Below are 115,343 nucleotides of genomic sequence, written 5' to 3' on the forward strand. Positions count from 1 at the left end.
CGGCGCTACCTGGGCGGTGTGCCCGCGCTGGCCACGGCCACCGGCAGCCAGATTGGCGCCACGCTGTTCCTTGCGTTGCCCGCGCTGTGGTTCTGGCCCACGCAAATGCCCAGCCTGCGCGCATGGCTGGCGTTGCTGGCGCTGGGCATCGCCTGCACCGGCCTGGCGTACATCCTTTTCTTCCGGCTCATCGCCAATGCGGGACCGGCGCGCGCGCTGACCGTGACTTTCCTGGTGCCGGTGTTCGCGGTGTTCTACGGCGCGGTGTTCCTCGGCGAAAACATCACGCAATGGATGCTGATCTGCGCGGCCGTCATCGTGTGCGGCGTGGCGCTTTCCACGGGCCTCGTGAAGCTGTGGCCGGGTGCGGGCTCGGCGGCCGCTACATCGCCGCCGCGACCACGTTGACCGACAACGCAAGCACCAGCATGTTGAATGCAAACGCGAGCACGCTGTGCACCAGCGTGATGCGCCGCATCTCGCGCGAAGTGGCCTGCACGTCCGACACCTGCGAGGTCATGCCGACCACGTACGCGTAATACAAAAAGTCGAAATAGTCCGGCTCGTCCTTGCCCGGAAAATCCAGCCCGCCGTCGGGCGAGCCGTCCCGCTGGTCGATGTAGTAGCGGTGCGCGTAATGAAACGCGTAGATCGTATGCATCATGAGCCAGGAGCCCACGAGCGCCACCAGCCCCAGCGCGATGTGCGCGGCCCGCGCGGGACCGCTCATCAGCTTGACCTGCTGCAGCAGCATTGCAATGGCAACCACGCTCGCACCAATCGCGACCAGCACCGACACCAGGATCACCAGGTTGGGCTGATCCAGCGACTGCGCGCGCTCGCGGGTTCGCTGTGCATCGAAAGTATCGGCCAGCCACCACGTGAGAACCAGGAAGACCGCAGCGCCGGTGCACCAGCCTGAAAGGCCGCGCACCATCGGCTCGAGCGGAGCGACCGCCGCAACGGCAATGCCTGCCACCGCGCCATACAAGAGACGCTGCGGACCGGTGGTCGTGGAAAGATGTTCGTGCATGTTCAAAGCTTAGCTTGAATACTTTTTCAGGCGCGCTAAGGCCTGCATCGACAACGTCCTACAAGCACAGCGGCAATCAGCGCATGGGTTTTTGGCATGCGCCCTATTAACTTGTCGGTCATCAAAAGGGAGCCCCGCCCGGAAGCACCGCGCGCATGAAATTGCGTGTCGAGCCCGAGGCATTTTTTTTGCCTTCTGAAGGACCTTTCATGCTGCTGCCTCGCTCCCGCCCGCTCGCCAACACCGCAAGATTGACGACGCTGGGCACTCTGGCCGGTGCCGGATTGCTCTTTGCCCACGCAAGCGCCTGGGCAGAACCATCGCCCGCACTCGACCGGTTCAGTTTTTCGGTGGGAGCCTTCAGCGCCGATCCCAAGTTCAATGCATCGGTCAGCTCGCCGTACGGCGCGCTGCGAACGCGTGACCTCGAGCCCGGCCGCGTGACCATGCCGCGCGTGACGGCGGACCTGCTGATCGGCGACAGCCACGGCCTCTCGTTCGACTACTACCGCTACAAGCGCGACTACTTCGGCCAGGCCGGCGGCAGCGAATCGCTTGGCGGTTTCGGCACGTTCAATGCCCTGGGCAACGCCAACCTCAACGTGAAGCTCGACTTTGCCAAGCTCTCGTACAAGTGGTGGCTGGGCACGGGCAACACGGTGTTCGGGCTGGGCGCGGGCGCGGCCTACTACCGCATCAATGTGGGCGCGAACGCCAATGTGGCGGTCAACGGGCGCATCAGCCAGTTGAATGAAGACGCGAGCGACGATGCCATTGCGCCCTTGCTCGAAGTCGGCGTGCGGCATGCCATCAACCCGGACCTGCGCCTGTTTGCCGACCTCTCCGGCGTGCGCAAGGGCGGCGGGCGCTTTCACGGCAACATCTATAACGCCAGCGCGGGCGTGGAGTGGTTCCCCGTGAAGAACGTGGGCCTGGTGCTGGCCTATGGCGTCACCAACATCGACCTGGCGCGCGAAAGCAGCACCGCCGAGACGCGGGTCAAGGTCAAGCTGCACGGGCCGTCTGCCTTCCTCAAGGCGCGGTTCTGAGGCTTCCACTGCCGCAGCGGCCCGGCGCCATGCATGCCATGGGCGGGGCGCCGCGCGCATAGGTGCTTGCGATCATCGGCGGCCGCGCCCCCGGCCCCTATGATCTTTTGATGTACACCCCCGCCACACTCCGCCCCGACAACATCGACGTGTGCGCCGCCAGTGCGCGCCGCACCCGCAGGCCGCGCTCGCTTCTGCTTGCCGCGCCGGCGGCGGCGTTGCTGCTGGCCGCGGCCGCACCGGCCCAGGCGCTGGTCATCGGAGTGACGGAAGGCGTGAGCTACCAGGTGACGGAAAGCCAGATCGCACCGCGCTTCGAGCCCATTGCCGAGGCCTTGAGCAAGGCACTGAAGCAGCCGGTGACCATCAAGGTGTTGATTTCGTACAACGGTGCGCGCGAGGCCCTGAAGGAACAGCAAGTCGACATGGCCTTCATCCATCCGGCCCATGTGGCGCTGGAGGCCATCAAGAGCGGCCGCTACCAGGCGCTGGCCTGGACCGGCGGCTTTACCGCATACAAGGTATCGCTGCTGTGCAAGGAGCCGCAGCCCATCTCCGACTGGAAGAGCATTGCCGGCAAGGGCCTGGTGATGCCCGACCCGGATTCGATCACCTCGGTGATCACGCGCGCCATGCTGCGCGAGCAAGGCGTGCAGGCCGCCTCGCTCAAGCTCACCAACACGCGCTACCAGGACGCCGTGCCCTTCTACGTGAAGAACGGTTTTGCCGCTTATGGCGCCACGGCCTCGTCGGGCGTGATCAAGGCCTGGAAGGACAGCGGCGGCAACGTGTGCGCCGAGTCGCGCGCGGTGCCCATCAAGCAGTGGGTGGCGTCGCGCAAGCTCGATGCCGCCACCACCGCCGCGGCGCGAGAAGCCCTGCTGGGGCTCGCACAAAGCGACGCCGGCAAGCGCGCGCTTGCAACCTCGACCTACACTGGCTTCGTCGCGCCGTCGGCCGAAGTCGAGGCCGCCCTGCTCACCTGGCTGGGCATCTGAAACCGGCCGGCGCGGCGCCATGGCTCCGCTCCTTTTCCGCTCTTTCAGAATTGCCCATGCACGATCTTTCCAGCTTTCCCATCACCAAGAAATGGCCCGCGCTCCAGCCTGACAGGCTGCAGCTCTATTCACTGCCCACGCCCAACGGCGTGAAGGTTTCGATCATGCTGGAAGAAACCGGGCTGCCCTACGAAGCGCACCTGGTGAGCTTCGAGACCAACGACCAGATGTCGCCGGAATTCCTGTCGCTCAATCCGAACAACAAGATTCCCGCCATCCTCGATCCCGACGGCCCCGGCGGCAAGCCGCTCGCGCTCTTCGAGTCGGGCGCCATTCTTCTCTACCTGGCCGACAAGACCGGCCAGTTCATTGCGCAAGATGCCGCGGGCCGCTACGAAACCATCCAGTGGCTCATGTTCCAGATGGGCGGCATCGGCCCCATGTTCGGCCAGCTCGGCTTCTTCAACAAGTTTGCCGGCAAGGACTACGAAGACAAGCGCCCGCGCGACCGCTACGTGGCCGAATCGAAGCGGCTGCTCGGCGTGCTCGACAAGCGCCTTGCAACCAGCCAGTGGGTGGCGGGCGACAGCTACTCCATCGCCGACATCGCCATCTTTCCGTGGGTGCGCAACCTCGTCGGCTTCTATGAAGCGGGCGACCTGGTGGGCTTTGGCGAGTTCAAGAACGTGGCGCGTGCGCTCGAAGCCTTCGTTGCGCGGCCGGCCGTTGCGCGTGGCCTGGCCATTCCGAAGCGCGGCTGATTGCCAGGGGCGGCGCAGCCGCCGCCCAATCCGAAAACAGAACTATTCATTTTCGGAGCGAGTGTCTCTTTCAGGCACGCACATGAGGTTCCCAAACCTTTATCGCACCTCGTTGGGCAGCGGTTAAGGTTACACTTCAATAAGAATAATTCTTATTCAACCATCCGCGTCACCCTTCGCTCTGACGCCGGTGACCGGCCGGGAACCACCACCACTGCGAATGCTTGCGAGAAGGCGATCGGATGCGCGACCTCGTCCAGGAACTGCTAGCTCACTATGCGGACTTGCGTCGGCAGCTGACGCGCGACCTGCGGGACCCTCACTACGCGGCGGACATCGCGCAATCCAGCTTCGAGCGGGTGTATGCGCACGCGCTCAAGCTGAACAAGGACATCCGCATCGGCGGTGCGGCAACCGACGGACCGCAGGGCTCGGGCATCGAGTCGCCAAGGGCGCTGCTGTTCCGCGTGGCGCGCAACCTGTGCGTGGACGACGCACGTCATCGCAAGGTGGCGCAGGAGTGGGCCAGCACGCATTTCAGCGCCGGCTCGCGCCAGACGGTGCCGTCTTGCGAATACATCGCCTCCCAGCAGCAGGTGCTGGCGCGCGTCGTCGAAACGCTGGAAACCCTGCCGCCGCGGCGGCGCGAAGTGTTTTTGCTGTTCCGCGCCTACGGACACACGCGCGCAGAAATCGCGCAGCAGCTCGGCATCACTGAAATGGCGGTGGCCAAGCATCTGCTGCGCGCCGCCATCGACTGCTCGCGCGTGTTTGCGGCGTTGCGCTCGGAGTTGGTCGAGCAGACCACGGTCTCGAACCGAACGGGCTTCGACGCGAAGCTGGCCGAAGACTTCGCCTGAGCGACGCAACGTGGCAAGCGCGCCGGAAGAAAAGCTCATCGAGCGTGCACTCGCGCTCATCGTCGAAAGCGAAAGCGCCCCGCAAGATGCGGCTGTTGCCGCGCGCCTGGCCTTGAGCCGCTGGCGCAGCCGGTCGGCCGAACATGCCGCCGCAGCGCAAGAAGCGCGGCGTCGCTGGGACGCCCTCGGCGGCATGGCGGCGGAACTGCGCAACCTGCAAAAGTAACGGCGCCGCGCCTCACTGCAGGCGCCCCTCTTCGCGTAGCGCCTCGTCCATCGAAGGCTTGATCAGCGCGGCGCCGGTCAGTGCCCACAGCGTCAGCACGTCGTCCAGCGCGCAGATGTTGCCGGGGTTCACGCCGAGCCAGCGTATGAGCTCTTCGGCCCGCTCCGGCGAAGGCGAATCATGCAGCGTGCAGAAGAGCGTCCAGGCGACGTCGAAGGCCGGGTCGTCGTCGGTCGGCCGGGTCGTCTTGTCTTTCATTCCCCTCCTTCACGCTGCGAGGCTTTCCCGCGATTCGCGCACCTTGTCCTCGACGATCTTTCCCGCCTGCATGGTGATGACGCGGTCGGCCAGGTGAAAGTAGCGGTCGTCATGCGAGATCACCACCAGCAGGTGTCCCTTGGCGCGCAGCTCGGGCAGCAGCTCGGTATAGAAAAGATGGCGGAAGGTCGGGTCCTGGTCGGCGGCCCATTCGTCGAACACCAGCACCGGGCGGCCTTCGAGGTAGGCATGCACCAGCGCCAGCCGCTTGCGCTGCCCGGTCGAAAGATCGGTGGTGCTGAATGCGCCGTTCTTCAGGCTCACCTTGTGGGCAATTTCCAGCCGCTCCAGATAGGGCAGCGCCGTTTCGGGCAACACCTCCATGCCGGCGCCGCCTTCGCTTTCTTCACCGGCCACAAGATCTTCGAACAGATAGAAGTCGGAGAACACCGTGGTGAACAGCTGGCGGTAGTCGTCGCGGCCTTCGGGCTTGACCACCGAGCCGTCGATCAGCACGTCGCCTGCCTGCGGTGCATACAGGCCCAGCAGCAGTTTGATCAGCGTGGTCTTGCCGGAGCCGTTGTCGCCCACCACAAACACCATTTCGCCGCGGCGCAGCTTCAGGTCGATCGGCCCGAGCGCAAAGGCCTCGCCGCCTTCAGGCGCATCGAACGCATAGCGCACGCCGCGCATGCCGATTTCATGCTTCAGGATGACGCCGTTGGACGCGCGCTCCAGGTGCAGGTGCGGCTCGGGTGTGGCAAAGCGCGCCGACAGGTCGCCGATTCGCTGGAAGGCCACCTTGGCACGGCCCACGCCGGGCAACAGGAGCGCGATCTGGTCCAGCGGCCCCTTCAGGAACAGCAGCACCAGCACGAAGCCGCTGAGCACCGCGGGCTCGGTCGGCTGGAACGCAGCCCAGCCCAGGATCAGCGCGATCAGCAAAAGAACAGTGCCGAGCCGAAGGCGGTGGCAATCACATAGGTGTTGATGGCACGCCCGTTGACGACGCGGATGGTGTCGACGATGCGCTCGATCTGGCCGGAGAACATGCGCGTGCGGCGCGTGCGGTGCATGCGCAGCTCCTTCGCGCCTTCGCTGATGGCGCGGTAGGCCTTGTGCAGCTGGTCTTCCTGCTCGCGCGCTTTCCAGAAGCCGGCTTCGCCGCGGATCTGCGCCATGAGCTGCACCGTGATGCCGATCACCAGCGCCACCAGCATCAGACCGAACAGCGGCAGCGAAAGGAACGCGAGGTAGCTCAGGCAGCCCAGCGCCACGGCAATTGCGATCAGCATTCCCGACAGCGCGAACGCCACGTCGCTGATCATGTCCACGTCCTGAGACAACACCGGCATCAGGCGGTGCGTGCGGTAGCGCTCCAGCGCATCGATGGGCGCCGCGAGAATTTTCTGCGCGAGGCTCTTGCGCACCTGGGCCACCAGGCGCTGGCCGACGAAGTTGGTCGACACGTCCGACACCATGCGCCCGAAGAGCGCCACGCCGCACAGGCCGATGAAAGTCAGCAGCAGCCCCCGCCAGCCCGCCCGGTTGGTTGAGCACCCGGTTGATGGTGCCGAGCAGCGCGACCGTGGCGGCACCGGCGCTGATGCCCGTGACCGCGGACAGCACTATCCACGGAAGAAAGGGTTTCAGCAGGCGCCCGATTTCGGCGCCGTTGCCTGCGGTGGTAGTTGTCATGCAAAGGCTCTTTCCGCCCCGGGGGCGACAGCGTGGAAACGACCATGCCGCCCGGCACAGCCTCGGCGGCTTCGTGCCACCTACTGCCTAGACGGTTGAGCCGCGGCAATGTTCAGCGCGGTGCGCGTGAACAGTTGCCCTGCAAATCCGTCTTGATGAAATGACCTTGCCGACGGCCGATCCGTGATCCCGCTGCTGGAGCCACTGTTCCCCGGCGAACTGGCCGTGCATGGCGAGAAACTGCAATGCGCCGACACCGTGCCACCCGGCGCGGTGCGCGTGGCGGACCTTGTGCAATCGCGTGCATTGCTTGCCGACGTGCTGCAGAGAAATGCGCGCTACCGGGGCGTTGCCGGCACAGACCTGCGCGCCGTTGCGTCCGCATGGAGCCTCGAATACATCGCGATGCTGCTGCCGCCCGTGATGGCCGCGGCCAGCATGCTGCAGCACGTGTTTCCGGTTGCGGCGGAACACACCTGGGTGCGGCTCGACGCGCATGGCGGCCCCGCGAGCTTTCACATCCGGCACATGGGCCGGCCGCACCACGGGGCCGGCACCGCGGAGCGCTACGCGCCGCTGCTCTGGCAGCACCTTGCGCCGCTGTTCGAGGCGCTCGCCGGCCTGACGCGGCTCGCGCCCAAGATTCTCTGGAGCAACACCGTGCGGCTCATGGAGCCCGTTTTCGACGTGGCGTTGGCCGCCACCGGCGGCGCACCGTCGATCTCGCGCGACCGGCAGCTGCTGCTGCACAGCGCCACGTGGCCGAACGAGCTTCGCCCCAACCCGCTTCACGGCCGCGAACGCAGCCACCCCGTCAAGCTGCACCGGGAGTGCTGCCTCAACTACCTTCTGCCGCACGAGCACCACTGCAACGCCTGCCCGCTTGCGCAGGAGCATCGCGGTCTCGGGTGAACAGATTGCGGGCCATTCCGTCTTCCATCTATCCATCCATTCCACACATATGTCCAAGGCCAAGCTCGTCTACATCCTGTCTTTGAGAAATGCCGCCGCCGACAAGGCCGGCCAGCATATTGCGTACAAGGGAGAACAGCGCTACATGGCCTCCCCGCTCGAGTACCTGGCCAAGGCGCTCGACGAGACGCCGCTGGGCGACGCCTACTCGCTCGAAGGCATCGTCATAGACGACGATCCGCGCTCGCCGAAAGACCAGTCCGCGCTGCAGGACTACGGCTTTTCATGCCAGCCCGACAAGAAATGGATCTTTCCGGCGGGCCTGAAGACGCAAGGCAAACAGCTCACGGACATCTTCCATCCGGTGCCTTCCGAATACAGGCGGCTGCCGCTCGATTCAGCCGAACGCCCCGCAGGCAAGAGCCGCTTCGAGCGCACCCTGCTCGACAAGCTGCTGACGCTGCAGGCCGACATCGTCGTGCTCGACGGCCTGCTCGTGATCCTCGACGAGCTGGTGCGGCCCGGCGCACCGTTCCACCGCAAGATCGTCAACATCCATCCGGGCATCACCCGCATCGAATCACCTTACGAGCGCCGCGGCGCCTATGCAACCCTCGATGCGCTGCACGGCGCGCAGGGCCGCAAGATCGTGAACTGGCAAACGATGGAAAGCGTGCCCGTGCCTCCGCTCTACAAGACAGGCGCCTCGCTTCACTACGTGGACAACGGCATCGACTCCGGCGAGGTGATCCACGACGCGCTGCGCACCACCATCGACCCCAACGACACCATCCTCGAGCTGCGCTGGAATAACTTCAACCACAGCCTCTTTCCCGCGCTGCACGAGGGCCTGGCCCTGCTCGCAGGGCAACGGCAACCGCTCACCGAAAGAACCGCATGACGTCCACTCCCCATGTTTCTTACGCGGACGGCATGCCGCACGCCATCACGCGCGAAGGTGACACGCTCGGCGTGCGCAACACGCAGGACGGCACGCGCTCGCTCTGGAAAATCAGCCAGGCGGCCTCAGGCGCCGTGCTCCAGTGGGTGGACGGCAGCAATGCGTCCACGGCCCACCTGCTGGCCGCACTGGAAGGCGCGTTCGAACACCACCCGGCCCATAAGACGCTGCGCGTGGTGCCCAGCCAGCCGGCGGCGTCGCTCGTGCAGGCCGGCGTGCTGCTGCAAGCCGAAGGCGGCCAGGCCCTCGCCTGCCGCGACATGCTTTGGCAGCAGCCTTCGCTGTGGCTGCCCGCAGTGCACGCCCCCATGGCCCTGCAATACGCACTGACCAACGGCAAGCGCCACCCCGTGCGCCCGCCCAAGCCGCGCGGCGTGCTCTACCAGCGCTTCATTCCCTGGCTTGGCAAGACCTTTTCGTTTCGCAGCTTCGACTTCGAGGCCGACCTGCCGATGTTCAACCGCTGGATGAACGACCCCGACGTGGCCGTGATCTGGGAGGAAGAAGGCGACCTGGACAAGCACCGCCAGTACCTCTCGGCCATCGACCGCGATCCGCACATGTATTCGATGATCGCCTGCCTCGACGGCGAGCCCTTCGGCTACTTCGAGATGTACTGGGCCAAGGAAAGCCGCATTGCGCCGTTCTACGACGTGGACGACTACGACCGCGGCTGGCACGTTCTGATCGGCGAGCCGGCGTTTCGCGGCAAGGCCTTTGCCACCGCCTGGCTCACCTCGATTTCGCACTACATCTTCTTGTGCGACCCACGCACCCAGCGCGCCGTGGGCGAGCCGCGCATCGATCACCTGCAGCAGATCCGCAACCTCGACAAGTCCGGCTACGCGAAGGTGAAGGAATTCGACCTGCCGCACAAGCGCGCCCTGCTGGTCGTGATGCTGCGCGAACGCTACTTCACCGACGCCCTCTGGCTGCCCCGCAGCGACGGCGCCGCCACGCCTGCCCAACATTCTGCGTAAAGGAAAACCGCCATGGTGATTCACGACCTCATCGGTATCGGCTTCGGCCCTTCGAACATCGCACTGGCCATTGCGCTGGACGAGAAACGGCGCGACGGCCGCCGCGTCGATGCGATGTTCATCGAGAAGCAGGCCGGCTTCGCCTGGCACAAGGACATGATGCTCGACCAGGCGCACATGCAGATCTCGTTCATGAAGGACCTGGCGACGCTGCGCAACCCCACCAGCCGCTTCACCTTCATCAACTACCTGCATGAAAAGAAGCGCCTGCAGGACTTCATCAACCTGAAGACCTTCTTTCCCAGCCGCCACGAGTTCAACGACTACCTGGGCTGGGCCGCATCCCAGTTCGAAGATGCCTGCGTCTACGGAGAAGAAGTCTTCGAGGTGCTGCCCGAAAAAGAAGGCCATGGCGGCGAGGTGTCGCTGCTGCGCGTGCGCTCGCGCGACGGCGCCGGCCACGTGACCGAGCGCCTTGCACGCAACCTGGTCGTGAGCATTGGCGGCATGCCCAACATTCCGGACGGTTTTCGTGCACTGAGGAACGACCCGCGCGTGTTCCATTCGAGCAGCTACCTGCGCGACATGGCCCGCCTGCCCGATGCGGCAAGGATTGCGATCGTTGGCGCGGGCCAGAGCGCGGCGGAGATCTTCATGGACCTGCAGGGCCGCCCGCACGCGCCGCAGGTCGACCTCATCATGCGGGCCCGCTCGATCCGCCCGTCGGACGACAGCCCCTTCGTGAACGAGGTGTTCAACGTAGAGTTCACCGACTACATCTACAGCCAGCCTGAAGACGAACGCGCCGCGCTCATCGACGAGTTCGGCCACACCAACTACGCGGTGGCCGACCTCGACCTGATCCAGCAGATCTTCAAGATGTTCTACGAGCAGAAGGTTCGCGGCGAAGAGCGCATGCGCTTCCTGCGCCGGCACGAGATCCGCGGCGTGCATGCGGCAGCCGATGGCGTTCACCTGACCCTGCACGACCAGAACACCGGCCATGAAAACACCCTGCGCTACGACGCCGTGGTGCTGGCCACCGGCTATGGCCGCGAGCAGCACAAGGCGCTGCTGACGCCGCTTGCTCCCTACCTTGGCGATTTTTCGGTCGACCGCCACTACCGCGTGGGCAGCACGCCGGACTTTCACCCCGCCATCTTCCTGCAGGGCGCCTGCGAGTCGTCGCACGGGCTGAGCGACACCCTGCTGTCGGTCACCTCGGTGCGCACGGGCGAGATCGGCAACGCCCTGCTCAAGGCGATTCCGGCCGGCGCGCCGGTGGCCGCCACTGCCGTGAACGCCGCAAACAGCCCCCGTCACGAGCGGCAGGCGGTGCAGGCCTAGGCGCGGCTACCCGGCGCCGGGCAGGCAAAAGAAAAAGGAGACAGGCCGCTGTCTCCTTTTTTTTAAGCCAAACGTCTCATGTATGGAAGCGCCAAGGTGCCGAAACCGGCCGGCCTTGGGCGTCGCAACGTGAACACGTCGTATTCAAGCACCTGGAGTATCAACTTTATGCGTCCCCTGCCCCGTCAACGTCTATTGAATGCCGCGCTCGCCACGGCCTTCGGAACGGCCTTTTCCCTTTGCAGCGTAAGCGCCCTGGCGCAGGCGACTGGACAGCAGCGGGCCGGCGATTCGACGCTGCCCGCCATCACGGTGAACGCCGACACGGAAGAATCCGCCACGGGCCGGGTTAACGGCTATCTTGCCAAGCGCAGCACGGCCGGCAGCAAGACGGACACGCCGATCGTCGAGACGCCGCAGTCGATCTCGGTCATCACGGCCGACCGCATGGACGCCATCGGCGCCACCACCGTCAAGGACGCGCTCGGCTATACCCCGGGCGTGAGCATTGCGCCCTTCGGCGCCGATTCGCGCTACGACTGGATCTCGATCCGCGGCTTTGACGGCTATGCGCCGGGCTTCTACCTGGACGGCCTGCCGCTGCGCAACAACGGCACCTGGGGCGTCTGGAAAACCGAGAACTACGGCAGCGAGCGCATCGAAGTTCTGCGCGGCCCCACCTCGGTGCTCTATGGCATGGCAAGCCCGGGCGGCGTGGTCAACATTGCGAGCAAGCTGCCCACGGCAGAGCCCGTGCGCGAGATCCAGCTGCAGTACGGCAACGACGCCCGCCGCCAGGTGGCCGGCGATTTCTCGGGCGCGCTCGACGCCGAAGGCAAGGTGCTCTACCGCATTACCGGTGTGGTGCGCGACGCCCAGCTGCCCGGCGGCAGCTCGCGCGACGACCGCACCTACATTGCGCCCTCGATCACCTGGAAGCCATCGAGCGACACCACTTTCACGCTGCTGGCCCAGTACCAGAAGAACCGCGCCGGCGCCTACAGCCGCATTCGCCCCGCGGCCGGCTCGCTCACGCCGACGCGCATCGGCACCTACATTCCCAGCGACCTGAACGTCGGTGATCCCAACTTCGATCACTTCAACCAGGACCAGAAGATGATCGGCTACCAGCTCGAGCATCGCTTCAACGACACCTTCACCGTGCGCCAGAAGCTGCGCTACGGCAAGCTCGAGGTCGACTACCGCGCCCTGCAGTCGCCGGGCTTCGTTCCCATGGACCCGGCCAATGCGCTGAGCGCGGAGAACTACCGCTACCTGAACCGCGGCGTCTTCGGCAGCCAGGAAAGCACCTCGTCGGTCACCATGGACAACCAGCTGCAGGCCGACCTGCGCTCGGGCGACTGGCGCCACAAGGTGCTGGTGGGCCTGGACTACCAGCGCACCCGCATCGACCAGTACACCTACAGCAGCCCCTTTGGTACGCCGCTGCTCGACATCTACGCGCCTGTGTACGGCGGCACCATCGACATTCCGCAGCCCTACGTCAACGGCGTGAGCCGGCTCGCGCAGACCGGCATTTACCTGCAGGACCAGATCAAGTGGGGCGACCGCTGGTCGCTCACCATCGGCGGGCGCTACGACACGGCGCAAAGCACCAACTACAGCCGCCTGGATGGCTCCACGCAGCGCATTTCGGAGCACAAGTTCACCAAGCGCGCGGGCTTGGTCTACCTGGCGCCCAACGGCCTGGCGCCGTACCTGAGCTACTCGGAGTCGTTCGCGCCCATCGGCGCGCTCGACCCGGCCACCCGGACCCCCTTCAAGCCTGAAAGCGGCCGCCAGTACGAGGCCGGCATCCGCTACCAGCCGCCGGGCGGCAAGTCGCTGTACAGCGCGGCCATCTTCGACCTGCGCCGCAAGAACTACATCACGTATGACGCGACCTTCATGCCGAAGCAGACCGGCGAGATCTCGGTGCGGGGCCTCGAGCTCGAAGCCACCACCGAACTCATGCCGCGCCTGAACCTCACGGCCTCCTACGCCTATACGCCGCGCGCCATCGTCACGGCCAGCAGCCGCGCCGAAGAAATCGGCAAGCAGGCGATGTCCGTTCCGCGCAACCGCCTCTCGGTGTGGGCGGACTACCGCTTCAGCAACGGCCTGAAGGTGGGCGCGGGCGTGCGCTTCAACGGCTCGACCCGCGGCGACGCGGAAGTCGTCGCGCCGGCCAAGGTGCCTTCGTACACGCTGCTGGACGCCATGATCGGCTACGACATCGACCGCTGGACGCTGGCGCTGAACCTGCGCAACCTGACCAACAAGACCTACGTTGCGAACTGCGCCTACGGCTACTGCTACCTGGGCACGCAGCGCACGGCGGTGGCAACGGCCACCTATCGCTGGTAAGCCCTTCGGCCCCAAAGAGCCAAGGCCGGATGCCCTCGCGGGCATCCGGCCTTTTTGTGCGGCAGCTCTGCGGAGCCTAGCCGCTAGGCCGCGTCGAGCGCCAGCAGGCGGTTCTTTACCGTGGCGCCGAACTGTGCATCGCGAATGATGTCCAGGTGCCCGGTTCGCGGCACCACCTCGGTCGAGAGCACGCGGGCGCGCTCCGGCCAGCGGCGCAGCACACCCGGCGCCTGCAGCGAGCGCTCGGCATGGAACACCTCCACGGGCAGGTCGGTTTTGGCCTGCGCGCAGCGGGCGTAGTGCGCGGACTGCACGCGGCTGTCGAGCGTGGCCCACAGAAGGTACTCATAAGCCTCGTCGCCCGCACCGTCGAGCGGCGACACCCAGGCTGGGGCCAGCAGTTGCTCGGCCACCCAGGCCTGTTCTGCATCGGTCATGCGGGCGAACAGCTCTTTCCATTGCGCCGCCATGTCCGACCTTGCAAGCCAAGCGGCCAGCACCTCGTCGGCCTGCGCGCGCTGCGCCGGCGTCAAGCTGCCTTGGGGAACCATCGGCTCCGACTCGAACACATCGACCGCGCCGAAGAACACGATCTCGATGCGGCCGTGCAGTTGCCGCGCCACTTCGAAAGCCAGGTCGCCGCCCAGCGACCAGCCCAGCAAGGCGCACCGGCCGCCGGTGGCAGTCTTGACGATGAAATCCGCATACTCGGCCGCAAGCTCGCGAATGGCAAAACCGCGCCAGCGCTTGCGCGTGTAGACGTGGCTCACAAAGGCATACACCGGCCGGTCGCCTTGCACCGCGCGCGCCAGCGGCTGGAACTCGCGCGAGTTGACGATGAGGCCGGGCAGGCAGAAAAGCGGCACGCCCGCGCCGCCGGCATGCAGGCACACGGCGTCGTTTGCGCTCTCGGCCCGCTGGTTCACGCGCGCGGCCAACTCACGCAGGCTTGCGGCCTGCATCACATCGGCCAGGCCCAGGTGGCTGCCGCCGGGCAGTTGCTTGCGAATGCGCGCGATGAGCTTGAGGCTCAGGAGCGAATCGCCGCCCAGCTCGAAGAAGTTGTCGCCGCGCCCCACCTGCGCCACGCCCAGCACCTCGCGCCAGATGGCAGCCAGCGCCTCTTCGGCATCGCCTTGCGGCGCTTCATACGCAAGCTCACTGGCGAACACAGGCTCCGGCAGCGCCTTGCGCTCCACCTTGCCATTGGCACTCAGCGGCAAGGCATCGAGCACGATGATCAGCCGCGGCACCATGTAGTCGGGCAGCGCCCGGCCCAGGCGCTCCTTGAGCACCGCGGTGTCGATGGCCTGCCCCGCTTGCATGGCATGCACCGAGACATAGCCCACCAGCCGCGCCCCGCCCGGCCCCTCCCTGGCCACCACCACCGCCTCGCGCACCTCGGGCTGCGCCAGCAGCTGCGCCTCGATTTCCCCCAGCTCGATGCGCAGCCCCCGGATCTTCACCTGGTGGTCGATGCGCCCCAGGTACTCGATCTGCCCCTCGGCGTTCCAGCGCACCAGGTCGCCGGTGCGGTAGAGCCGGCCCCCGCCTTCGCTATCGAACGGATCGGCCACGAAGCGCTCGGCGCTCAGGCCGGGCCGCTTCAGGTAGCCCCGCGCCAGGCTCACGCCGCCCAGGTACAGCTCACCGGCCACCCCGCGCGGCACCAGGTTGAGCTCGGCATCGAGCACGTAGGCCTGGGTGTCGGTGATCGGGCGGCCGATGGGCACCAGGCTCTGGCCGTCGTCCCTGCAGGTCCAGCGCGTGACATGGATGGTGGTCTCGGTGGGGCCGTACAGGTTCTGCAGCGTGGCGCCATGGAGGCGCTGCAGGGTCTCCTTCTGGGTCTCGGCGGGCATGGCCTCTCCGCCGCAGATGATGTGCTTCAGGCGGGTGCTGGCCTCGATGCCTTCGTGCGCCAGGAAGGCCTGCAGCATGGAGGGCACGAAGTTCAGGGTGGTGACCTGGTGGCGCTGGATGAGCGCGACCAGCCGGGCCGGGTCTCGCTGGTCGCCGGGCTGGGCCACCACGAGGCGGGCGCCGGCGGTCAGGGGCCAGAACAGCTCCCATACCGACACGTCGAAGCCGAAGGGGGCCTTGTGCAGCACGGTGTCGTCGCGGGTGAGGCCATAGGTGCGCTGCATCCAGGCCATGCAGCTGTGCAGGGCGTGGTGGCGGATGGCGGCGCCCTTGGGCCTGCCGGTGGAGCCGGAGGTGTAGATGACGTAGGCGAGGTGCTCGCCGTGCAGGGCGACCTGCGGATCCGCCTCTGGCTCGCCACTGAAGTCGAGGCTGTCGATCTTCAGGGTGGTGAGGCTGCTGCGGTCGTCGAGACAGTCGCGCGTGGCGCGGTGCGTCAGCAGCAGCTCGATGCCGCTGTCCCGCACCATGTAGTCCAGGCGCTCGGCGGGGTAGTCGGGGTCCAGCGGCAGGTAGGCGCCACCGGCCTTGAGCACGCCCAGGATGGCGACGACCATCTCGACGGAGCGTTCCATGGCGATGCCCACGAGCACCTCGGGGCCCACGCCCAGGGCGATGAGGCGGTGCGCGAGGCGGTTGGCACGGCGGTTCAGTTCAGCGAAGCTCAGTGCCTCGTCAGCGAACAGGAGCGCGATGGCCTCGGGCTGCTGGCGGGCGTGGCGCTCGATGAGGCGGTGCACGGGCTCGGGAGCCGGCTCGCGATGGGGGTTCACGCTCCAGGCGATGAGCTGGGCCTGCTCGGGGGCGCCGAGCAGCGCGATGTCGCCCAGCGCACACCCTTCGTCATCAGCCAGCGCACCGAGCATCGCCACATAGTGCGCGGTCATGCGTTCGATGGTGCCGGGCTCGAAAAGCTCCGACGCATAGATGAAGCTCGCATGCAAGCGCCCATCGGCGTCTTCGCTGGTGTTCAGCACCAGTTCGAACTGCGCCACAGGCGCGGCCAGCGCATAGTCTTCGAGCGCCAGGCCGGGCAACTGCTTCAGCGTGCGGGAGTCGGTGCGGTCGTGGCTGAACATCACCTGGAACAGCGGGTTCACGCTCAGGCTGCGCTCGGGCTGCAGCGCATCCACCAGCTGTTCGAAAGGCAAGTCCTGGTGCGCCTGCGCGCCGATGGCGGCTTCCTTCGCCTGGGCGAGCACCTTCGCCAGGCTCATGCGGCCTTCGACCGTGCTGCGCATGACCTGCGTGTTGACGAAGAGCCCGATGATGCCTTCGGTCTCCGCGCGATGGCGGTTGGCCACCGACACGCCCACGCGAATGTCCTGCTGCCCGCTGTAGCGGTGCAACAGCGCCTGAAAAGCCGCCAGCAACACCATGAAGAGCGTCGCCCCGCCCGGCGCGCGCTTGTGCAACGCCTGCACCAGCTCCGGCGCAAGATCGACGCCGTGCCTGGCCGCGGTGTAATGGCCGTTCGGCCGGCGGCTGTGGTCCGCCTGCAGCTGCAGCACCGGGTTGCCGATGCCCAGGCGCTCGGTCCAGTAGGCAAGCTGCCTGTCTTTTTCGCCGGCTTCCAGCCAGTTGCGCTGCCATGCCGCGTAGTCGATATAGCGGATCGGCAGGGGCAGCAGGTCCACCCGGTCGCCGAGCACCCGCGCACGGTACTGCGCGACGAACTCACCCACCAGCAGATGCAGCGAGCCGCCGTCGGAAACGATGTGGTGCATTACGAGCACGAGCACGTGCTCTTGCGGTGCAACCCGGATCACCCCCACCCGCATCAGCGGACCCGTTGTGAGGTCGAAAGGCGTCGCGCTTAGGCGGCGGGCTTCTTCTCGCGCACGCGCCTCCGCATCGCCGGGCCCGCGGGCCACGTCGATCACCGCGATGTGGAGATCCACACGCTCCTGCACAACCTGTTCGCACAACCCCTGCGCATCCGGCCTGAACACCGTGCGAAGCGACGCGTGGCGCTCCAGCAGTGCCGCAAAGCTGTTCTTCAGCGCATCGACGTCGAGCGCCCCGTGCAGCTTCAGCGCGCCGGAGATGTGGTACGCCGTGCTCTTCGGGTCCAGCTGCCAAAGGAACCACTGGCGCAGTTGCGCATAGGAAAGTTCGGCCTTCGTTCCGGCCGGCAGGGGCACGATGGGCAGCCTGGCAAAGTCCACGCCCTGCTTTTGCAGCAGGCCGAGAAACGCCTTCTGTTTTTCGCGGGGCAGGCGCGCAAAGCGGTCCGCAATGCTGTTCTTGTCGATCTCCATCAATCCTCCAGAAGGTCGAGCATCGCGGCCATCTGCGCGAGGTCTTCCGAGCCCGCGGCCGCGGCTGTGCCGACCTCTTCCTGCACGGCGCCCGCCATTGCGGCCAGCGTCGGGTTTTCGAAATAGCGCTTGAGCGGCAACTGCACCGCAAGCTGCTTCTGCACCTTGGCCTGCACGGCCAACAGGGTCAGCGAGTGGCCTCCCAGCTCGAAGAAGTTGTCGCTCCGGCCCACGCGTTCCACATCGAGCACTTCGGCCCAGATGGCGGCGAGTGCGCTCTCCACATCTCCCACCGGTGCTGCATAGGCGCCGCCGCCGGCAATCTCCGGATCGGGCAGCGCCTTGCGGTCGACCTTGCCGTTCGCGTTCAGCGGCACGGCATCGAGCACCATCAGCGCCGCGGGCACCATGTAGTCCGGCAGCTTCCGCAGCAGCCGCTCGCGCAGCATTGCAGCATCCACCGCCTGGCCCGCGCGCGCGGACACATAGGCCACGAGCCGCGTGCCGCCCGCGCCCTCTTTTGCCAGCACCACCGCCTCTCGCACTTCGGGCTGCGCCAGCAGCTGCGCCTCGATCTCGCCAAGCTCGATGCGGAAGCCGCGGATCTTCACCTGGTGGTCGATGCGGCCGAGGTAGTCGAGCTGGCCGTCGCTGCGCCAGCGCACCAGGTCGCCGGTGCGGTAAAGCCGCCCTCCCGCAGGGCCGAAGGGCGCGGCCACAAAACGCTCCGCACTGAGCCCCGCGCGATTGAGGTAGCCGCGCGCCAGGCCCGCGCCCGAAACATGGAGCTCGCCCGCCACGCCAACGGGCAGCGGGTTGAGGTCACCATCGAGCACCCACATGCCAAGGTCTGGAATGCAGGCGCCCACCGGGCTGCTCTGTTCGTCGAGGTCGGCGCGCACGATCGGTCGGTAGGTCACGTGTACGGTGGTCTCGGTAATGCCGTACATGTTGATGAGCTGCGGCTGCCGGTCGCCGAAGCGATCGATCCACGGCCGCAGGCTCTCCGGCTCGAGCGCCTCGCCACCGAAAATCACGCATCGCAGCGGCAGCCGTTCGCCCGCGGCAAGCGCCGCGCTGTGAATCAATTGCCGGAAAGCAGACGGCGTCTGGTTCAGCACGGTGACTTGCTGTTCGCGCAGCAACGCCACGAAATCGTCGGGCGAGCGGCTGACCCAGAACGGCACCACCACCAGCTTGCCGCCGGTGCACAGCGCACCGAAGATTTCCCACACCGAGAAGTCGAAGGCGTACGAGTGGAAGTTCGTCCACACGTCTTGCGCGCCGAAACCGAACCAGGGCTGCGTCGAGTCCAGCAGCCTCGTCACGTTGCGGTGTGTCAGCTGCGTTCCCTTGGGCCGGCCGGTGGAGCCCGAGGTGTAGATCACGTAGATGAGATGGTCCGCATGCACTTGCACTTGGGGTGCATGCGCGGGCGCAGCATCCAGGCTGGCATCGTCGAGCGCCAGCACGCGCACATCGCCCGGTAGCGCAAGCCCGGGCTGCACATGGCTTTGCGTGAGCAGCAGGCGAATGCCGCTGTCCTCGATCATGTAGGCCAGGCGATCGGCGGGGTACTCGGGGTCGAGCGGCACATAGGCGCCGCCTGCCTTCAGGATGCCGAGCAGCCCCACGACCATTTCAATGGAGCGTTCGACCGCGATGCCCACCTTCACCTCGGGCGCCACGCCAAGACCGACGAGCCGGTGCGCGACCTTGTTGGCGCGTGCGTCGAGCTCCGCGTAGCTCAGGCTTTCATCGCCGAAGACCACCGCCGTCGCGTCCGGATGCACGGCGGCCTGCCGCTCGAACCAGCGGTGCACGGGTTGCGCGACGTCGGCGGCATGCAGGGGCTCCGCGGGTCGGGCCGGCGACAGCGTTGCGTTGCCTTCGTCCTGCAGGCCGATGTCGCCCACATGCGCACCGGGCGATGCCGCGAGCATTTCGATCAGTTGCTCCATGCGGCGCGCCAGGGTCTGCACGAGCGCATCGCCAAACTGGTTGCGCGCGTGGCTGTAGCTCAGCATCAGCGTCTCGCCCTGGTTGACCGAGAGCGTCATCGGGTAGTTCGTCTCCTCCCGGTTCCAGACCTCGCCGAAGCGCAGCCTGTCGCGCGCGCCCTGCTTCAGCGCCTGGTCGAGCGGATAGTTTTCGAACACCACGATGCTGTCGAACAGGTCTTGCCCGCCCTGCCCCGCCCAGCGCTGTATTTCATAGAGCGGCGTGTGCTCATGATCCTGCGCGCCGAGGTTGCGCGCCTGCAGTTCGCGCAGCCAGTCGCCCACGCGCTGTGCCGGCTCAAGCGTGGCAATGACCGGCAGCGTGTTGATGAACAGGCCCAGCATCTGCTGCGCGCCGGGCAGCTCCACCGGCCTGCCCGCCACGGTGGCGCCAAAGCTCACCGTGCGCTGCCCCGTGTGGCGCGCCAGCAGCAACGCCCATGCGGCCTGCACCAGCGTGTTGAGGGTCACGCGCTCGCGCTTGGCTGCTCCTGCCAGCGCGCGGGTGCGGTGCGCGTCGATCTCGCAGCGATGCATGCCATGGCCCGTGCGCGCGTCGCGCGGTTTGGGCAGGGTGTTGGCCAGCCACGTGGGCCCATCAATGCGCGCCAGCTGCTCGCGCCAATAGCGCTCGTCGGCTTTTCCGTCGCGCGTCTGCAGCCATGCGATGTAGTCCGCATAGCGGCCACCCGGCGCTGCGAGGGCTTCGCCGGCGTAATGCCGCAGCATTTCACCCATCAGCTGCGAGGTGCTCCAGCCGTCCAGCAGCAGGTGATGCATGGTCCAGACGAAATGGTGCTTGCCGCCCTGCATCTGAACCAGCACGAAGCGCATCAGCGGGGGCTGCGCCAGGTCGAAGCCCTGCGCGAGTTGCGCTTGCGCCAGGTCGTCGAGCGCACCGGCGGCGTCCGCGCGGTCTCGCCAGTCATGCTCGGCCATCGGAAGCTCGAGATGCCGCGCGACCCATTGCAAGGCCGGTTCGCCGGCCAGGAAGCCGGTTCGCAGCACGTCGTGCCGCTGCAGCACCGCACGCCATGCGGCCTTGAAGCGCGCAACGTCGAGCCCGTCGATGTCGACGCGCAGCTGGTTGACGTAGGCGCTGCCGCCGGGTGCGTACAGGGTGTGGAACAGCATGCCCGCCTGCATGGGCGAAAGCGGGTACAGGTCCGCCAGGTTGGAAAGCGGCACCGGCAGGGCATCGAGTTGCTGCGCGCCGATGCGGGCGAGCGGAAAGTCCGACGGCGTGACGCCATGTGCGCCGCTGGTGCAATGCGCTACCAGCGCTTCGAGTTCCTGCTGGAACCGCCGCACCCAGCCTTCGACGGCGCCGCGGTCGTGGCGGGCTTGGCTGTAGCTCACGCGCAGCGCCAGCACGCCTTCGTGCACCTGCCCGTTGACGGCGAACTCGTGCGTCAGCGGTGCGCCGCCGTCCACCGGGGCGCCGCTCGCCTCGTCGGCCAGCAGCCAATGCGAGCGCTCATCGGAGCCGGCGTCGAACTGGCCCAGGTAGTTGAAGACCACCTGCGCCCGGGGCAGCCGCCGTAGCGCCTGCTGTTGCGCGGGGTCGCCAAGGTACTTGAGCACGCCATGGCCAATGCCCTTGTCGGGAATGGCGCGCAGGCTTTCCTTCACGCGCTTGATGGCAGCGCCGGGTTCACCCAGCGGATCGAGCGCAACCGGAAACAGCGTGGTGAACCAGCCGACGGTGCGAGACAGGTCGATGTGGCCGAACAGGTCTTCGCGGCCATGGCCTTCAAGATCGACCAGCACCTTGTCATGGCCGGCCCATGCGCACAGCGCACGGCCGAGCGCCGTCAGCAGCAGGTCATTGGCCTGCGTGCGATAGGCCACGGGTGCGTCCTTCAGCAGCGCCTGCGTCGTCGCCGCGTCCAGCCGCACTTCGAGGGTCTGCTGGTCGGCTGCGGTGTTCGATCCGTCGGGATGAGCGCACGGCAGGTTGGCGTGGGCATCCGCCAGCGTCGCCCAATGGCCGATTCCGTCGGCGTGGCTTGCGGCATAGCCCTGCAATGCAGTCGTCCAGTCTTTGTAGCTGCTGCTCTTGGCGGGCAGCGCAACGGCTCGGCCCGCCAGGCTCTGGCGATACGCATCCTGCAGGTCTTCCAGAAGGATGCGCCACGACACGCCGTCGACCACCATGTGGTGAATGGCGAGCAGCAGGCGCAATTCGCCGTCCGGCAATTCGACGGCGAGCGCGCGCAGCAACGGGCCGCGCGCCAGGTCGAGGCTGCGCTGCGCCTCGTCGCAGAGCGCTTCGAGCTGCCCCGCATCGCGTGCCTTGCGCACCCACAGCAGTTCGGCGAGTTCGTTGTCGGACATTGCCGTGTAGTGCTGGTGCCATGCACCTTCGGCGTCCTGGCTGTAGCGCAGGCCCAGGCTGTCGTGGTGCCGCACCACGGCCAGCAAGGCCTGCCGGAAGGCGGCCAGCTGCAAGGGCTCGCGGCACCTCAGCAGCACCGCCTGGTTCCAGTGGTTGCGCACCGGCATCTGCATCTCAAAGAACGCGTGCTGGAATGGCAGCAGGGGCGCCTCGCCTGCCGCATCACCGGCAGCCATGCGCTTTGCATCGCCAACGGGTTCGGCCGCGCCTGCAAGCTGCGCCACGGTCTGCCGCTCGAAGATCTGCTTGGGGCTCACCTTCCAGCCCGCAAGGCGCAGCCGCGCCACGATCTGCAGGCTCAGGATGGAGTCGCCGCCCAGCTCGAAGAAGTTGTCGTTGCGGCCCACCCGTTCAAGACCGAGCACGCCGCGCCATACCTTGGCAATCGCCTCTTCAGCCTCGCCGAGCGGCGGTTCATAGGCCTTGTCGTCCTGCGGGAGTTCAGGTTCAGGCAGGGCTTGGCGATCGACCTTGCCGGCGGGGCCGATCGGAAGCGCATCGACCACCACGATGGCCGAAGGCACCATGTAGTCCGGCAATGCGCGCGCGAGCTGCTCCTTCAATGCCGCTGCGCCTATGGGCTGCCCGGCGTTCAGCGACACATAGGCTGCCAGCCGCGCCCCGGCCGGGCCGCTGCGCGCGACCACCACGGCCTCGCGCACTTCGGGCCGGGCCAGCAGTTGCGCCTCGATCTCGCCAAGCTCGATGCGGAAACCTCGCACCTTCACCTGGTGGTCGATGCGGCCCAGGTACTCGAGCTGGCCGTCGTCGCGCCAGCGCACCCAGTCGCCGGTGCGGTACAGGCGGCCACCGTTCGCGTCGAAGGGGTCGGCCACGAAGCGCTCCGCGGTGAGCGCGGCGCGGTGCAGGTAGCCGCGCGCCAGCCCCTCGCCGCCGAGGTACAGCTCACCCGCCACGTTGCGCGGCACAAGGTTGAGGTCTGCATCGAGCACGCGCGCGCTGCGGTCGCCCACGGGCCGGCCGATGGGCGCATAGCCCTCTTCGAAGCTCGCCGCGCCATCGACCTTCCACAGCATCGGCGTGACGACCGCTTCGGTAGGCCCGTAGCCGTTGATCAGCAGCTCGGGCTTCAGGTGCCGGCGCACGGCATCGAAGCCTTCGCGCGACATGGCCTCGCCGCCGAAGGAATACAGCTGCACCGGCGGGCAATGGCCGGTGTCGCGCGCCCAGTCGGCCAGTTGGCGCAGGTAGGCGGGAGGAAAGCCCGCGTTGGTAACGCCGTGGCGCTGCATCGCGTCCAGCGTCTGCTCGGCGGTCCAAAGAGATGCATCGCGCAGCAGCAGCGAGGCGCCGCAGCACAGGGCCGTGAAGAGGCGCTCATGCGCGCCGTCGAAGGAGAACGACAGAAAGTGCAGTTCGCGGGAGTGCAGCCCCATTTCGTACAGCACGGCCGTTTCAACGCAATGGGCGGCAAAGGGGCCATGCGAAACCATCACGCCCTTGGGCATGCCGGTCGAACCCGAGGTGTAGATGATGTAGGCGAGATTGCCGGCATGCACCGCAACGGCGGGCGAATGCACGGGCTCGGCTTGCAGATCGAGCGTGTCGAGCTGCAGAACGCGCACGTGCTCGCCGGACGGAATCCGTGCCCTCACATGGCTTTGCGTCACGAGCAGGTCGATGCCGCTGTCGGCAACCATGTAGGCCAGCCGGTCCGCGGGGTACTCCGGGTCCAGTGGCACGTAGGCACCGCCGGCTTTCAGGATGCCGAGCAGGCCGACCACCATGTCGAAGGAGCGCTCCACGGCAATGCCGACGCGCGTGTCGGGCTTCACGCCCAACGCGATGAGCCGGTGGGCCAGGCGATTGGCGCGGCGGTCGAGCTCGCCGTAGCTCAATGCTTCGTCGCCGAACAACAGCGCCGCGGCATCGGGGCGCTCATGGGCCCACCGCTCCATGAGCCGGTGCACCGGCTCGCTGCCCTGGGTTGCGGGTGCGTTGACGCCCCACTGCGCGAGCCGTTCTTTCTCGGCGGGCGCGAGCAGGTCGATGTCGCCCACCGCCTGTGCGGGGTTTGCGGCCAGCGCGCCGAGCACGGCCAGGTAGTGCCCCGCCATGTGCGCCACGGTCTGTGGATCGAACAGCTCTTGCGCGTAATGGAAGCTGGCCTGCGCACGGCCTTGCGCGTCTTCGATGACACTCAGCGTGAGTTCGAACTGCGCAGCCTGGCCGCCCAGTTCATGGTCTTGCAGGCTCAGCCCGGGCAGCTCTTGCAGCGCGCGAAGGTCGCGCCGCTGGTGGTTGAACATCACCTGGAACAGCGGCGCGGTGCCAAGGCTGCGCTCGGGCTGCAGGGCTTCCACCAACTGCTCGAAAGGCAGGTCCTGGTGCGACTGGGCACCGAGCGCTGCATTGCGCGTGGCTTCCAATGCCTGCAGCAGGCTCGTTCGGCTGTTCAGCACATTGCGCAGGACCTGCGTGTTGACGAAGAAGCCGATGACCTTTTCAGCCTCCACACGGTGGCGGTTGGCAATGGGCACGCCAATGCGAATGTCTTGCTGCGTGGTGTAGCGGTGCAGCAGCACCTGCAGTCCCGTGAGCAGCACCATGAAGAGCGTCGCGCCCTGGGCCTGCGCGCGCTTGTGCAGCGCGTCGGCCAGTGGCTGCGGCAACGCCACGTCATGGCGCGCCGCGCGGTACCGGCCGTCCGGGCGCCGCGGGTGATCCGTCGGCAGCTGCAGCACCGGGTGCTCGGTGCCGAGATGCGCCTTCCAGTAGTCGAGTTGCCGCTCTTTCTCGCCGGCCTCCAGCCAGTGGCGCTGCCATACGGCGTAGTCGGCATACTGGATTGGCAAGGGCGGCAACGGCGCCGGCTGCCCGTTGGCTCGCGCACGGTAGTGTGCCGCAAACTCGTCCACAAGAATCTTGAGCGACCATCCGTCGGACACGATGTGATGCATCACGACGACGAGCAGATGTTCCTCGTCACGAAGCCGGATCAACGCCACGCGAAGCAGCTGGTCGGCGGTCAGGTCGAAGGGAGTTTCGGCGATGCGCCGCGCTTCTTCATCCGCTCTTGCATCGCGCTCGCCGGCCGGAAGCGCCGCCAGGTCGATGAGCGGAATGTCCAGCCCCGCACGCTGCTGCACCACCTGCTCGACCAGGCCTTCGGCATTCGCGCGGAACACCGTGCGCAGCGATTCATGCCGCTCGATCAGGGCATCGAAGCTCGCCTGCAGCGCGTCCCGGTCGAGCGTGCCCTGGAGCCGCAGCGCGCCCGAGATATGGTAGGCCGAGCTGCCCGGCTCCAACAGCCAGAGAAACCACTGGCGCATCTGCGCATACGAGGGCGCGCAGGCGACGCGCGCTGCCTCGTCGCGCTGGAGAATCGGAAACTGCCCGATGGTCAGCCCCTCGGCGCGGATCTTCTGGTACACCGCCCGGCGCTGCGCCGGGTTGAGGCGCGAAAAGCGCTTGCCGATCTGGTCGTGCGTGGCCGTGATGTCCATCAAGCGATCTCCAGGCTGTCCATGAAGGCGTCGATGTCCGAAAGAGACTGGGCCACGGGTTTCCTTTCGCCGGCATCGGCAATGAGCGCGGCCATGTCCATGAGAACCGGCTGCCTGAAAATATCTGAGACCGTGAGGTCCGCATGCATGGCGCCCTGCACCCGGGCCACCACCTGCACGGACATGAGCGAATGCCCGCCGAGTTCGAAGAAGTTGTCGTGGCGGCCCACGCGCTGCACGCCGAGCACCTCGGCCCATATGGCTGCGAGCGCTTCTTCCCTGGCACCTTGCGGCGGCTCGTAGGCCTGGGCGCTCGCGCGCTCGGGTTCGGGCAGCGCCTTTCGGTCGACCTTGCCGTTGGCGTTCAGCGGCAGGGTCTCCAGCACCATGAAGAGCGCCGGCACCATGTAGTCGGGCAATGCGCGGCCGAGTTGTTCGCGCAGGCGCGCCGCATCGATGGCGTGCTCCGCCTGCGCCGACACATAGGCCACGAGTCGCGCGCCGCCCGTGCCCTGGCTTGCCACGACGACGGCCTCGCGCACCTCGGGTTGGGCAAGCAGTTGCGCCTCGATCTCGCCCAGTTCGATGCGGAATCCGCGGATCTTCACCTGGTGATCGATGCGGCCCAGGTAGTCGAGCTGGCCCTCGCTGCTCCAGCGGACCAGGTCGCCGGTGCGGTAGAGCCTTGCACCGCCTTCGCTGTCGAAAGGGTCGGCCACGAAGCGTTCGGAAGTGAGCGCGGCACGGCGCACGTAGCCGCGCCCAAGCCCGGCGCCGCCCAGGTAAAGCTCGCCCGCGGCGCCTGGTGGCACCAGGTTCATTTCGGCATCGAGCACATAGGTTTGCGTGTCGTCGATCGGCCGACCGATCGGCACCTGGGTGCGCCCGTCGTCGCGGCAGCGCCAGTGCGTCACGTCGATGGCGGCCTCGGTGGGGCCATACAGGTTGTAGAGCGCGGCTTGCGGCAATCGCCTGAAGACCTCGTTCTGCGCTTCTGCGGCCAAGGCCTCGCCGCTGCAGACGATGCGCCGCAGGCTGGTGCAAGCCTCCACGCCCTGGTGGGCAAGAAAGGCCTGCAGCATCGATGGCACGAAGTGCAGCGTGGTCACCTCATGCGCGCGAATCAGCTGCACGAGCCGCGCCGGTTCGCGGTGATCGCCGGGGTTGGCGACGGCCAGCCTGGCGCCGAACATCAGTGGCCAGAAGAACTCCCACACCGACACGTCGAAGCTGAACGGCGTTTTCTGCAGCACGGTGTCCGCTTCGCCGAGCGCATAGGCCTGCTGCATCCACACCAGCCGGTTGTAGAGCGAGCCATGGCGGTTGGCCGCGCCCTTGGGCTTGCCGGTCGAACCCGAGGTGTAGATCACATAGGCCAGGTTGTCGCTGCCGAGCGCCACCGCCGGATCGGCCTCCGGGTAGCCGCCAAGGTCCAGCGTGTCGAGCGCGAGCACCGGCGCGCCGGCCTGCAATTGCAGCCGCTCTTTCAGGCGCTCTTGCGTCAGTACCAGCGCAAGGCCGCTGTCCTCGGCCATGTAGGCAATGCGATCGACGGGGTACTCCGGGTCGAGCGGCACATAGGCGCCGCCCGCCTTCAGGATTGCGAGCAGGCCGACCACCAGCTCGATGCTGCGCTCCAGCGCCACTCCGACCTTTACCTCAGGGCGAACGCCCTCTTGCATCAGCCGGTGTGCCAGTTGGTTGGCCCGGCGGTTCAATTCGCCGTAGCTCAGAACTTCATCGTTGAAAACCAGGGCAACGGCATCGGGAATTTCTGCCGCCTGTTGCTCGATGATGCGATGCACCGTTTGCGCTTCGCCGCGGCGATGCGTGTTGACGCCCCACTGCGCGAGTTGGGCGCGATCTGCGTCGGAGAGCAGCTCCAGCTCGCCAAGCTTCGCTGCCGGCAGCTTTACCAGCGCTTCGAGCACGCGCTGGTAATGACCCGCCATGCGCGCGATGGTGCCCGGCTCGAACAGTTCGGCCGCATAGCGAAAGTTGGCCCGAATGCCGCCGTCTTCGCGCTCGATGGTTTCCAGAGTCAACTCGAAGGGGGCGGCGCGCTGCTCCAGGTCGATGCGCCGCACGCTCAGGTCGGGCCAGCCCCGCAGCGGCTGGTCCCCTTGCCCCAGGTGGTTGAACATCACCTGAAACAGCGACGCGGCGCCGTGCCCATGCTCCGCGCGCAGGGCCTGCACCAGGCGTTCGAACGGCAGGTCCTGGTGGGCTTGCGCTTCGATCGAAGTGTCGCGAACCTGCGCCAGGAGGTCCGCCAGGCTGGTGTGCGCGGCAAGGCGCGCATCGAGCACCAATGTGTTGATGAAGACGCCGATGACGCCCGCCGTCTCCGGCCGGCCGCGGCCCGAGGCAGGCACGCCGACGCGAATTTCGTTCTGGCCCGTGTAGCGGAACAGCAGCGCATGAAAGGCCGCGAGCAGCGCCATGAACAAGGTACCGCCCTGCGCGCGCGAAAGCTGCCTGAGCCCCTCTGCGAGGCCGGCCGGTATGTCGAGCGAATACTGCGTAGCGCTGTAGCGGGCTTCGGCGGAACGCGGCCGGTCGGTGGTCAGCGCCAGCACCGGCTGGCTCGCGCCGAGGCGCTTGCGCCAGTAGGCGAGCTGCCGTTCCCCTTCGCCTTCTTCGAGCCACTTGCGCTGCCACAGCGCGAAGTCGACGTAGCCGATCTCGGGCTGGGCTCGGGTGTCCGGCAGGCCCTGCACTCGCAAGGCGTAAGCCTGCGCAAGGTCGTCCAGCATGAGCTGGACGGACCATGCATCGGAAATGATGTGATGCATCATGAGCAGCAGCTGGTGCTCGCCCTGCGCCATCTTCAGCAAGGCGCAGCGCAGCAAGGGGCCGGTCGTCAGTTCGAAAGGCATGCGGCATACCCGAGCCACCGCTTCGTCGTAGCGGATCTCTCGCTCGGCCGCGTCGAGCACGCTGAGATCGGCGAAAGGAATGTCGATTCGAACCTCTTCCAGAACGCGCTGCTCCGGCAGGCCTTCAGGGCCGGAAGCGAACACGGTTCGCAATGCGTCGTGGCGTTCGGTGAGCGACTGCATTGCAGCCTGCAGCGCCCCGATATCGAGCGGGCCTGAAAAACCAAGCCCGCCGCCGACGTGGTACGCCGTATTGGCGGGGTTCAGCTGCCACAGGAACCATTGGCCCTGCTGCGCGAAGGAAACGGGGGCGGGGCCGGCGTTGTGGCCGCGCACGATGCTATCGCGCGCGGGTGCCGCATTGCCGCCCTGCTTCACCCGGCTTTGCAGCAGTCTCAGCTGCTCGGGCGACAGGCGCGCGCGACGTTCGGAAAGGTGAGATGTCTCGCTCATGATGAAAAACTTGCGGTGATGCGGTCTGTTGCCGGTTGTGGGTCTGCGGTGGCCTCGGCCTCGCGCTCGATCTCTTCGATCAGCCGCAGTTCGATCAATGCGGCCAGCTCGGCCACGGTCGGCGCCTTGAAGAAATCGGCAGGCTGCAGCTCGACGCCATAAGCCTTGCGCACGCGGGACAGCAGTCGAATGGCCAGCAGCGAATCGCCGCCGAGTTCGAACAGGTTGTCGTGCGCGCCCACGGGCGAGATGCCAAGTGCCTCGGTCCACAGCGCAGCCAGGCCTTCTTCCAGTTCGCCTTCAGGGGCGGCATACGCGGTGGGCAGCGCGGGGCGTGAATGGCTGGCACGGGCTTCGCCCACCGATACCACCGATGGGGCGCCCGCTGCATCCTGGGCCTCCACCGCATCCAGCAGGTTGCCCAACGGACGAAGGCGCGGCGCGAGAGCCGAAACGGACACCACCGTCTGCGGCAGGTCGGGGCCGTTGACGATGCGTTCGAAGGCGAGCACGCCGGTGCGCTCGTCCAGGCCGACGCCCTCCGGCAGGTCCATGTCGGCCGCTGAGCCCACATCGCGCCATGCATCCCAGTTGACCGAAAACACCGGCAGCGCCGATGTGCGGCGGTGCGCCGCAGCCAGTGCATCGAGATAGGCATTGGCAGCCGCATAGTCGCTGCGGCCCAGCCCGCCGGCGAGCTTGGCAATGGAAGAACAGAAGAGCACGAAGTCCAGCGGCTCTTCGCGCAGGGCTGCAAGCAGCTCGCGCGTGCCCGCCACCTTGGGGGCGAACGCCGCTTCCACCTGGGCGCGGGTGCGCTGGGCGATCATGCCGAGCCCCGGGTCCATCACCGCGTGAACCACTCCGTTGACGGCGCCGAAGCGCGCATGCGCCGCCGCGAGGGCATCGCGCAGCTGCGCGGCATCGGTCACGTCCGCCGTGACCGTCAGCACCTGCGCGCCCGTCGTTTCGAGTTCGATCAGCTGCCGCAGCTTGCGCCGCAGTGCAGCGGGCTCACCGGACGATGCGGCAATGCGCTCCCAGTCGCCGCGCGCGGGCAGCGGCGTGCGGCCGAGCAGCACGAGGCGTGCCTTCCATGCGCGGCTCAGGTGCCGCGCGAGCGCAAGACCGACACCGCCCATTCCGCCGGTGATGAGGTACACACCGCCTTCGCGCAAGCGCTGCGTGGCGGCCTGCTTGGGCAACGGCTCGTAGCTCTTGAGCCAACGGTGGGGCCCGCGATAGGCCACCACGAAATCGTCTTGCGCAGACACCGCCTCGTCGGCGACGCGGCGCGCCAGATCGCTTTCGGCCGCGCTTTCCGATGCGGGCACCACCACGTCGATCACGCGGCAGGAGACCGACGGATATTCCTGGCCCATGACCTTGGCGATGCCCAGCAGGGTTGCCTTCGCGGGCACCAGCGCCTCGGTGCCGGAGACGTCCTCCAGGCCATCGGTGACGATGGTCAGAGCCGTTGGAGCACGGCCCGGCAAGCCCAGGGCGTCGAACGCATGCACGAGCGCGAGCAGGCTGAAGTAGCCATTCTCCAAAGCGTCCGCATGCGGCGGCGCGGGCCGGCCGCCGTCAAGGCTCCACAGATGGTGGATGTGCCGCACCGGGCCTGCCTCGGCTTCCACTTCGCGCAGCAGCGCTTCATGGTCGGCGCGCTCGGTTTGCCGCAGGGTGTATTGCCGCGGCGCGGTGCGCGCGAAGCGCGGGCCTCGCAATGCCAGCACCACCTGTTCGCCGCGCTCGCGCAGCGTGCGTGCGAGCCGGTCGGTGAAGCTGTCGGCATCGCCCAGGATGAGCGTGCTGCCTGTTCGCTCCGCAGGTTTTTCGGAGGGCGCTGGCGGTGTGCTTCGCTGCCAGTGGGGTGCATAAAGAATGTCGGCGTCTGCGCTTGGCGAAGAAGGCGGTGCGGTCTTGCCCGGCTCCACCCAGTAGCGCTGGCGCTGGAAGGCATAGGTCGGCAGAGGCAGGCGGCGGCGTTGGCCGCCCTCCTGGTTCGCAGCCCAGTCGATGTCGACTCCGGCCGTCCACAGGCCCGCAACCGCATTTGCTAATTGCTGGCTGTTGCGCGCGGTCTGCTGCGCATGGGCCTGGCTGGCCCAGATGCCTGCGGCTGCGCTGGCGCCCGGATGCTGGCGGGCGAGCCCGGCCAGCGTTTCGCCGGGGCCGACTTCGAGCACCGCACGTCCGGGCTTGCTGAAGATATGGCCCAGGCCTTCGGAAAAGCGAACCGTGTTGCGCAGATGCCTGCCCCAGTACGCGGGGCTGGTGGCCTCTTGTGCGGTGATCGGCAGGCCGGTGAGGTTGGAGATGAACGGAATGCGCGGTGCATGGCGCGGCACCGATGCAATCAGCTGTTCCAGTGCGGCGACGGCCGGATCGACGAGCCGCGAATGGAACGCCACGGCAACATGCAGGCGGCGCGCCGAATGCTGGCGCGCGCGCAGTTCTTCCTCCGCGCGCGCAATGGCTTCGGGCGTGCCCGCCAGCACGCAGAGCTGCTCTCCGTTCACCGCCGCAAGGTCGCACCCCATCTCGAGGAAAGGCGCGAGCGCGGATTCGGCCAGCGGCACCGAGAGCATGGCACCGGCCGGCAACGCCTGCACAAGGCGCGCACGCTGCGCGACGATGCGCAGCGCATCTTCCAGCGAGAACACGCCGGCCACGCAAGCTGCGACGTATTCGCCAAGGCTGTGCCCCATCATCAGCGCGGGCTTCACGCCGCAGTGCAGCCACCATTGCGCCAGTGCATATTCGACGGCAAAAAGCGCGGGCTGCGCGACCTCGATGTGGAACAGGCGCTCGTTCGCCGATGCTTCTTCATCCGCTGCCGCGAAGAGCAGCGGCTGCAGGTCGATGCCGCCCTGCGTGCGCAGCAAGTCGATGCAGCGATCGAGTGCCACGCGGAACACGGCGCTTTCGCTGTGGAGCGCAGCGCCCATGAAGGCATGCTGGCTGCCGCTGCCCGGAAAGAGAAACACCACCTCGGGCGCGGTGGCCGGTGCCTTGCGGAACGTGCCGCCTGGCGAAGACAGCATTTGCGCGGCCATCTGCGTATCGCTTGCGACCACGGCGCTGCGCCATGCGAAGGTGCGGCGCCCGGTTTGCAAGGTGTGCGCCACGTCGTGCAAGGCCAGTGCGGGCTGTGCCTGCAGGTGCGCCGCAAGTTGCGTTCGGCCTTGCGCCAACGCCGTTTCATTTTTTGCCGACAGGGGCAGGACCTGCCAGGCCGGCGCCCTTGCCGCATTCGCTGCGACGGCCGGCGCTTCTTCGAGCACCACGTGCACGTTGGTGCCGCCAATGCCGAAGGAGCTCACGCCCGCACGGCGCGGCACGCGGCCCTCGGCCCAGGCGCGCGCTTCGGTGTTCACGTAGAACGGGCTAGCCGCGAAATCGATCTGCGGATTGGGCCGTTCGAAATTGAGGCTTGGCGGCAGCACGCGGTGCTTGAGCGCCATCGCCGCCTTGATGAGCCCTGCCACGCCGGCGGCCGCGTCGAGGTGGCCGATGTTGGTCTTTACCGAGCCTATGGCGCAGAAGCCGCGCCGCTCGGTATCGGCGCGAAACGCCTGGGTCAGTGCGGCCATCTCGATCGGGTCGCCCAGCGTGGTGCCGGTGCCGTGCGCTTCCACATAGCCGATGGTGTCTGCCGCCACGCCGGCGATGAGCTGGGCCGCGCGAATGACTTCGGCCTGCCCGTCCACGCTGGGCGCTGTAAAGCCCACCTTGCCCGCGCCGTCGTTGTTGGCGGCCGAGCCCTTGATCACCGCATGGATGGTGTCGCCGTCGCGAAGCGCATCGTCCAGCCGCTTGAGCACCACCACGCCCGCGCCGCTGCCGATGAGCGTGCCCGCGGCTTTTGCGTCGAAGGCGCGGCAGTGGCCGTCGGGCGAAAGGATGGCGCCGGACTGGTAGCGATAGCCGCCTTCTTGCAGCAGGTTGAGCCACACGCCGCCGGCCAAGGCCATGTCGCAATCGTGGCCCAGCAGGGCCTGGCACGCGGTGTGTACTGCGACAAGCGATGTCGAGCAGGCGGTCTGCACGGTAACCGCGGGGCCGCGCAGGTCGAGCTTGTAGGCCACGCGCGTGCAGAGCGACCCGCCGGAGTTGCCGTTCATCAGCCCCAGCAGGTCAGCAATGCCGCTCTCCGCGCCAAGGCCGAACGACGGAAGCAGGTTGCGGATGAGGTACAGGTTGGTGCCCTCGCCCGCATACACGCCGACCTTGCCGGGCCAGCGCGCGGTGTCGCAGCCTGCGTGCTCGAGCGACGCCCAGGCGCATTCCAGGAAGATGCGCTGCTGCGGATCGAGAGTCTCGGCTTCGCGCGGCGTGTAGCCGAAGAAGCCGGCGTCGAACTGGTCCACGCCGTCGAACTTGACGCCGGCCTTCACGTACTCGGGGTCGTCCAGCAGGGTCTGCGGCACGCCGCGCGCTCGCAACTCATCGTCCGTGAAGCGGGACACCGACTCCACACCGCCCTGCACGTTGCGCCAGAAAGCATCCACATCGTCGGCGCCCGGAAAGCGACCGGCCATGCCGACGATGGCGATCTCGATGCCTGTAGCTTCGGAGAGTTCTTGAAAGGCAGACATCAGTTGACTCTCTCTGTGGCCTTGCGGCGTTGAAGCATGGCGGCGCGTTGGCGCAGCGCCCTGTCGTCGCCAGCTGCGGCAGCGGCCGCGGACGACGCGGCACCGGCCGGTGCCTGCTCGATCCAACGGGCGAGCGATTCGATGGTGGGGTACTTGAAAAGGTTGACAACCGGAATTGCAATCTGCAGCCGGTCTTCCAGCAGGCGATGCGCGCGAATCAACAGCAGCGAATGGCCGCCGAGATCGAAGAAGTTGTCGTGCTGCCCGACCTGCCCGATCTTCAGCACCTCGGACCACACGCCAGCCAAGGTCTGCGCCACCTGGCCTTGCGGTGCTTCATAGGCCAGCTCGCTGGCGAACACAGGCTCCGGCAGCGCCTTGCGATCGACCTTGCCGTTGGCGTTGAGCGGCAGGCTGTCGAGCACCGCGAAGGCACGCGGGACCATGTAGTCGGGCAGCACCTGTGCAAGGCGCTCCTTGAGCGCGGCGGTGTCGATGATGTGATCCGCATGCGCCGCGAGGTAAGCCACGAGGCGCAAGCCGGCCGGGCCTTCCTTCGCCACGACCACGGCTTCGCGCACGGCAGGCTGCGCGAGAAGCTGTGCCTCGATCTCGCCGAGTTCGATGCGCAAGCCGCGGATCTTCACCTGATGGTCGATGCGGCCGAGGTACTCCAGCTGCCCTTCGGCGTTCCATCGCACGAGATCGCCGGTGCGGTAGAGCCTTCCGCCGCCTTCGCTGTCGAAGGGATCGGCCACGAAGCGCTCCGCACTCAAGCCGGCCCGCTTCAGGTAGCCCCGGGCCAGGCTGATGCCGCCCAGGTACAGCTCGCCTGCAACGCCCTGCGGCACGAGGTTCAGGCTGGCATCCAGCACATGGGTGCTGGTGTGGCTGATCGGCCGGCCGATGGGTACCTGGCTCTGGCCATCATTGCGGCAGGCCCAGTGCGTGACATGGATGGTGGTCTCGGTCGGGCCGTAGAGGTTTTGCAGGCCCGCGCCGTGCAAGCGCTCAAGCGTTTCCTTCTGCGTTTCGGCCGGCATCGCCTCGCCGCCGCAGATGATGTGGCGCAGGCGCGTGCTGGCTTCGATGCCCTCGTGCGCCAAAAAGGCCTGCAGCATCGACGGCACGAAGTTGAGCGTAGTGACCTGGTGGCGCTGGATCAGTTCGACCAGCCGGGACGGGTCGCGATGGTCGCCGGGGTTGGCCACCACCAGCCGCGCGCCGGAGGTCATCGGCCAGAACAGCTCCCACACCGACACGTCGAAGCCGAACGGCGCCTTGTGCAGCACGGTGTCATCGCGCGTCAGCCGGTACATGTCCTGCATCCACACCATGCAGCTGTGCAGCGCGCCGTGGCGTATGGCCGCACCCTTGGGCTTGCCGGTGGAGCCCGAGGTGTAGATGACGTAGGCAAGGTTCTCGATGTGCAGGGCAACGTGCGGATCGCTGTCGGGCTCGCCGCCGAGGTTGGCAGCATCGACTTCCAGCACGGTCAATGCGCGACGGTCGGGCACGCAATCGGCAAGGCTGCACTGCGTGAGCAGCAGCCCGATGCCGCTGTCCTGCACCATGTAGGCCAGGCGTTCCGCCGGGTATTCCGGATCGAGCGGCACATAGGCGCCGCCGGCCTTGAGCACGCCGAGGATCGCCACCACCATCTCGACGGAACGCTCCATCGCAATGCCCACCAACACTTCGGGCTTGACGCCGAGCGTGATCAACCGATGCGCGAGGCGGTTGGCCCGGCGGTTCAGCTCGGCGAAGTTCAGCGACTCGTCGGCGAAGAGCAGTGCGGTGGCATCGGGCTGCGTTCGCGCCTGCCGCTCGATCATGCGGTGCACGGGCTCGGGTTGCGGCTCGCGGTGCGTGTTCACACCCCATTGCGCCAACCGCACCTGCTCGGGTGCACCGAGCAACTCGATGTCGCCTACCGGCTGATCGGGGTTGTCGGCCATTGCCTGCAGGGTGGCGACATAGTGGCCGGCCATGCGCTCGATGGTGTCCGGCTCGAACAACTCAGCCGCATAGATCACCGACAACGACAGCTGGCCTTCGGGCCTTTCGCGTGCTTCGAGCGTGAGATCGAACTGGGCCGCGAGATCGGGCAATGCATGGTCCTCTGCCGTGACGCCGGGCAGTTTCGAGAATGCGCGGAAGTCTTCGAACAGGTGATTGAACATCACCTGGAACAAGGGCGTCTGGCTCAGGCTGCGTTCGGGTTGCAGCGCCTGCACCAGCTGCTCGAAAGGCAGGTCCTGGTTGGCCTGCGCGCCCAGCACGGCCTCGCGGGCCTGCGCCAGCACGCGCGATGCGCTCAGGCGGTCGTGAATGGAATTGCGCAGCACCAGGGTGTTGACGAACAGCCCGACCACGCCTTCGGCTTCCATGCGGTTGCGGTTGGCAATCGGCGCGCCGATGCGGATGTCCTGCTGCCCCGTGTAACGGTGCAGCAGCGACTGGAAGCCCGCGAGCAGCACCATGAAAAGCGTGGCGCCCTGCGCATCGGCCAGGCCGCGCAGCTTGGCCAGCAGGCTGCCCGGCAACTCGAAGGCATGCCGCGCGGCGCTGTAGCCGGCCTGCGGCCTGCGCGGATGGTCGGTGCGCAGGTCCAGCACTTCATGCGCGTCGCCGAGCTGCGCGCGCCACCAGGCCAGCTGCCGTTCGCCCTCGCCGGTCGCAAGCCAGTCGCGCTGCCAGAGTGCGTAGTCCGCATACTGAATACGCGGCGCGGGCAGGCGCCTGGGCTCTTCTGTACCCAGATGCGCGGCATAGCCCGCGGCCAGCTCATCGATGAGCAACTGCATCGAGGCGCCGTCGGAAACGATGTGGTGCATCACCACTGCGAGCACATGGGTCTCGTCGGCAGTGCGGATCAGCGCAGCGCGCAGCAGCGGGCCCTGCGTCAGGTCGAAGGGCTCGGCCTTGAGGCGCCGTGTTTGTTCCGCCAGTTGCCGGTCGCGCTCGCCGGCATCGAGGCGGCGCAAGTCGAGGAGCGTCATCGGCAACTCACCGGCAGGTCTTATCCATTGCTCCGGGTTGCCGTCGGCCGCGGCGCTGAACACCGTGCGCAGCGATTCGTGGCGTGCAACGAGGTCGTCCGCCGCGGCGCGCAAGGCATCGGCGTTGAGCGCTCCCGTGAGGCGAAGCGCACCGCTCACGTGGTACGCCGCACTTTGCGGGTCCATCCGCCAAAGGAACCACTGGCGCTCTTGTGCGTGCGAAAGCGGCATCGGCAACAGCCGGCGCTCTGCCGAAAGCACAGGCAGCGGCGCGTGCTTCGGGCGCAGGCCCTGCGCCTGCAGTTGGCGAATGGCCGCTGCGCACGCCTGCAGGCGCGGCTGCTCGAACAGCATTCGCGCCGGAAAATCGATCTGCCAATGCGCCGAGATGCGCGATGCTGCCTGCGTGGCGGTGAGCGAGCTCCCGCCCCGGTTGAAAAAGTGCGCATCGCGCCCGAGCGGGCGATCGTCGCCATGCTTCCAGACCTCCCGCCAGATGGCGGCGAGCGCCATTTCGACCTCGTCGAGCGGCGCTTCGATGGCTGCTTCGGCGGGGCCGCCTCGCACGAAGACTCCGAACTGGTAAACGGCGTAGGCATCGGCCGTGCCGTCCTTCCAGCCCGCGCGGCACGCGCTGCGCTGCAGCTTGCCGCTGGTGGTCTTGGGCAGGCCGCCCGGGTTGAGCAGCAGCACCACCGACAGAGGTTCGCCGAACACTTCGCTGACCGCGGCGCCCAGCGCATCGACCAGCGCCTGCGGCGGCACCAGCTTCTGCATGCTGCGGGACACTTCGGCCGCGACGCCGATACCTTCGCCGTCCGCGCCCTGCACCGCAAAGACGGCGACGCGGCTCTTGCGCACCGCGTCGACCTCGGCTTCTATGAGCCGCTCGATATCTTGCGGATAGATGTTGTGGCCGCGGACGATGATCAGGTCCTTGATCCGCCCCGTGACGTAGAGCTGGCCCTCGTGCATGAAGCCGAGGTCGCCGGTGCGCAGCCAGCGATCGCCGTCACGCTCCACGAAGGTTTCGCGCGTTTCGCGCTCCTTGCCCCAGTAGCCCAGGCAGATGCTCGGGCCGCTGGTCCAGATCTCACCGATCCTTCCAGGTGCCGCGGGCGAGAGCGTTTCTACATCGACGATCTCGACGCAATGGCCCGGCGCCGCCACGCCGCAGCCGACCAGCACGGTGCCTTCGCCGGCCGGCATGCCGGCTCCTTGTGCCAGGGCATCGGAAGAGAAGGTGCGTGTCACCATGCCGCCGCCGCGCACGCTCCCGGTCACGTACAGGGTGCCTTCCGCAAGGCCGTAGCAAGGATAGGCCGCGCCGGGGTCGAATCCCGCGGGCGCGAAGCGTTCGATGAACTCCATCTCGGTATCCGCGCGCACCGGCTCCGCGCCCGTGTAGGCCACGCGCCAACTCGAAAGATCCAGCTGCGCAAGCCGCGCATCGTTCACGCGTTCCAGGCACAGGCGAAACGAAAAGTCGGGCCCGCCGCTGTGGGTGGCGCGGTGGCGCGAGATAAGCTCGAGCCATCGCACCGGGCGCTCGAGAAAGTACCCTGGCGAAGTGAGCACCAGCGGAATGCCGTTGAAGAGCGGCAGGAGCAGCCCGCCGATCAACCCCATGTCGTGATACAGCGGCGCCCAGCAGACGAACTTGTCTCCCGGCCTCACGTCCATGCCGTGCGTCATGGCGATTTCGTTGGCAATGAGGTTGCCGTGCGTCACCATCACGCCCTTGGGCGCAGAGGTCGAGCCCGAGGTGTATTGCAGGAACGCAATATCGCCGTCGGCGGGGTCGAAGGGTGTCCATTCATCGGCGAGCGCCGCGTCCACCGCATCGACAGCGATGATTTGCGCATCGGCAAATTCGCTGGCTGCATTCATCGCGTGCGAAATGGCGGTCGAGGTCAGCACGCAGCGGGCCTGCGAATCCGCGGCAATGCCGGTGAGCCGCGCAAGATGCTGGGGCCGCATCGACTCGGGCGGGAACACCGGCACCGCGATCACGCCGCTGTAGAAGCAGGCCAGCATGCACACCGCGTAGTGGTCGCCGTTGTCGAGCATGATGAGCGCGCGCTCACCCTTGGCCAGCTGCTGCTGGAGCCGCGCCGCAAGTGCGCGCACGCGGCGCTCGAACACGCCATAGCTGATCGGCTCTTCATGCAATTCGCCGTTCACCGTGCCGGCCACGGTCAGCCAGATGTCGTCCGGCCGCGTGCTCGCGAGCGTGCGCAAATGCGTCACGAAATTCTTCGGCAGCGTGTTTGCCTTTTGCGGCATTTCAGTCATGTCGATTCCTTTGCGCGCCACGCGAGGGCGGCTGCATAGCCGGGCGGCGCCTGGAGCGCCACGGCTTGAAAATTTGTCCATCCGGGAACAGCAGATTCGAGGGCGATCCGCCCCTCCGCATCAAAGTGGATGCCGATGGATTTCAGGTGCTCGGCCACGCCAACGCCGACGGCCTTCAGCACCGCCTCCTTCGCGACCCAACGGCTGTAGAGCGCGCGCGGCCGATCGGCGGCATTGCGCACTTCATTGAATTCGCGATCGCTGAAAGCCAGCGATGCGATAGCCTCCATGTCGACTTCGGCCCTGCACTCTTCGATGTCGACACCCACCTCGCTCACCGTCCGCGCATCGCCCAGAGCGATGAGCGCGTGAGCACCCGAATGCGAGATATTGAACGGCGGCGCAGCACCGGCTGCGAGCTCGATAAGCGGTTTGCCGTGCGCGCTCGATGCGAGCGGCACTTCGGCGGGCTCGCAGCCCACGTGCTTCGCAAGCAGGCTTCGGAGCGCAGCGCGGCTTTCCGTGAAGCGCACCCGGTCGGCGGTTCTTGCGAACCTGTCGGCCTTGGCGCGCTCGGCGGGGGTCAGCAGTTGCCGCGCCGCCTCAGGCTCGGCGGCCAGGTCGAAGTCGAGGCGATAGACCTCGATGCCCTCGGCCAACGGATCAGGCCAGGGCATGAGTCGCATGGCGATCTCCCGCGACGGCCTGACCGAGGCGCTGCGAGAGCGCAGCCAGAAAGGCCGCCTCTTGCTGCCGGATGAAGAAGTGGCCGCCGTCGAACCACTCGAGCGTGAAGACGCCGCCCGCCTCGGCCGACCAGGCGTGAATGCGCTCGGCTTCGATGTCGTCGTGATGACCCGCAAACACATGCAGCGGCACCGGCAGCGGCGCTTCGTCCGCATGGCGAAAGCCTTCGCACACGCGGTAGTCGGCACCGAGCACGTCGAGGGTGATGCGCATCAACTCCGCGCTGGCAAACACTTCTTCGGGCGTTCCGCCCTGCTTGCGCAGGTCGGCAATCAGCGACGCGTCGTCGGTCTTTCCGGCAAAGCGCGCAGGGTCACGCCGGCTCGGCGCAGAGCTGCCCGAGGCAAGCAGCGCCACGGGCAATTCGCGCCCCATCGCGCGCAGCCGGCATGCGATGCCGTAGGCCAGCAGCGCACCCATGCTGTGGCCGAAGATCGCGAAGTTGCCGCGCATGGCGTCGGCCTGCTCCGCGCAGACCTGCGCAACGAGGCTGTCGAAATCGCGGAGCGCGCTTTCGGCCGAACGGCTCCCACGGCCGGGCAACTCCACCGGCACGACGCGGATCCAGCTCGGCAGCAGGCGGCGCCAGCGCAGGTACATCGTGGCGCTGGCACCCGCGCACGGCAGGCACAACAGCGAGACGCTCGTCTCCACGCGCGTCAACCGGCCGCAGGTTCGGTGGTCGGGTTTTGTTCTTGCCGCGCCATCCATTCGCGCAGCGACCGGGGCCGCATGTCGGTCCAGGCTTCTTCGACATAGGCAAGCGCGGTCTTCTTGTCGCCCTTGATGCCCTCGACCGCAGTCCATCCCTTTGGCACGGCCTTCCAGTGGGGCCAGATGGAATACTGGTCTTCGTGGTTGACCAGAACAATGAAGGTCTCGTCTTCGCGATCGAAGCAGCTCGTCGACATGGATGCGTCCTTATGCGGTTGAACAGGTTCTGGCGATCAGGAGGCCCGGCGGGCCTTCTGTTCGCTCCTCTGTTCAACAAGACGTTTCAGGACGCGATCTGTTCACTCCGAAGAAGCAGGGGGAGAAGCAGGCGGAGACTCAGGCGGTACAAGGCCCGCGAGCAGCCACAGGCGGGCCGCCTTGTCGTAGGCCTTGCGATGCAGGGGGTCTGCAAGAAGCCAGGCAGTCATCTCGCTGCGCGCAGCGGCATCGAAGCTCTCGCGGTCGTACTCGCGCTGCACCCATTGCCATGCGGCGTTCCAGATGGGATCGTCCTGTTCTTGTGTCATGTGCGTGAAGATGTGTGGCATTGCGCGGCAGCACAATGCATCGGCGCTAAGGCTTTTACCTTACACCAATCTCGCACGCCTTCAGGGCGTCGAATGCCCAGGGCTCAATCGTCGTCGAGCAGCCGGCCGCATTCCTTGATCGCTTGTGCCGCCTCGGCGATCAACCCGTTCACCAGCCCGAGCGCGCAACCCAGGCGCAATGCGATTTCGCGCTGTGTGAGGCCTTCGAGGCGATAGAGCTCGAACACCAGGCGCGTTCGCGCGGGCAGTGCGGCCAGCACCTTGTCGATCGCGTGAATGGCCTGGCGCTCGCGCATCAGGCGATCGGGCGAAGGCGGGCCCGCCACGTCCAGCGCCTCGACATCGACGTCGAAGGTTCGGTAGTTGGCTTCCACGGTATGCCGCCGGCAGCAGTCGAGCGCCACGTTGCGCACCACCTGGCAGCAATAGCCGATCGGCCTGTCGGCCTTGCGCACGCAGGGGCCGTCGGTGATCTTCAGGTAGGCGTCCTGCAGCACGTCGTCGGCGAGTTCCGCGGTGCGCACGATCCGCCGTGCCACGCGCAAAAGCTGCGGACGGTTCGCGATAAAGACTTCGGCGAGCGTGGGCTCGGAAAGAGGCAACGCCATGTCGATGGGCTCTCTCATCATGCGAGGCGCAGCGCAAACGGCGCGAAAGAACGTTGACGAGGTTGAAGACACATGAACATGAGGGAGGTACTCCTGAAGTGCTCAATACAAATGAGAATTATTACTACTTGTGGATACAAAAATGCCCCATTTCCCGATCCCTTCATGCTCCATACCCAGTAGACGTTCGAGCGCACCAAAGCGAGACAGCCGCGCGCCGGATTTAGCGCAACCAAACGTTCGGCGATGGTGGGCCGCTTGCATGACAGCCAGATGATCGCGTGCAGCCGCCAACTAGAATTCCGCCCCTTTCCCCGATCCCTGCCTCATGAACATCGTCGTCAACGAAGAACTCAAAGCCTATATAGATCCATTGACTCCGGAGGAGCACGAGGCGCTGGAGCGCAGCATCCTCACCGAGGGCTGCCGCGATGCGCTGGTGCTGTGGGGCGACGTGCTGGTGGACGGCCACAACCGCTACGGCATTTGCCAGAAGCACGGCCTGCCTTTTCAAACGGTGCAGAACACGCGCTTCAAGACCATCGAGGACGTGCACCTCTGGATGATCGACCAGCACCTGGGCCGGCGCAGCATCTCCGACTTTCTTCGCGGCGTGCTGGCACTGCGAAAGAAGGACATCGTCGACGAACGCCGCGCACGCGCAATGGCCGACACCGCGCCGTCCGACGACGGGGCGCCGTTCGATGCCGACCCACCCGCCGCCGGAACGTCCGCTGACGACACCCCTGCCCTGCCCCCTCCCGCACCGCTGAGCAGCCGCGAAGCCATTGCACGCGCAGCGCGGCTCAGCAGCAACCAGGTGGTGATGATCGAGAAGATCCAGAAACAGGCCGCGCCCGAATTGGTCGCAGCCGTGAAGTCGGGCGTCATTTCCATCAACACCGCGGCGGCGGTGGCCAGCCTGCCCGCCGAAGAACAGGTTTCCGCGGCAAACGCGGGCAAGGACGAACTCAAGCAGGCCGCCAAGCGGGTTCGCGAAGCCAAGCGCAAGCCGCGCGAGGAAGCGGCCGAGGCTGCTGAGTCGGCTGAATCGAATATGGCCGACCAGCCGGCAAAGGCCGACGCGCTCCTGCTGCTGCTGGAGCAGCGCGTGGCAGAACTCACGGCCGAGAACGACGCCTTGCGCAAGCAGGTCGCCGAACTGCAGGCGCAGCTGGCGAGCTGATCAGGACATGCCGGTTGCCTGCAGCCGGATCTCTCAGCGCCGCTGAGCCGGCAGTTTTCCGAGCGATTCCTCAAAGAACTGAAGCAGCGCCTGGACGCGCGCCGTGCGGCCCTGCCGCGTGGGGACCAGCGCCGTCACGGGCGCACTATCGAGCGCCCAGTCGGGCAGCACCCGCACAAGGGTTCCACGGGCAATCGACTCCGCGGCATCCCACTCGGAGCGCAGCACCAGGCCAAGGCCCTGCTCGGCCCACTCGCGCGCCACGGTGCCGTCGTTCGAGGTGTAGCTGGGCACGATGCGCACGGTCTCGCGCGGCTTCTGCCGTCGCGTGGCATCGAGCACCTTTGCCTTTCCCGTCGCCTTCGCAGCGGGCCGCTGGAAATGCCACAGCGTCACGTCTTCCTCGTTCTCGCGGATGCTGATGCAACAATGCCTCAGCAGGTCGCGCGGCTCGCTGGGCGTTCCGTGCGTGCGCAGGTAACCCGGGCTCGCGCACAGCCAGCGCTCATTGAAGGCGAGCGTGCGCGCAACCCACGACGAATCGCGCACCGTGCCGATGTGAATCACCACATCCGAATCGTGCCTGTCGGGCCACGGCGTTTCCCTCAGGTCGAGCTGAAGGCCCAGCGAGGGATGCAGCCGCGCAAAGCGCGCGAGCATCGGCGCGATGCGCTGCCTTCCATAACCGAAGGGCGCCGCGATGCGCAGCGTGCCGGTCAAGCGGCGGTCGTTGCGCTGGAACGATTGCGGCAACGCCTCGAGCCCGGCCAGCAACGTCGCCGCCTCGCGCGCAAAGCGCTCGCCCTCCGGCGTCAGGCTCAGGCGCCTTGCGGTGCGAACCGCCAGAGCCACATCCAGGGTGGCTTCCAGCTTGCGCAGCCGCATCGACAGCGCGGGCGGCGTGACGTTCAACGCGCGCGCCGCGGCACTCAGCGAAGGCGCCTGCGCGAGCGCCGCGGCAAGTTGCAGGTCTTCGATGCGGAGCATTCAGCTGGGCTTAACGATAGTTGTAGTTTCATTAAACCACGCACGCCCCTCGGATGACTACAGTCAGGCCCATGAACACACCTTCGCACCTGGCCACGCTCGACACGCCGGCCGCCCTCATCGACCTGCCGCGCATGCAGCACAACATCGACCGGATGCAGGCGCACATGAACGCGTTGTCCACGCGGTTTCGCCCGCATGTGAAGACCACCAAATGCACGCCGGTCGTGCGCGCCCAGCTGGCCGCGGGTGCGCAGGGCATCACCGTTTCCACGCTCAAGGAGGCGGAACAGTTTTTTGCCGACGGCATCACGGACATCCTCTATGCGGTCGGCATGGCGCAGCACCGGCTGCCGCAGGCGCTCGCGCTGCGCCGCAAGGGCTGCGACCTGAAGATCATCACGGACAGCCCGCTTTCGGCGGCCGCAATTGCCGAGTTCGGCCGCGCGCATGGCGAGGTGTTCGAGGTGTGGATCGAGATCGATACCGACGGCCACCGCTCCGGCATCAAGCCCGACGAAGCGGCGCTGCTCGAAGCAGGAAGCGCCTTGCACGCGGGCGGCATGCGGCTCGGTGGCGTGCTCACGCATGCGGGCTCCAGCTACGAGCTCGACACGCCCGAAGCATTGGCCGCCATGGCCGAGCAGGAGCGCGCGGGCTGCGTGCACGCGGCCGAGCGCCTGCGCGCCGCGGGCCTGCCCTGCCCGGTGGTCAGCGTCGGCTCCACGCCTACTGCGCTGCATGCGCAACAACTCGACGGCGTGACCGAAGTGCGTGCCGGCGTGTATGTGTTCTTCGACCTGGTGATGAAGAACATCGGCGTCTGCACCACTTCGGACATTGCGCTGAGCGTACTCACGACGGTGATCGGCCACCAGCCGGACAAGGGCTGGGCGATCGTCGATGCGGGCTGGATGGCGATGAGCCGCGACCGCGGCACGCAGAAGCAGAAGCGCGACTACGGCTACGGCCAGGTCTGCGGGGTCGACGGTGAGCCGATCGAAGGCTATGTGCTGAGCGGCGCCAACCAGGAGCACGGCATCCTGTCGCGCGAAGGCACGCCCGACACGGACATTGCGACGCGCTTTCCCATCGGCACGCAACTTCGCATACTGCCCAACCACGCCTGCGCCACCGGCGCGCAGTTTCCGCAGTACCACGCGCTGGCGCAAGATGGAACACTCGCAACCTGGAGCCGGTTCCACGGCTGGTGAGAAAGAAGCGCATGACAAGCACCGCTCAACACATCGCGCCCGAAGGCCTGGCCGCACCGGGCGGGCACTACAGCCACGCCACCGTGGCCAACGGCTTCGTCTTCGTTTCCGGCCAACTGCCCATTGCGCCCGGCGGCACCAAGCTGGCCGAGGCCTCGTTCGAAGAACAGACGCGCCAGGTGCTCGACAACCTGAAGGCTGCATTGGTCGCGGCTGGTAGCAGCATCGATCGCCTGGTGCAGGTTCGCGTCTACCTTGACGCCATCGAGAACTGGCCGGCCTTCAACACCCTCTACGCGGAGTGGGCCGGCGATGCGCGGCCGGCCCGTGCCATCGTGCCGACGGGGCCGCTGCACTTCGGGTTCAAGGTCGAGATGGAGGCGGTCGCGCTGGCGTAGTGCAGGCAGGCAAGCACCGGACGCGCCGCCATTCTCGCCAATGGCATACTGGCGCGCGGCCACGCTGGCCGCGGCGATGGAAGAGCCACGGTCCACCCGAAGTACCGCCAAGGGAAGCGCCATGAAACACTCGCGAGATGCCGTGCCTGCGCCATACGGTCAGCGGCACGGCTTATGGAAAGCGGCTCTTCTCTTCGTCGGCTGCATGATCGCCACCGCTCTTCCTTCGGCGGCGCAAGAATGCGGAACGGCGCGCAAGGCAAATCTTCCGCGCCTGGATCGCAGCCATGTGCGCGACGAGTTCCGCATCTTCTACACACTGCACGGCGAGCATGCGCTGCCCGACGCCCGCGACGCCAACCGCAACGGCGTGCCCGACAAGGTCGACGACGTGGCCACGCAGCTCGTGGCGGGGCGGCGCATCTTTTCCGAGGTGATGGGGCTCACGCATCCGATGCGGCAGGCGCGCAATGCGCACACCGCGTCGATCGACGTCTTCCTGTTCAAGATGGAAAAAGGCAACGGCCGCTCCTACGACGAAGCGACGAACTACCGCCTGGGAACCGACGGCCCCAAAGGGCACTGCGCACTGCGCATCGACCTGCTGAACAGCCATTCGAACCAGAACGTGACGCCGGTGCACGAGCTCTTCCACCAGTACCAGTACGGCTACACGATGTTCAAGGCGCGCTGGTTCCTGGAGGGCACCGCGCGCTGGGCCGAGTACGCCTTGCGCCCGGGTATGGGGCCCGAGCGGCCGCTGCCCGGCACCTTGCAGGCCCTCCAGGCGCAGGTGTTTGCCGAAACCTACGAGGCCAGCGCCATGTGGAACCGCGTTGCCGCGCTGCTGGACCGCGATGGCCGCCTCAAGCTCCCGGCCGACCTGGCACGGAGCACTTATGTCGACGGCAGCCCGGTCATCCATGACGACCTGCTGCGCGGCGCTGCCTTCATGAAGGCGCTGTTCGAGGCGCTCGGTCCGCTGGACCGGCAGGTCTCGGCGCGCAACGGCTGGCCTGCCTTCGGCTGGAAGGAAGAAGACCAGCGCTCCCCGCGCATGACGCCGAGATCTTCCGGGAGGTGCTGCAGGTGGTGCGTGCGCAGGCCAGGCGCTCGGGCACCGCCGCCACCGCGGAGATGGACGCCTTCCTGGCGCTGCAGTCGGCATTGCATTGACCGGCATGGGCGCCATTCGCAGTTGCCTGCCGGTCTATCGCGCGTTGATGGCCCACACGCCGGGCCATGTGGTCCTGGTGGTGGGAGCGGTGCTGGCATCGCAGCTGGGTGTGCTGCTCACGCTGTGGCTGCCGTGGAAGCTCGTGGTCATGCTGGCCGGGCCGTATGTGCCCACGCTTGTGCCGCACGCCATCACGGCGCTGCCGCAGAAAACCCAGGTGCTGCTCATCGGGGGAGCCATCGTGGCGGCCTACGTGCTGCACCTTGCGGCCGAGAAGCTGATCGACTGGCTCTGCGAGCGCGGTGCACGGCGGCAGTGGCGGGCCAGCGAAAAGACAGGGCTGTTCAACAACCAGTCGAAGACCGCCAGGCAGGCCTACCAACGCTTGCTGCGCAGCATTGCCGCCGTGGTTTTTGCGGCCGTGGCCATGGTGGCGCTGGCGGTTCTCCATCCTCCGCTGCTGCTGGTCTGCCTGCTGTGGTGCGGGCTGGTGCCGCTGGCATTGCACGCCTCGACCGCATGGCGGCCACAGCTGGCGCACGCATTGCGCAGCTCGCTGAACCGGTTCATGGGCGGGTTCGTGCAAGGAGGATTCTTCTGCGCGCTGGCCTACATCGTCTGGCAATACTGGCGCGACGCCCTCCCGCCCCTGCAGCAGGTGCTGGTGGCATTGATTCTCTTGCGGCAGGCACTGCAGCAGATTGCCCAGGCGGTGCTTCATCTGGCTGCGCTCGACAGGCAGCGCAGCCAGGTCCGCGCCCTGTTTTTGCCCGATGTGCAGTGGCAGGCACCGGCGGCGGTTCGCAGCCCGTTCGACGAGTTGCTGGAGCCGGTGCGCCGCGAAGAATGGATGCTCGACCTGCTCGGCAGGCAGCTCGGTGTTTCGCTCGACCTGCACCTCGACGGCAGGCGGCTGGATGTGCAAACCCGCACCATGGCCGCCGGCAACATCAAGGCGCTGTTCGTGAAAGTGCTCGATGCCGACGGCGCCGTGCAACAGGGCTTTCTCTTCAAGCTCTTCGATCATGCGCGCGATGCTGCGGCCCAGCAGGAAGCCGATCTTCTGGGCGGTGGCACTGCGGGGTTGCCGGCTTTCGAATGGCTGGGCAGCATGCGCGTGGGCGGCTATGCCTGCCACGCGATGCGCTGGAACCCGCGGGCACGCCGGATCGACGGGGCGGAACTCGCGCGAGGCGTCTTGGCGCTGCGCACCCAGTTGATGGCCTTCGAGCCGCCGCTGGAGCTGGTGGAGCGGTACCGCCGTTCACGCGTCGCCCTGCCCGAGCGGCTCTTGCAGGTGCGCTTCGATGCGCTCGCACAAGCTGCCGCCGACACATCGCAGGCAAACGATATCGAGACACTGCGGCTCGCCTGGCCCGGGCTCCTGCAAGCTGTGCATGCCATGCCGCTGCAACTGGTGCTGCCCGATCTTTCCGGCAATGCCATCTACCGCGAAGAGGACGGCAGTTTCAAGATCCATCACTGGGCCGACTGGCGGCTGGAGCCGCTGGGTGCCGGTTGGCCACTTTCGCAGCGGATCGGCACGGACCTGGCGCATGCCTTGGCGCAGGCATCGGCTACGCGGGTCCTGCCAGCAGGCGCGACCGCGAAGCATGCCGAACTCGCCGCCCGGCTGCACGAGTTCGAGCGCCGCCACGCACGCCAGAATTACCAGGGCGCGGCCAACATGGTGGCCGGCCTCCTGCGCTGACCCCTTCGCGCCTCGGGGCCCCGCTAGGCCGCAAACCCGTATGCCGCGGCCTTGCGAAGCGCGAAGTCGGTGATGTCCTGCCGGTAGGTTTCCTCGGGCCTTCGCCCCGCGGCGGCGCGCGGCAAAGTCCACAAGGAAGTCTTGCGCCCACTCCTCGTAGAGCTTGTAGCGTTGGCGGTTGTCGCCCGGATAGTGCCTGGGGACAAGCGCTTCCGCGATGTCCACCAAGGGCACGATCAGGTCGAATTCCTGTCGTTCATGCATGCACCGTTTCTCCCTTGACCGGTGCTTCAGAATTTTCCGAGCACGTTCAGGAACCATCCCTTGCTGCGATAGCTCATGTCGGTCAGGTTGTCGGAGTAGTCGGTGAAGTTGTAGCCCACGCCCACCTTGAGGTTCTCGTTCACGTGGTAGTAGGCGGCCGTGACCCAGCCGCTCTTGCGGTCCTTGAGCTCCTTGGCGCGCAGCGAGCGCCACTCGACCATCCAGTCCCAGTTGCGCACCAGCTTCCAGTCGACGCGCAGCACCGCCAGTTCGGCCGAGCTCTTGAACCACGGCGACGAGTTGTCGCGGCTCGCGCGCAGTTCGCCGCGGCGCCATGCGTATTTGCCGCCGACGGTCCAGCGCTCGTTGATGTCGTAGGTGGCGTCGATCGCGAACACGTGGCTGCGCTGCTGGTAGTCGATGCCGGTGGTCGACACGGTGCCCAGGCTCGAATCGAGCCCGCCCGCCGACACCACCTGGCCCGGCGAAGAGAGGTCGTACAGGTAGGTGTACTTGAAGAGCAGGTTGAGGCGGTCGTCCAGTGCCGGGCGCAGTGCGTAGCCGAGCATTGCCTTCGTGTACTTGGCCGCGGCCAGCGCGCCGGTGCTGCTGTCGCTGTCGGCCCAGTTGAACTTGCCGACCCAGCGCGCGTCGTCGTTCACCTTCCACGAGAACGAGTTCTTCACGAGCCAGCTGGTGCGCGCTTCCGCCGTGGTGCGGTCCTTGCGGTACTCGAGGCCGCCGCTGTACTTGAGGCGCTCGCTCGAGTATCCGGCCGTCAACGCCACTGCCTCGCGGCGCGTGGCGCCCAGCGTTTCGGCGCCGACCCAGCCGTTCTCGAAATTGACCCCCAGCGCCCAGTTCGTGTCGGGCGCGTACTGCACGCCGTAGGCATGCGTGAGGCCGGGTTGCGTGCCGGTGGCATGGCGGTGCTCGGTGAACATGGTGAGCCCATCGGCCACGCGCGAGCGCACGCCGGTCACCAGGCTGCCGCCGCGGCCGATGAGGTTCTCGTCGGTGCGGCCAGTGTCCGCCACATAGGTCATGTAGAGGTTGGAACGGTCGTCGAACTGGTAGTCGACACCGGCCTTGCCTGCCAGGCCGCCGTCGCCGGTCGAAAGCTCGCCGCGCAGCGCGAGCTTGTCGCTGACGCGGTAGCGCCCGCCAAAGCCCAGCCGGTCGTTGTCCAGCCGTGTGCCGGTGCGCCTCAGCGTCTTCTGCGCAAAGCCGTAAAGGCTCCAGCGGTCGTTGCCGGTGTATTCCAGCTGCACGGCGGCGTCGGCGCGCTCGCCGGAGACCGCTTGCGTGCTGGGCAGCGAGGGGCTGGTGATGAGCGAGTCGCCGGTCTTGTCGTCGTAGCGCATGCCGAGGCCCAGCTTCCAGTCGGGCGACAGGCGCAGGCCGTATTGCGCGTCGAGCACGCTGCTGTTGTAGCCGTCGCGTTCGTCGCGGCGGTCGGCCTTCAGGCGTAGCTCGCCGCCCTCGCCCTTTTCGCCGAAAGGCACGGCGGCCGACAGGCCCACCTGGCGCGTCGCGTTGCTCGCGTACTGGCCCGGTGCCGAGAAGCCGGCATCGCGCGACTGCGCATAGGCGCTGATGCGGCCGCCGCCCTTCATCTCGAAGTCGGCCAGGTCCGCCTGGCCTTCGAGGCGCCATGCGTTGGCATTGCCCGTGGGGCCATTGCCAAGTGTCGTGCCCAGGGCGCCGCTGCGACCGCTGAAGCTGAAGCCGCCATCGAGCGAGTCGAGTTGCGCCGTGCCCGGGCCCTTGCTGCGCGCGAACTCGCCCTTGAGGTAGGTGTTCTCGGTCTTGCGCAGCGTGATGTCCGCGCCCGCCAGCCGCTGGTCGGCGCCGATCTGGTCTTGCCGCGACGCGGTCACGCCGACGCCCACATGGTCGTTCGCCCACCACGAGACGCGTCCGCCAATGGCGAGCGTGTCGAGCGAGCTTGCGATCGGCGTGTATTCGTAGTCCACCACCAGGAAGGTCGGCATGCCCGTGAGGCCGCCGGCACGCACCAGCGAGCCGTCGTCCGACAGGCTGGGCAGCGGCGCGGAGAGCAGCACGCGGCCCTGCAGGTAGTCGATCTCGTAGTCGGAGCTGGGCACCAGCTGCGTGCGCTTGAGCACGAAGCCGGAGTCGCGGTCGCGGATTTCGATGTTCACGCGCTCGGCGCCGCGCGTGATGTCCTGGTTGCGCAGGTAGTACAGCGAGCCGCCGGTGCCGCGAAATTCTTCGCGCGCCGCCAGCGTGCCCGGCTCGGCCGCGAAGGTATCGACCTTGAGGCGCGCCTCGCCGAACGAGGTCGATTCGTCGCCCAGGTACCGGCCATGAAAACCATAGAGGCCGCGGCTCACGCGGGTGAGTTCGGTGTCGCCGAAGTTGAGCTTGAAGTTGCCCCACATCGCCTGCGAGCGGCCGTCGTCCACGCGCAGGTAGAAGCGGCCCTGCGTGGGCGCGTCCTCGATGGTGGTGGAGTCGTCGCCGAAAGTGGTCCACGAATCTTCGGGGTCGAAGCGGCGGAACAGCGAGGTCGGGTCCTTGCGGTCGAGGTTGCGGAACAGGTCCTTGAGCGGACGCTCCTCGGTGTCGACGCTGGCCGTGAGCGTCCAGCGGTCGTTGAGCTGGCCCTTGGCATAACCAGCGATGCGGCCTTCGCTCCAGCCGCCACCGCCGTAGCGGTTCTTGTCGTTGGTCATGATCGCGGCCGGGCCGCTCACGCTGTTGCTGCCCACCGTCAGGTCGGCCTGGCCCACGAAGAACCAGTCGCTTGCGGGCAGGTCGAAGTCGCGGCGGTACGAGCGCGTGGCGCCCTGCGCATCGGTGACTGCAATCTCGCCGGTCTGCACGCGGCGCGGCACGAGCTGCTGGAACACGAAGCGGCCGTTGTCGTCCACCGGCACCGCAAAGCCGAGCGCGCGCACCTTTTCGCCGGGGCGAATTGCAGCGCCGCTGGCGGTGACGGTGCCCGCCGCCAGCGGAATGTTGGCAATGGCGACGTTGTTCTGGCCGTAGGCGCGCAGCAGTTCACGGGCCGGGTCGGGCGTGGTGGTCTCGGGCGCATGGCGCTCGGCCACGGTGAGCGAAAGATCGTCCGTCTCGTCGAACCGGCCTTGGCGGTCGTACACGCGCAAGCGGTAGTAGAGCTTGCCGCCGGCGCCATTCGCGCCGTCGGCCAGCCGATCGAGCAGGCCCGCGGGCACCTGCCATTCGCCGCGCATCTCGGTGTCAAGCGGCAGCGTGGCGAGCAGGCGGCGCTGCATCACGTCGTTGGCCGTGAAGATGCGCAGCTCGGCCTTGGCGGTGAACAGCAGGTAGTTGCTGTAGCCCGCAAAGCGCACGGTGTCGCCGGCCACCACGGTGGTTGGCCAGGCGGCGGCGCTCAGGCGGCGCGGCTGCGAAAGGTTGTCGTACTGCAGGCGCAGCTGGTTGCGTTCGAGCTGCACGTCGACGCAGCGCTGGCGGTCGGCGCTGGTGGCACCCTCCCCGCCCGGTCCCGCGGCGCCCTTGCCGTCGAGCAACTGGCCGTCCACGCTCAGGCGCAGCGGCGCATCGTCGGTGCCGATGGCGGTGAAGGTGCGGCACACGCCGGGGTCGGCCGGCGCCGCGGCAGGCGCACTTGCCACGGCGGGCGTCGCATCGGTCCAGTACACGCGCACTTCCACGCGCCGGTTGGCGGGCCAGTTGACCGGATCGGACGCGGGCGCCGCAACGGGTTCGTCGGGGCCGCGGGAGCTTGCGGCTGCCGCGGATTCGGGCAGGCCAAGGCGCTGCGTGAGATAGCGCGCCACCTGCTGCGCACGCGCCAGCCCCAGCGCATGGTTGTCGGCAAAGCGCTCGCGCGATTTGGCGCTCAGCGGCTGCGCGTCGGTATGGCCCACGATCTCGAAGCGCAGCTTGTCGCGGCCCTTCACCAGGCCCGCGATGCGGTCGAGCTGCGCCCGGTCCGCCGCAGCCAGAAGATCGGAGCCCGACGCGAACTGCGGCGTCTCGGTTTCGCTGCGCTCCGTGGCCGCGGGGGCGGCCGGTGCGGCAACAACCGCCGGGGTTGCCGCCGGCTCGCGCGCATCGCCGAGCACGAAGGTGGCCTTGGGCAACTCGCGCTCGCCGCTGCGCGGCAGGTGGCGCGTGCCGTCGATGTCCACCGCGCGCGGGTCGGCCGCGGCATGGTCGAGCATGCGGCCGCGCACGGCGGTTTCCTGTGCCGCGGCAAGCCCCATGGCCATGCATGCGGCGGTGACGGCGCCCGCAAGGGCGATACGCTTCGGAAGCTTTCTCATATCGGCTCGCTTGAACGGGTTCTTCGGTGTCAGGTGGCTTTTCATGGCGTTCACTCGTTCTCGCGTCATGGCTTCACCGCGGGCGTGGCGGCGGGCACCAGCTCGACTTCGATGTCCAGGTTGAAGAGCGGCGGCTCCTTGCGGCTTTCGCGCTGTTCGCCCAGTTGCTTCCAGCGCGAGAGCACAGCGGCCTTCACCGCATCGGTGCGCTGGCGGCCGAGCGATTCGGCTTCGCCGGGCGCGGCCTTGTAGGCCAGGCGCAGCACCGAGGCCTTCTCGGCCAGCACGTTCACCGTGCGGTCGAGTTCGGGCACGAAGCCGGCGCGCAGCGCGGCGTTGCCGTCTTCGAATGCAGCGCCTTGCAGCGCGAGGCGGACCACGCGGTGCACCGTGGCGCCGAAGTTCACCTTCAGCACCTTGCCGCGCGTGGCCCGCTCGGCGGCCGGGTTCTCGCTGGTGGTGCGGTAGCCAGAAGGCAGCGTGCGGTCGTCGAGCTTGAGCACCAGGTTGCTGCCGGTGCCTTCCTTCGGAATGGCGGCGCAGGCAATGTGGTAGCGGCCCTCAGCGTCGGTGGTCACCAGCACGCCGTTTACGGTGGCAATGCGCACGTTGGCGAGGCCGGGCTCGCCTTCGTCCTGGTAGCCGTTGGCGTTCTTGTCGTCGTAGACCTTGCCGATCACGTCGGTGCAGTCGAAGAGCGCGTCGGGCACCACGCGCACGGTGGCGGTGGCCAGGTTCGACAGCACGCGGCCGCCCACGCCCTGCGTGGCGATGACCTGATTGACGAACTCGCCCTCGCCCACGCCGACCCCCACGCCCGCGACCATCAGGTATTCCTTGGTCTCGTTGGGCGCGAAGTTCTGGCCGGGCACCACGACCTGGCGGCCGTTGATCTGCGGCACCACCGGCAGCGCCACGCCGCCCGGCATGGTGCGCACGGTGAGCGAGCCCTGCACGTAGCGGAAGCCCGGCGGCAGCGTGTCGACCACCGCCACGCCCGGCACGGGGTTGCCGCGGGTGTTGCGCGCCGTGATGCGGTAGGGCAGCAGCTCGCCCTTCTTCACCGTCAGCTTCGAGCTGGTCTTGCGCAGCTCGATGAGCGTGGCGTCCGACGGGTCGAGCGGAATGTTGTTGGCCACCACGTGCTGGCCGCCGCCGCCTGGCATCTGGAATGCCAGGTAGTAGCCGGCGCCGGGCACCAGCCCCGCGCCCGGGCTCACCACGCAGGGGTTGCTCTGCGCGGGTGCGGGTCCGTTCGCCGGTGCGGAGCACGACTGCGTGCCGAGTCCGCCCGCCGCCGGCGGGTAGATGGACGACGGCAGGTAGCTGCCCGGCGGTGTGACCGCCAGGCGGTACTCGCCCGCCGGTGCGCCCGGCAGCACGAAGAAGTCGTAGTAGCCGTTGGGGCCGGTGGTGTAGGTGTCGCGGCCGTCGAGCAGATGCTGTGCCGGATCGAAGCCCGGCGGGCCGACCAGGCGCACCACGGCGCCGGGCACGGGCGTGCCGCTCACGCTGTCGTACACCACGCCACCCGGGTCGTACGGCAGGTCTTGCCGCTGCACGTTGGCGCCGGCGTTCACGCGCACCTTGATCGAGAAGCGCGGATCGCTCGCGGCCGGCGTGGGGTACGGGCCGCCCGCGCCGTTCTGCGCCGCATCGGTGGGCCACACGCCGCCGACAACGCGGCCGTCCGGCGAGCGGAAGCGCACGCGGTATTCGCCCGGCGTGAGGTCGCCGAAACGGTAGCTGCCGTCCGCGCCCGTGGTCACGGTGTAGAGCACGGTGGCCGCGGTTTCCGGGCAGGCGTTGCCGCCATCGGCACAGCGCATCAGCTCCACGGTCCAGCCTTCGCCTTGGCCTTCGCCGCTCTCGCGGCCGCGGTTGTGGTTCTGGTCGAACCACACGGTGCCGGTCAGCGAAGCAGGCAGGTTGTTGTGCTCGTTGAAGTCGTAGCCCGTGCCGTTGGCCGCCAGCGTGGTGAAGTTCACGCGGATCTGGTTGGTGCCCTGCGTGGAGCCGCCGAGCGTGCCGGGAATGGCAATGCCCTCGTCGTAGCCGCTGGGCTGCGTCTCGGTGACGGTGTAGCCGCCGCTGCCGGGCAACGGCAGGCCCGCGAGTTCGTAGCGGCCATCGGGGCCGGTCACGGCGGTGCGCGTGACGGGATTGCCCGCTGCGTCGGTGCCGGTGAGCGTGACGGTCACGCCGGCAATCGGAAGGTCTTGCGGTTCGCGCGTTCCGTTGCGGTTCGCGTCGTTGTAGACGGTGCCCGCAATGGATGCGCCGCGCTCGCCGAAGTTGTAGTCGTCGCCATTGCCGCCGCGGTACATGATGCCGGAGAGCACGTCGTTGCCGGGCTTGCCGACGGCCGTGCCATCGAGCGTGCCGACCGCGTCCAGGCCGTCCGCATATGTGACGGGCTGCGTCTCGCGCACGGTGTAGCCGGTGGCATCCGCCGGCAGCAGGCCGGTGAAGACATAGCGGCCGTTCGCATCGGTCACCACGGTGGCGTTCACCGCCAGCCCGCTGGCCGAGCGGCCGGTGAGCGTGAGGCTGACGCCCGGAATACCCGGCTCGCCCGCCTGGCGAATGCCGTCGTTGTTGCTGTCGACGTAGACCCAGCCCGCGATCTGCCCGCCGCGCTCGCCGAAGTTGTAGTCGATGCCTGCGTCTTCCGATGCGAGCACCAGGGCGCCGAAGCGGTCGTTGACGCTGCCGGGGTTCAATGTGCCGCGCGGTGCGCCACCCACGGTGCCGAGCGACTCGGGACCATCGGCCACACCGTCGGGTTGCGTCTCGTCGATCTGGTAGGTGCCGGGCAGCAGCTTGTCGACCAGATAGCGGCCATCGGCGGCGGCCTGCACGGTGTGCGTGACCGGGTTGCCGAGGAAGTCGGTACCGGTCACGCGCACCGTGGTGCCCGCAATGCCGGGCTCCGCGGTGTCGCGGGTGCCGTTCGACGGTGCGACGTCGGCATACACGTAGCCAGACACGCTGGCCGGGCGCACGGCCGAGAAGTTGTTGGCGGCCGAACCCGCACCCGCCGCGGCGAGCACGATGTTCTGGATGACGTTGGCATTGGAGCCGTTGGGCCCGTTCAGCACGCCGTTGCCGGCCGTGGGCACGGAGCCAGGCGTGCTGCCGGCGCCGCTCACATTGCCGGCGCGCGTGATGCCGGGTTCGTAGCCCGCGGGCCGCGTCTCCGTCACCGTGTAGGTGCCGGGGGCGAGGTTCGCGAAGTTGTAGTCGCCGCTGGCGTCGGTGGTGGTGGTGCGTGTCACCGGCTGGCCGTTGACGTCCGTGCCCGTGAGCGTGATGGCCACGCCCGCGATTCCGGGCTCGGTGGCCGGCGCACCCTGCGCGCCGCTGCCGTCGCGGTCGTAGTACACGCGGCCCGAGATGCCCGCGGGCAGCAGCTCGCCGAAGTAGTACTCGCCCTGCGTGAGCGGCGGGTTGGTACCGGCGACGGTCACGCCCGTGATGCTGTTGCCGCCACCCTGCGCCGCGCCCGGTTGGCCGTTCGCGTTGGCCTTGCCCGGTGCGTAGTTGGTGGGCTGTGTTTCGGTGATGGTGTAGCCGCCGGGCGCCGAGGGCGGCACATTGCGGAACTCGTAGCCGCCGTCCGGGCCCGAGGGCACGGCGACGATGTTGACCGGGTTGCCCGCGGCATCGGTACCCGTGAGACGCAACTCCACGTTGGGAATGCCGGTGTCGCCCGCCTGCGGCACGCCGTCGTTGTTGCCGTCGACGAACACGCGCACCGGAATGCGGGTGAGCAGTTCGCCGAAGTCGTAGCCGGTGCCGTTCACGTTCGAGCGCAACGCGATGGCGCTCACCACGTCGTTGCCCGCGGTGCCGCCGGCCGTGCCGGCCGCATCGCTGCCATCCGCGAAGGCGGCGGGCTGCGTCTCGGTTACGGTGTAGCTACCGGGCGTGAGATTGTTGAATGCGTAGCTGCCTGTGCCGCTGGCCGTGGTGGCCGTGGTGGACACGGCATTGCCGAACATGTCGGTGCCGGTGAGCGTGACTGTCACGCCCGCGATGCCGGGGTCGCCCGCGCTCGCGGCATTGTTGTAGTCGGCATCGCGGTACACGCGGCCGGCAAGGCTCGCGGGGCGCACTTCGCCGAAGTTGTTGTTGGTCGAAGTGCCGCCCGTGCCGAGCACGATGGTGTCGATGCGGTTGGCGTTGGAGCCGTTCGGCCCGTTCGAGGTGCCCGCCGGCACGGTGCCGGCGGTGCTGCCCGCGCCGGTCACGCCGCCTGCGCGGGTGATGCCCGGCTGGTAGGCGGCGGGCTGGTCCTCGGCCACGCTGTAGGTGCCCGCGGGCACGGTGAAGCTCCAGCGGCCGTCGGTGGCCGTGGTGGTGGTCAGCGAGACGGCGTTGCCCAGGCTGTCGGTGCCGGTCAGGCGCATCGTGACGCCGCCAATGCCAGGCTCGCCGGTGTCGATCTGGCCGTCGCCGTCCAGGTCTTCATACACGCGGCCGCTCAGCGCGCTGCTCTGCACGGTGATGCTGCCCTGGTTGAAGTTGTTGCCCGCGTTCGGATCGGAGCCGCCGTCGGTGTCGCCCGAGCCGGTGGTGACCAGGTGCGCGCGGTTGGTGAACTGCGTGCCGTTGGCCGGCGTGGTGCCCGTGGTGGTGCGCACCGGAATGCGCACGGTGGCCGTGCCGTTGGCCGGCATCGAGGTGATGGCGCAGCTCACGCTGTTGCCGCCGGCCGCGCCGGTGCAGGTGGGCGCGGCGGGCGTGAAGCTGCCGCCGGTCACGGTGAACACCGGCGTGCCCGTCAGCACGAGGCCCGCGGGCAGCGTGTCGGTGAAGCTCGTGGTCTCCGCGCTGTCGGGGCCGTTGTTGCGCAGCTGCACGAGCCAGTCGAAGCCCTGGCCGATTGCCACTGTGGTGAGCGGCGTTGCGGTGCCGGTGGAGACGGCCGTCTTGGAGGCCACCTGCACGTCGGCCTTGAAGCGGAACGTGGTGTTCTCGGCGACGGTGTTGTTGCCCTGGCTGGTGTCGAAGGCGTTGCGCGAGGCATCCACGAAGTCGACCGCCGCGCGGTTCTGGAAGGTGCCGCGCGAAACGCCGCGCAGGACCACCTGGAGTTGCAGCGTGTTCGGCTCGCCCGTGGCCCCTGTGCCGGTTCCGCCAATCGCCGGGATCGTGAACACGATCTGTCCGCCGGACGAACCGACCGCGGGTGTCGTGACGCCGACTCCGGCCGGCGCGCTGGCCGACACGAACGTGGGCGCCGGTTCACCGTTGGTTCCCGCGGTGGGCAGGTTGTCGATGAGCCGCACGCCCTCGGCCGTCGATGCGCTGTTGTTCGAGACCGTGATCGTGTAGGTGACGTCGTCGCCCACGTTCACCGGGTCGACGTCGTCGCGTTTGGTCACCACCAGGTCGTACACAGGCGCAACCACGCTGGCACCTGCCGCTGCCTGGTTGTTGGCGGCGTTGCCTTCCGGCGTGGTGGTGCTGACGGCGACGTTGTTGGTAATGGTGGTGCCGTTGATCGCATAGAGCGGGCGCACCTCCACCGTGACCGTCTGCTGCTCGTTGCGCACGAGCGAACTCCAGGTGCACACGAGCTGGTTGTTGCCAGGGCCGGTCGGCTGCGTGGGATTGGGCGGGGGCGTGCAGCTGCCGCCGTTCGAGGCGATGGCCCTGATGAACATCAAGCCCGAGGGCAGCGTGTCGGTCACCTGCACGTTGTAGGCGCGGCTGAAGCTGTCCTCCTGCACGGACCGGTTGCGCGCGGTAAGGGTGTAGGTGAGCACCTGCCCGACGGGAACCGAGCCCGGGCTTGCGGTCTTGGTCACCGTCACGTCGGCCACGGCATTGAAGAAGCCGGTGGCGGAGCCGCTGTTGGTCACGCCCGCGTCGTCGAGCACGGGGTCGGCCGGCATGGCTGCGATGGCGCTCGCCTTGTTGGCGATCTGGAAGCTGTTGTCGGCAGCCGAAGCGCCGTCGCCGAAGTGCCGGGCCTGCACGCTGATCACCGGGCACAGCGGCACCGCTGTCACGGGGTCCGTGCTCGCACGGCACACCGGCAGCTGGGTGATGTTGCAGTTGGCGAGCGATGTGTCGCCCGCGCCGCCCGAAGGTGGGGGCAGCGTGCAGGCGCCGGCAAAGGTCGCGGCATTGGCGGTCTGCGACACCGCGGGCGTGCCCACCACCTGCAGGAAGCGGTCGCTGACCGCAACGTTCTGCGCCACCGAGGGACCGCTGTTGACCACCTCGATCTCCCAGGTGATCGCCTGGCCCGCGGTCTGGCGGTTGCCCGCGCTGTTGCCGATGCCCACCACGCGCTTCAAGACCTTGACATCGGCATAGTTGGCGCTGTCGTCCACGCCGGTGCCCAGGTTCACGCAGTCGTTGCCGGTGTTGGCGTCGGGGTCTGCGCCCGCAGTGGGCGCGCTCGCGGGCAGCGCCACGTTCACGCACATGCTGTTGACGATGGGGGCATTGCCCGCCGGCACCGCGGGGATCGTGACGTTCACGGTCACGAAGCCGGCATTGCGCGCACTGCCGCCGCTCGAGGTGTCCACGGGAATGTCGGAAGCCAGCGTGCGCGTGCAGTTCACCGTGGCAGGCCCGTCGACGGGAGTCGTAACGGTGGAACCGCCCTTGGTGATCGTGCAGGTATAGCTCCCCGAATTGAAGCTGTTGATGCGCACGCCGGCCGGCAGGTCGTCGACCAGGTTGACGGTGCTGCCCGCCAGGAGGCGCGTGCCGCCCAGGTTGGTGGCGCCCACCTGGTAGTCGAAGGGCTGGTTGATCGGCACGTTGTTCTGCGGCCAGCCGCGGCGCTTGTCGGCGCGGAAGTCGGTGGCGGAAGTCGCCACGTCGGCGGGCACGCTGCCGGTGGCCGATGTCGGCACCGGACCGGCGGCGTTCACGGTCGCTTCGTTGACCACGCCGGTGCCGGCGGTCACGGCAGTGACGGGAACGACGATGTTGCCGAGCGACTGGTTGGCACCGCCCGCGCCGCCGATGTCGGTGCGCGCGCAGCTCACCGTCTGGCCGGACACCGAGCAGGCCCATCCCGGTCCCGCGGTCACCGGGACATTGATCTGGAAGTTGGCCGGCAACGTATCGGTCACAGTCACGCCCGTGGGCGCGCTGCCGCTGTAGCGCGGCGTCAACGTGAAGTTGAAGCGCTGGCCCACAAGCAGCTGGCCGCCGTTGTGGGTCTTGGTCATCGAGAGCACGGTGCCCGCGGTGACCGTGGTGTTGGCGGTGGCGTTGTTGTTGGCGGGCACGCCGTCGCCGATCGAGCCTGCAGGCGCAATCGCCGGCTGGTGCGTGATGGTGGAACCCGCGGCCCCGGTGACCACGCCGTTGACGGTGATCGTGCGGCTGCCGTTGAGCGAAAGGACACCGACGTTGCAGGTCAGCTGGCTGCCGGCAATCGAGCAGCCCGAAGGCAGGCCGCTGCCCGAGACCGACAGGCCCGTTGGAATGTTGTAGGTCAGCGTCGAGCCCGAGCTCGCATCCGGCCCGTTGTTGGTGAGCGTGAAGGCAATCGGCACCGTCGCGCCGCTGGAGGCGGTGGCAGGCGCCGTGATGACCACGGCCACGTCGGCGCCCTGGTTCACGGTGATGGTCTTGGTTTCGCTTGCGCCGCCGCCCGCCGGAGTTGCGGTGACGCTCAACGTGCCTTGCGAGACTGTGCGCAGCCGCAGTTCGAAATCGCGGGTCTGGTTGGCCGCGAGCGTGATGCCCGAGCAGGTGACCGTGCCGGGCCCGGCCTCGCCCACATTGACGGTCGAGCTGCAGCTACCCACCGGCACCGCACCCGTACCCATGTAGATGCTGTTGGCCGGAACGGTGTAGGTGAACGAGGTACCCGGCGCGCCGATCGGCAGGCTGTCGGTCTCGGCGATGGTCACCGTGCTGGTCACCGTGCCGCCGGCCGGAACGATGTTGGGCACATGCACCAGGCTGGAAACCTGCGGTATTGCATGGGCCGCTGTGGCAAGCAGCAAGCTTGCGAGCGGAACGGCGATGAGCGCCGGCATCCGTGCCATGCGACCACGCACTGCCTTCCGCGCAAGTTTGAAGAAATCGCTCGGCGCTTTCGCGCCCGACAAGATCGTTGGGGTGTTGGGCATCCCGTCCCTCGTAATGGCTCTGATGGCCCTGGCACCGTGCGTTCTGGCGCCGCGGAATGCGGCGCAGGTGTCCAGGAAAGAGCGCGATTCTTCGAGGGAGGGCCCTAGCAGGCTTTTGCCGCTCCGGACGAAATGTTTCCCCGAACTGACATTTGTTTACGATTGCAAAGGAACGTGAATTCCGTCACACGCGTTTTCCCGGAGGTCGCCCTACGCTAGACGAATGTCTTACTGGTCCTCCATTCCACCGCGGCGTGCGCACATCCTGCTGGTGGACGACAACATCGACGAGCTGCAGCTTCTGCTGGCTGCCTTGCGGGGTGAGGGGCATCGCATCAGCATGGCTTTCGACGCCATGCAGGGCTACAGGCGGGCAACGGCCCTGCAGCCCGACCTGATCCTGCTGGACGTGCGCATGGGCGGCGCTGACGGCTTTGCCGCGTGCCGGCTGCTGAAGGCCGACCACGCCACGGCGCACATCCCGGTGATCTTCGTGACGTCCTGCTGCTCGGTTTCGGAAAGACTGACGGGCCTGCACGAAGGCGCGGTCGACTACATCCTCAAGCCCTACGAGCCCGCCGAAGTGCTGGCGCGCGTTTCGGTGCACCTGGTGCTGGCCAGCAGCAAGCACGCGCACGCGGCCGCCTCAGGCGAAGAAACATCGCCCGATGCGCCAAGGGAAGCCGGTCCCGACCGGGTCATCGCATTGGCGGCCCAACGCATCGTGACGTCGGACCTGGCGAACGTGCCCCCGCTGCCGGAACTGGCCGCACGCGTGGGCACGCATGAAAAGCGCCTCTCGCGCGTGTTTCGCGAACTGACCGGCCGCACGGTGTTCGAGTTCGTGCGCGAGGCCCGGCTCTCCGAGGCGCGCCGGCTGCTCGCGGAATCGGCGCTGAGCGTCGAGGAAGTGGGCCTTGCGGTCGGGTTCTCGAGCGCCGCCAATTTTTCGACTGCGTTCCGCGAGCGTTTCCAGACGACGCCGAGCGGCTTTCGCAGCACGCTTGGAGCCAAGGCGGCGCCGTCGCCCCTGCCGCTGCCCCTGCCTGTCTCCGAGGCCTGAGGCGGCCGTGACTGCGGTGCGCAACGTTCTGCTGTTGTGCGCGGCTTTTTTCATCTGCTTGTGGATGCACCCTGCGCAGGCCGCCACGCTGCATCTGCGCGATGCTGCGCAACCGCCCATTGCGCTGGACGACAAGGTCGAGATCCTCGAAGACCGTAAGGCGGAACTCTCGCTCGAAGCCGTGGAGGCCATGCAGGCGCAAAGCGGCAACTCGACGAGCGGCTTCGTGCCGGGCACCAAGGCGCGCATGCGCCCGGGCTTTTCGAATTCCGTGTTCTGGCTGCAGCTTTCGATTGCGAACGACAGCAACGCGGTGCGCCCGCTGCGCCTGGTGCTGAACACCACGTGGCTCCAGTACGTCGACTTTCATGTGCAGCAAGGACAGCTCGGCAAGGCACCCCCGAGAGCATGGCTGCATGAGGCGGCCGGCGTCTCCATGCCCGATAACCGTCGTCGCAAGGCCGACCGTGTGCCCACGCTCGCCTTGAAATTGCAGCCGGGCGAATACGCGAACGTGCTGGTGCGCGTGCAAAGCCACAGCAGCGTCAAGCTGGCGCCCGTGCTGCACAGCCCCGACACCTGGCGCGAGTACGAGAGCAGCCACGCATTGATCGATGGCCTGCTGATCGGCGGCCTGCTGGTGCTTGCGGTGTATTCGCTGGCGGTGTGGGGCATCTCGCGCAAAGGGGCGATGGCCTCGCAAAGCCTCGGGTTCGCCTTGGTCGCGCTCTACGAAGCCACTTACCGCGGCTATGCGCGGCTGCTTCTCTGGCCCGACGGCACCGAATGGAGCTACCGCGCAGCGGGCTTCATTGCCGGATGCTGCGTGCTGAACATGGTGCTGTACCTGCATACGCTCTCGCGCGGCGGCCCGGTGCGCCGACCTGGCCTGTACATGCTGGTCGGGCTCACGGCGGCGCAGGCGCTGGTGACGCTCGGAACCCTGCTGGGCAGCTATCCGCTTTTCGCGCAGGCCGGCATCGTGAGCGCATTGGCCCTGGTGCTGGCCCTCACGATCAGCAGCTTCGTCTACATGCGCCGCGCCGGGCCAGGCGGGCGGCTGGCTTTTCCGGTGATGGTGGTCGTCACCATGGGCGTGTGCCTGCGGCTGGCCGAACTCTCCATGCCGGAGCACACGATTCCGGGCTTCGACGCCTATGCGCTGGGCTTTCCCGGCTTGCTGGTCGGGCTGGTGGTGCTGGCGGCATGGACGCACCACCTCTCGCACCAGCAGCACGCCGCACAGCGCAAGCTGGTTCAGTGGCAGGCGCACGAGCAACAGCGGCTGCACAACGAAGTGGCCCGCAAGACGCGCGCGCTCAATGCCGCGCTGGAGCAAGCCGAACAGCGCGCGCGCGAGCAGACGCGGCTCATGGCCTACATCAGCCATGACCTGCGCGCACCGCTGGCCACCATCGTGGGCCATGCGCGCATGCTGCAGGGCGAACTTGCGGCGTCGCCGCCGCAGCTGCAGGCCATCGAACGCAGCGCCAACTACCAGCTTGCGCTGGTCGACGACCTGCTCGAATACGCCAAGGGCGAGTTGCTGCCGCTGGCGCTCGACCCGAAACCGATCCGGCTGCCCGCGCTGATCGAAGACATCGCGCAGTACGCATCGGCACTGGCGCAGCGCCGGAACAACCGCTTCATGCTCGAAGTGCGGGGCACGCTCCCGCCGGCCGTGCGCCTGGACAGCAAGCGCTTTCAGCAGTTGCTGCTGAACCTGCTTTCCAACGCCGCCAAGTTCACGCACAACGGGCAGATGGGCCTGCGGGTGCAGGCACATCCCGCCGAGCAGCAATGGCGGTTGAGCCTGGAGGTGTGGGACAGCGGCATCGGCATCGACAGCAAGGACCAGCGGCGCGTGTTTCGCGCGTTCACGCAGGCGGACCCCGCCGCGGCCGGAAGCGGCCTCGGGCTGGCGATTGCGCGGCGCATCGTTCAGCGCATGGGCGGCGAGCTGCAACTCGACAGCCGCCGCCACCTGGGCACGCGGCTGCGTTTTTCAGTCGTGGTCGATGCCGCCTCGGAGGACGAGGCCCCTCTTCCCAACGCCGGCGAAATGCCGGCCGAGCCGCGCCCGCAGGCCGAAGCACCGCGGCGGCAGGTGCGGCCGGTGCCCGAGATCGCACCACTCCCCATGGACGCGCGAAAGGAGCTTGAAGCCCTGGCCCGCGACGGCCGTTGGACCGACCTGCACGAATGGGCCGACCGGCTTGCGGCGGACCCGCGCCACCACGCGCTGGTGAAGGCGGTGCGCCAGGCACTGGAAAGCCTCGACTTCGACCACATCAGCCACCTTGCGCGGGCAACGCCTTGCGCAGCGCCGGACTGACTCAAGCGCCAAGGCGAATGTCGGTCCGCTGTGAGCGGGCATTCGTCGCGGCAAGGCCGCGGATGCTAAATTGGACGGCCAGGATTGTGAAAACGCTGGATGAATTCACTCAACCTCGCGCTCTTCGACACACTCGCCGCCGGCTTCTCTCCCTCCCCCACGTTGCTGTGGTTCGCATCGGCGATTGCGCGGGGCTCGTCGTGGGTATGCGCGGCCATTCTTGCCTGGGTGGCATGGCGCCGCCCCGCGCAGTGCATCTGCGTGCTGGCGGTACTGGCCGCCGGCGGCGCGGCTTCGCTGATCTCGCACGAGATCGCGGCGTCCATCGGTATGCCGCGCCCCTTCATGGTGGGACTGAGCCCCGCCCATGTGCCGCACGGCGCGCGGGCGGGCCTGCCCAGCACTCACGCGTCGGTGATGTTCACCATGGCTTTCATGCTGCTGCTGCAGCGCGGGCTGCGTGACGTGGGGCTGCTCGTTCTTGCCGTGGCCTCGGTCACGGCTTGGTCGCGCATTTATGCGGGCATCCATTTTCCGTTCGACATTGCGGCAGGTGCGCTGCTGGGCGCGTGCATCGCCGGTGCGCTGGTTGCACTTCATGCCGTGGGGCGCAAGTTTGCCCGCACACCCACTGCCGCGCTCGCGTGGCCGCTGCGCGCATTGGCAGCCGGCACCGCGGGGCCTTCGCTGGTGCTGGTGTTCGGCTTTGCCGCGGCATGGATCGGGTTGAACACGCCCGGGTCGATCGGGCCGGCGGTCCTGGAGGAAAGCGGACCGGTCGAGAAGAGCACGGTTCTGCTGTACCTTGCCGCGGCGGCATGCCTGGCGGCGGTGCGGGTGGCGTCGCTGTCGCGGCTGGACAAGACGGCCCTCTGCATCGTGCTTGTTGCCTTCGCCGCGCGCGAAGCGGATGGGCACCTGGGGCACCACGGCAGCCTGGTCTTCGCGCCCATTGCCGTCGCCGGCGCATGGCTTGCAAGGCGCGCCTGGTCTGCGCGCGACGCGTTGCGCGCATGGTGGCAATGGCGGCCGGAAGCCACCACCCTGCTGACCTTTGCCGCAGTGATCGGAACCGCGATCGTTCTCGACCAGTTACCCGCGGTGCTTGCGGACCAGGACGCGTTGAGCGGCAGGTCCACGGGCCTGTACCGCTACCTGGTGCTCAGCTTCGAGGAGGTTCTGGAACTGGCGCTGCCGGTTCTCGCGCTGCTGGGCATCGTGCAGGCAAGGTGGGGCGGGAACCGGGGCGCCGGGCGTTCGGCACGCGCGGCGCTGTCCACGTCGGCCGGTTCATAGAATGCCGCATGGAAACCCGGCAGATGCGTTGTATCGTGGCGATCGCGGAGGCCGGCAGCCTTACCCGCGCCGCCGAAAATCTCGGCCTTGCGCAACCCGCGTTGACGCAGATGCTGAACCGGCTCGAAAGCGAAGTCGGCACCAAACTCTTCACGCGCACACGCCGCGGCGCCGCCCTCACCGAGGCAGGGCTGGCCATCGTCGACGACCTGCGGGCTAGCCTTGCCTACGGTGATGCGGCGGCCGAACGCGTTCGCGCCATGGGCGCCGGACGCGCGGGCCGGCTGACCATCGGCTTTGTGACCCACGCGGTGTATGAAGTGCTGCCCCGCGCGCTGCGGCGGCTGCGCGAGGCCTATCCGCAGCTCGACATTTCTCTGCGCGAGATGAGCAACGCCGAGCAGGTCGAGGCGCTCGAGGGCGGCCGCATCGACATCGCGCTGCTGCATCCGCCCGTGGCCGTGAATGCGCGCGTACACGAGAAGCGGCTCGGCGAAGAACTGCTGGTGGCGGCCGTGCCCGCCTCGCATCGGATCGGGGCCGACGGCTGCGTTTCTCTGGCGGACATCGCCGCGCACGGGCTGGTGTGGTTTCCAAGCCTGCAGATGTCGGCATTGCGCACCCAGGTGCTGGCGGCTTTTCGCGCGGCCGGGCACGAGGTGCGCATCGTGCAGGACGCCAACCGCACGCTGACCGTGCTGTCTTGCGTGGCGGCGGGGCTGGGCTGGTCGCTGCTGCCGAGTTCGGTTCGCGCGCTCCGGCATGAAGGCGTGCGCTATGCCGAAGTGCGCGACGGTGCGGGGCTGCCGCCTTTCGAGCTTGCCGCGATGTGGCTCGCGCGGTCGCGCCCGGCTTTTGCGGACGCCTTCGCCGAGATGCTTGCCGCCTAGTCCAGTTCGATCTTGTTGGTCTTGGCGACCTGGGTCCACTTGGCGATTTCGGCGCGCCGGAACGCATCGAGCTCGGCCGGATTGGAACCGATCACTTCGGCCCCCATGCCTTCAAGGCGGGCGCGGACTTCAGGGTCGCGCACCACGGCGGCCAGTTCCTTCGACAGCCTGTCGACCACGGCCGCGGGCGTTCCGGCCGGAACGAACACGCCGTTCCACTCATAAACCTCGTAGCCCGCAAGCCCCGCTTCGGCCACTGTCGGAATTTGCGGCATGACCGGCGAGCGCGCCTTGCCCGTGACCGCCAGCGCGCGCAGCTTGCCGCCCTGGATGTACTGCAGGCTCGACGCGAGGCTTGCGAAGAACACCGGCACTTGGCCCGCCATGACATCGGTGAGCGCGGGGCCGCCGCCCTTGTAGGCGACGTGCGTCATGCGCACGCCGGCCATGGCGCTGAAAAGCTCTGCCGAGAGGTGCTGCGCCGAGCCATTGCCGGAAGACGCGTAGTTGATGTGCTCGGGCTTGGCCTTTGCCTGTGCGATGAGATCCTTCACGCCCGTGATCGTCGCGGAGGGGTTGACCACGAGCACGTTGGGCACGCGGACCAGCAGCGAGACCGGCGCCAGGTCGCGCAGCGTGTCGAACGGCATCTTGCTGCGCAACGCGGGGTTCTGCGAATGGTTGGACGCGTCGAGCATGATCGTGTAGCCGTCGGCCGGGCTCTTGGCCACAAGGTCGCCGCCAATGGCGCCGCCCGCGCCGGCGCGGTTGTCGATCACCACCGGCTGCCCGAGCCGGGCCGAGAGCTTGGGCGCGATGACGCGCGCCACCACGTCGACCGTGCCGCCCGGCGGGTAGGTCACGATCATCTTCACCGGCTTTGCCGGCCACGCCTGCGCCGCGGCGCTCATCGCAGTGGCGAGAAGTGCCGTGCCGACGCAGGCAGCCGGAATCCAGGCGCGCAATGCGCTGTGTGCTTTCATGATGTCTCCTTGGAAAAACGGAACAGCGCCGCCGGGGTCTCGGCCAGGATGCAGCGCCGCGCTTCGGGGTCGGGAATCCACTCGTCCAGCACCGCCAGCGTGTGCGGGTAGCTCGTGTGTTCCCGGTGTTCGGTATGGGGCCAATCGCTGCCCCACAGCAGGCGCTGCGGACCCGCGGCTTCGAGCAGCGAGCGCGCGGCCCGTCGGGCATCGGCGCCGGCAGGGTCGGGCCAGTTGCGGTAGGCGGCCGACAGCTTCACCCAGGTGCGGCCTTTTGCCGCCGCGCGCAGGAGCCAGTCGAAACCGGCATCCGCAGCCGTGCTGCCACTGGGCCGCCCAAAATGATCGACGACGAGCCTGCAGCCGGCATCGAGCACCGGCTGGCCTGCCGCCGCCAGGTCGTGCGAGGGCCGATGCACCTCGACATGCCAGTCGAGGCTTCGCACATGCTGCAGCAGGGCTTGCCACAGGGGCTGCGAGAAATCGGGCAAGGGCAGGCCCATGAGGTTGAGGCGGATGCCGCAGATGCCTGCGTCCGCAAGTGCGCGCAGTTCGGCAAGGGGCGTTTCGGGTGCGACCACGGCAACGCCGCGCAAGCGATCCGGGCAGGCGCGCAATGCGACAAGCATGAAGCTGTTGTCGGTGCCCAGGAAGCTCGGCTGGACCAGCAGCGCATGCGAGATGCCGTGGGCATCCAGCAGGCCCAGGTATTCAGCGGGCGTGGCGTCGTAGTCCGGCGCGTGCCGGCGCTGCGGGGCGAGCGGCAGGCTGCTCAGGAAGACATGCGCATGGCTGTCGACGGCACGCACGCCGCCGCCCGCTGCGGTGCGGCGTTGCAATGCTTCTTGCGGATACTTTGGCGTGAACAGGTGCGTCTCCTGAGGGGAGACGGAAGTATCGGCATGCAAGCGCGGGCACGGAATGCCTGCGCCTGTTGTTTAGTGATAACGGCAGCTTATGGAAACGCCCTCGCGCATCCATGCGTCGAGCGCGATGCGTTCAGGGCTTCGGGTGTACGAACGGCCGAGCCTTCTGCAGGAAGACCTTGTGCAGCGCATCGAGTTCTTCCAGGTCGCGCTGCAGCGCCGACTTGTCATACGGCTTGCCGGCGGCGATGTCGGTCATCCACCGGTCGTATTTGTCTCGCTGGCTGCGCCACTCTTCGTACGCAACGCGCAGCTCGTCCCATTGAACAGTCATGGCGGCAAGAGCAAGCCCGGTCAGGCGTGCGCGTGGGCGTCGGCAAAGAGCCGGACCATTTCGCGGTCGAACGCCGGCAGGTCCTTCGGGCCGCGGCTGGTCACCAAGTTGCCGTCGACCACTACGTCGTTGTCCACCCACTTGGCGCCGGCGTTCTTCAGGTCGGTGCGCAGCGACGGCCACGAAGTCATGGTGCGGGCCTCGACCCCCTTGGCCTCGATGAGCGTCCACGGGCCGTGGCAGATGGCGGCAATCGGCTTGTGGGCCTTGACGAAGTCCTGCACGAAAACCACGGCCTGCTCATTGATGCGCAGCGCGTCGGGGCTCATCACGCCGCCGGGCAGCAGCAGCGCGTCGAACTCGTGCGCGGCCGCCTGCGCAAGCGGGATGTCGACGGTGAAGGTATCGGCCGGGTCGCCGTGCCTGGAGCCGCGCACGCGGTCATTCTTGGGCGACACGATCTTCGTTTCCGCGCCCGCGGCTTCGAGGGCCTTGCGGGGGTCGGTCATTTCGGACTGTTCGAAGCCGTCCGTCACGAGAATGGCGACCTTCATACCTTCGAGTTGGTGCTTGTTCATGTGAATTCCTTTCGTCGGTGAGCAAACGCCCAAGCTACAGGTGCGCGCGCACCGGCCGGTCGGCACGCGTCGGCTCCCCGTGTCGGACAATTCGCGCTATGAGGCCAACCGGTCGAGAAGGCTGTACCAGGCCACCCCTCCCGCCACATAGAACCGCTGCAGGCCATGCAGCGGTATTGGCTGTATCGCAGTCACCGGGTACGGAAACTCCGCCTTCGCATCCACTAGCCGAGACGCCAGGTGCTTTCCCATGCTCGTCGCCAGCGCGATGCCTCGCCCGTTGTAGCCCAGCGCAATGGTCAGGCCCGGCGCGGGCGTGTGCACATGCGGCATGAAGTCGCGCGTGACGGCGATGCGGCCGGCCCAGCGGTACTCGTAGCGCAGCGGGCCCAGCGTGGGGAACAGCAGCGCGAGCGAGCGTTCGAGGTGCGAGAAGTCCGAGGGACCGGAAGGATCGGCGAAGTGGCCGCGTCCGCCCATCAGCAAGCGGCCTTGCGCATCCTTGCGGAAATAGAGCAGCAAGCGCTGCGAGGTCGAGGCCGTTTCGCCGCGCGGCAAGATCGCATCGGCGGCGGCGCCCTCGAGCGGCGTCGTGGCAACGATGAAGCTGTTGGCCGCCAGCACGGTGCGCGACAGCCCCGGCCACAGCGGCCCTGTGTAGCCGTTGGTAGCGAGCACCACTTGATCGGCGGTGACCGTCGCACCGGTGGACGTGGTCGCATGCCAGTGCGCACCGCGGCGCTCAAGTGCCGTGACCTTCGTGCCGCCGTGCACCGCTGCGCCCGCGCCTTGTGCGGCCCGCACCAGGCCGCGCGTATAGGCCAGCGGCTGAATGCCGCCTGCGCGCGGGTCGAGCCAGCCGCCCGCGAAGGCTTCGGTGCCCAGGCGCGCGCTCACCGCTGCGCGGTTCAGTACTTCCGTCTTCACGCCGCGCCTGGCCCACTGCTCCGCACGCGCTTGCAGGCCCGCCACCTGCCGGGGCGAGTAGGCCACCTGTAGCCAGCCGTTGCGTACTGGCTGGCAGTCGATGCCGTGGCGCGCGATCAGGTCGAACACCACGTCGGCCGAACGGGAAACGGCATCGATCAACGACTCAGCACGCTCGGGGCCGTAGAGCCGGACCAGGTCTTCGGGGTCATGCTTCAGGGTGGGATTGACCTGCCCTCCGTTGCGCCCCGAGGCGCCCCAGCCGGGTTCATGCGCTTCGAGGAGGCAAACCTGCACGCCTGCCTCGGCCAGGTGCAGCGCGGTCGACAGGCCGGTGAACCCGCCGCCGACGATCAGTACATCGGCCCTGCGCGATTCGGAAAGCGGCGGCGTCGGAGGCGCGGGCGGCGCAGTGGCCGCCCACAGCGAGGGCGGTAACGGCAAAGGCTGCAGCGAGGGCTGCGGTGAGCTCATGAACGCACCTCGGCAGGCACGGCCGACGGATGCAGCACCCGGCGCAGAAAGTCTTGCGTGCGCGGCTGCCTCGGCGCGCCCAGCACTTGCGCCGCCGGGCCTTCCTCCACGATGCTGCCGCTGTGCAGGAAGCAGACGCGGTCGGCCACCTCGCGCGCAAAACCCATCTCGTGCGTGACCACGATCATGGTCATGCCTTCGTCGGCCAGGGCCCGCATCACGCCGAGCACGTCGCCGACCAGTTCGGGGTCGAGCGCCGACGTGGGCTCGTCGAACAGCATGGCTTCGGGCTTCATCGCGAGCGCGCGGGCAATGGCCACGCGCTGCTGCTGGCCGCCCGAGAGCTGGGCCGGATAGGCCTGCGCCTTCTCGGCAAGCCCGACCTTGGCCAGCAGCGCGAGCGCTTCCTCGCGCGCCTTCGCGGGCTTGTGGCCCAGCACGTAGACCGGGCCCTCCATCACGTTCTCCAGCACGGTGCGGTGCGGAAACAGGTTGAAGCGCTGGAACACCATGCCCATGCGACTGCGCAGCCGGTGGATGCTCTTGCCGTTGCGGTCGACGCGTTCGTCGAATGCGCGCACCTCTCCGCCTTCATACGATTCGAGCCCGTTGATGCAGCGAAGCACCGTGGACTTACCGGAGCCCGAGGGCCCGATCAGGCACACCACCTCGCCGGCATCGACATGCAGGCTCACGCCCTGCAGCACGCGGTGCGCGCCGAAGCACTTCTCCAGTCCGTCGACGCGGATCATGGGTGCTTCCTTCCAGCGCCGAAGCGCTTTTCGAGCCGCCGCAGCCCGTAGACCAGCGGCAGGCTCATCAACAGATACAGCAGCGCGACCAGCGTGTAGACGGTCATGTTCTGGAACGTCGACGAAGCAATGAGCTGGCCGGCGCGCGTCATCTCGGCCACGGTGATGGTCGAGACCAGCGAGGAGTCTTTCAGCATCATCACGAGCGTATTGCCGTAGGGCGGCAGAGCGATGCGAAAGGCCTGCGGCAGGATCACGCGCCGCATGATCAGCGCCGAGCGCATGCCCATGGCCTGGGCCGCCTCGCGCTGGCCCGCATCCACGGCTTCGATACCGCCGCGAAAGTTCTCGGCCTGGTAGGCCGAGTAGGCAATGCCAAGGCCGATGACGCCGGCCTGGAAGGCCGTGAGCTGCACCCCGAACTCCGGCAGCACGAAGTAGATGTAGAAGAGCTGCACGATGATGGGCAAGCCCCGGATCACGTTGACGATGACCGTGCCCGCCCACGAGAGTGCACGTATGGGCGAGAGCTTCATCAGCGCGAGCCCGAGGCCGAGCACGCTGCTGAGCAGGAAAGAGAGCACGGTGACCTGCACGGTGACGACGGCACCCTGCAGCAGGATCGGCAGGAAGTCCTGCGCGTTCTGGAGGAAAGAAGCAGCCATGGGTGCAATGCGTCAGATGCCCCATTTCTGGACGATCTTGGCGAGCGTCCCGTCGGCCTTGACCGCCGCAATGGCCTTGTTGAGGCGGGCCAGCGTCTCGGTATCGCCCTTGCGCACCACCAGGCACACGTCGCCGACGTTCACGGGCTTGTAGCTCTCGACCAGCTTCACGCCCGGAAAGTTGTTCTGCCGCAGCTGGTAGGCAATGATGGGTTGGTCGCCAAGGCCGGCCTTGATGCGGCCCAGCGAAAGGTCGCGGGTCATGTCGGCCACCGAGTCGTAGCTGCGCACCTCCTTGAAGATCCCCTTTTTGGTGAGCATGTCCAAGAACACGGTGCCGACCTGCGCGCCGACCACTTCGCCCTTGAGTTCGTCGAGCGATGCATAGGCGCGCGTGTCGTCGCTCTTGACGATCAGGCCCTCGCCGTAGGAATAGACCGGGTCGCTGAAGTCGACTACCTCCTGGCGCGCCACGGTCTTGAGCATGGCGGCCGAGACGATGTCGATCTTGCGGGCGGTGAGCGAAGGAATGAGGGCCGAGAACACCGTCTGCTGCACGTTCACGCCAAAACCGCCGGCCTTGCCGACGGCGGTGACCGTGTCGACCATCATTCCCTGGATGGTGTTGGTTTTCACGTCCAGGAAGGTGAACGGCACGCCGGTCGCCGTGGCGCCCACGTTGTAGGTAGCCGGCGCGGGCCCCTGCGCACCGGCCAGCGAGGCGGCGCCTGCGACACACAGGCCAAGGGCAAGGCGATGAAGGTGGCGAACGATGCGATTCATGGAAGCACTCCTCGAAGAAGAAGATGGAATGGGCAGAAAGGAATAAAGCCTCAGCGGGCAACGCAACATGCGTGCCAATAATCGATTCTTTTGAATCTCATATCAATCGATACAAACCACTATTCGCCTTTATAGTATCGATATACGATATTTTCAATCGAGATGGCTATACTCTGCATCCATGGACGCCACACCCGACATTGCCCGAGAAGAAAGCCCCAGCCTGCTGTTCAACCAGTCGCTGGAGAAGGGCTTGGCCGTGCTGCAGGCCTTCAGCGCCCGGCGCCGCACCATGACGTTGGCCGACGTGGCCGAAGCCACCGACATCACCAAGAGTTCGGCGCAGCGGATGATCTTCACGCTCGAGAAACTCGGCTACGTTCGCAAGCACCCGAGAACCCGGCGCTACCAGCTCACACCGCGCGTGATGGAGATCGGGTTCAACTACCTGGCAGCGAATCCGCTCATCGAGGTGGCGAATCCGTTTCTGTCCGAGCTGACCAAGGTCACTACGGAAACCTCTTGCCTGACCGAGCCCGACGGCGTCGACATGGTCTACGTCGCGCGCTTTGTCAGCGCGCAGTTCGTGCCGGTTCACATGCCGATCGGCAGCCGCATTCCGATGTACTGCACGGCTTCGGGGCGCGCCTACCTGAGCGCGCTGCCTGAAGACGAGGCGCGTGCGCTCATCGAAGCCTGCGACCGCGTGCCCCACACGGCGCACACGCGCACCGGTGTCGATGAAATCCTTGAAGAGTTGCGCCTGGCGAGGCTGCAGGGCTTTGCCACCAATGCCGAGGAGCTGTTTCTCGGCGACATGACCATTGCGGCGCCCGTGATGGGCAGCCAGGGCCGGCCGGTCGCATCGGTGCACCTGGTTGCGCCGACCAGCCGATGGACTCTGGAAGAGGCCGTGCGCAAGCTGGCACCAACGCTGCTTTTGTGCGCGCGCTCTCTCACCAATTCCACGCGCAGCATCGACTGAACCAAACAAACAAAAAGCCCCTGTAGCAAGAACTGCTACAGGGGCTTGTGTTTGGCGGAGTGGACGGGACTCGAACCCGCGACCCCCGGCGTGACAGGCCGGTATTCTAACCAACTGAACTACCACTCCTGGTAGACAACGTTCACTCCTTGCGGAGCCAAGTGCTGACGACTTGTGCCTGCTTCACTTGCATGAAACTGGCGACCCTACGGGGATTCGAACCCCGGTAGCCACCGTGAAAGGGTGGTGTCCTAGGCCTCTAGACGATAGGGTCAAAACCTTAGGAACCGTGCTGCGATCAGCACTTATCTTCTCGACACTTTGATGGTGGAGGTAAACGGGATCGAACCGATGACCTCTTGCATGCCATGCAAGCGCTCTCCCAGCTGAGCTATACCCCCGTGTGGGTGTCGAGCCTCGAATTATAGACCGAAAAATCAGGCCCTTTTCAGACGCTCCACAACTTTTTCACGGGAAAAAATTGCGAGCACCGAATCGAGGGATGGCGTCTGCGGTGTTCCCATCACGAGGACGCGAACCGGCATGGCCAACACAGGCATTTTCACAGAATGTGCGGCCAGAACTTCCTTGATGGCCGCGGCGATCGAAACTTTTTCCCACGGCACGCTCGCGAACTTCTCGGCGAGCGTGGCGATGACGGGCTTCACCGCATCGGTGACGTGCTGCGTGCGATCGGCTTCGCTTGGCGTCACGTCCGTGTAGAACGCGGCGGCCCAGTCGGCCAGTGCCACCGTGGTTTCGCAACGGTCCTTGAAGAGCGCGCAGATGGCGGCAAGGCGATCGTCGGCCTCGATACCGCGCTTCTTCAGCTGCGCAGCCACCAGCGGTGCGAGCTCCGCATCGGGCTTGGCCTTGATGTACTGCGCATTCACCCATGCGAGCTTCGCGGCGTCCCATTGCGCTGGGCTCTTGGAGAGGTGCGAACCGTCGAACCAGCTCACCATCTGCTCGCGCGTGAAGAGCTCGTCGTCGCCGTGGCTCCAGCCAAGGCGCGCCAGGTAGTTGAGCATGGCCTCTGGCAGGTAGCCGTTCTCTTCATACGCGGTAACGCTCACGGCACCGCGGCGCTTGGAGAGCTTTTGCCCGTCGTCGCCCAGGATGACCGGCACATGGCCGAACTGCGGCAGCGGTGCGCCCAGTGCGCGAAAGATGTTGATCTGCCAAGGCGTGTTGTTGATGTGCTCGTCGCCGCGGAACACGTGCGTGATGGCCATGTCCCAGTCGTCGACCACCACCGCAAAGTTGTAGGTAGGCACACCGTCGGGCCGCAAGATGATGAGGTCGTCGATCTCGCGATTGTTGATGGTGATCTCGCCCTTGACGAGGTCGTTCCAGGTCACGTCGCCTTCGGGCGGATTGCAAAAGCGCACCACCGGCGGCACACCTTCGGGCACGGGCGGCAGCACCTTGCCCGGCTCCGGACGCCAGCGGCGGTCGTACAGCGTCTTTTCGCCGCGCGCGCGTTGCGCTTCACGCATTTCATCGAGCTCGGCCGGCGTGCAGTAGCAGTGATAAGCCGTGCCGGCCGCAAGCATCTGCGCGATGACTTCGCGGTAGCGCTCCAGGCGCTGCATCTGGTAGATCGGGCCTTCGTCGTAGTCGAGGCCGAGCCAATGCATCGAAGCCAGGATCTGGTCGGTCGAATCCTGCGTGGAGCGGGCCACGTCGGTGTCTTCGATGCGCAGCACAAATTCGCCGCCGTGGTGGCGCGCGTAGGCCCACGAATAAAGCGCGGTGCGCGCGGTGCCCAGGTGAAGAAACCCGGTAGGAGACGGAGCGATGCGGGTGCGAACTTTGCCGGTCATGGGATCGATCAGGATTTCAGGGTGCCAAGGCCGCGAAGCAAGTCGGCCTTGATGTCGTCGATGTACTCGAGGCCCACCGCCACGCGAATGAGCCCCTGGCTGATGCCGGCGGCCTGGCGCTGCACTTCGGTCAGGCGCCCGTGCGACGTGGTGCCGGGATGCGTGATGATGGTCTTGGTGTCGCCCAGGTTGGTGGCAATGCTCACGACGCGCGTGCTGTTGATCACGTGGAAGGCATTGGCGCGCGCCGTTTCGGGGTCGTTGCCGACCACGTCGAACGACACCACCGCCCCGCCCTGCCCCGACTGCTGGCGCATGGCCAGTTCATGCTGGGGATGCGAGGCAAGGCCGGGGTAGTAGACGCGTGCAACGCCGGGCTGCGTTTCGAGCCACTGCGCCACGGCCAGCGCATTGGCGCACTGCGCCTGCATGCGAATGCCGAGCGTTTCCAGGCCCTTGAGCACCACCCACGCATTGAACGGCGACAGCGCCATGCCGGCGGTGCGCACTACGGGGCCGAACACGTCGACGATGAGCTTCGACGGACCGCAGATTGCGCCGGCCATCACGCGGCCCTGGCCGTCGAGGTACTTGGTGCCCGAATGAATGATGAGATCGGCGCCCAGTTCGGTCGGGCGCTGCAGCGCGGGCGTGCAAAAGCAGTTGTCGACCGCGAGCAGCGCGCCGGCGCCGTGCGCCAGGTCGGCCAGCGCACGGATGTCGCACACCTCGGTCAGCGGATTGGTCGGCGTTTCGGCGAACAGCAGCTTGGTGTTGGGCTTCAGGGCCGCGCGCCATTCGGCCACGTCGGTCTGCGAGACGAAGGTGGTCTCGACACCGAACTTGGCGAACTCCTTGCCGAACAGGTTGAGCGTGGAGCCGAACACCGAGCGCGAGCAGATCACATGATCGCCGGCCTTCAGCAGGCCCATGCACATCATGAGGATGGCGCCCATGCCGGTCGAAGCGCCGATGGCGGCTTCCGTGCCTTCCATGGCCGCAAGGCGCTGCTCGAAGCTGGTGACCGTCGGGTTGGAAGTGCGCGAGTAGGTAAAGCCCGCTTCGGTGCCGGCAAAGCGGCGCGCCGACGTTTCGGCGTCGGGCTGCACGAAGCCGCTGGTCAGGAACAGCGCTTCGGAGTGCTCGCCGTGCTGGCTGGGCGCCAGCCCGGTGCGCAGCGCGAGCGTGTCGCGGTGCAGTCCGGGCGGCAGGGTTCGTTCATCGGTCAATTCAGCTCTCACTCGCTGTGATTGGGAAGCGCAAGGCGCGACGAATCTTCTTCGGTCTCTTCGATGCGCGGACGGTTGCCGTTCATGCGCGAGATGGCTTCGGTGTCGATGTCGCCGGTCACGTACACGCCGTCGAAGCAGGAGGCGTCGAAGCCATTCAGCTTGGGGTTGAGCGAGCCGATGGCGCGCTTCATGGCGTCCACGTCCTGATAAATCAGCGCGTCGCAGCCGATCAGTTCGCGGATCTCCTCGACCGTGCGGTCGTGCGCCACCAGCTCGTCCTTGGTGGGCATGTCGATGCCGTAGACGTTGGGGTAACGCACCGGCGGTGCGGCGCTGGCGAGGTAGACCTTGCGTGCGCCGGCATCGCGGGCCATCTGCACGATTTCGCGGCTGGTGGTGCCGCGCACGATCGAGTCGTCGACCAGCAGCACGTTGCGGCCCTTGAACTCGCTGCCGATCACGTTGAGCTTCTGGCGCACCGACTTCTTGCGCACGCCCTGCCCCGGCATGATGAAGGTGCGGCCCACGTAGCGGTTCTTCACGAAGCCTTCGCGGTACGGCACGCCGAGCAGGTGCGCGAGTTGCGTGGCGCTCGGGCGGCTCGATTCGGGGATTGGAATGATCACGTCGATCTGGTTCGGCGGCACGGTCGACACCACGCGCTTGGCCAGCGTTTCGCCCAGGTTGAGCCGCGCCTGGTACACCGAGATGCCGTCGAGCACCGAGTCCGGACGCGCCAGGTACACGAATTCGAAGATGCAGGGGTTGAGCGTGGGCGCTTCAGCGCACTGCATCGAATGCACGTTGCCTTGCAGGTCGATGAACACGGCTTCGCCGGGCTCGATGTTGCGCTCGAACACATGGCCCGAGCCTTCGAGCGCCACGGATTCGCTAGCGACCATCACGGTGCCGTCGGCGCTGCGGCCCATGCAGAGCGGGCGAATGCCATAGGGGTCGCGGAAAGCGAGCAGCCCATGGCCGGCGATCAGCGACACCACGGCATACGAGCCGCGCAGCCGCTTGTGCATGTTCTTGACCGAGGCAAACACTTCGGCCGGATTCAGCGGCACGCCGCGCGATGCGCGCTCGAGCTCGTGCGCCAGCACGTTGAGCAGCACTTCAGAGTCGCTCTCGGTGTTGGTGTGACGGTGGTCGGTGGAGAACAGCTCTGCGCGCAGCGCATGCGCGTTGGTGAGGTTGCCGTTGTGCACCAGCACGATGCCGAAAGGCGCATTCACGTAGAAGGGCTGCGCCTCTTCCTCGCTGTAGGCGTTGCCGGCGGTCGGGTAGCGCACCTGGCCCAGGCCCACGCTGCCGGGCAGCGCGCGCATGTTGCGGGTGCGGAACACGTCGCGCACCATGCCCTTGGCCTTGTGCATGAAGAACTTGCGTTCGAGCAGGGTCACGATGCCGGCCGCATCCTGGCCGCGATGCTGCAGCAGCAGCAAGGCGTCATAGAGCAGCTGATTGACGGGTGCGTTGCTGACAACGCCGACGATTCCACACATGAACGATTCCTCTCAGGGCAGGTAGCTTGCCAACTTTTCAGGCAGCGCGGGTTTCAGGCCCTGCAATGCCGCATCGAGAACAATGGCGCTGTGCGATTCGTGCCACCAGGCACTGTCGCTCAACGCCAGCAAATGAACAATGACCGCCAGCACGAGCAGGGCAACCGCACCCCGCGCCGCTCCGAAGGCCCCACCCAAAATCCGGTCCACCGGCCGGAGGCCGACAGCCGCAATCAGCTTTCGCGTCAGCGCGGCCACCAGGCCCACGCCGAACGCCACCCCGACGAACACCAGCACAAAGGCCAGCGGATAACGCCAGGTGGCCTGCGGGTCGCCGAACGGCAGCCAGGCCGCCACATCCGACGCCAGCCATTGGGCGGCAATGAACGCAGCCACCCAACCCGCCAGCGAAATCACTTCGAACACCAGGCCCCGCCACAGGCCGAACAGCATCGACACCACGATGAGCGTGACGGCAATCCAGTCGAGCAAGGCCACGGCAGCGAGCGATGGCTATTACAACGTGAGGATGGCGGCCGACAAAGACAAGCCCTTGACCTTATCCGCGGCCTTGTCCGCCTCGGCGCGTGAGCTGAACGGGCCGACACGCACACGCGTGCGCTCGCCGTCGGCCGTCTTGGCCACGTGCACATAGGTCTTGAGGCCCGCCTTCTCGAGTTTCTGCCGCACCTCGCGTGCCTTGTCGGCATCTGCAAAGGCACCGACCTGCACCACGAAGCGGCCGCTGTCTTCGGACGCGGCGGGCTTGGTGCTGGTGTTGGAAGGCTTGCCTTCGAGCAAGGCGCGCGCGCGATTGCCGTCGTCGGCCGCAGCGGGCTTGGGCGCCGCGGGCTTGGGCTCGGGTTTGGCTTCCGGCTTGGCTTCGGGCTTTGGCTTCGGCTCGGGCTTGGGTTCCGGCTTGGGCTCGGGTTTAGCTTCAGGCTTTGGTTCGGGCTTGCGCTCCGGCTTGGGTTCGGCCGCGGGCTTGGCAGGGGCCGTGGCAGCTGGCGGCGTGCTTGGCGCCGGCTTGCTCGGGTCGATTTCGGTGCCGTCGGCGGTCTCGGTGATCATGCCGCCCGAAGACGATGGTGCGGCCGCAACGCGCGAACTGCCGTCGGCTGCGCCGGTGGGTGCGGCAGGCGCGGGCGTGGCGGGCACCGGCAGCGGCTTGACCTTGTTGCGGTCTGGAATCTCGATGGGAATGTCTACCGACACCGGCCGCGGCTGGGTGTCGAACAACAGCGGAAAGCCGATGACGCCAAGCAGCACCAGAACGGCCGCGCCCACCAGCCGGTGCCGCGCGCGGCGGCGCATGGTTTCGACACTTTCCGCGGGAACAGCGGCGGGTGCGCTGCGTCCTTCGTTGCCTTGCGGGCCGCGCGTGCGGAACTTGAAAAACGCCATGAAGTTCGATCCCTGGAGGAGTGCAGCGAGGTGGTGCCAGATGGTGCGGACGGTTCGGCGATCAGCCGCCGGGCAGCAGGTGTTTGGCTTGCAGCCGCGGAGTGCCGTGCTCCAGCACGCCACCCACGGTGAAGAACGATCCGAAGACCACGATTCTATCAGCGGGGTCTGCGTGCTCGATGGCTGCGCGCAGTGCTTCCATCGGCCCCGCATGCACGCTGCCGGAGACGTCGCCGCGCGTGTTCTGCGCCTGCCAGCTCGCGAGCAGATCGCTCGCCTTGGCGGCGCGCGGCGTCGGCAGATCGGTGAAATACCAGCGGTCGATCATCGGCCCGATGCGCGCGAGGATGGGGGCCAGGTCCTTGTCGGCCATGACACCGAACACGCCGTGCGTGGTGGGGTAGAAACCCATCGCATCGAGGTTCTCGGCCAGCGCCGCGACGGCATGGGCGTTGTGCGCCACGTCGAGCACCAGCGCGGGCTCGCCCGGAACAATCTGGAAACGGCCGGGCAGCTCGACCATGGCGAGCCCCGTGCGCACCGCCTGCGCGGTGATGGGCAACTGCTGCCGCAGCGCCTCGAGCGCCGCAAGCACACCCGCGGCATTGAGCAACTGGTTGGCGCCGCGCAGCGCCGGGTAAGCCAGCCCGCTGTAGCGCCTGCCGCGGCCCGACCAGCCCCACTGCTGCTTGTCGCCGGACACATTGAAGTCGTGCCCGAAGCGCCACAGGTCGGCGCCGATGGCGGTGGCGTGGTCGATCACGCTTTGCGGCGGCATCGGGTCGCTCACGATGGCGGGCTTGCCCGGGCGCAGAATCCCGGCCTTCTCGAAGCCGATGCTTTCGCGGTCGGGCCCGAGGTAGTCCATGTGGTCGAGGTCGATGCTGGTGATGACCGCGCAATCGGTGTCGATGATGTTGACCGCGTCGAGCCGGCCGCCGAGCCCCACTTCGAGAATCGCCACGTCGGGCTTTTCCTCGATCATGCAGCGCAGGATGCCGAGCGTGGTGAATTCGAAGTACGTCAGGGCCATGTCGCCCCGGGCTGCCTCCACGACCTCGAAGTTTGCTATTAATTTAGAAGCATCAACCGCCTCGCCCGCCAGTCGCAGCCGTTCCTCGAAGCGCACCAGGTGCGGCGACGTGAAAACCGCCGTGCGGTAGCCCGCATGCGTGAGGATCGATTCGAGCATGGCGCAGGTCGAGCCCTTGCCGTTGGTGCCGGCCACGGTGATGACCGGGCAATCGAAGCGCAGGCCCATCCGGGCCGCCATTTCCTTGGCGCGATCGAGGCCGAGCTCGATGTTCTTCGGATGGAGTTGCTCGGCGCGTGCGAGCCAGTCGTTAAGGGTTTCCATGGAGCCCGACATTGTCGCCGACCCGGAACGCGCGGGCCGCGCCCGGTTTTATCGGCATCATTGGCGTCCATGACAACCCTCTACGGAATTCCCAACTGCGACACCGTCAAGCGCGCCCGCGACTGGCTCGACGAACATGGCATTGCCTACACCTTTCACGACTTCAAGAAGCAAGGCGTGCCCGAGGCCGAACTCGACCAATGGCTGAAAAAGCCGGGCTGGGAGGCACTGGTCAACCGCCGCGGAACCACCTGGCGCAAGCTCGATGAAGCCGAGCGCAATGCAGTGGTCGATGCCGCCTCGGCCCGGGCGGTGCTCCTGGCCAACCCGAGCCTGATCAAGCGGCCGGTGGTCAACTGGGGCGCCAAAATCGGCGTTACGACAGGATTCGACGCGCAAGCCTGGGCTGCCGCTGTGAACGCCGTGTAAACGCCGGAACCCTGCCTTGCCGGCCAGCCTCCAACCCCGATCTGCAGGAGAGAACACCATGAACAGACACGTCTTTCGCACCCTCGCGGGCCTTTCGGCGGCCGGTTTGCTGGCGGCGGGCGCCGCCACCGTGCAGGCCCAGGAAGCATGGGCGCGGGTGATTTCGGCCACCCCCGTGTATGAGACGACCGGCAGCAGCCCCAGCTACAACGTCACCTACGAATACAACGGCCGGCAGTACACCACGCGCATGAACAGCCGTCCGGGCGCCACCATCCCGATCCAGGCCAACGCCTACGGCGTGACCACGGCACCGGTTGCGCCGCAGCCTCAGCTGCAGCCCTATCCGGTCGAGGCCGACCGCGGCCAGCAGCAATACCAGCAGAGCCCGCAATACGCGCAACCCTCGCAGCAGGGCGGGTCGCCCTGGGACAACGTGGTGCCCGAGCCGGGCGTGGTGGTTTCCAATGCGCCGCCGCCGGCACCGGTCTACGTGCGGCCGGCTCCGGTCTACGCGGCGCCCGTGTACGTGCAACCGACCTACGTCTATCCGCAGCCCTACGTCTACCCGCCGGTCGGCCTCTCGCTGAATTTCGGCTACTCCAGGGGATGGGGCGGCTACCGCGGCGGATGGGGCCACCGCCACTGGCGCTGAGCCGTGCCTAGGCAGGCGCCCGCGCAGAGGCTGCGGGCGCGGGTTCGGCCAAGCCCTAAAATCGGGGACTTTTCCAACCCCGAGGGGTGCGCCGCCGCGGTGGTGCGTCCTCGACAAGCCGACCGCGCACGCGCCGGCGCCATCCAATGACGACGACTACCGACACTCTCAACAGCGCCGCAGTGGCGACCAAGGCCAATGTGTACTTCGACGGCAAGTGCGTGAGCCACAGCCTCACCCTGGCCGACGGCACGAAAAAATCGGTCGGCGTGATCCTTCCGTCCACCCTGACCTTCAAGACCGGCGCCCCTGAAATCATGGAAGGCACGGCCGGCAGCTGCGAATACCAGCTCGAAGGCACCACCGAGTGGGTCACGGCAGGCCCCGGCCAGAAGTTCAGCGTGCCGGGCAACTCGAGCTTCCAGATCCGCGTGGCGGGCGAGCCCTACAGCTACATCTGCCACTTCGGCTGAACCGCCAACCGGACACCCACATGTCGACCATTCTCCAAAACGTTCCCGCCGGCCAGAAGGTCGGCATTGCCTTTTCGGGCGGCCTGGACACCAGCGCCGCGCTGCACTGGATGAAGCTGAAGGGCGCGATTCCCTACGCCTACACCGCCAACCTCGGCCAGCCCGACGAGCCCGACTACGACGAGATTCCCCGCAAGGCGATGCTCTACGGCGCCGAGAACGCCCGCCTGATCGACTGCCGCGCACAGCTTGCCAACGAAGGTATCGCCGCGCTGCAGGCCGGCGCTTTCCACGTGACCACCGCGGGCGTTACCTACTTCAACACCACGCCGCTGGGCCGCGCGGTGACCGGCACCATGCTGGTGTCGGCCATGAAGGAAGACGACGTCCATATCTGGGGCGACGGCAGCACCTACAAGGGCAACGACATCGAGCGCTTCTACCGCTACGGCCTGCTCACCAACCCCAACCTGAAGATCTACAAGCCCTGGCTCGACCAGCTGTTCATCGACGAACTCGGCGGCCGCGCCGAAATGTCGGCGTTCATGACCAAGGCCGGCTTCGGCTACAAGATGTCGGCCGAAAAAGCCTACAGCACCGACTCCAACATGCTCGGCGCCACGCACGAGGCCAAGGACCTGGAAAACCTCGACAGCGGCATGCAGATCGTGCAGCCGATCATGGGCGTGGCGTTCTGGAAGGACGAGGTCGAGGTCAAGCGCGAAACCGTCACCGTGCGCTTCGAGGAAGGCCGCCCCGTGGCCCTGAACGGCGTGGAGCACGCGAACCTGGTCGACCTCATCCTGGAAGCCAACCGCATCGGCGGCCGCCACGGCCTGGGCATGAGCGACCAGATCGAGAACCGCATCATCGAGGCCAAGAGCCGCGGCATCTACGAAGCCCCCGGCCTCGCGCTGCTGTTCATCGCCTACGAGCGCCTGGTGACCGGCATCCACAACGAAGACACCATCGAGCAATACCGCGACCATGGCCGCAAGCTCGGCCGCCTGCTCTACCAGGGCCGCTGGTTCGACCCGCAGGCCATCATGCTGCGCGAAACGGCACAGCGCTGGGTGGCACGCGCCATCACCGGTGAAGTGACGATCGAGCTGCGCCGCGGCAACGACTACTCGATTCTCAACACCGTGTCGCCCAACCTTACGTACCAGCCCGAGCGCCTGAGCATGGAAAAGGTGGCCGGCGCGTTCACGCCGCTCGACCGCATCGGCCAGCTCACGATGCGCAACCTCGACATCGTCGACACGCGCGAAAAGCTCGCGATCTACACCCGCACCGGGCTGCTGTCGCCGGGCCAGGGCACCTCGGTGCCGCGGCTCACCAACGACGACGAAACCAAGTAAGCCGACGCGCTTTCTTTCAATGACAAACGGGCCCTCATGGGCCCGTTTTCATTTGTGCGAAGTGCTGCGCGCCTGCCGCTCGATCAGTCGCCGCCACCGCCTCCGCCGCAACCACCACCGCAGCCGCCGGAAGAATCCCCTCCTCCGCTGCCGCCGTCGCCGCTGCCGCTCGATTCGCTGCCGCCGAAGCCGCCGGCATCGCCCGCGCCACCGCCATCCGACGACGAATCGCCAAAGCTGGTGCCGCAGTAAGCATCGGAGCCGCTTTGCCGGTCGATCGCCTTGCAGTCGGGCACGTAGTCGAAGCCGCCCGGAATGCCGAACTTCACGTCCAGCGCAAACAGCAGCGGCAGGCGCGAGGGCTTGCGCGGATCGATGCTTTCTTCCTTGCAGGCCCAATACCAGGTGCGGCGCAGGCCGTCGTTGCGCTTCGGGTCCTTGCCCAGCACCTCGGCCGGGCTGTGGTGCAGCATGCCGCCGAAGGCCGCCTTGCACCAGTTCTGGTAGCCCTGCGTGTGCAGAATGAACTCGTGCCAGGCCGTGTCGACCACCTTCGAAGGCATGGCCACGAACTTGCGGCCGCTGCGCAGATGGGCCATGAAGAACTGGCGCAGGCCGCGCAGCACCAGCTCGGCGTCGCGCACGCTGAGGCCCGGGTGCGCCGCGCGCAGCTTGCCGATGAGAAACGGCGGCATGCGGGCTTCACGGATGAACTGCCGGCGCAGGCTGGTTTCCATGAACCCCAGCGTGGCCGCCAGGGCCCACGCGCCAAGAACCAGCGGCACCAGCACCAGCCAGCCGCCATTGCGAAAGGCAAAGAACACCGCGACAAGCGCCCCCACCACCGCGGCCCGGCGTGCCCACATCAGCGCGGCAATGCGCCGCCGGTAGTTCAGGTGCAGAAAATCCAGGTCCATCAGACGACCACCGGCTCCGGCTCCAGCCGGATACCGAAGCGCTCGTACACGCTGGTCTGGATGGCCTTGGCCAGTGTCATCACCTCGCCGCCGGTCACCGGGTTTTCAAGGCCGCCGCGGTTCACCAGCACCAGCGCCTGCTTTTCGTACACGCCGGCGTTGCCGACCGACTTGCCCTTCCAGCCGCAGGCGTCGATGAGCCAGCCCGCCGCCAGCTTGATGCTGCCGTCGGCCATGGGGTAGTGCACGATCTTCGGGTCGCGCGCGATGATGTCGGCGCACTGCTCGGGCGTGACGGTGGGGTTCTTGAAGAAGCTGCCGGCATTGCCGAGCACCCGCCAGTCGGGCAGCTTGGCCCGCCGAATGGCGCAGATCCAGTCGAACACGTCGGTGGCGCTGGGCGTGAAGTTGCCCGTTTCATCCATCTTGCGCTCGAGGTCGAGGTAGCCCACCACCGCCTTCCAGGGCTTGGGCAACCGAAAGCGCACCCGGGTGATCAGCGCCCGGCCCGAAAGCCCGAAATCGTTGGGCCCGCTGCGCACGTGCTTGAACACCGAGTCGCGATAGCCGAAGGCGCACTGCGCGGCGTCCAGCGTAAAGGTGCGCCCGGTGTCCAGGTCGATGGCGTCGAGCGATTCGAAGCGGTCTTGCAGCTCGACCCCGTAGGCGCCGATGTTCTGCACCGGCGCGCCGCCCACGGTGCCCGGAATGAGCGCCAGGTTTTCGAGCCCCGGATAGCCGTTTGCCAGCATCCACTGGATTGCGTCGTGCCAGACCTCGCCCGCGCCGGCCTCCACGATCCAGGCGCGCGGGGTCTCCTCGACCAGCCGCAGGCCCTTGATCTCGACCTTGAGCACCAGCGGCTTCACGTCGCCCGTGATCACGATGTTGCTGCCCCCGCCAAGCACAAAGCGGGGGGCGTCGCGCCAGCGCGGATCGGCCCGCAGCTCGGCCACGTCCGCCTCGTTGGCGATGCGCGCCAGGTTCTGCGCGCGCGCGACGATGCCGAAGCTGTTGTACGGCTGCAGCGGGACGTTGTTCTCCACGATCATGGGAGAATTGTCGCATCCAGCTACCGTGAATCCAGGAGGAGCCCATGCCGTCTTTCGATACCGTCTGCGAACCCAATCTGCCCGAAGTGAAGAACGCGGTCGAAAACACCGCCAAGGAAATCGCAACGCGCTTCGATTTCAAGGGCACGGCAGCCGCCGTCGAGCTCAAGGACAAGGAAATCACGATGATCGGCGACGCCGAGTTCCAGCTCGTGCAGGTCGAAGACATTCTTCGCGCCAAGCTCACCAAGCGCAGCGTCGATGTGCGTTTTCTCGACAAGGGCGACGTGCAGAAAATCGGCGGCGACAAGGTCAAGCAGGTCATCAAGGTCAAGAGCGGCATCGAAACCGAGCAGGCCAAGAAGATCACCCGCATCATCAAGGACAGCAAGCTCAAGGTGCAGGCCGCCATCCAGGGCGACGCAGTGCGCATCACCGGCGCCAAGCGCGACGACCTGCAGGCCGCCATGGCGTTGATCAAGAAGGACGTGCCCGACATGCCCCTCTCGTTCAACAACTTCCGCGACTGAGCCCCGCATGAAATCGCTGGTCGTCGCAGCGCAGTTGCTGGCTGCCGCTGCAGGCGCGCATGCGGCGAGCTCGGTCATGCTGACCGGCACCATCGGCAGCCGGGCCATCCTCATCGTGAACGGCGCTCCGCCCAAGACGGTGGCGGTCGGCGAAACCTTCCAGGGCGTCAAGCTGGTGTCGCTGCAGGCCGAGCAGGCGGTGGTCGAGCTCGAAGGCAAGCGCGTCAACCTGCGCATGGACACGCCGGTGAGCATTGGCGGCGGCACGGGCACAGGCGGCGGCAGCCGCATCGTGCTGCCGGCGGACAGCCGCGGCCATTTCATGACGCAGGGCGCCATCAACGGCCGCACGGTCACGTTCATGCTCGACACCGGCGCCACGTCCATCGCGCTTTCGGCCGCCGACGCGCAGCGCATCGGGCTCGACTACAGCAAGGGGCAGCGCGTCCAGATGAACACCGCCAACGGCGTGTCCAGCGGCTACAAGCTGCGGCTGCAGTCGGTGCGCGTGGGCGACGTCGAGGTGTACGACGTCGAAGCCATCGTATCGCCGCAGCCCATGCCTTTTGTGCTGCTGGGCAACAGCTTCATCAACCGCTTCTCGATGCGCCGGGACGCGGACCAGATGGTCCTCGAGAAACGCTATTGACCGTGCTTGTAGAGCGTCAGGCCTGCGCGGCCGTGACCACGATCTCGATCTTGTAGGCCGCATTGGCCATCTTGGCCTGCACCGTCGCGCGCGGCGGCGTGTTGCCGGCGGGAATCCACGCATCCCAGATTTCGTTCATTGCCGTGATGTCGGTAATGTCCGCCAGGAAGATTTGCGTCATGAGAATGCGCGACTTGTCGCTGCCGGCCTCGGCCAGCAGGCGGTCGACCATGGCCAGCACCTGCGTGGTCTGGCCGCGGATGTCCTGCGAGGTGTCGTCGGGCACCTGGCCTGCAAGGTAGATGGTGCCGTTGTGCACCGCCGTTTCAGACAAGCGGGGGCCGACGTGAAAGCGGGTAATGGTTGCCATGGTGTTCTTTCTCAAGCCTTTTTCTTGGAGCCGAGTTTCGACTCCGTGCCGGCCGCGAGCCGGCGGATGTTTTCGCGGTGCCGCCAGACGAGCAGCAGACTCATGATGATGATCGCAATCAACACCGTGCGGTCGAGTGGCCACGCAATGTTGCCGCCAATCAGGTAGTACGCCGGCGCAAAGAATGCCGCCACCAGCGAAGACAGCGACGAATAGCGGAAGAACACCGCAATGATCAGCCAGGTGACGCCGGTGGCCAGCCCCAGCCACGGCGCAATGCCCACCAGCACCCCGGCCGCCGTGGCCACACCCTTGCCGCCCTGGAAGCCGAAGAACACGGGGTACAGATGGCCCAGGAAGGCCGCCAGGCCCGCCAGCGCAGCCACGCCCTCGCCCAGGCCCCACTGCGCGCCGAAATGGCGAATCACGAACACCGGCAGCCAGCCCTTGAGCGCATCGAGCAGCAAGGTGGCCAGCGCCGCGCCCTTGTTGCCCGAGCGCAGCACGTTGGTGGCACCGGGGTTGCCGCTGCCGTAGCTGCGCGGATCGGCCATGCCGAGCGATTTGCTCACGATGACCGCGAACGAAAGCGAGCCGATCAGGTACGAAGCCACGATGGCAAGGAGGGAAGGCAAATGAAAGCTCAAGGCGGCGCTCCACGAAGGATGGATGTTCTTATTCGGGCCGGCTATTCTGCCAGCGCGCACTGCACCGGCTTGGCGCCGAGCAGCGCCACGCACACCTGCGGGTCGATGCCCACCAGGTAGCCGCGCCGCCCGCCGTTGATCGCGATCTTCGGCAGTTCCAGAATGGTCGACTCGATGTACACCGGCATCTGGCGCCGCGTGCCGAAGGGCGAGGTGCCGCCCACCATGTAGCCGCTGTGGCGCTGCGCGACCTCGGGCTTGCAGGGCTCCACCGACTTGGCGCCGATCTGCCGCGCCAGGTTCTTGGTCGACACCGTGCGGTTGCCGTGCATCAGCACGATGAGCGGCTTGGCGTCCTGGTCCTGCATCACCAGCGTCTTCACGACGGTGAAGGGGTCGAAGCCCAGCACCTCGGCGCTGTGCTGCGCGCCGCCGTGTTCCAGGTACTCGTACGGGTGCTCCGTGAAGGCGACCTTGTGCTCGCGCAGCAGCTGCGTGGCGGGAGTTTCGGAAACGTGCGCCTTCTTGCTCACCGGCGCACCCCTGGCGCTGCGCTCACGTTGCCGGGTCCCGGATTTCCCAGCGGATCTGGTCGATCTCGGCCAAGACCTCGGGCGAAAGCGTGGTGCCCCACACGTCAAGGTCTTCGTCGAGCTGAGCCACCGTGGTCACGCCGATGATGGTGCTTGCCACCTGCCATTTGGTGTAGCAGAAGGCCAGCGCCAGCTGCACCGGCGTCAGGCCGTTGTCGCGCGCCAGCTGGTTGTAGCGGCGCGCCGCCTTCAATGCATCGGGCCGGCCCCAGCGCTGCTTGCGCACCGATTCGTAGCTCGAGATGCGCGCGCCCTTCGGTGCCTCCGGCCCCTCGATGCCGCCCTGGTCGTACTTGCCGGTCAACAGGCCAAAGGCCAGCGGCGAATACGCCAGCAGCGAAACGCCGAGCCGGTGCATCGTCTCGTCGAGACCGTTCTCGAGCCCACGGCTCACCAGGTTGTAGACGTTCTGCACCGAGGCCACGCGCGGCAGGCCGTGCTGCTCGGCCAGCCGTACGAACTCGTGCACGCCGTACGGGGTTTCGTTCGAAAGGCCGATTTCGCGCACCTTGCCGGCCTTGACCAGCCCGCCCAGCGCCTCGAGCTGCTCGTGGATCGGGGTTTGCGAGGTTTCCTTGGCCGGGTCGTAGTAAAGGGCGCCGAAGGCCGGCACGTGGCGCTCGGGCCAATGGATCTGGTACAGGTCGATGACGTCGGTCTTCAGCCGCTTCAGGCTGGCGTTGCACGAGGCCACGATGTCGGCCGCCGTCATGCCCGTGCCTTCGCGCACCCAGGGTGTGGCGCGCACAGGGCCGGCCACCTTGGTGGCGAGCGTGATCTTCTGGCGCGCGCCGGGGTTGGCCGCAAACCAGTTGCCGATGATGGTTTCGGTGGCGCCGTAGGTCTCCTGGCGCGTGGGTACCGCATACATCTCGGCCGTGTCGATGAAATCGACGCCGCGCTCGAGCGAGCGGCTCAAGATGGCATGCGAGGTGGGCTCGTCCACCTGTTCGCCGAATGTCATGGTGCCAAGGCAGATCGGGGTGACCTGCAGGCTGCTCTGGCCGAGTTGGATTTTTTTCATGCGCGGAATGCTACCGCCCTCCTCTACGGTGCGCTGGCCGCGGGCTCAAAACCCGAGCGCGCGCTGTCTTGTGGCGGACTGCGCCGCGGCCCGCGGCTCCGTATCATCGGCGCCCATGTACCAAGCCCTTCGTCCTTCGCGCACCGAATTCGTGCCCGTGCGCAATCTCCGCTACCACGTGCGCGTGTGGGGCGAGCCCTCCGCGGCGCGGCCGCCGTTGGTGCTGCTGCACGGCTGGATGGACGTGGGGGCCTCGTGGCAGTTCGTGGTCGATGCGTTGGCCGAAGAGCGCTTCATCATCGCGCCCGACTGGCGCGGCTTTGGCCTGACCGATGGCGGCGGCGTCGACAACTACTGGCTGCCCGACTACCTTGCCGACCTGGAATGGCTGCTCGACCATTACGCGGGCGAAGGCGATGCGGCGCAGCCCGTCGATCTGGTCGGCCACAGCATGGGCGGCAATGTCGCCATGCACTATGCGGGGGCAAGGCCCGGGCGCATTCGGCGCCTGGTCAATTGCGAAGGCTTCGGCATGCCCGCGCGCAAGCCCGAGGAAGCGCCCGCGCGCTACGGGCAATGGATCGACGAGCTCAAGCGCCTGCACCGCGGCGAAATGGCGCTTGCCAGCTACTCGTCGGTCGACGGCGTGGCGCGCCGGCTCATGAAGACCAACCCGCGCCTCACGCCCGACAAGGCGAACTGGCTGGCCGGCCATTGGTCGGCCGCGCAAACCCAGCCCGACGGCAGCGAGCGCTGGCAGATTTTGGGCGAAGCCGCGCACAAGATCATCAATGCGAACATCTTCCGGGTCGACGAAACGCTCGCCTTGTATGCGCGGATCTCGGCGCCCACGCTCATGGTCGAGGCCGCTGACGACAGCCTGCACGGCTGGTGGAAAAACCGCTACACGCTCGAAGAGTTTCACGAGCGCCTGAAGTCCGTGCCCTCGGTGCGCATCGAGCAGGTGGCCGATGCCGGCCACATGCTGCACCACGACCAGCCGCAGCGCGTGGCCGGACTGATCGAGCAGTTCCTGGCCGGCTGACCTGCCAGCTTCAGTTGGCCGCGCGGCCCTGCAAGGTGCGCTGCAGCGCCGCGCGCGCCAGCAGCCGCGTGGAATCGAGCGTCGGCAGCGGCGAGTTCACGTCGTTCATGATCAGTGGAATTTCGGTGCAGCCAAGCACCACCGCATCGCAGCCGTCTTCGTCCTTCATGCGCTGGATGACGCGGCGGAACGCCGTGATGGCGTCGGGCGTGAAAACACCGCAAACCAACTCGTCCATGATGATGCGGTTGATCTCTTCGCGCTCTTCAGCGTTAGGTCGAACGTATTCAAGCCCCTTGACCGACAGCTTCTCGGGGTAGACCTCGCTCTCAACCAGCCAGCGCGTGCCGGTGATGGCCAGGCGCTTGAACCCGCGCTGCGCGGCTTCGTCGGCCACGCATTCGGCAATGTGCAACCACGGCAACGGCGAGCGTTCCGCGATGAAAGGCAGCGCCTGGTGAATGGTGTTGTCCGGGCAGACCAGAAAACTCGCCCCTATCTTCGCGAGTTTGTTGGCCGAAGCCAACATCACCTCGCCCACGCCGCGCCAGTCGTTGCGGTAGATGTGCTGCATGTAGTCGGCAAGCGACGGCGTGTGCATCGAGACTTCAGGATGCGCATGCGGGCCGAGCAGCTGGGCCCCTTCCACGCAGATGGTTTGGTAGCAGAGCGCCGCGCCTTCGGCGGAGCATCCGACGATTCCGATGTGCTGGGTCATCCGCACATGCTACAAGCCCGCGGGCCCGGCGCGCGCCAGACCCGGCTTTGCACTCAAGCTTCTTCGTCCGCGTCGTTGCCAGTCAGCATCAGCACCTCTTCGACGAAGGCGTCGAAGTGCGGCAGCGCGGCGGGCAGCGGCCGGGCCGGCGCGGCCTGGCCGTCGTCGAAAAAGTGCTCGGCGCCGGCCGAAAGCGCCACCCATTCGCCCGCCTCGAACAGCAGGCCCAGGTAGCCGTGTTCGGTGCGCACGTAGAACAGGCTCGCACGTTCGAGCACCCGCTGGCCTGCGGGCGCTTCTTCGCGGCCCCAGGTCACGCCTTGCCCGGCCAGGCGCTCGGTGATGCGGCCGTCGCACACATGCGTGTCGCACCAGCGTCCTTCGGCATCGAAAACGGCGAGCACGGGCATGGGCGTCCTTTGCTTGAGAGTTACTGCAGGAAGCTGGGCTTGGCGTAGCCCTGGAACTTGGTGTCGACCACGGCCTTGAACTCCTTGGAGCGGTAGGCGTCGGCAATGTCCTTGGCCCAGGGCGCGTTCTTGTCCGCGCTCTTCACGGCCACCACGTTCAGGTAGTAGTCGGGCGTCTTTTCGAGCACCACGGCCTCGGTGAGCTTCAGGCCCGACGAGATTGCGAAGTTGCCGTTGACGATGGCGTAGTCGGTATCGCCCAGCGAGCGCGGCAGCTGCGCGGCTTCGAGCGGAATGAACTTCAGCTTCTTCGGGTTCTCGGCCACGTCTTTTTCAGACGCGCGCAGCGGATCGACGCCGGGCTTGATGGTGATGAGCTTGTTCTGCTCCAGCAGCACGAGCGCGCGGGCCAGGTTGCTGGGGTCGTTGGGCAGCGTGAAGCGGTCGCCCTCTTTCACTTCGGCCAGGGTCTTGCGCTTGGTCGAGTACACGCCCAGCGGCGCGATCGGGCCCTGCACCAGTTCGGCGAGGTCCAGCTTCTGGTCGGCCGAGAACTTCTTCAAATAGACCTGGTGCTGAAAGAAATTGGCGTCGAGCGAACCTTGGGCCAGCGCGAGATTGGGCTGCACGTAGTCGTTGAACTCGACCAGCTTCACCTTGTAGCCCTTCTTCTCGAGGAGGGGGACGATGCCGGCCTTGAGCTGGTCGATGTTGGAGCCGGCGGTGCCGCCGATAACGAGGTTCTTCTTGGCTTCTTGCGCCTGTGCCAGCGAAAGGCCGCCGAACGAGAGGGCGACCAGAGACAAGGCGAGAACGGAGCGGCGCAGCAGTGCGGTTTTCATGGAATGAGCAGGATAGAAAAGAGACAAAAGGAAAGAGAAAAACAAAAAATCAACGCTTGTCCAGCCTGCGCGCCGTGGTGTTGCCCACGAATTGCAGGATCTGTACCAGCACCACGAGCAGCGCCACGGTGAGCACCATCACGTCAGTCTGAAAGCGGTAGTAGCCGTAGCGGATGGCCAGGTCGCCAATGCCGCCGCCGCCCACCACGCCGGCAATGGCCGAGTACGAGAGAAAGCTCACCGCCAGCACCGTGAGCGCCAGCACCAGACCGGAGCGCGCCTCGACCACCAGCACGCGCCAAACGATCTGCAGCTCCGAGGCGCCCATGGCGTGCGCCGCCTCGATCACGCCGCGCGGCACCTCGCGCAGGCACTGGTCCACCAACCGCGCAAAGTACGGAATGGCCGCAAACGACAGCGGCACCGCGGCCGCCAGCGGCCCGATGGAGGTTCCGGCAATCACGCGCGTGAACGGCACCAGCGCCACCAGCAAGATGATGAAAGGAAACGAACGCACGGTGTTCACGATCCAGTTCAGGACAAGGAACGCCGGCTTGTTTTCGAGCGACTGGCCCGGCCCCAACAAGAACAGCAGAATGCCCAGCGGCCCGCCGATCAGCACCGCCGCCGAGAGGCCGATGGCCAGCATCAGGAAGGTCTGGCCCGTGGCCACCCACAGCTCGGGGAGGATGGGCGCGATGTTTTCAAACATAGGCCACCTCCTGCGCGCTGCGCTGCACCGGCAAGGGGCGCGGCGTGATGGGTTCGCGCGCCTCGCGCTCGCGGCGACGCACCAGCTCGTCGATTTCGCGGCCCAGCGCCGTCCTGCGCTCTTCGGCCGGCGCATCGAGCACCGCAAACTGCTCCACCAGGCGGCCCTTCTCCAGAATGGCCACGTTGCGGCACAGCACCTCGACCACCGAGAGCTCGTGCGTCACGATGACGATGGTCACGCCGATCTTCTGGTTGATGTCGCGCAGCGTTTCGAGCAGCGCGCGCGTGGTTTCGGTGTCGAGCGCCGAGGTGGGCTCATCGCACAGCAGCACTTGCGGCCGCGGCGCCAGCGCACGCGCAATGGCCACGCGCTGCTTCTGCCCGCCCGAAAGCTGCGCCGGGTAGGTGTCGATCTTTTCGGCCAGCCCCACCAGGGCCAGGCATTCGCGCACGCGGGCATCGATTTCGGCCTTCGAATGGCGGCCGTGGATCTTCAGCGGAAACGCCACGTTGTCGAACACCGTGGCGTTCTGCAGCAGGTTGAACTGCTGAAAAATCATGCCGATGTTCTGGCGCATGTCCCGCAGCTCGCGGCGCGAGAGCGTCGTCAGGTCGCGCCCGCCGACGAAGACCTTGCCCGCATCGGGCCGCTCCAGCAGGTTGATGAGGCGCAGCAAGGTCGACTTGCCCGCGCCGCTCTTGCCGATCAGGCCGAACACGTCGCCCTGGTGAATGTCGAGCGAGAGCGACTGCACGGCGTCGAACACCTCGCCGCTGGGCAAGGCGAAAGACTTCTGCACCGATTGAAGTCGGATGACCGGCGCCGCGTTGCCGCGGGCCGTATCAGGCGAATGGTTGGTCATGGAGAGGAGGCACGGCCCGCGTCAAGGCGGGCCGCGGAGTTCGCAAAAAGGTGCCGAGTATGAAAACAAAATCGTCAAAAGGGAACGAACAAATCGGCGCTTGCTTATGCATGAAAACGCATAAGCATTGAAGAAGCTCGGCGAACAACGCCATATCGATATGCGCATTGGTTCGTTCCCAAACCGGCGGGGCAATGCCACATTCGCGGCCTTACTTTTTTTGATTTCGCGCAACAACATGCACAGCACCCTTCGCCGCCGCACCCTCGCCCTTGCAACCGTTGCGGGCGTAATTTTCTTCACCGGTAGCGCCGCCTTCGCGCAAGACAACAACAAGACCGCCATCAAGGTGGGCGTGTCCGTCGGCAACGGCGAGCAGATCTTCGAAGTGGTGAAGAAGGTCGCCGCCAAGAACGGCCTGAACATCCAGGTGGTGGTGTTCAACGACTACCAGTTGCCCAACGCCGCGCTGGCCTCGGGCGACCTGGATGCCAACGCCTTTCAGCACCAGCCCTTTCTGGACAACCAGAACAAGGCCCGCGGCTTCGACATCGTGCCCGTGGGCCTCACCATCACGGCGCCGCTGGGCTTCTACTCGCGCAAGATCAAGTCGATCGACCAGCTGCCGGACGGCGCCTCGGTCGGCATCCAGAACGATCCGTCGAACGGCAACCGCGCCTTGCTGCTGCTGCAAACGGCCGGTCTCATCACGCTGAAGCCCGATGCGGTGAAGAACAACAACGCCACGCCGCTCGACGTGGTGAGCAACCCGAAAAAGCTGAAGCTGGTGGCGCTGGACGCCGCCCAACTGCCCCGCTCGCTCGACGACCTGGCCATTGCCGCCATCAACAACGACTACGCCGAAAAGGCCGGCCTTTCGCTGAACAAAGACGCGGTCATCAAGGAATCGGCCAAGAGCCCCTACGCCAACCTGATTGCCGTGCGCCGCGCCGACAAAGACAAGCCCTGGGCCAAGCGACTGGTGGCGGCTTACCAGTCGCCGGAGGTGAAGAGCTTTATCGAGAGCCAGTTCAAGGGCTCGCTGGTCCCTGCCTTCTGACTTTGCCTTCCTCCCTCCCCTTCCGGGGAGGGTTGGGGTGGGGGCAAGCGGCTTCCGAAGAAGCACAGCGCTCGATCGAAGCCCGCCCCCATCCCAGCCTTCCCCCAGCGGGGGAAGGAGCAATACAGGGGCTCTCCTCGGCGACGGTGCGGTCCATGAGAAAATGTCCGGTTTCCCCGAACACAGTCAGGACACCCCATGGACGCAGAACAAATCAACCAAATCGGCGCAACCCTCGCGGACCTGAGCGCGCGGACGGCAGATTTACGGAGGTATCTTTGACTACGATGCCAAAGCCGAACGTCTGAGGACGGTTAACGCATCGCTCGAAGACCCGAACGTCTGGAACGACCCCAAGAAGGCCCAGGAACTCGGCCGCGAGAAAAAGTCGCTCGACGACGTGGTCGTGACGCTCGACCGCCTCACCAGCGGCTTGTCGGACAACACCGAGCTGTATGAAATGTCGAAGGAAGACGGCGACATGGACGGCTTGCAGTCCATTGCCGACGACGCCGCCGCGCTCGAAGCCGACATCAAGCAGCTCGAATTCCGCCGGATGTTCAACAACCCGGCCGATCCGCTCAACGCCTTTGTCGACATCCAGGCCGGCGCCGGCGGCACCGAGGCTTGCGACTGGGCCAGCATGCTGCTGCGCCAGTACCTGAAGTACGCCGAGCGCAAGGGCTTCAAGACGCAGATCGAAGACGAAACGCCGGGCGACACCGCCGGCATCAAGGGCGCGACCATCAAGGTAGAGGGCGACTACGCCTTTGGCCTGCTGCGCACCGAAACCGGCGTGCACCGCCTGGTACGCAAGTCGCCGTTCGACTCGTCGGGCGGGCGCCACACCAGCTTTGCCTCGATCTTTGTCTACCCGGAAATCGACGACTCCATCGAGATCGAGATCAACCCGGCCGACGTGCGCACCGACACCTTCCGCGCAAGCGGCGCGGGCGGCCAGCACATCAACAAGACCGACTCGGCCGTGCGCCTGACGCACATCCCAACCGGCATTGTGGTGCAGTGCCAGGACGGCCGCAGCCAGCACAGCAACCGCGACGTGGCGTGGAAGCGCCTGCGCTCGCGCCTGTACGACCACGAAATGCGCAAGCGCCAGGAAGAGCAGCAAAAGCTCGAAGACAGCAAGACCGATGTGGGCTGGGGCCACCAGATCCGCAGCTACGTGCTGGACAACAGCCGCATCAAGGACCTGCGCACCAACGTTGAAGTCTCGGCCACGCAAAAGGTGCTCGACGGCGACCTGGACGTGTTCATCGAAGCCTCGCTGAAGCAAGGCGTGTAATCGATGAGCCTGACCCACGACAAGGTCGAAGCCTTCATCTTCGACATGGACGGCACCATGATCGACTCCATGCCGTGGCATGCGCGCTCGTGGGTCGAGTTTGTGGCGCGCCACGGGCTCAAGCTCGACGTGACCGACATTCTTGCGCGCACCACGGGCCGCACCGGCACCGAGTGCATGCGCGAGCTGTTCGAGCGCGAGCTTTCAGACGCCGAGTGCCAAGCCCTGGTGCACGAAAAAGAAGAAATCTACCGCGCCATGTTCAGCGACAACTTCACCGAGGTTGCCGGCTTTACCGCCTTTGCCAAGGCTGCCGTGGCGCGCGGCCTGAAGGTGGCCGTGGGCACCGCGGGCGACAAGCACAACATCGAGTTTGCGATGTCGCGCCTGAAGATGGACCCGCTGCCGCTGGCCATTGTGGGCGGCGACGAAGGCTTTGCCGGCAAGCCCACGCCCGAGATCTTCTTAGAAGCCGCGCGCCGCATTGGCGTGGCGCCCGAGCGCTGCATCGTGTTTGAAGATGCGCCGTTCGGCATAGAGGCTGCGCGCCGCGGCGGCATGCGTGCCGTGGCCGTGTGCAGCACCCATTCCGCCGCCGAGCTTGCCGGCCCCCATGTGATTGCCGCCGTTCGCGACTACGACGAACTCGCCCATTCGAATTTTCTGGAGACACTCGATGCTGCTGCAGCGTGACGCCCAAGGGCAACCGATTGCCATTCGCCGCGAAGACTATGCCGCTCCGGCATTCTGGATCGACACCGTCGACCTGACCTTCGACCTCGACCCCGCCAAGACCCGCGTGCTCAACCGCATGCAACTGCGCCGCAACCCCGACGTGCCGGCCCAGCCGCTGCGCCTGGACGGCGACGAGCTGAACCTGGCCCGCGTGCTGGTCAACGGCCAGGGCGCGTCGTTCCGCATGGAAGGCGAGCAGCTGGTGATCGACGGCTTGCCCGATGCGTTCGAGCTCGAAATCTTCACCACCTGCTGCCCCATCAAGAACACCAAGCTGATGGGCCTGTTCGTGAGCGAAGACACCTTCTTCACGCAGTGCGAGGCTGAAGGCTTCCGCCGCATCACGTACTTCCTGGACCGCCCCGACGTGATGGCGATGTACACGGTAACGCTGCGCGCCGCCAAGGCCGCCTACCCCGTGCTGCTGTCGAACGGCAACCTCGTCGAACAGGGCGACTTGCCTGAGGGCCGCCACTTCGCCAAGTGGGTCGACCCCTTCAAGAAGCCCTGCTACCTGTTCGCCCTGGTGGCCGGCAAGCTGGTGGCGCGCGAGCAGCGCATTACCGCCCGCAACGGCAAGGAGCATTTGCTGCAGGTGTATGTGCGCGCCGGCGACCTCGACAAGACCGAGCATGCAATGAACTCGCTGGTCAACTCCGTGCTGTGGGACGAAGCCCGCTTTGGCCTGCCGCTGGACCTGGACCGCTTCATGATCGTGGCCACCAGCGACTTCAACATGGGCGCCATGGAGAACAAGGGCCTGAACATCTTCAACACGAAGTACGTTCTGGCCAACCAGGCCACCGCCACCGACGCCGACTACAGCAACATCGAAAGCGTGGTCGGCCATGAGTACTTTCATAACTGGAGCGGCGACCGCGTCACCTGCCGCGACTGGTTCCAGCTTTCGCTGAAAGAAGGCCTTACCGTCTTCCGCGACCAGGAGTTCAGCCAGGACCTGTGCGCCGACGCTTCGGCCCGCGCCGTGAAGCGCATCGAAGACGTGCGCGTGCTGCGCACCGCCCAGTTCCCCGAAGACGCCGGCCCCATGGCCCACCCGGTGCGGCCCGACAGCTACATCGAGATCAGCAACTTCTACACCGTCACCATCTATGAAAAGGGTGCCGAGGTGGTCCGCATGATGCAGACGCTGGTCGGCCGCAAGGGCTTTGAAAAGGGCATGACCCTTTACTTCGAGCGCCACGACGGCCAGGCCGTAACCTGCGACGACTTTGCCCAGGCCATTGCCGACGCCAACCCCGATTCAGAGCTGGCCCGCCTGCTGCCGCAGTTCAAGCGCTGGTACAGCCAGGCCGGCACGCCGCGTCTTGCCGCCCACGGCGTGTACGACGCGCAAGCGCGCAGCTACACCTTGAGCATTGTGCAAAGCTGCCCGCCCACGCCGGGCCAGCCGAGCAAGGAGCCGTTCGTCATTCCGGTGAACATTGGCCTGCTCGATGCAAGCGGGCGCGAACTGGCGCTGCAGCTCGAAGGCGAAAGCGAAGTAACCCGCGGCGCGCCGGGCACCCCGTGCACGCGCACCGTGGTGCTCTCGCGCGCCGGCGAGCAAATTACCTTTGTGGGGCTCGACTCGGAGCCCGTGCCTTCGATCTTGCGCGGCTTCAGCGCGCCGGTGATCCTGGACTTTGAATACACCGACGCCCAGCTGCTGACGTTGCTGGCCAACGACCCCGACCCCTTCAACCGCTGGGAAGCCGGCCAGCGCCTGGGCCTGCGCGCCGCGCTGCAGGGCATTGCCGCGCTGGCGACCGACACCACCCCGGTGCTGAACGACGCGTATCTGGACGCCATGCGCAGCGTGCTGCGCAACCCCAAGCTCGACGCCGCCTTTAAAGAGCTGGTGCTCACCCTGCCTTCGGAAACCTACATTTCCGAGCAGCTCGACGTGGTCGACCCGCAGCGCGTGCACCTGGTGCGCGAAGCCATGCGCACCCAGCTGGCCACCGCCCTTTTTCAAGACTGGCAACAGGTCTACGAAGAAAACCACGACACCGGCGCCTACACGCCCGACCCGACCTCTTCGGGCCGCCGCGCGCTGGCCGGCATGGCGCTCAACTTCTTGTGCCTGGCGGCGCGCTCTTCGGGCGACACCGTGTGGCCCGGCAAGACGCTGCAGCGCTTCAAAGACGCCGGCAACATGACCGACCGCTTCAACGCGCTCAACGCCCTCGTGTCGTCGGGCCACACGCTGGCCGCGCAGGCGCTCGCACGCTTTCATGCACTGTTCAAGGACGAAGCGCTGGTCATCGACAAGTGGTTCTCGCTGCAGGCCGGCGCGCCCGACCGCGGCGGCGACATCTTGCCGCTGGTAAAGCAGCTGATGAAGCACCCGGACTTCTCCATCAAGAACCCCAACCGCGCCCGCAGCGTGATCTTCAGCTATTGCAGCGCCAACCCCGGCGCATTCCACCGCCCCGACGCGGCCGGCTACGTGTTCTGGAGCGAGCGCGTCATAGAGCTGGACGCCATCAACCCCCAGGTGGCCGCCCGCCTCGCCCGCGCGCTCGACCGCTGGAGCAAGCTGGCCGAGCCCTACCGCAGCGCCGCGCGCGAAGCCATTGCCCGCGTGGCCGCCAAGCCCGACCTGAGCAAGGACACCCACGAAGTCGTTACCCGCGCCCTGGCCGGTAACTAACCAAGCAAGGAACACACAAGCACATGGCTTATCAACAACAGAAGATCTCCCTCACCCGCTACCTCGTCGAACAACAGCGTGCCGACGGCCTCATTCCCGGCCAGCTGCGCCTGCTGCTCGAAGTGGTGGCCCGCGCCTGCAAAAGCATCAGCCAGGCCGTCAACAAGGGCGCGCTGGGCGGAGTGCTCGGCACCGCCGAGAGCGAGAACGTGCAGGGCGAAATCCAGAAGAAGCTGGACATCATTGCCAATGAAGTGCTGATTGAGGCCAACGAATGGGGCGGCCACCTCGCGGCCATGGCCAGCGAAGAAATGGACAGCATCTACGTGGTGCCCAACCGCTACCCGCAGGGCGAATACCTGCTCATGTTCGACCCGCTCGACGGCAGCAGCAACATCGACGTGAACGTGAGCATTGGCACCATCTTCAGCGTGCTGAAAAAGCCCGACGACACCCCCGGCGTGCAGGAAGCCGACTTTTTGCAGCCCGGCACCCAGCAAGTGGCCGCCGGCTACTGCATCTACGGCCCGCAAACCACCCTGGTGCTGACCGTGGGCAACGGCGTGGCCATGTTCACGCTCGACCGCGAGCAAGGCAGCTTTGTGCTCACGCAGGAAGACATCCAGATTCCGGCGGACACGAAAGAATTTGCCATCAACATGAGCAACATGCGCCACTGGGACGAGCCCATGAAGCGCTACATCGACGAGTGCCTGGCCGGCAAGGAAGGCCCGCGCGGCAAAGACTTCAACATGCGCTGGATTGCCAGCATGGTGGCCGACGTGCACCGCATCTTGATGCGCGGCGGCGTGTTCATGTACCCGTGGGACAAACGGGAGCCCGAAAAGGCCGGCAAGCTGCGCCTGATGTACGAGGCCAACCCCATGAGCTGGCTTGTCGAACAGGCCGGCGGCGCCGCCACCAACGGCAAGCAGCGCATCCTCGACCTGAAGCCCACCAAACTGCACGAGCGCGTGAGCGTGATGTTGGGTTCGCGTAACGAAGTCGAGCGTTTGACGCAGTACCACGCCGAAAAGGCCTGACGGGTTGCTATAATCGCAGGCTTAGCCGGTGTAGCTCAGTCGGTAGAGCAGCTCATTCGTAATGAGAAGGTCGGGTGTTCGATTCATCTCTCCGGCACCAATTTAAAAGCCCCTAGCTGTCATGGTTAGGGGCTTTTTCTATGTCACTGACATGTGACTACGAGCAGATTAGGGCTGAATTCGTCCTTTACGCGGCTGATGGCCAAGGGCGAGCCGTTGGTTCGCTCGCTTGCTACTCGATCCCTCTTTGCGTGTGGCAGCCGCCTGTCCTTGATCGCGCTTCTGGTCTAAGTGCGGCCGTACTCGCTTGCGAGGAACCGGCTCGAATGAGGTGAGGGGCCTCGCACAGTTCATCCCGTGCAGTATTCCTTGGTCGAGACCGTCGAAGTAGTTCATCTTCGTGCGGCCCTGCACAGGGCCTTGGTTCTTAGTCTCGGCAATGTGACCGGAATCACTTTAGCGGGCTTCGTGCGCCGCATCCGTGGCTTCGAACCGCTTGTACTGCTCTTTCATTTGGCCTCTCCGCCAAACACGATCTACTAGCTTTCGCGTGTCAGCACGGCGGCGTGTTTCTGTGATGCTGTCACGACCGGCTGCACCCCCTCGCGTTTTCGTTGGAGTTTTGATAGACAAAGGTGAACCCGCATGTAACGATCTTTACTTCTTTTACTCGCCGTGTTGGCAACGCGCGGCCGCTTGACCATGAAATATCGCGAGAGTAAGAACGATAAGACCCTACGAGCATGGTTCGCTGGAGACATGACCCGAGGAATACTCAGGCGGATACTTTTGCGGAGCGGGGTTTTTCGCGGATTGAATTCCCTCGACATTACCTTTGAATATCCCATAACTGCCATTGCCGGAAAAAATGGAGCGGGAAAATCAACGATTCTCGCGTTGGCATGCTGTGCGTTTCACAACGCAGATGACGGATTCAAACTACCGAGGCGCCGAAATTCATACTATACATTCTCCGATTTTTTTATTCAAAATTCTGCCGAAACCTCCCCCAGGGCATCGAGATATATTTCTCATTTGCCTATAACAAATGGAAAAAAAGTCCAACCGTTCCCGACGGGGTTGGAGTGGCAGGACAGATTAGAAAAAAACAAAAGGCGGAAAATGGAATGACTACGACAGACGAGTCACTAGGACAGTTGTTTTTCTTGGAATTGAGCGAATCGTCCCACATAGCGAAAGAAGCCAAAGTAGATCATATTCTAAAGTTTTCAAAGATTCAAAACCAAAAGGCTGGGAAGACAAAGTACGGGAGATAGTCGGCTATATCCTCGGAAAGGTGTACTCAGATTTCAGATATCTCGAACACTCTAAATACAGCCTTCCTATCGTAAAAACCAAAGATCACGTCTACTCAGGATTCAACATGGGCGCAGGGGAGAATGCGCTGTTTGAAATATTCTCAACAATTTATGCAGCAGGGGATGGTGCGCTCCTCGTGATGGACGAAATAGAACTGGGATTGCATGCAGAAGCTCAAAAGAGATTTATAGAGAGCTTAAAGGAAATTTGCCTGGAAATGCATACTCAGATTATTTGCACCACTCATTCCAGAGAGATATTCGATTGCCTGCCTAACGATGCACGATTTTTCGTAGAAAATGTCAATGGCAAAACGCGAGTCACACAAGGAATTTCATCGGATTTTGCCTTTACCAAGATGGGCGGTAAAGCTGGATTGGAACTTGACGTTTATGTCGAAGACGAAGTCGCAAAGGCGATCTTGGCAGCGGCTCTTCCCTCCTCAGTAAGAGCGCGAATCACCATTACTGTGATAGGTTCTGCGACAGCACTAGCGCGCCAACTCGCAGCCCTTTACGTACGGGGAGAAACAAAACCTGTTCTTGCAATTTTTGATGGCGATCAACGATCAAAAGAGACCGACAATCTAGAACATGCTAAAAAAATGGCAGAAAAGATAAGCGCTGACTTTCCCCAATGGTTCAAGAATCATATTTGCTATTTGCCAGGCGAAACCTGGCCAGAAGCTTGGTTACTGCAAGAGGCGACGAAGGTCTTGGCGCATCTGTCGTTGGGCATTGGTTGCGAGCCAGAGGAACTGGCCGAAATCATCGAATACGGCTTACAGGCTGGTAAACACAACGAATTCTTTGAGATGGCAAAACATCTTGGCCTCGAACAAGGGCAATGCCTCCAGTATTTCACCTCTGCCGCCATGGCCTCAGAGGAATTAACCCCTATTGCGGAGAAAATTTCCGCCACTCTTTTGCTCAATGGGTAAAGAAGCTTCGCTTTTGTGCAGCTTCGAGCTGAGCATGCATTGGATTTTCCGAGCTGCCGAGGTGTCACGACGTTTAAGAGCTGGCACGCGCTTGGTCAATCTGTCGGGGGTTATCGCACCATGGTCGAAACGGCTCTACTTGCTAACCGAAGTGCTTTTCTCGATGACAGTTTGGGCAAAGAGCCCAGGTGTTATCCACCGTGTCATCACCACCTTGCGCCAACGGCGTGATGTGATGCACCTCCAGGTACGGATCGCCAGTGGCCTTGCTGACAAACGGCGCCGGCTTCTTGCACCCTTCGCAGTGTCCCTCTGCTCGAAAGAGGACTTCAGCGACCACATCGGGATTTCTCAAAAACGCCGTTGAAACGGTCCGAATGGTCTTGGGCTTCTTCGGCGCGTTGGTCAAGCGTGCGAGACGCTCTTGCCTTGGCCGCGTTGAGGCTTGAACCACGCGGTCTTGCAACTCTCGCTGCACATAGCCCGCGTCGGCGATCAAATCATCAGAGCGTGCGAGCGCAAGCTCAAACCACTTCGCACCGTCCGGCTCTTCGTGCATCTGCTGACGCGAGAAGGCTCCGGCATAAACAAATGGGTCGCCCTCCGCTTGCCGAACGAAAGCGAGTACTGGCAAGCCCGGCACGTTCAAGACCGCCGCGTTGGGCTTGAAGTGCTCCCCAAATTGCACGACGCCGTTCCGAGTGATGCTCTTCAGGTAGTACTTCAGCCGTTGGCCTTCTTCCAGCCACGCGTTGTTGTACTTGCCGCCGCTCATGGTCGCCTTGATGACGACTGCCGTTGGTTGATTGCCTGATTCAATGACCAGCATCCCTTCAGTTCGAGTGTCGTAGATCCCCGCAAAGATCAGGATGTCATGCGAGCTGTACGTTTCGCCAATGACGAAGTCCGATGCGCGAAACCGATCACCCACCCAATCGGCAAACCGTCCTTCAAAGGGTTCAACGATGTCTTCGAACGTTTGGAGTCCAAGCGCGCGCATCTCTTCAGAAAGGCCGTCCTGCGTACTGCCGTTGAATCGATTCAGGTATACGAACAAGTCCCCTACCCGTCTGAAACGGCTCACCCATATGCCGGCGCTGCGGATCTTGAACTTGATCGAATCGGGCAGAGCGCTCGCAAGCGCGGGCTTCTGGACAGCTTCTAAAACGTACTCGCGCGCCGCGTGGATGGGGCTCATTGTGTTCATCGCTTGGAATGGACACATTGTGGTGTAACTTGTTAACGATTTGCCGTGAGATTGGCATTCGCTAACTATCTCGGCGCACCTTCCGCTTTGAGCGGAAGTCCTCCAGTCAGTTACTGCAAACTTCCAGAACCACCCACGCTCGGAGCCCACATGGCCCCCTCACCCTCCGCCTCCCACCCCCACTACGACCGCCTAATCACCGCAGCCCGCGCCCTCCCACCCCTGCGCGTCGCAGTCGTCCACCCAGCCAACGCCGTCTCCCTCGAGGCAGCCCTCGCTTCAGCCGCCCTCGGCCTCATCGCCCCCACGCTCATCGGCCCGCGCGCAAAAATCGAAGCCGCGGCACGCGAGGCGAATGCAGACCTCTCCAACATCCCCATCGTCGACGCCCCCCACAGCCACGCCGCAGCCGATGCCGCCGTAGCCATGGCCTTGCGCGGCGAGGTCGATGCGTTGATGAAGGGCAGCCTGCACACTGATGAGTTGATGGGCGCGGTGGTGCGGCGCGAGGGCGGGCTGCGCACGTCGCGGCGCATCAGTCACTGCTTTGTGATGGACGTTCCGGGGCACCCGCAGCCGCTCATCATTTCTGACGCGGCCATCAACATTGCGCCCACGCTCGATGAAAAGGTCGACATCGTGCAGAACGCGATCGACCTTGCGCATGCGCTGCAGATGCCCGCAGTGCGGGTTGCCATTCTCTCGGCCACTGAAACGGTCAGCACCAAGGTGCCTTCCACGCTGGATGCAGCGGTGCTGTGCAAGATGGCCGACCGCGGGCAGATTACCGGCGCAGAAGTCGACGGGCCGTTGGCCATGGACAACGCCATCGACCCGGAGGCGGCACGCATCAAGGGCATCGTGTCGCCGGTGGCGGGCCGCGCCAATGTGCTGATCGTGCCCAGCCTGGACGCGGGCAACATGCTGGCAAAGAGCCTCACCTTTCTGGGCGGGGCGTATGCGGCAGGCATTGTGCTGGGCACGCGGGTGCCGGTCATCCTGACGAGCCGGGCCGACTCGGAGCCGGCGCGCCTGGCCTCTTGCGCGGTGGCGTCGATGCTGGCCAAGGCGGGGCGCGAGCGACTCATCAAGGCGGTGGGCTGACGCCTCCTTTTCGAAGCCCGGCGGCAACCCGCATTTGTATGCCGGCACCCCGCTAACTCCCAATAGGTAGTTCTCCCTCGTTTCAGGCTGCACTGCACCACCCAAACTGCTGCCAAAGGCGCATCATCGCCTTGGGCGAACCCGCGTTGCAGACCGTGTGCGAGGCAGAGCATGACAAGGTTCAAGAAGGTCTTCTGGATCGGCACTGGGCTCGCCGTGCTGGGTGCGCTCGGTGCCTTTCTGGTGGTCAATGAACTGAAGACCTCGCGGCTGCAATCTGCCCTGTGGCGCGACTTTTCCGCCGGCGCCACCTTCAGCGTCGACTCGGGCCCGAGCAACGCCATTCGCTTTCCGCAAACGGGGCCGTACGACGAGCGAATGGGCTATCACGATCTGCCCCGCTTCATCGAGCGGCTCGGGCCGCAAGGCTTCACCATCACCAGGCAGGCGCGCATGTCGCCGCGGCTCATCGAGTTGCAGGAGCGCGGGCTTTTTACGCCCTACCGCGAAAAGAACCAGGCCGGCCTTACGGTGCGCGACTGCCGCAACACGGCGCTGCTGCACACGCGGGTGCCGCAGCGCGCGTACGAGCGCTTTGAAGAGGTGCCGCCGCTGCTGGTGAGCAGCCTGCTGTTCGTCGAAGACCGCCACCTGCTCGACGCGGAGCCGCCGCAACGCAACCCGGCGCTCGACCCCGAACGCTTTGCCAAGGCCGCGCTGGAGCATGGGCTGCGGGTGTTCAGCCCCAGCCAGTCGGCCACGGGCGGCAGCACGCTGGCCACGCAAATCGAAAAGTACCGCCATTCGCCGCACGGCCGCACGGGCTCGGTGCGCGAAAAGCTGCGGCAGATGGCGTCTGCATCTGTGCGCGCCTATCAAGACGGAGACGACACGCTGGCGCGGCGCCGGCAGATCGTGGTCGACTACCTCGACACGGTGCCGCTGGCTGCGCGCCCGGGCATGGGCGAGGTGCACGGCATGGGCGACGGGCTGTGGGCCTGGTATGGGCGCGACTTCCGGGAGGTGAACCGCCTGCTGGCCGACCAGGCCGAGGGCGCCGCCCCCACGCCCGATGCGCTGCGGCGCCAGGCGCAGGCCTTCAAGCAGGCGCTGTCGCTGATGATTGCGCAGCGCCGCCCGTCGCAGCACCTGCTGGGAGACGGCGCAAGCCTGGGCCGGCTCACCAACAGCTACCTGCGGCTGATGGCCGAGGCGGGCGTTATTTCGCCCACGCTGCGCGATGCGGCGTTGCCCCTGCCCTTGCACCTGCGGCCAGAGCTGCCCCCGACCGCGCGGCCAGACTTTGTTCAGCGCAAGGCCACGAGCGCGCTGCGCACCCACATTTCCACCCTGCTCGACGTGCCGCGTGCCTATGACCTGGAGCGGCTCGACCTGGAGGCCGAGACCAGCCTGGACGGCGAGGCGCAAGCGCTGGCGGCACAGGTGCTGGCGGGCCTGCGCATGCCGGCCGCGGCCAAGGCGGCGGGGTTGTACGGCCCGCACCTGCTGGATGCGGGCGCAGACCCGAGCCCGCTGGTCTACAGCTTCACGCTGTTCGAGCGCGGCCCCCAGGCCAACCTGCTGCGGGTTCAGGCAGACAGCATCGACCAGCCCTTCGACGTGAACCAGGGCGCGCGGCTCGACCTTGGCTCCACTGCCAAGCTGCGCACGCTGGTGAGCTACCTCGAGCTGGTGGCCGAGCTGCACGCCAGTTGGTCCGGCCTGGGCACCGCGCAGCTCACGGCACTGGCGCCCAGCCCGCGCGACCCGCTGGGCGTGTGGGCGCGGCAGTACCTGTTGCGCGCCAAGGACAAGCGCCTGGCGCCCATGCTCGAAGCGGCCATGGAGCGCAAGTATTCGGCCAACCCGGGCGAAGCCTTCTTTACCGGCGGCGGCCTGCACCAGTTCGAAAATTTCGAGCGCTCGCGCAACAACGAGTTCATCACCGTGCGCGAAGGCTTCAAGCATTCGATCAACCTGGTGTTCATTCGCCTGATGCGCGACGTGGTGCGCCACCGCATGTTCGGCGGCGAGTCAGACGCGGAGCAACTGCTCAAAGACCCTGCCGACCCGCGGCGGCGCGAACTGCTCGTGCGCTTTGCGGACCGCGAGGGCTCGGCCTTTCTGATGCGCTTCTATCGCAAGTACCAGCGCCTGCCGGCCGCCGATGCCCAGGCCTTGCTGCTGCGCGGCGTAAGGCCTTCGGCGCCGCGCCTGGCCAGCGTGCTGTTCACCGTGGAGCCGGAGGCCGACGAGGCACGGCTCGAAGAGCTGCTTTCGCAGAAGCTGGGCCGCGGATACGAAGGCTCGCCGCGCGAACTGCGTGCGCTGCGCACCACCTACGCCAACCTGTCGCTGGCAGACCGCGGCTACGTGGCGCGCGTGCATCCGCTGGAGCTGTGGCTGGTGGGCTATTTGCAAAAGCACCCCGGCGCCACGCTGGCCGATGTGTTGAACGCCAGCACCAGCGAACGGCAAGAGGTCTACGCATGGCTCTTCAAGACGCGCCACAAGAGCGCGCAAGACACGCGCCTGCGCGAGCTGATCGAGATCGACGCGTTCGCGCAGATCCACCGCTCGTGGCAACGCCTGGGCTATCCGTTCGAATCGCTCACGCCTTCATACGCAAGCGCCATCGGCGCATCGGGCGACCGGCCCGCTGCGCTGGCGGAGCTGATGGGCATCATCGCCAGCGACGGCATGCGCCAGCCGGTGCAGCGCGTGGGCTCATTGCACTTTGCGCGCGAGACCCCTTACGAAACACGGCTGGAGCCGCGCAACGCCAGTGCCGAGCAGGTGCTGCCCGCGGAGGTGGCTGCCACCGTGCGCCAAGCGCTGGTCCAGGTGGTGCAAGACGGCACGGCCCGCCGCTTGAAGGGCGTGCTGGTGGATGCGAACGGCCGCGCGCTCGAAGTGGGCGGCAAGACCGGCACCGGCGACCATCGCTACGGCCACACCGGCGGCGGGCGCAAGTCTGCGGAGCGCAAGATCAGCCGCTCGGCGACCTTCGCGTTCACCATTGGCGACCGCTACTTCGGCACCATCATGGCCTACGTGCACGAGCCCCATGCCGCGCGGTACAAGTTCACCAGCGCGCTGCCAACGCAGCTGCTCAAGTCGCTGGGGCCGCAATTGCTGCCGGTGCTGGAGCGCAGCGGCTGCGGTGGCGGCGGCGACTGACGCGCACCCCGCAGGTATAAAAAAACCGATGCCTGCAACAAGTTATCGATAGCTAAGCTGGAACGTCGAAGCCTCTGAAAAGCGCACATGGGCGCACACCCGTGCAGCGAACGAGGTCCTTTTTCTTCATCGATCGACCAGCAGTTGCCACACACGATGACATCTCTCCTCTCCGATGAACGGCCGGCCGACGGCTTGCCTGACCCCACCCTTCTTCCATCACCAACAGGCCAGCTGACACGGCGCGCCTTCATTGCAGAGGGTGGAGCGACCGGCATTGCCGGCGTGCTGGCTTCCGGGCCCATGGCCGCGTCAGCAGCAGCCGCTGCACCGGCAGGGGCGCATGCGGTGCAGCCGCCCTCTTCTTCTACTTCCGTGCCGCTGGCGCTGCGCGTCAACGGCAAGAGCCATGCGCTGCAGGTCGACCCGCGCACGACGCTGCTCGACCTGTTGCGCGAGCAGATGGCGCTGCCGGGTACGAAGAAAGGCTGCGACCACGGCCAATGCGGCGCGTGCACGGTGCTCATCAACGGGCGGCGCATCAACTCTTGCCTGGCGCTGGCGCTGTCTTACGACGGAGCGGAGGTCACGACCATCGAAGGGCTGGCGCGCGGTGACGAGCTGCATCCGATGCAGGCTGCGTTCATCAAGCACGACGGCTTTCAGTGCGGCTATTGCACCTCGGGGCAAATCTGCTCGGCGGTCGGCATGCTGCGCGAAGCCGAGCAAGGTGCGCCAAGCCATGTCACGGCCGACGTGCGGCGCACCGGGCCCGTGGCGCCGCTGAGCGATGCGGAAATTCGCGAGCGCATGTCGGGCAACATCTGCCGCTGCGGCGCCTACCCCGGCATCGTGGCCGCGGTGCGCGAAGTGAGCCTGATGCCCCGAAGGAGCCGCGCATGAAGCCCTTTGCATTCACCCGCGCTACCGATGTGAACACGGCCGTGCAGGCGGCCAGCCAGCCGGGCGCGAGGTTTCTGGCCGGCGGCACCAACATCGTCGACCTGATGAAGGAAGGCGTGGAAGCGCCGGACCAGCTGGTGGACATCAACCGCCTGCCGCTCGCGGCCATAGAGGCGCAGCCCGCGGGTGGCCTGCGGTTGGGCGCATTGGCACGCAACAGCGACACGGCCAACCACCCGCAGCTGCGCACGCGGTTTCCGCTGGTGGCGCAAGCCATTCTTGCGGGCGCATCCGGCCAGCTGCGCAATGCCGCCACCAACGGCGGCAACCTGCGCCAGCGCACGCGCTGCCCCTATTTCTACGACGTGACCCAGCCCTGCAACAAGCGCGAGCCGGGCACGGGCTGCAGCGCGCTGCAGGGCTTCAACCGCAACCACGCGGTGCTGGGCGCCAGCCCCAAGTGCATTGCCTGCTACCCCGGCGACATGGCGCAGGCGCTGCACGCGCTCGACGCGGTGGTGCAGCTGCAGGGGCCATCGGGCCGCAGGGCCGTGCCGATTGCGCAGTTTCATCGCCTGCCGGGCGACACGCCCGAGCTCGACGCCAACCTTGCGCCGGGCGAACTCATCACCGCCATCGACCTGCCGGCCGAGAGCGCCCGTTTTGCGCAGCGCTCGCATTACCTGAAAGTGCGCGACCGGGCCAGCTATGCCTTTGCGCTGGTGTCGGTGGCGGCTGCGCTCGACATGGAGGGCAACCGCATCCGCCAGGCGCGCATCTGCCTTGGCGGCGTGGCCCACATGCCGTGGCGCGCACGCGAGGCCGAGTCGCTGCTGCAAGGCGCCGAGCCCGGCATGCCGCTGTTCCGCCAGGCGGCGGAAGCCGCATTGGCCGGTGCCACCGGCTTCGAGCACAACCGCTTCAAGATCGAACTGGCCAAGCGCGCCGTGGTGCGCGCGCTGGAAACCACGAGCAGGAGCACCGCATGAACAGACAAGCACTCCCCCTCGTCGGGCAGCCGGTCGACCGCGTGGATGGCCGCCTGAAGGTGACCGGCCAGGCCCGCTATGCGGCTGAGTTTTCTTATCCGGGGCTGGTGCATGGCGTATCGCTGGGCAGCACGGTGGCGGCTGGGCGCGTGCGCGACATCGACACCACGGTGGCAGAAAAAGCGCCCGGCGTGCTGCTGGTGCTCACACACAAGAACGTGCCCAAGATGCCGCCGCCCCCGCCCGAGACGCCGCAGAACCGCTTCACGCGCGCGACGCCGCTGCTGCAAGACACCGTCATTCACCACCACGGCCAACTCATCGGCTTTGTGGTGGCCGAGACCATCGAGCAGGCGCGCCATGCGGCCGCGCTGGTGAAGGTGAGCTACGACGCGGCCGAGCCGCGCATCGGCTTCGATGCCAACGTGCGCAACGCCTACGCACCGGCCGCCATCAACGCGGGCTACAAGACCGACACGCGGCGCGGCGACATCGACCAAGGCCTGAAGGCCGCGGCGGGCGCCGTCGACGCGGTGTACAACACGCCCATCGAGCACCACCACCCGATGGAGATGCACTCCACCGTGGCCGTGTGGGAGGGCGACAACAAGGTGACGGTGCACCACTCGCTGCAGATGGTGAGCGATGCCGCCCCCGCCATTGCATCGACCTTCGAGATTCCACGCGAGAACGTACGCGTGGTGTGCCCGTTTGTGGGCGGCGGCTTCGGCAGCAAGATTCTCACGCGCGACAACGCCATGCTCACAGTGCTGGCCGCGCGCATGGTGAAGCGGCCCGTCAAGCACATGCTCACGCGGCAGCAGATGTTCATGGTGATCGGCCTGCGCCAGCACAACCGCCAGCACATGCGGCTGGGCGCGGACGCGGGCGGCCGGCTCACCGGGCTGGGCCACGACACCGTCACCCACACGTCGATGCATGAAGAGTTCGTGGAGCAGACCGGCGTCATCTCTCGAATGATGTACAACGTGCCGAACTCGCAGGTCACCCACCGCGCCTTTCGCCTCAACGTGCAAACGCCCAAGTGGACGCGCGCACCGGGCGAGGCACCGGGCAGCTTTGCGCTCGAATCGGCCATGGACGAGCTTGCCGTGCAGCTGAAGATCGACCCGGTGGAGCTTCGCGTGCGCAACGACGTGATGACCGACCTCGACACGGGCAAGCCCTTCGGCAGCCGCTCGCTCATCGAATGCATGCGCATCGGCGCCGAAAAATTCGGCTGGAGCAACCGCAGCGCGACACCGCGCAACCGCAGGCAAGGCCATTGGCTGGTGGGCTACGGCATGAGCGCCGCATCGCGCGGCGCGCCGCACCGCGGTGCTTCGGCCAACCTGCTGCTCACGCGCACCGGCCGCAACGTGCGGGCGGTGGTCGAAATGTGCGCGACCGACCTGGGCACCGGCAGCTACACCGTCATTGCGCAAACCGCCGCCGAGGCGCTGGGGCTGCCGCTCGACAGGGTCGAAGTGCGGCTCGGCGATTCGGCGCTTCCGCCCACGCCGGGTTCGGGCGGCTCGTGGGGTGCCAACACTTTTTGTACCGCCGCTCTTGCGGTCTGCGAAGCGGCCAAGCAGCAGTTGCGCGAGAAGGTGAGCCTGCGCTTCGTGCGCGAGCCCAGCGTGGCGGAGCTGCTGCAGGCGGCCCAGCTGAACGAATGGCGCGCCAGCAACACGGCCGTGCCGGGCGCGGACATTGCCACCTGGTCGCACTACGCCTTCGGCGCCAACTTTGCCGAAGTGTGGGTGGACGAAGACCTGGGCCTCGTCCGCGTGCCGCGCTACCTGGCGGTGATTGCGGCCGGGCGCATTCTCAACCCCAAGACGGCGGCGTCGCAGATCATCGGCGGCGTGGTCTGGGGCATCGGCAACGCGCTGATGGAAGAGTCGGTGCTCGACGAGCGCCGCGGCCACTTCGTCACGCGCACCCTGGCCGACTACCACGTGCCCGTGAATGCGGACATCGGCGACGTGCAGGTGCTCTTTGCGCCCGAAACCGACACGCGGGTCAACCGCATGGGCGTGAAGGGCGTGGGCGAAATCGGCATCACCAGCGTGGCCGCCGCCATTGCCAACGCGGTGTACAACGCCACCGGCCGGCGCGTGCGCGACCTGCCCATCACGCCCGACAAACTGCTGACGCCCATCCAGGCATGACGAAGTAGCCAGGAAGAAGCAAACTCGGAGGCCTTGCAAAGAAAAGGGGCCTCCGATGCAAATCCGCGAACTCGCCACCGGCCTGCAGTTTCCCGAAGGGCCCATTGCCATGGACGATGGCTCGGTGCTGCTGGTCGAAATTGCGCGCGGCACGCTCACGCGCGTGCGGCACGACGGGCTGGTGCAGGTGGTGGCCGACCTGGGCGGCGGCCCCAATGGCGCGGCCATGGGGCCCGACGGCGCGGTGTACGTGTGCAACAGCGGCGGCTTTCGCTGGCACACCGAGGCCGACGGTTGCCACCGCCCCGTGGGCCAGGCCGAAGACTATTCGGGCGGCCGCATCGAGCGCGTGAACCTTTCCACCGGCTATGCCGAGCGGCTGTACGACACGGTCGACGGCGCGGCGCTGCGCGGGCCGAACGACATCGTGTTCGACGCGCAAGGCGGCTTCTACTTTACGGACCTGGGCAAGACGCGCGACCGGGACATGGACCGCGGCGGCGTGTTCCATGGCCACAGCGATGGCAGCGCCGTACATGCCGTCGTGCGGCCGGCCATGACGCCCAACGGCATCGCGCTGTCTCCGGACGGCCGCACGCTCTACTACGCGGAGACCGAAGGCGCGCGGCTCTGGGCCTTCGACATCACGGCACCCGGCCGGCTGCGCAAGGACGGCTGGCCCTCGCCGCACGGCGGGCGCATGCTCTGCGCATCGCCCGGCGGGCATTACCAGCGCTTCGATTCGATGGCGGCCGACGCGCTGGGCAACCTTTGCGTGGCCACGCTGCTGCACGGCGGCATCACCATCGTCGCGCCCGACGGCAGCACCTGCGAGCACGTGCCGCTGCCTGACCGCTACACCACCAACATCTGCTTCGGTGGGCGCGACATGCGCACGGCCTACGTCACGCTGTCGGGCAGCGGACGGCTGATTGCCATCGACGACTGGCCGACGCCTGGGCTCAGGCTCAACTACCAGGGCTGAGGGTACGCGCGGTGTGCCGCGCAATCACTGCCTCTTCGTCGGTCTTGAACACCCAGGCGCTCACAGGACTCTCGGGCGTGGTCAGCCGCGTGGCGCCTTCAGCGTTGGCAGCGGCATCCACGTTCACGCCCAGCCAGTCGCATTCTTCAAGGATGCGCTCGCGCAGCGCGGCGGCGTTTTCGCCGATGCCGCCGGTGAACACGATGGCATCGACACCGCGCAGCGCCGCGGCAAGGCTGCCCATGTGCTGCAGCACCTGCTCGACGAAGTGCGTGATGGCTTCAGCGGCCGCAGGCACCTTGAGGCCTCTAGTTCGCGCATGTCGCTGGACACGCCCGAAAGCCCCAGCAGGCCCGACTCGCGGAAGAGCAGCTTCTCGACGGCGTCCGCCGACATGCCGCGCGAGCGCATCAGGTACAGCACCACGGCCGCATCGAGGTGCCCGCAACGCGTGCCCATGGTGAGGCCGTCGAGCGGAGAAAAGCTCATCGTCGTCGCGACCGAGCGGCCCTGCGCCATCGCGCACATCGAAGCCCCGTTGCCGAGGTGCGCGACGATCACGCGTTGTTGCGCGAGCTGCGGCGCATGCTCGGCGAACTGCGCGACGATGGATTCATAAGACAGCCCGTGAAAGCCGTAGCGGCGCACGCCCGCGTCGTGCAGCGCGCGCGGCAGCGCGAAGCGGCGGTTCACGTCAGGCTGCGTGGCGTGAAAGGCGGTGTCGAAGCACAGCACCTGCGGCACGCCGCTGAAGGCCTGCATGGCGGCGCGCACGCCCGCAAGGTTGTGCGGCTGGTGCAGCGGTGCCAGCGGCTCCAGCGCGGCCAACTCGGCAAGCGCCGACTCATCGGCGCGCACCGGCTCCATGAAGCTGCCGCCGCCGTGCACGATGCGATGGCCCACCGCGGCAATGCGGGTGGCGTCGTGCTGGCGGGCGTGCCACTCAAGCAGCGCGGCCAGCGCGCCCTGGTGCGAAGCCTGGTCGCCTTCGAGCGCAGCGTCGTGCAGCATGTCGCCGCTTGCATCGTGCACTCGCAGCCTGGGCTTGAGGCCAGTGCCCAGTCCATCGGCCTGGCCCGACCAGCGCGCGACCGGAAGCGAGCCGTCGCCCTCGGCCGCGTCGAACAGCGCGACCTTGATCGATGACGAGCCGGCATTCAGCGTAAGCAGCGAATCGGTCATGAAAAAGAGTGTTGAGGCGAGCCCGTTTTCTCGGAGGATCGTACAAGAAAGCTGGACAACCTTGCTAACGGCACGGCGCTTGCGGCGGCAGACTTGTCTTCGGCTTTACGGCCCCGTTCGCTTGACCCTCAACCCGAGACAAAGGAGTTCTGCATGACCAAGCCACGATATCTTTCCAGGCTGCGGGCGCCCGCCCTGGCCGCGGCGCTGCTCAGCCTTGGCGCTCTTGTGCCTTTGCACGCGGCGGCCAATACCGCAGCGTCGCAGCAAGTGGCGGAGAGCAACCGCCAGTTCATTGCCGATGCGTTCACGCAGTGGCAGCAAGGCGGCAA

General features: G+C 66.5%; 83 protein-coding genes, 4 tRNA genes and 2 pseudogenes (2 of these 89 only partly in view). 42 read left to right on the forward strand and 47 right to left on the reverse strand.

Going from position 1 to position 115,343, the window contains the following annotated elements; translation table 11 throughout:
* Positions 1-408: the final stretch of a DMT family transporter gene (locus M0765_RS01465; RefSeq protein ID WP_258501586.1), read on the forward strand. It extends 561 nt beyond the left edge of the window; only the last 408 of its 969 coding nucleotides appear in the window; its start codon lies beyond the left edge, outside the window; its stop codon occupies positions 406-408.
* On the opposite strand, the gene M0765_RS01470 is transcribed toward M0765_RS01465, so the two are convergent.
* Complete coding sequence (locus tag M0765_RS01470; protein ID WP_258501588.1) at positions 383-1,033, reverse strand: DUF1345 domain-containing protein; 651 nt, start codon at positions 1,031-1,033, stop codon at positions 383-385. The two genes, M0765_RS01465 and M0765_RS01470, sit on opposite strands and share 26 nt — an antisense overlap.
* 209 nt (positions 1,034-1,242) lie before the next feature.
* On the opposite strand from M0765_RS01470, the gene M0765_RS01475 reads away from it, so the two are divergent.
* The 5 genes from M0765_RS01475 (at position 1,243) to M0765_RS01495 (ending at position 4,927) form a co-directional block, all read left to right on the forward strand.
* Complete coding sequence (locus tag M0765_RS01475; protein ID WP_258501590.1) at positions 1,243-2,082, forward strand: hypothetical protein; 840 nt, start codon at positions 1,243-1,245, stop codon at positions 2,080-2,082.
* Positions 2,083-2,192: 110 nt separating this feature from the next.
* Positions 2,193-3,080 carry a phosphate/phosphite/phosphonate ABC transporter substrate-binding protein gene (locus M0765_RS01480; RefSeq protein ID WP_258501591.1) on the forward strand — a complete coding sequence of 296 codons (888 nt, stop codon included), beginning with the start codon at positions 2,193-2,195 and terminating at the stop codon, positions 3,078-3,080.
* Between the two features lie 56 nt (positions 3,081-3,136).
* Positions 3,137-3,841 (forward strand): glutathione S-transferase N-terminal domain-containing protein, encoded by a 705-nt coding sequence (locus tag M0765_RS01485; RefSeq protein ID WP_258501592.1) that lies wholly within the window; start codon positions 3,137-3,139, stop codon positions 3,839-3,841.
* A gap of 242 nt (positions 3,842-4,083) precedes the next feature.
* Positions 4,084-4,701: an RNA polymerase sigma factor gene (locus tag M0765_RS01490; RefSeq protein ID WP_258501594.1), complete on the forward strand. Its 618-nt coding sequence runs from the start codon at positions 4,084-4,086 to the stop codon at positions 4,699-4,701.
* A 10-nt stretch (positions 4,702-4,711) separates the two neighbouring features.
* Entirely contained in the window at positions 4,712-4,927 is a 216-nt protein-coding gene (locus M0765_RS01495; RefSeq protein WP_258501596.1) for an iron dicitrate transport regulator FecR, read from the forward strand.
* Between the two features lie 12 nt (positions 4,928-4,939).
* Here M0765_RS01495 and M0765_RS01500 read toward each other — a convergent pair whose 3' ends face one another.
* Both M0765_RS01500 and M0765_RS01505 read right to left on the reverse strand, forming a co-directional pair.
* Positions 4,940-5,185: a hypothetical protein gene (locus tag M0765_RS01500; RefSeq protein WP_258501597.1), complete on the reverse strand. Its 246-nt coding sequence runs from the start codon at positions 5,183-5,185 to the stop codon at positions 4,940-4,942.
* Between the two features lie 9 nt (positions 5,186-5,194).
* Positions 5,195-6,883: pseudogene (locus M0765_RS01505) on the reverse strand (cyclic peptide export ABC transporter).
* 183 nt (positions 6,884-7,066) lie between these two features.
* On the opposite strand from M0765_RS01505, the gene fhuF reads away from it, so the two are divergent.
* From fhuF to M0765_RS01530, 5 genes are all read left to right on the forward strand, one after another.
* On the forward strand, positions 7,067-7,795 hold the full coding sequence (gene fhuF / locus M0765_RS01510) for a siderophore-iron reductase FhuF (protein WP_258501598.1): 729 nt from the start codon (positions 7,067-7,069) through the stop codon (positions 7,793-7,795).
* 49 nt (positions 7,796-7,844) lie between these two features.
* A complete protein-coding gene (locus M0765_RS01515) occupies positions 7,845-8,696 on the forward strand; it encodes a formyltransferase family protein (protein ID WP_258501599.1) in 852 nt (283 codons plus the stop codon).
* The gene (locus tag M0765_RS01520; protein ID WP_258501600.1) at positions 8,693-9,736 is read left to right on the forward strand and encodes a GNAT family N-acetyltransferase; all 1,044 of its coding nucleotides are present in this window, start codon (positions 8,693-8,695) and stop codon (positions 9,734-9,736) included. Before M0765_RS01515 ends, M0765_RS01520 begins: the two co-directional genes overlap by 4 nt.
* Positions 9,737-9,748: 12 nt before the next feature.
* A complete protein-coding gene (locus M0765_RS01525) occupies positions 9,749-11,083 on the forward strand; it encodes a lysine N(6)-hydroxylase/L-ornithine N(5)-oxygenase family protein (RefSeq protein WP_258501602.1) in 1,335 nt (444 codons plus the stop codon).
* A gap of 168 nt (positions 11,084-11,251) precedes the next feature.
* The gene (locus M0765_RS01530) at positions 11,252-13,450 is read left to right on the forward strand and encodes a TonB-dependent siderophore receptor (protein WP_258501603.1); all 2,199 of its coding nucleotides are present in this window, start codon (positions 11,252-11,254) and stop codon (positions 13,448-13,450) included.
* 83 nt (positions 13,451-13,533) lie between these two features.
* Here the strand turns inward: M0765_RS01530 and M0765_RS01535 are convergent, their stop codons facing one another.
* The 10 genes from M0765_RS01535 to M0765_RS01580 all read right to left on the reverse strand — a co-directional run bounded on the left by M0765_RS01535 (position 13,534) and on the right by M0765_RS01580 (position 41,373).
* The gene (locus tag M0765_RS01535) at positions 13,534-17,634 is read right to left on the reverse strand and encodes an amino acid adenylation domain-containing protein (protein WP_258501604.1); all 4,101 of its coding nucleotides are present in this window, start codon (positions 17,632-17,634) and stop codon (positions 13,534-13,536) included.
* A complete protein-coding gene (locus M0765_RS01540) occupies positions 17,634-25,502 on the reverse strand; it encodes a non-ribosomal peptide synthetase (protein WP_258501605.1) in 7,869 nt (2,622 codons plus the stop codon). The genes M0765_RS01535 and M0765_RS01540 overlap by 1 nt, the downstream gene beginning before the upstream one ends.
* Complete coding sequence (locus M0765_RS01545) at positions 25,502-28,834, reverse strand: amino acid adenylation domain-containing protein (protein ID WP_258501606.1); 3,333 nt, start codon at positions 28,832-28,834, stop codon at positions 25,502-25,504. The genes M0765_RS01540 and M0765_RS01545 overlap by 1 nt, the downstream gene beginning before the upstream one ends.
* Positions 28,831-33,438 carry a type I polyketide synthase gene (locus M0765_RS01550; protein WP_258501608.1) on the reverse strand — a complete coding sequence of 1,536 codons (4,608 nt, stop codon included), beginning with the start codon at positions 33,436-33,438 and terminating at the stop codon, positions 28,831-28,833. Before M0765_RS01550 ends, M0765_RS01545 begins: the two co-directional genes overlap by 4 nt.
* Entirely contained in the window at positions 33,438-38,735 is a 5,298-nt protein-coding gene (locus M0765_RS01555) for a non-ribosomal peptide synthetase (RefSeq protein ID WP_258501610.1), read from the reverse strand. The genes M0765_RS01550 and M0765_RS01555 overlap by 1 nt, the downstream gene beginning before the upstream one ends.
* Entirely contained in the window at positions 38,732-39,421 is a 690-nt protein-coding gene (locus M0765_RS01560) for a 4'-phosphopantetheinyl transferase family protein (RefSeq protein WP_258501611.1), read from the reverse strand. Before M0765_RS01560 ends, M0765_RS01555 begins: the two co-directional genes overlap by 4 nt.
* Entirely contained in the window at positions 39,399-40,136 is a 738-nt protein-coding gene (locus tag M0765_RS01565; protein WP_258501612.1) for a thioesterase II family protein, read from the reverse strand. Before M0765_RS01565 ends, M0765_RS01560 begins: the two co-directional genes overlap by 23 nt.
* A 5-nt stretch (positions 40,137-40,141) precedes the next feature.
* Entirely contained in the window at positions 40,142-40,393 is a 252-nt protein-coding gene (locus tag M0765_RS01570) for an MbtH family protein (protein ID WP_258501613.1), read from the reverse strand.
* Between the two features lie 102 nt (positions 40,394-40,495).
* Positions 40,496-40,723: a DUF4880 domain-containing protein gene (locus tag M0765_RS01575; RefSeq protein WP_258501614.1), complete on the reverse strand. Its 228-nt coding sequence runs from the start codon at positions 40,721-40,723 to the stop codon at positions 40,496-40,498.
* A 104-nt stretch (positions 40,724-40,827) separates the two neighbouring features.
* Positions 40,828-41,373 carry a sigma-70 family RNA polymerase sigma factor gene (locus M0765_RS01580; RefSeq protein ID WP_432445558.1) on the reverse strand — a complete coding sequence of 182 codons (546 nt, stop codon included), beginning with the start codon at positions 41,371-41,373 and terminating at the stop codon, positions 40,828-40,830.
* 307 nt (positions 41,374-41,680) lie between these two features.
* Between M0765_RS01580 and M0765_RS01585 the strand changes: the two genes are divergently transcribed.
* Complete coding sequence (locus M0765_RS01585; protein ID WP_258501615.1) at positions 41,681-42,538, forward strand: plasmid replication/partition related protein; 858 nt, start codon at positions 41,681-41,683, stop codon at positions 42,536-42,538.
* A 33-nt stretch (positions 42,539-42,571) separates the two neighbouring features.
* Here M0765_RS01585 and M0765_RS01590 read toward each other — a convergent pair whose 3' ends face one another.
* Positions 42,572-43,525 carry a LysR family transcriptional regulator gene (locus M0765_RS01590; RefSeq protein WP_258501616.1) on the reverse strand — a complete coding sequence of 318 codons (954 nt, stop codon included), beginning with the start codon at positions 43,523-43,525 and terminating at the stop codon, positions 42,572-42,574.
* A gap of 71 nt (positions 43,526-43,596) precedes the next feature.
* On the opposite strand from M0765_RS01590, the gene M0765_RS01595 reads away from it, so the two are divergent.
* Together M0765_RS01595 and M0765_RS01600 are read left to right on the forward strand one after the other, a co-directional pair.
* The gene (locus M0765_RS01595) at positions 43,597-44,739 is read left to right on the forward strand and encodes a DSD1 family PLP-dependent enzyme (RefSeq protein ID WP_446751529.1); all 1,143 of its coding nucleotides are present in this window, start codon (positions 43,597-43,599) and stop codon (positions 44,737-44,739) included.
* Between the two features lie 11 nt (positions 44,740-44,750).
* On the forward strand, positions 44,751-45,137 hold the full coding sequence (locus tag M0765_RS01600; protein ID WP_258501618.1) for a RidA family protein: 387 nt from the start codon (positions 44,751-44,753) through the stop codon (positions 45,135-45,137).
* Positions 45,138-45,309: 172 nt separating this feature from the next.
* Here M0765_RS01600 and M0765_RS01605 read toward each other — a convergent pair whose 3' ends face one another.
* The gene (locus M0765_RS01605) at positions 45,310-46,062 is read right to left on the reverse strand and encodes a hypothetical protein (protein ID WP_258501619.1); all 753 of its coding nucleotides are present in this window, start codon (positions 46,060-46,062) and stop codon (positions 45,310-45,312) included.
* Positions 46,063-46,318: 256 nt separating this feature from the next.
* Here M0765_RS01605 and M0765_RS01610 point away from each other — a divergent pair, with 256 nt between their 5' ends.
* On the forward strand, positions 46,319-48,025 hold the full coding sequence (locus M0765_RS01610) for a hypothetical protein (RefSeq protein WP_258501620.1): 1,707 nt from the start codon (positions 46,319-46,321) through the stop codon (positions 48,023-48,025).
* A 290-nt stretch (positions 48,026-48,315) separates the two neighbouring features.
* Here the strand turns inward: M0765_RS01610 and M0765_RS01615 are convergent, their stop codons facing one another.
* Together M0765_RS01615 and M0765_RS01620 are read right to left on the reverse strand one after the other, a co-directional pair.
* A complete protein-coding gene (locus M0765_RS01615; RefSeq protein WP_258501622.1) occupies positions 48,316-52,569 on the reverse strand; it encodes an OmpA family protein in 4,254 nt (1,417 codons plus the stop codon).
* Between the two features lie 65 nt (positions 52,570-52,634).
* Positions 52,635-60,596 (reverse strand): SdrD B-like domain-containing protein, encoded by a 7,962-nt coding sequence (locus M0765_RS01620; RefSeq protein ID WP_258501624.1) that lies wholly within the window; start codon positions 60,594-60,596, stop codon positions 52,635-52,637.
* A gap of 307 nt (positions 60,597-60,903) precedes the next feature.
* Between M0765_RS01620 and M0765_RS01625 the strand changes: the two genes are divergently transcribed.
* From M0765_RS01625 to M0765_RS01640, 4 genes are all read left to right on the forward strand, one after another.
* The gene (locus M0765_RS01625; protein WP_258501625.1) at positions 60,904-61,743 is read left to right on the forward strand and encodes a response regulator transcription factor; all 840 of its coding nucleotides are present in this window, start codon (positions 60,904-60,906) and stop codon (positions 61,741-61,743) included.
* Positions 61,744-61,807: 64 nt separating this feature from the next.
* On the forward strand, positions 61,808-64,078 hold the full coding sequence (locus M0765_RS01630) for a sensor histidine kinase (RefSeq protein ID WP_258501626.1): 2,271 nt from the start codon (positions 61,808-61,810) through the stop codon (positions 64,076-64,078).
* Between the two features lie 99 nt (positions 64,079-64,177).
* On the forward strand, positions 64,178-65,374 hold the full coding sequence (locus tag M0765_RS01635; protein WP_258501628.1) for a phosphatase PAP2 family protein: 1,197 nt from the start codon (positions 64,178-64,180) through the stop codon (positions 65,372-65,374).
* An 8-nt stretch (positions 65,375-65,382) separates the two neighbouring features.
* Entirely contained in the window at positions 65,383-66,264 is an 882-nt protein-coding gene (locus M0765_RS01640; protein ID WP_258501629.1) for a LysR family transcriptional regulator, read from the forward strand.
* Here M0765_RS01640 and M0765_RS01645 read toward each other — a convergent pair.
* The 8 genes from M0765_RS01645 to M0765_RS01680 all read right to left on the reverse strand — a co-directional run bounded on the left by M0765_RS01645 (position 66,261) and on the right by M0765_RS01680 (position 72,626).
* Positions 66,261-67,247 (reverse strand): tripartite tricarboxylate transporter substrate binding protein, encoded by a 987-nt coding sequence (locus tag M0765_RS01645; RefSeq protein ID WP_258501630.1) that lies wholly within the window; start codon positions 67,245-67,247, stop codon positions 66,261-66,263. The two genes, M0765_RS01640 and M0765_RS01645, sit on opposite strands and share 4 nt — an antisense overlap.
* Positions 67,244-68,086 carry an amidohydrolase family protein gene (locus M0765_RS01650; RefSeq protein ID WP_258501631.1) on the reverse strand — a complete coding sequence of 281 codons (843 nt, stop codon included), beginning with the start codon at positions 68,084-68,086 and terminating at the stop codon, positions 67,244-67,246. Before M0765_RS01650 ends, M0765_RS01645 begins: the two co-directional genes overlap by 4 nt.
* A gap of 160 nt (positions 68,087-68,246) precedes the next feature.
* On the reverse strand, positions 68,247-68,447 hold the full coding sequence (locus tag M0765_RS01655; RefSeq protein WP_157614971.1) for a hypothetical protein: 201 nt from the start codon (positions 68,445-68,447) through the stop codon (positions 68,247-68,249).
* A 20-nt stretch (positions 68,448-68,467) separates the two neighbouring features.
* Positions 68,468-69,025: a type 1 glutamine amidotransferase domain-containing protein gene (locus tag M0765_RS01660; RefSeq protein ID WP_258501632.1), complete on the reverse strand. Its 558-nt coding sequence runs from the start codon at positions 69,023-69,025 to the stop codon at positions 68,468-68,470.
* Positions 69,026-69,121: 96 nt separating this feature from the next.
* Positions 69,122-70,426, reverse strand: coding sequence for an NAD(P)/FAD-dependent oxidoreductase (locus tag M0765_RS01665; RefSeq protein WP_258501634.1), 1,305 nt, complete (start codon positions 70,424-70,426; stop codon positions 69,122-69,124).
* Entirely contained in the window at positions 70,423-71,178 is a 756-nt protein-coding gene (locus M0765_RS01670) for an amino acid ABC transporter ATP-binding protein (RefSeq protein WP_258501635.1), read from the reverse strand. The genes M0765_RS01665 and M0765_RS01670 overlap by 4 nt, the downstream gene beginning before the upstream one ends.
* A complete protein-coding gene (gene ehuD / locus M0765_RS01675; protein ID WP_258501636.1) occupies positions 71,175-71,843 on the reverse strand; it encodes an ectoine/hydroxyectoine ABC transporter permease subunit EhuD in 669 nt (222 codons plus the stop codon). The genes M0765_RS01670 and ehuD overlap by 4 nt, the downstream gene beginning before the upstream one ends.
* Before the next feature lie 12 nt (positions 71,844-71,855).
* Positions 71,856-72,626 (reverse strand): ABC transporter substrate-binding protein, encoded by a 771-nt coding sequence (locus tag M0765_RS01680; protein ID WP_258501637.1) that lies wholly within the window; start codon positions 72,624-72,626, stop codon positions 71,856-71,858.
* A 181-nt stretch (positions 72,627-72,807) separates the two neighbouring features.
* Between M0765_RS01680 and M0765_RS01685 the strand changes: the two genes are divergently transcribed.
* Positions 72,808-73,611, forward strand: coding sequence for an IclR family transcriptional regulator (locus tag M0765_RS01685; RefSeq protein WP_258501638.1), 804 nt, complete (start codon positions 72,808-72,810; stop codon positions 73,609-73,611).
* 52 nt (positions 73,612-73,663) lie between these two features.
* Here M0765_RS01685 and M0765_RS01690 read toward each other — a convergent pair.
* The 9 genes from M0765_RS01690 to folC all read right to left on the reverse strand — a co-directional run bounded on the left by M0765_RS01690 (position 73,664) and on the right by folC (position 80,950).
* Positions 73,664-73,740 (reverse strand) — tRNA-Asp (locus M0765_RS01690).
* Between the two features lie 69 nt (positions 73,741-73,809).
* Positions 73,810-73,885 (reverse strand) — tRNA-Glu (locus tag M0765_RS01695).
* A 51-nt stretch (positions 73,886-73,936) separates the two neighbouring features.
* A tRNA-Ala gene (locus tag M0765_RS01700) sits at positions 73,937-74,012 on the reverse strand.
* Between the two features lie 36 nt (positions 74,013-74,048).
* Positions 74,049-75,437 carry a glutamate--tRNA ligase gene (gene gltX, locus M0765_RS01705; RefSeq protein ID WP_258501640.1) on the reverse strand — a complete coding sequence of 463 codons (1,389 nt, stop codon included), beginning with the start codon at positions 75,435-75,437 and terminating at the stop codon, positions 74,049-74,051.
* Positions 75,438-75,445: 8 nt separating this feature from the next.
* Positions 75,446-76,666 carry an O-succinylhomoserine sulfhydrylase gene (locus M0765_RS01710; RefSeq protein WP_258501642.1) on the reverse strand — a complete coding sequence of 407 codons (1,221 nt, stop codon included), beginning with the start codon at positions 76,664-76,666 and terminating at the stop codon, positions 75,446-75,448.
* A gap of 8 nt (positions 76,667-76,674) precedes the next feature.
* A complete protein-coding gene (gene purF / locus M0765_RS01715) occupies positions 76,675-78,177 on the reverse strand; it encodes an amidophosphoribosyltransferase (RefSeq protein ID WP_258501643.1) in 1,503 nt (500 codons plus the stop codon).
* A gap of 12 nt (positions 78,178-78,189) precedes the next feature.
* A complete protein-coding gene (locus M0765_RS01720) occupies positions 78,190-78,675 on the reverse strand; it encodes a CvpA family protein (RefSeq protein ID WP_258501644.1) in 486 nt (161 codons plus the stop codon).
* Positions 78,676-78,693: 18 nt separating this feature from the next.
* Entirely contained in the window at positions 78,694-79,581 is an 888-nt protein-coding gene (locus M0765_RS01725; RefSeq protein WP_258501645.1) for an SPOR domain-containing protein, read from the reverse strand.
* A 61-nt stretch (positions 79,582-79,642) separates the two neighbouring features.
* On the reverse strand, positions 79,643-80,950 hold the full coding sequence (folC, locus tag M0765_RS01730) for a bifunctional tetrahydrofolate synthase/dihydrofolate synthase (protein ID WP_258501646.1): 1,308 nt from the start codon (positions 80,948-80,950) through the stop codon (positions 79,643-79,645).
* 57 nt (positions 80,951-81,007) lie between these two features.
* Here folC and M0765_RS01735 point away from each other — a divergent pair, with 57 nt between their 5' ends.
* The 4 genes from M0765_RS01735 (at position 81,008) to argG (ending at position 83,856) form a co-directional block, all read left to right on the forward strand.
* On the forward strand, positions 81,008-81,367 hold the full coding sequence (locus M0765_RS01735; RefSeq protein WP_258501647.1) for an ArsC family reductase: 360 nt from the start codon (positions 81,008-81,010) through the stop codon (positions 81,365-81,367).
* 58 nt (positions 81,368-81,425) lie between these two features.
* Positions 81,426-82,022 carry a hypothetical protein gene (locus tag M0765_RS01740; protein WP_258501648.1) on the forward strand — a complete coding sequence of 199 codons (597 nt, stop codon included), beginning with the start codon at positions 81,426-81,428 and terminating at the stop codon, positions 82,020-82,022.
* Between the two features lie 146 nt (positions 82,023-82,168).
* The gene (gene ppnP, locus M0765_RS01745) at positions 82,169-82,495 is read left to right on the forward strand and encodes a pyrimidine/purine nucleoside phosphorylase (protein WP_126746289.1); all 327 of its coding nucleotides are present in this window, start codon (positions 82,169-82,171) and stop codon (positions 82,493-82,495) included.
* Positions 82,496-82,515: 20 nt separating this feature from the next.
* Entirely contained in the window at positions 82,516-83,856 is a 1,341-nt protein-coding gene (gene argG, locus M0765_RS01750; protein ID WP_157614981.1) for an argininosuccinate synthase, read from the forward strand.
* 83 nt (positions 83,857-83,939) lie between these two features.
* Here the strand turns inward: argG and M0765_RS01755 are convergent, their stop codons facing one another.
* Together M0765_RS01755 and murB are read right to left on the reverse strand one after the other, a co-directional pair.
* Positions 83,940-84,773, reverse strand: coding sequence for a glycine-rich domain-containing protein (locus M0765_RS01755; protein ID WP_258501652.1), 834 nt, complete (start codon positions 84,771-84,773; stop codon positions 83,940-83,942).
* The gene (gene murB, locus M0765_RS01760; protein WP_258501653.1) at positions 84,773-85,825 is read right to left on the reverse strand and encodes a UDP-N-acetylmuramate dehydrogenase; all 1,053 of its coding nucleotides are present in this window, start codon (positions 85,823-85,825) and stop codon (positions 84,773-84,775) included. Before murB ends, M0765_RS01755 begins: the two co-directional genes overlap by 1 nt.
* A gap of 44 nt (positions 85,826-85,869) precedes the next feature.
* Here murB and M0765_RS01765 point away from each other — a divergent pair, with 44 nt between their 5' ends.
* Both M0765_RS01765 and M0765_RS01770 read left to right on the forward strand, forming a co-directional pair.
* Complete coding sequence (locus M0765_RS01765) at positions 85,870-86,355, forward strand: YajQ family cyclic di-GMP-binding protein (RefSeq protein ID WP_028259207.1); 486 nt, start codon at positions 85,870-85,872, stop codon at positions 86,353-86,355.
* 7 nt (positions 86,356-86,362) lie between these two features.
* Positions 86,363-87,004 carry a retropepsin-like aspartic protease family protein gene (locus M0765_RS01770; RefSeq protein ID WP_258501655.1) on the forward strand — a complete coding sequence of 214 codons (642 nt, stop codon included), beginning with the start codon at positions 86,363-86,365 and terminating at the stop codon, positions 87,002-87,004.
* 16 nt (positions 87,005-87,020) lie between these two features.
* Here the strand turns inward: M0765_RS01770 and M0765_RS01775 are convergent, their stop codons facing one another.
* From M0765_RS01775 to M0765_RS01790, 4 genes are read right to left on the reverse strand one after another with little or no spacing between them, the layout of a single operon-like run.
* Positions 87,021-87,374: a RidA family protein gene (locus M0765_RS01775; RefSeq protein ID WP_258501656.1), complete on the reverse strand. Its 354-nt coding sequence runs from the start codon at positions 87,372-87,374 to the stop codon at positions 87,021-87,023.
* Positions 87,375-87,385: 11 nt separating this feature from the next.
* On the reverse strand, positions 87,386-88,021 hold the full coding sequence (plsY, locus tag M0765_RS01780; RefSeq protein ID WP_126746295.1) for a glycerol-3-phosphate 1-O-acyltransferase PlsY: 636 nt from the start codon (positions 88,019-88,021) through the stop codon (positions 87,386-87,388).
* A gap of 41 nt (positions 88,022-88,062) precedes the next feature.
* Positions 88,063-88,554: a Cys-tRNA(Pro) deacylase gene (gene ybaK, locus M0765_RS01785; RefSeq protein WP_258501660.1), complete on the reverse strand. Its 492-nt coding sequence runs from the start codon at positions 88,552-88,554 to the stop codon at positions 88,063-88,065.
* Between the two features lie 22 nt (positions 88,555-88,576).
* On the reverse strand, positions 88,577-89,638 hold the full coding sequence (locus M0765_RS01790; protein WP_258501661.1) for an aldo/keto reductase: 1,062 nt from the start codon (positions 89,636-89,638) through the stop codon (positions 88,577-88,579).
* Positions 89,639-89,753: 115 nt separating this feature from the next.
* Between M0765_RS01790 and M0765_RS01795 the strand changes: the two genes are divergently transcribed.
* Positions 89,754-90,683, forward strand: a complete 930-nt coding sequence (locus M0765_RS01795; RefSeq protein WP_258501663.1) for an alpha/beta fold hydrolase — start codon at positions 89,754-89,756, stop codon at positions 90,681-90,683.
* 10 nt (positions 90,684-90,693) lie between these two features.
* Here M0765_RS01795 and M0765_RS01800 read toward each other — a convergent pair whose 3' ends face one another.
* From M0765_RS01800 to M0765_RS01820, 5 genes are read right to left on the reverse strand one after another with little or no spacing between them, the layout of a single operon-like run.
* Complete coding sequence (locus M0765_RS01800; protein ID WP_258501664.1) at positions 90,694-91,401, reverse strand: aspartate/glutamate racemase family protein; 708 nt, start codon at positions 91,399-91,401, stop codon at positions 90,694-90,696.
* A 53-nt stretch (positions 91,402-91,454) separates the two neighbouring features.
* Complete coding sequence (locus M0765_RS01805) at positions 91,455-91,811, reverse strand: hypothetical protein (protein ID WP_258501665.1); 357 nt, start codon at positions 91,809-91,811, stop codon at positions 91,455-91,457.
* Positions 91,812-91,831: 20 nt separating this feature from the next.
* Positions 91,832-92,653 (reverse strand): MetQ/NlpA family ABC transporter substrate-binding protein, encoded by an 822-nt coding sequence (locus tag M0765_RS01810; RefSeq protein ID WP_258501666.1) that lies wholly within the window; start codon positions 92,651-92,653, stop codon positions 91,832-91,834.
* Between the two features lie 49 nt (positions 92,654-92,702).
* Positions 92,703-93,365 carry a methionine ABC transporter permease gene (locus M0765_RS01815; protein WP_047783086.1) on the reverse strand — a complete coding sequence of 221 codons (663 nt, stop codon included), beginning with the start codon at positions 93,363-93,365 and terminating at the stop codon, positions 92,703-92,705.
* Complete coding sequence (locus M0765_RS01820) at positions 93,358-94,230, reverse strand: methionine ABC transporter ATP-binding protein (RefSeq protein ID WP_258501669.1); 873 nt, start codon at positions 94,228-94,230, stop codon at positions 93,358-93,360. The genes M0765_RS01815 and M0765_RS01820 overlap by 8 nt, the downstream gene beginning before the upstream one ends.
* A 238-nt stretch (positions 94,231-94,468) precedes the next feature.
* Between M0765_RS01820 and M0765_RS01825 the strand changes: the two genes are divergently transcribed.
* The 8 genes from M0765_RS01825 to M0765_RS01855 all read left to right on the forward strand — a co-directional run bounded on the left by M0765_RS01825 (position 94,469) and on the right by M0765_RS01855 (position 103,287).
* Positions 94,469-95,290, forward strand: a complete 822-nt coding sequence (locus tag M0765_RS01825; protein WP_258501670.1) for a MetQ/NlpA family ABC transporter substrate-binding protein — start codon at positions 94,469-94,471, stop codon at positions 95,288-95,290.
* 198 nt (positions 95,291-95,488) lie between these two features.
* A protein-coding gene (prfB, locus tag M0765_RS01830; protein WP_125964635.1) for a peptide chain release factor 2 occupies positions 95,489-96,593 on the forward strand; the annotation gives its coding sequence in 2 pieces (ribosomal slippage) (positions 95,489-95,569 and positions 95,571-96,593; 1,104 coding nt in all).
* A gap of 3 nt (positions 96,594-96,596) precedes the next feature.
* Entirely contained in the window at positions 96,597-97,286 is a 690-nt protein-coding gene (locus tag M0765_RS01835; RefSeq protein ID WP_258501671.1) for an HAD family hydrolase, read from the forward strand.
* Positions 97,270-99,984, forward strand: a complete 2,715-nt coding sequence (pepN, locus tag M0765_RS01840) for an aminopeptidase N (protein ID WP_258501672.1) — start codon at positions 97,270-97,272, stop codon at positions 99,982-99,984. Before M0765_RS01835 ends, pepN begins: the two co-directional genes overlap by 17 nt.
* A 23-nt stretch (positions 99,985-100,007) precedes the next feature.
* Positions 100,008-101,027 carry a class 1 fructose-bisphosphatase gene (locus tag M0765_RS01845; RefSeq protein ID WP_258501673.1) on the forward strand — a complete coding sequence of 340 codons (1,020 nt, stop codon included), beginning with the start codon at positions 100,008-100,010 and terminating at the stop codon, positions 101,025-101,027.
* Between the two features lie 24 nt (positions 101,028-101,051).
* A tRNA-Thr gene (locus M0765_RS01850) sits at positions 101,052-101,127 on the forward strand.
* Positions 101,128-101,786: 659 nt separating this feature from the next.
* Complete coding sequence (locus tag M0765_RS29370; protein ID WP_446751584.1) at positions 101,787-102,158, forward strand: AAA family ATPase; 372 nt, start codon at positions 101,787-101,789, stop codon at positions 102,156-102,158.
* A 166-nt stretch (positions 102,159-102,324) separates the two neighbouring features.
* Positions 102,325-103,287, forward strand: a complete 963-nt coding sequence (locus M0765_RS01855; protein WP_258501674.1) for an ATP-binding protein — start codon at positions 102,325-102,327, stop codon at positions 103,285-103,287.
* 142 nt (positions 103,288-103,429) lie between these two features.
* Here M0765_RS01855 and M0765_RS01860 read toward each other — a convergent pair whose 3' ends face one another.
* A complete protein-coding gene (locus M0765_RS01860; protein WP_258501675.1) occupies positions 103,430-104,485 on the reverse strand; it encodes an HNH endonuclease in 1,056 nt (351 codons plus the stop codon).
* A gap of 159 nt (positions 104,486-104,644) precedes the next feature.
* Here M0765_RS01860 and M0765_RS01865 point away from each other — a divergent pair, with 159 nt between their 5' ends.
* The 6 genes from M0765_RS01865 (at position 104,645) to M0765_RS01890 (ending at position 113,829) form a co-directional block, all read left to right on the forward strand.
* Complete coding sequence (locus M0765_RS01865) at positions 104,645-105,598, forward strand: bifunctional enoyl-CoA hydratase/phosphate acetyltransferase (protein WP_258501676.1); 954 nt, start codon at positions 104,645-104,647, stop codon at positions 105,596-105,598.
* A 171-nt stretch (positions 105,599-105,769) separates the two neighbouring features.
* Positions 105,770-108,778 (forward strand): transglycosylase domain-containing protein, encoded by a 3,009-nt coding sequence (locus tag M0765_RS01870; protein WP_258501677.1) that lies wholly within the window; start codon positions 105,770-105,772, stop codon positions 108,776-108,778.
* A gap of 156 nt (positions 108,779-108,934) precedes the next feature.
* Positions 108,935-109,681, forward strand: a complete 747-nt coding sequence (locus tag M0765_RS01875; protein ID WP_258501679.1) for a 2Fe-2S iron-sulfur cluster-binding protein — start codon at positions 108,935-108,937, stop codon at positions 109,679-109,681.
* Complete coding sequence (locus M0765_RS01880) at positions 109,678-110,670, forward strand: FAD binding domain-containing protein (RefSeq protein WP_258501680.1); 993 nt, start codon at positions 109,678-109,680, stop codon at positions 110,668-110,670. Before M0765_RS01875 ends, M0765_RS01880 begins: the two co-directional genes overlap by 4 nt.
* The gene (locus M0765_RS01885) at positions 110,667-112,844 is read left to right on the forward strand and encodes a xanthine dehydrogenase family protein molybdopterin-binding subunit (RefSeq protein ID WP_258501681.1); all 2,178 of its coding nucleotides are present in this window, start codon (positions 110,667-110,669) and stop codon (positions 112,842-112,844) included. Before M0765_RS01880 ends, M0765_RS01885 begins: the two co-directional genes overlap by 4 nt.
* Positions 112,845-112,899: 55 nt before the next feature.
* The gene (locus M0765_RS01890; protein WP_258501683.1) at positions 112,900-113,829 is read left to right on the forward strand and encodes an SMP-30/gluconolactonase/LRE family protein; all 930 of its coding nucleotides are present in this window, start codon (positions 112,900-112,902) and stop codon (positions 113,827-113,829) included.
* Here M0765_RS01890 and M0765_RS01895 read toward each other — a convergent pair.
* A pseudogene (locus tag M0765_RS01895) lies at positions 113,813-115,011 on the reverse strand (acetate/propionate family kinase). The gene M0765_RS01890 and the pseudogene M0765_RS01895 overlap by 17 nt on opposite strands.
* Before the next feature lie 153 nt (positions 115,012-115,164).
* On the opposite strand from M0765_RS01895, the gene M0765_RS01900 reads away from it, so the two are divergent.
* Positions 115,165-115,343, forward strand: partial view of a nuclear transport factor 2 family protein gene (locus M0765_RS01900; RefSeq protein ID WP_258501684.1) — the beginning only. It continues 349 nt past the right edge of the window; the window shows 179 of its 528 coding nt (coding positions 1-179); its start codon is at positions 115,165-115,167; its stop codon lies beyond the right edge, outside the window.

This window comes from Variovorax sp. S12S4, assembly GCF_023195515.1.
Lineage (GTDB): Bacteria > Pseudomonadota > Gammaproteobacteria > Burkholderiales > Burkholderiaceae_C > Variovorax.

Coding starts and splice junctions, on each gene's coding strand:
- M0765_RS01470 (WP_258501588.1), bottom strand. CDS start 1,033: ATGCACGAACATCTTTCCACGACCACCGGTCCGCAGCGTCTCTTGTAT.
- M0765_RS01475 (WP_258501590.1), top strand. CDS start 1,243: ATGCTGCTGCCTCGCTCCCGCCCGCTCGCCAACACCGCAAGATTGACG.
- M0765_RS01480 (WP_258501591.1), top strand. CDS start 2,193: ATGTACACCCCCGCCACACTCCGCCCCGACAACATCGACGTGTGCGCC.
- M0765_RS01485 (WP_258501592.1), top strand. CDS start 3,137: ATGCACGATCTTTCCAGCTTTCCCATCACCAAGAAATGGCCCGCGCTC.
- M0765_RS01490 (WP_258501594.1), top strand. CDS start 4,084: ATGCGCGACCTCGTCCAGGAACTGCTAGCTCACTATGCGGACTTGCGT.
- M0765_RS01500 (WP_258501597.1), bottom strand. CDS start 5,185: ATGAAAGACAAGACGACCCGGCCGACCGACGACGACCCGGCCTTCGAC.
- M0765_RS01515 (WP_258501599.1), top strand. CDS start 7,845: ATGTCCAAGGCCAAGCTCGTCTACATCCTGTCTTTGAGAAATGCCGCC.
- M0765_RS01520 (WP_258501600.1), top strand. CDS start 8,693: ATGACGTCCACTCCCCATGTTTCTTACGCGGACGGCATGCCGCACGCC.
- M0765_RS01525 (WP_258501602.1), top strand. CDS start 9,749: ATGGTGATTCACGACCTCATCGGTATCGGCTTCGGCCCTTCGAACATC.
- M0765_RS01530 (WP_258501603.1), top strand. CDS start 11,252: ATGCGTCCCCTGCCCCGTCAACGTCTATTGAATGCCGCGCTCGCCACG.
- M0765_RS01535 (WP_258501604.1), bottom strand. CDS start 17,634: ATGGAGATCGACAAGAACAGCATTGCGGACCGCTTTGCGCGCCTGCCC.
- M0765_RS01540 (WP_258501605.1), bottom strand. CDS start 25,502: ATGGACATCACGGCCACGCACGACCAGATCGGCAAGCGCTTTTCGCGC.
- M0765_RS01545 (WP_258501606.1), bottom strand. CDS start 28,834: ATGAGCGAGACATCTCACCTTTCCGAACGTCGCGCGCGCCTGTCGCCC.
- M0765_RS01550 (WP_258501608.1), bottom strand. CDS start 33,438: ATGTCTGCCTTTCAAGAACTCTCCGAAGCTACAGGCATCGAGATCGCC.
- M0765_RS01555 (WP_258501610.1), bottom strand. CDS start 38,735: ATGACTGAAATGCCGCAAAAGGCAAACACGCTGCCGAAGAATTTCGTG.
- M0765_RS01560 (WP_258501611.1), bottom strand. CDS start 39,421: ATGCGACTCATGCCCTGGCCTGATCCGTTGGCCGAGGGCATCGAGGTC.
- M0765_RS01570 (WP_258501613.1), bottom strand. CDS start 40,393: ATGTCGACGAGCTGCTTCGATCGCGAAGACGAGACCTTCATTGTTCTG.
- M0765_RS01575 (WP_258501614.1), bottom strand. CDS start 40,723: ATGACACAAGAACAGGACGATCCCATCTGGAACGCCGCATGGCAATGG.
- M0765_RS01580 (WP_432445558.1), bottom strand. CDS start 41,373: ATGATGAGAGAGCCCATCGACATGGCGTTGCCTCTTTCCGAGCCCACG.
- M0765_RS01585 (WP_258501615.1), top strand. CDS start 41,681: ATGAACATCGTCGTCAACGAAGAACTCAAAGCCTATATAGATCCATTG.
- M0765_RS01590 (WP_258501616.1), bottom strand. CDS start 43,525: ATGCTCCGCATCGAAGACCTGCAACTTGCCGCGGCGCTCGCGCAGGCG.
- M0765_RS01595 (WP_446751529.1), top strand. CDS start 43,597: ATGAACACACCTTCGCACCTGGCCACGCTCGACACGCCGGCCGCCCTC.
- M0765_RS01600 (WP_258501618.1), top strand. CDS start 44,751: ATGACAAGCACCGCTCAACACATCGCGCCCGAAGGCCTGGCCGCACCG.
- M0765_RS01605 (WP_258501619.1), bottom strand. CDS start 46,062: ATGGATGACCGGGCTGCCGTCGACATAAGTGCTCCGTGCCAGGTCGGC.
- M0765_RS01610 (WP_258501620.1), top strand. CDS start 46,319: ATGGGCGCCATTCGCAGTTGCCTGCCGGTCTATCGCGCGTTGATGGCC.
- M0765_RS01615 (WP_258501622.1), bottom strand. CDS start 52,569: ATGAGAAAGCTTCCGAAGCGTATCGCCCTTGCGGGCGCCGTCACCGCC.
- M0765_RS01620 (WP_258501624.1), bottom strand. CDS start 60,596: ATGGCACGGATGCCGGCGCTCATCGCCGTTCCGCTCGCAAGCTTGCTG.
- M0765_RS01625 (WP_258501625.1), top strand. CDS start 60,904: ATGTCTTACTGGTCCTCCATTCCACCGCGGCGTGCGCACATCCTGCTG.
- M0765_RS01630 (WP_258501626.1), top strand. CDS start 61,808: ATGCACCCTGCGCAGGCCGCCACGCTGCATCTGCGCGATGCTGCGCAA.
- M0765_RS01635 (WP_258501628.1), top strand. CDS start 64,178: ATGAATTCACTCAACCTCGCGCTCTTCGACACACTCGCCGCCGGCTTC.
- M0765_RS01640 (WP_258501629.1), top strand. CDS start 65,383: ATGGAAACCCGGCAGATGCGTTGTATCGTGGCGATCGCGGAGGCCGGC.
- M0765_RS01645 (WP_258501630.1), bottom strand. CDS start 67,247: ATGAAAGCACACAGCGCATTGCGCGCCTGGATTCCGGCTGCCTGCGTC.
- M0765_RS01655 (WP_157614971.1), bottom strand. CDS start 68,447: ATGACTGTTCAATGGGACGAGCTGCGCGTTGCGTACGAAGAGTGGCGC.
- M0765_RS01660 (WP_258501632.1), bottom strand. CDS start 69,025: ATGAACAAGCACCAACTCGAAGGTATGAAGGTCGCCATTCTCGTGACG.
- M0765_RS01665 (WP_258501634.1), bottom strand. CDS start 70,426: ATGAGCTCACCGCAGCCCTCGCTGCAGCCTTTGCCGTTACCGCCCTCG.
- M0765_RS01670 (WP_258501635.1), bottom strand. CDS start 71,178: ATGATCCGCGTCGACGGACTGGAGAAGTGCTTCGGCGCGCACCGCGTG.
- ehuD (WP_258501636.1), bottom strand. CDS start 71,843: ATGGCTGCTTCTTTCCTCCAGAACGCGCAGGACTTCCTGCCGATCCTG.
- M0765_RS01680 (WP_258501637.1), bottom strand. CDS start 72,626: ATGAATCGCATCGTTCGCCACCTTCATCGCCTTGCCCTTGGCCTGTGT.
- M0765_RS01685 (WP_258501638.1), top strand. CDS start 72,808: ATGGACGCCACACCCGACATTGCCCGAGAAGAAAGCCCCAGCCTGCTG.
- gltX (WP_258501640.1), bottom strand. CDS start 75,437: ATGACCGGCAAAGTTCGCACCCGCATCGCTCCGTCTCCTACCGGGTTT.
- purF (WP_258501643.1), bottom strand. CDS start 78,177: ATGTGTGGAATCGTCGGCGTTGTCAGCAACGCACCCGTCAATCAGCTG.
- M0765_RS01725 (WP_258501645.1), bottom strand. CDS start 79,581: ATGGCGTTTTTCAAGTTCCGCACGCGCGGCCCGCAAGGCAACGAAGGA.
- folC (WP_258501646.1), bottom strand. CDS start 80,950: ATGTCGGGCTCCATGGAAACCCTTAACGACTGGCTCGCACGCGCCGAG.
- M0765_RS01735 (WP_258501647.1), top strand. CDS start 81,008: ATGACAACCCTCTACGGAATTCCCAACTGCGACACCGTCAAGCGCGCC.
- M0765_RS01740 (WP_258501648.1), top strand. CDS start 81,426: ATGAACAGACACGTCTTTCGCACCCTCGCGGGCCTTTCGGCGGCCGGT.
- ppnP (WP_126746289.1), top strand. CDS start 82,169: ATGACGACGACTACCGACACTCTCAACAGCGCCGCAGTGGCGACCAAG.
- argG (WP_157614981.1), top strand. CDS start 82,516: ATGTCGACCATTCTCCAAAACGTTCCCGCCGGCCAGAAGGTCGGCATT.
- M0765_RS01755 (WP_258501652.1), bottom strand. CDS start 84,773: ATGGACCTGGATTTTCTGCACCTGAACTACCGGCGGCGCATTGCCGCG.
- murB (WP_258501653.1), bottom strand. CDS start 85,825: ATGATCGTGGAGAACAACGTCCCGCTGCAGCCGTACAACAGCTTCGGC.
- M0765_RS01765 (WP_028259207.1), top strand. CDS start 85,870: ATGCCGTCTTTCGATACCGTCTGCGAACCCAATCTGCCCGAAGTGAAG.
- M0765_RS01770 (WP_258501655.1), top strand. CDS start 86,363: ATGAAATCGCTGGTCGTCGCAGCGCAGTTGCTGGCTGCCGCTGCAGGC.
- M0765_RS01775 (WP_258501656.1), bottom strand. CDS start 87,374: ATGGCAACCATTACCCGCTTTCACGTCGGCCCCCGCTTGTCTGAAACG.
- M0765_RS01790 (WP_258501661.1), bottom strand. CDS start 89,638: ATGAAAAAAATCCAACTCGGCCAGAGCAGCCTGCAGGTCACCCCGATC.
- M0765_RS01795 (WP_258501663.1), top strand. CDS start 89,754: ATGTACCAAGCCCTTCGTCCTTCGCGCACCGAATTCGTGCCCGTGCGC.
- M0765_RS01800 (WP_258501664.1), bottom strand. CDS start 91,401: ATGACCCAGCACATCGGAATCGTCGGATGCTCCGCCGAAGGCGCGGCG.
- M0765_RS01805 (WP_258501665.1), bottom strand. CDS start 91,811: ATGCCCGTGCTCGCCGTTTTCGATGCCGAAGGACGCTGGTGCGACACG.
- M0765_RS01810 (WP_258501666.1), bottom strand. CDS start 92,653: ATGAAAACCGCACTGCTGCGCCGCTCCGTTCTCGCCTTGTCTCTGGTC.
- M0765_RS01815 (WP_047783086.1), bottom strand. CDS start 93,365: ATGTTTGAAAACATCGCGCCCATCCTCCCCGAGCTGTGGGTGGCCACG.
- M0765_RS01820 (WP_258501669.1), bottom strand. CDS start 94,230: ATGACCAACCATTCGCCTGATACGGCCCGCGGCAACGCGGCGCCGGTC.
- M0765_RS01825 (WP_258501670.1), top strand. CDS start 94,469: ATGCACAGCACCCTTCGCCGCCGCACCCTCGCCCTTGCAACCGTTGCG.
- M0765_RS01835 (WP_258501671.1), top strand. CDS start 96,597: ATGAGCCTGACCCACGACAAGGTCGAAGCCTTCATCTTCGACATGGAC.
- pepN (WP_258501672.1), top strand. CDS start 97,270: ATGCTGCTGCAGCGTGACGCCCAAGGGCAACCGATTGCCATTCGCCGC.
- M0765_RS01845 (WP_258501673.1), top strand. CDS start 100,008: ATGGCTTATCAACAACAGAAGATCTCCCTCACCCGCTACCTCGTCGAA.
- M0765_RS29370 (WP_446751584.1), top strand. CDS start 101,787: ATGACCCGAGGAATACTCAGGCGGATACTTTTGCGGAGCGGGGTTTTT.
- M0765_RS01860 (WP_258501675.1), bottom strand. CDS start 104,485: ATGAGCCCCATCCACGCGGCGCGCGAGTACGTTTTAGAAGCTGTCCAG.
- M0765_RS01865 (WP_258501676.1), top strand. CDS start 104,645: ATGGCCCCCTCACCCTCCGCCTCCCACCCCCACTACGACCGCCTAATC.
- M0765_RS01870 (WP_258501677.1), top strand. CDS start 105,770: ATGACAAGGTTCAAGAAGGTCTTCTGGATCGGCACTGGGCTCGCCGTG.
- M0765_RS01875 (WP_258501679.1), top strand. CDS start 108,935: ATGACATCTCTCCTCTCCGATGAACGGCCGGCCGACGGCTTGCCTGAC.
- M0765_RS01880 (WP_258501680.1), top strand. CDS start 109,678: ATGAAGCCCTTTGCATTCACCCGCGCTACCGATGTGAACACGGCCGTG.
- M0765_RS01885 (WP_258501681.1), top strand. CDS start 110,667: ATGAACAGACAAGCACTCCCCCTCGTCGGGCAGCCGGTCGACCGCGTG.
- M0765_RS01890 (WP_258501683.1), top strand. CDS start 112,900: ATGCAAATCCGCGAACTCGCCACCGGCCTGCAGTTTCCCGAAGGGCCC.